The organism is Saccharopolyspora sp. NPDC049426 (assembly GCF_040676935.1).
Classification (GTDB): domain Bacteria; phylum Actinomycetota; class Actinomycetes; order Mycobacteriales; family Pseudonocardiaceae; genus Saccharopolyspora.
The window spans coordinates 170,262-283,608 of the sequence record NZ_JBFAPZ010000007.1 but is presented as its reverse complement, the minus strand read 5'-3'; the positions used below and the strand labels follow the sequence as shown (position 1 = coordinate 283,608).

At 65.4% G+C, this 113,347-nt stretch carries 102 protein-coding genes and 11 pseudogenes (1 of these 113 running past the window's edge); 68 read left to right on the top strand and 45 right to left on the bottom strand.

All coding sequences use genetic code 11. The features are described from left to right. Window positions 1–581: 581 nt before the first annotated feature. The 4 genes and pseudogenes from AB0J78_RS17750 to AB0J78_RS17735 all read left to right on the top strand — a co-directional run. Window positions 582–1,232 (top strand): TetR/AcrR family transcriptional regulator, encoded by a 651-nt coding sequence (locus AB0J78_RS17750; protein ID WP_363790181.1) that lies wholly within the window; start codon window positions 582–584, stop codon window positions 1,230–1,232. 237 nt (window positions 1,233–1,469) lie between these two features. Next, window positions 1,470–1,997 carry a DUF6230 family protein gene (locus AB0J78_RS17745; protein WP_363790465.1) on the top strand — a complete coding sequence of 176 codons (528 nt, stop codon included), beginning with the start codon at window positions 1,470–1,472 and terminating at the stop codon, window positions 1,995–1,997. A gap of 5 nt (window positions 1,998–2,002) precedes the next feature. Further along, entirely contained in the window at window positions 2,003–2,413 is a 411-nt protein-coding gene (locus AB0J78_RS17740; RefSeq protein WP_363790179.1) for a DUF6114 domain-containing protein, read from the top strand. 343 nt (window positions 2,414–2,756) lie between these two features. Continuing rightward, a pseudogene (locus AB0J78_RS17735) lies at window positions 2,757–3,937 on the top strand (IS30 family transposase); the annotation flags it as partial. A gap of 552 nt (window positions 3,938–4,489) precedes the next feature. Here AB0J78_RS17735 and AB0J78_RS17730 read toward each other — a convergent pair. The 7 genes from AB0J78_RS17730 to AB0J78_RS17700 all read right to left on the bottom strand — a co-directional run bounded on the left by AB0J78_RS17730 (window position 4,490) and on the right by AB0J78_RS17700 (window position 13,228). Beyond that, complete coding sequence (locus AB0J78_RS17730; RefSeq protein WP_363790177.1) at window positions 4,490–6,226, bottom strand: hypothetical protein; 1,737 nt, start codon at window positions 6,224–6,226, stop codon at window positions 4,490–4,492. Then, complete coding sequence (locus tag AB0J78_RS17725) at window positions 6,226–8,262, bottom strand: beta-ketoacyl synthase N-terminal-like domain-containing protein (protein ID WP_363790175.1); 2,037 nt, start codon at window positions 8,260–8,262, stop codon at window positions 6,226–6,228. The genes AB0J78_RS17730 and AB0J78_RS17725 overlap by 1 nt, the downstream gene beginning before the upstream one ends. Before the next feature lie 20 nt (window positions 8,263–8,282). Next, window positions 8,283–9,047 (bottom strand): SDR family NAD(P)-dependent oxidoreductase, encoded by a 765-nt coding sequence (locus tag AB0J78_RS17720; protein ID WP_363790173.1) that lies wholly within the window; start codon window positions 9,045–9,047, stop codon window positions 8,283–8,285. A 94-nt stretch (window positions 9,048–9,141) separates the two neighbouring features. Beyond that, the gene (locus AB0J78_RS17715; RefSeq protein WP_363790171.1) at window positions 9,142–10,359 is read right to left on the bottom strand and encodes a beta-ketoacyl-[acyl-carrier-protein] synthase family protein; all 1,218 of its coding nucleotides are present in this window, start codon (window positions 10,357–10,359) and stop codon (window positions 9,142–9,144) included. Continuing rightward, window positions 10,356–10,595: an acyl carrier protein gene (locus tag AB0J78_RS17710; protein ID WP_363790169.1), complete on the bottom strand. Its 240-nt coding sequence runs from the start codon at window positions 10,593–10,595 to the stop codon at window positions 10,356–10,358. Before AB0J78_RS17710 ends, AB0J78_RS17715 begins: the two co-directional genes overlap by 4 nt. 1,706 nt (window positions 10,596–12,301) lie before the next feature. Continuing rightward, window positions 12,302–12,526: a hypothetical protein gene (locus tag AB0J78_RS17705; RefSeq protein ID WP_363790167.1), complete on the bottom strand. Its 225-nt coding sequence runs from the start codon at window positions 12,524–12,526 to the stop codon at window positions 12,302–12,304. A 99-nt stretch (window positions 12,527–12,625) separates the two neighbouring features. After that, window positions 12,626–13,228, bottom strand: a complete 603-nt coding sequence (locus tag AB0J78_RS17700) for a TetR family transcriptional regulator (RefSeq protein ID WP_363790165.1) — start codon at window positions 13,226–13,228, stop codon at window positions 12,626–12,628. A gap of 684 nt (window positions 13,229–13,912) precedes the next feature. On the opposite strand from AB0J78_RS17700, the gene AB0J78_RS17695 reads away from it, so the two are divergent. The 6 genes and pseudogenes from AB0J78_RS17695 (at window position 13,913) to AB0J78_RS17670 (ending at window position 20,163) form a co-directional block, all read left to right on the top strand. Further along, a complete protein-coding gene (locus AB0J78_RS17695; protein WP_363790163.1) occupies window positions 13,913–14,545 on the top strand; it encodes a sigma-70 family RNA polymerase sigma factor in 633 nt (210 codons plus the stop codon). An 11-nt stretch (window positions 14,546–14,556) separates the two neighbouring features. After that, complete coding sequence (locus AB0J78_RS17690) at window positions 14,557–16,302, top strand: GMC family oxidoreductase (RefSeq protein WP_363790161.1); 1,746 nt, start codon at window positions 14,557–14,559, stop codon at window positions 16,300–16,302. Window positions 16,303–16,492: 190 nt separating this feature from the next. Next, a pseudogene (locus AB0J78_RS17685) lies at window positions 16,493–17,874 on the top strand (fatty acid desaturase). 5 nt (window positions 17,875–17,879) lie between these two features. Further along, on the top strand, window positions 17,880–18,071 hold the full coding sequence (locus AB0J78_RS17680; RefSeq protein ID WP_363790463.1) for a ferredoxin: 192 nt from the start codon (window positions 17,880–17,882) through the stop codon (window positions 18,069–18,071). 4 nt (window positions 18,072–18,075) lie between these two features. Then, the gene (locus AB0J78_RS17675) at window positions 18,076–19,296 is read left to right on the top strand and encodes an FAD-dependent oxidoreductase (RefSeq protein ID WP_363790159.1); all 1,221 of its coding nucleotides are present in this window, start codon (window positions 18,076–18,078) and stop codon (window positions 19,294–19,296) included. Between the two features lie 78 nt (window positions 19,297–19,374). Then, complete coding sequence (locus tag AB0J78_RS17670; RefSeq protein ID WP_363790157.1) at window positions 19,375–20,163, top strand: IS3 family transposase; 789 nt, start codon at window positions 19,375–19,377, stop codon at window positions 20,161–20,163. Between the two features lie 213 nt (window positions 20,164–20,376). On the opposite strand, the pseudogene AB0J78_RS17665 reads toward AB0J78_RS17670, so the two are convergent. Beyond that, window positions 20,377–20,670: pseudogene (locus tag AB0J78_RS17665) on the bottom strand (transposase); the annotation flags it as partial. A gap of 745 nt (window positions 20,671–21,415) precedes the next feature. On the opposite strand from AB0J78_RS17665, the pseudogene AB0J78_RS17660 reads away from it, so the two are divergent. The 3 genes and pseudogenes from AB0J78_RS17660 to AB0J78_RS17650 all read left to right on the top strand — a co-directional run. Continuing rightward, window positions 21,416–21,487: pseudogene (locus AB0J78_RS17660) on the top strand (hypothetical protein); the annotation flags it as partial. A 242-nt stretch (window positions 21,488–21,729) separates the two neighbouring features. Further along, window positions 21,730–22,143 (top strand): annotated as a pseudogene (locus AB0J78_RS17655) (DUF2252 family protein); the annotation flags it as partial. A 24-nt stretch (window positions 22,144–22,167) separates the two neighbouring features. Then, window positions 22,168–22,908, top strand: a complete 741-nt coding sequence (locus AB0J78_RS17650) for a DUF2252 family protein (RefSeq protein WP_363790155.1) — start codon at window positions 22,168–22,170, stop codon at window positions 22,906–22,908. 1,985 nt (window positions 22,909–24,893) lie between these two features. Here the strand turns inward: AB0J78_RS17650 and istB are convergent. From istB to AB0J78_RS17620, 6 genes and pseudogenes are all read right to left on the bottom strand, one after another. Further along, window positions 24,894–25,724 (bottom strand): IS21-like element helper ATPase IstB, encoded by an 831-nt coding sequence (istB, locus tag AB0J78_RS17645; RefSeq protein ID WP_363790153.1) that lies wholly within the window; start codon window positions 25,722–25,724, stop codon window positions 24,894–24,896. Then, a complete protein-coding gene (istA, locus tag AB0J78_RS17640; RefSeq protein WP_363790151.1) occupies window positions 25,721–27,019 on the bottom strand; it encodes an IS21 family transposase in 1,299 nt (432 codons plus the stop codon). The genes istB and istA overlap by 4 nt, the downstream gene beginning before the upstream one ends. 245 nt (window positions 27,020–27,264) lie before the next feature. Further along, window positions 27,265–28,107 carry an aminoglycoside phosphotransferase gene (locus AB0J78_RS17635; protein ID WP_363790149.1) on the bottom strand — a complete coding sequence of 281 codons (843 nt, stop codon included), beginning with the start codon at window positions 28,105–28,107 and terminating at the stop codon, window positions 27,265–27,267. Further along, a complete protein-coding gene (locus AB0J78_RS17630; RefSeq protein WP_363790147.1) occupies window positions 28,107–28,622 on the bottom strand; it encodes a hypothetical protein in 516 nt (171 codons plus the stop codon). Before AB0J78_RS17630 ends, AB0J78_RS17635 begins: the two co-directional genes overlap by 1 nt. Window positions 28,623–29,419: 797 nt before the next feature. Next, window positions 29,420–29,536: pseudogene (locus tag AB0J78_RS17625) on the bottom strand (IS5/IS1182 family transposase); the annotation flags it as partial. Window positions 29,537–30,222: 686 nt separating this feature from the next. Further along, window positions 30,223–30,657 (bottom strand): hypothetical protein, encoded by a 435-nt coding sequence (locus AB0J78_RS17620; RefSeq protein WP_363790145.1) that lies wholly within the window; start codon window positions 30,655–30,657, stop codon window positions 30,223–30,225. 125 nt (window positions 30,658–30,782) lie between these two features. Between AB0J78_RS17620 and AB0J78_RS17615 the strand changes: the two genes are divergently transcribed. From AB0J78_RS17615 to AB0J78_RS17555, 13 genes are all read left to right on the top strand, one after another. Then, complete coding sequence (locus AB0J78_RS17615; protein WP_363790143.1) at window positions 30,783–31,988, top strand: histidine kinase; 1,206 nt, start codon at window positions 30,783–30,785, stop codon at window positions 31,986–31,988. 119 nt (window positions 31,989–32,107) lie between these two features. Further along, the gene (locus tag AB0J78_RS17610; RefSeq protein ID WP_363790141.1) at window positions 32,108–32,971 is read left to right on the top strand and encodes an ABC transporter permease; all 864 of its coding nucleotides are present in this window, start codon (window positions 32,108–32,110) and stop codon (window positions 32,969–32,971) included. A gap of 85 nt (window positions 32,972–33,056) precedes the next feature. After that, window positions 33,057–33,860: an ABC transporter permease gene (locus tag AB0J78_RS17605; protein WP_363790139.1), complete on the top strand. Its 804-nt coding sequence runs from the start codon at window positions 33,057–33,059 to the stop codon at window positions 33,858–33,860. Between the two features lie 35 nt (window positions 33,861–33,895). Further along, entirely contained in the window at window positions 33,896–34,720 is an 825-nt protein-coding gene (locus AB0J78_RS17600; RefSeq protein WP_363790137.1) for an ABC transporter ATP-binding protein, read from the top strand. A gap of 1 nt (window position 34,721) precedes the next feature. Beyond that, on the top strand, window positions 34,722–35,957 hold the full coding sequence (locus AB0J78_RS17595) for an MlaD family protein (RefSeq protein ID WP_363790135.1): 1,236 nt from the start codon (window positions 34,722–34,724) through the stop codon (window positions 35,955–35,957). Beyond that, a complete protein-coding gene (locus tag AB0J78_RS17590; protein ID WP_363790133.1) occupies window positions 35,954–37,312 on the top strand; it encodes an MlaD family protein in 1,359 nt (452 codons plus the stop codon). The genes AB0J78_RS17595 and AB0J78_RS17590 overlap by 4 nt, the downstream gene beginning before the upstream one ends. 32 nt (window positions 37,313–37,344) lie before the next feature. Next, a complete protein-coding gene (locus tag AB0J78_RS17585; protein ID WP_363790131.1) occupies window positions 37,345–38,586 on the top strand; it encodes an MlaD family protein in 1,242 nt (413 codons plus the stop codon). Further along, window positions 38,583–39,893: an MlaD family protein gene (locus AB0J78_RS17580; protein ID WP_363790129.1), complete on the top strand. Its 1,311-nt coding sequence runs from the start codon at window positions 38,583–38,585 to the stop codon at window positions 39,891–39,893. The genes AB0J78_RS17585 and AB0J78_RS17580 overlap by 4 nt, the downstream gene beginning before the upstream one ends. Before the next feature lie 38 nt (window positions 39,894–39,931). Continuing rightward, window positions 39,932–41,134, top strand: coding sequence for an MlaD family protein (locus tag AB0J78_RS17575; RefSeq protein ID WP_363790127.1), 1,203 nt, complete (start codon window positions 39,932–39,934; stop codon window positions 41,132–41,134). A gap of 9 nt (window positions 41,135–41,143) precedes the next feature. Then, window positions 41,144–42,442: an MlaD family protein gene (locus AB0J78_RS17570; RefSeq protein WP_363790125.1), complete on the top strand. Its 1,299-nt coding sequence runs from the start codon at window positions 41,144–41,146 to the stop codon at window positions 42,440–42,442. 140 nt (window positions 42,443–42,582) lie between these two features. Further along, window positions 42,583–44,814, top strand: a complete 2,232-nt coding sequence (locus AB0J78_RS17565; protein ID WP_363790123.1) for an RND transporter — start codon at window positions 42,583–42,585, stop codon at window positions 44,812–44,814. 91 nt (window positions 44,815–44,905) lie between these two features. After that, window positions 44,906–45,928, top strand: coding sequence for a peptidyl-prolyl cis-trans isomerase (locus tag AB0J78_RS17560; protein WP_363790121.1), 1,023 nt, complete (start codon window positions 44,906–44,908; stop codon window positions 45,926–45,928). A gap of 305 nt (window positions 45,929–46,233) precedes the next feature. Next, window positions 46,234–46,920: a response regulator transcription factor gene (locus AB0J78_RS17555; RefSeq protein ID WP_363790119.1), complete on the top strand. Its 687-nt coding sequence runs from the start codon at window positions 46,234–46,236 to the stop codon at window positions 46,918–46,920. Window positions 46,921–47,148: 228 nt separating this feature from the next. Here AB0J78_RS17555 and AB0J78_RS17550 read toward each other — a convergent pair whose 3' ends face one another. Next, on the bottom strand, window positions 47,149–47,370 hold the full coding sequence (locus AB0J78_RS17550) for a hypothetical protein (protein WP_363790117.1): 222 nt from the start codon (window positions 47,368–47,370) through the stop codon (window positions 47,149–47,151). Window positions 47,371–47,846: 476 nt separating this feature from the next. Here AB0J78_RS17550 and AB0J78_RS17545 point away from each other — a divergent pair. Next, window positions 47,847–48,652 (top strand): annotated as a pseudogene (locus AB0J78_RS17545) (IS5 family transposase). Between the two features lie 71 nt (window positions 48,653–48,723). Here AB0J78_RS17545 and AB0J78_RS17540 read toward each other — a convergent pair. The 5 genes from AB0J78_RS17540 to AB0J78_RS17520 all read right to left on the bottom strand — a co-directional run bounded on the left by AB0J78_RS17540 (window position 48,724) and on the right by AB0J78_RS17520 (window position 53,957). After that, a protein-coding gene (locus AB0J78_RS17540; protein ID WP_363790461.1) for an IS5 family transposase occupies window positions 48,724–49,471 on the bottom strand; the annotation gives its coding sequence in 2 pieces (ribosomal slippage) (window positions 48,724–48,877 and window positions 48,876–49,471; 750 coding nt in all). A 237-nt stretch (window positions 49,472–49,708) separates the two neighbouring features. Further along, the gene (locus tag AB0J78_RS17535) at window positions 49,709–51,340 is read right to left on the bottom strand and encodes a fatty acid--CoA ligase (RefSeq protein WP_363790115.1); all 1,632 of its coding nucleotides are present in this window, start codon (window positions 51,338–51,340) and stop codon (window positions 49,709–49,711) included. A gap of 47 nt (window positions 51,341–51,387) precedes the next feature. Next, window positions 51,388–51,798 (bottom strand): sterol carrier protein, encoded by a 411-nt coding sequence (locus AB0J78_RS17530; RefSeq protein ID WP_363790112.1) that lies wholly within the window; start codon window positions 51,796–51,798, stop codon window positions 51,388–51,390. Window positions 51,799–51,830: 32 nt separating this feature from the next. Next, window positions 51,831–53,321: an aldehyde dehydrogenase family protein gene (locus AB0J78_RS17525; protein WP_363790110.1), complete on the bottom strand. Its 1,491-nt coding sequence runs from the start codon at window positions 53,319–53,321 to the stop codon at window positions 51,831–51,833. A gap of 288 nt (window positions 53,322–53,609) precedes the next feature. Beyond that, window positions 53,610–53,957, bottom strand: coding sequence for a transposase family protein (locus AB0J78_RS17520; protein ID WP_363790458.1), 348 nt, complete (start codon window positions 53,955–53,957; stop codon window positions 53,610–53,612). Window positions 53,958–54,176: 219 nt separating this feature from the next. On the opposite strand from AB0J78_RS17520, the gene AB0J78_RS17515 reads away from it, so the two are divergent. Then, window positions 54,177–54,389, top strand: a complete 213-nt coding sequence (locus tag AB0J78_RS17515) for an Imm1 family immunity protein (RefSeq protein ID WP_363790456.1) — start codon at window positions 54,177–54,179, stop codon at window positions 54,387–54,389. 604 nt (window positions 54,390–54,993) lie between these two features. Here the strand turns inward: AB0J78_RS17515 and AB0J78_RS17510 are convergent. The 6 genes and pseudogenes from AB0J78_RS17510 to AB0J78_RS17485 form a co-directional block, all read right to left on the bottom strand. Next, window positions 54,994–55,281, bottom strand: coding sequence for a hypothetical protein (locus tag AB0J78_RS17510; RefSeq protein WP_363790108.1), 288 nt, complete (start codon window positions 55,279–55,281; stop codon window positions 54,994–54,996). Window positions 55,282–55,761: 480 nt separating this feature from the next. Beyond that, window positions 55,762–56,343, bottom strand: a complete 582-nt coding sequence (locus AB0J78_RS17505; RefSeq protein WP_363790106.1) for a YncE family protein — start codon at window positions 56,341–56,343, stop codon at window positions 55,762–55,764. A gap of 122 nt (window positions 56,344–56,465) precedes the next feature. Continuing rightward, window positions 56,466–56,723 (bottom strand): annotated as a pseudogene (locus tag AB0J78_RS17500) (hypothetical protein); the annotation flags it as partial. A 1,707-nt stretch (window positions 56,724–58,430) separates the two neighbouring features. Further along, window positions 58,431–58,910, bottom strand: a pseudogene (locus tag AB0J78_RS17495) (ATP-binding protein). Continuing rightward, the gene (locus AB0J78_RS17490) at window positions 58,880–59,119 is read right to left on the bottom strand and encodes an ATP-binding protein (protein WP_363790453.1); all 240 of its coding nucleotides are present in this window, start codon (window positions 59,117–59,119) and stop codon (window positions 58,880–58,882) included. The pseudogene AB0J78_RS17495 and the gene AB0J78_RS17490 overlap by 31 nt, the downstream one beginning before the upstream one ends. Before the next feature lie 80 nt (window positions 59,120–59,199). After that, on the bottom strand, window positions 59,200–59,865 hold the full coding sequence (locus AB0J78_RS17485; protein ID WP_363790104.1) for a hypothetical protein: 666 nt from the start codon (window positions 59,863–59,865) through the stop codon (window positions 59,200–59,202). Between the two features lie 115 nt (window positions 59,866–59,980). Between AB0J78_RS17485 and AB0J78_RS17480 the strand changes: the two are divergent. Continuing rightward, a pseudogene (locus AB0J78_RS17480) lies at window positions 59,981–60,209 on the top strand (IS5/IS1182 family transposase); the annotation flags it as partial. 298 nt (window positions 60,210–60,507) lie between these two features. Here the strand turns inward: AB0J78_RS17480 and AB0J78_RS17475 are convergent. Beyond that, a complete protein-coding gene (locus AB0J78_RS17475; protein WP_363790102.1) occupies window positions 60,508–61,200 on the bottom strand; it encodes a response regulator transcription factor in 693 nt (230 codons plus the stop codon). A 99-nt stretch (window positions 61,201–61,299) separates the two neighbouring features. Here AB0J78_RS17475 and AB0J78_RS17470 point away from each other — a divergent pair, with 99 nt between their 5' ends. From AB0J78_RS17470 to AB0J78_RS17460, 3 genes are all read left to right on the top strand, one after another. Then, a complete protein-coding gene (locus tag AB0J78_RS17470; RefSeq protein WP_363790451.1) occupies window positions 61,300–62,622 on the top strand; it encodes a HAMP domain-containing sensor histidine kinase in 1,323 nt (440 codons plus the stop codon). 242 nt (window positions 62,623–62,864) lie between these two features. Next, window positions 62,865–63,644, top strand: a complete 780-nt coding sequence (locus tag AB0J78_RS17465) for a hypothetical protein (protein WP_363790100.1) — start codon at window positions 62,865–62,867, stop codon at window positions 63,642–63,644. 126 nt (window positions 63,645–63,770) lie between these two features. Further along, a complete protein-coding gene (locus AB0J78_RS17460) occupies window positions 63,771–64,532 on the top strand; it encodes a hypothetical protein (protein WP_363790098.1) in 762 nt (253 codons plus the stop codon). A gap of 376 nt (window positions 64,533–64,908) precedes the next feature. Here the strand turns inward: AB0J78_RS17460 and AB0J78_RS17455 are convergent, their stop codons facing one another. Together AB0J78_RS17455 and AB0J78_RS17450 are read right to left on the bottom strand one after the other, a co-directional pair. Beyond that, window positions 64,909–65,382 (bottom strand): transposase, encoded by a 474-nt coding sequence (locus AB0J78_RS17455; RefSeq protein ID WP_363790449.1) that lies wholly within the window; start codon window positions 65,380–65,382, stop codon window positions 64,909–64,911. Between the two features lie 72 nt (window positions 65,383–65,454). Further along, on the bottom strand, window positions 65,455–65,787 hold the full coding sequence (locus tag AB0J78_RS17450; protein WP_363790096.1) for a transposase: 333 nt from the start codon (window positions 65,785–65,787) through the stop codon (window positions 65,455–65,457). Window positions 65,788–66,402: 615 nt separating this feature from the next. Here AB0J78_RS17450 and AB0J78_RS17445 point away from each other — a divergent pair. From AB0J78_RS17445 to mftD, 10 genes are all read left to right on the top strand, one after another. Then, a complete protein-coding gene (locus AB0J78_RS17445) occupies window positions 66,403–67,509 on the top strand; it encodes an NDMA-dependent alcohol dehydrogenase (protein WP_363790094.1) in 1,107 nt (368 codons plus the stop codon). Window positions 67,510–67,631: 122 nt separating this feature from the next. Next, a complete protein-coding gene (locus AB0J78_RS17440; protein ID WP_363790092.1) occupies window positions 67,632–68,615 on the top strand; it encodes a R2-like ligand-binding oxidase in 984 nt (327 codons plus the stop codon). 195 nt (window positions 68,616–68,810) lie between these two features. Further along, window positions 68,811–69,845, top strand: a complete 1,035-nt coding sequence (locus tag AB0J78_RS17435; RefSeq protein ID WP_363790090.1) for an NAD(P)/FAD-dependent oxidoreductase — start codon at window positions 68,811–68,813, stop codon at window positions 69,843–69,845. A gap of 13 nt (window positions 69,846–69,858) precedes the next feature. Further along, complete coding sequence (fdxA, locus tag AB0J78_RS17430; protein WP_363790088.1) at window positions 69,859–70,173, top strand: ferredoxin; 315 nt, start codon at window positions 69,859–69,861, stop codon at window positions 70,171–70,173. A 165-nt stretch (window positions 70,174–70,338) separates the two neighbouring features. Then, window positions 70,339–71,460 (top strand): lytic transglycosylase domain-containing protein, encoded by a 1,122-nt coding sequence (locus tag AB0J78_RS17425; protein WP_363790447.1) that lies wholly within the window; start codon window positions 70,339–70,341, stop codon window positions 71,458–71,460. Between the two features lie 379 nt (window positions 71,461–71,839). Further along, window positions 71,840–72,727 (top strand): alpha/beta hydrolase, encoded by an 888-nt coding sequence (locus tag AB0J78_RS17420; RefSeq protein WP_363790445.1) that lies wholly within the window; start codon window positions 71,840–71,842, stop codon window positions 72,725–72,727. 46 nt (window positions 72,728–72,773) lie between these two features. Further along, entirely contained in the window at window positions 72,774–72,869 is a 96-nt protein-coding gene (mftA, locus tag AB0J78_RS17415) for a mycofactocin precursor MftA (RefSeq protein ID WP_363790443.1), read from the top strand. A gap of 23 nt (window positions 72,870–72,892) precedes the next feature. Then, the gene (gene mftB / locus AB0J78_RS17410) at window positions 72,893–73,168 is read left to right on the top strand and encodes a mycofactocin biosynthesis chaperone MftB (protein WP_363790086.1); all 276 of its coding nucleotides are present in this window, start codon (window positions 72,893–72,895) and stop codon (window positions 73,166–73,168) included. Window positions 73,169–73,197: 29 nt separating this feature from the next. Continuing rightward, a complete protein-coding gene (gene mftC, locus AB0J78_RS17405) occupies window positions 73,198–74,439 on the top strand; it encodes a mycofactocin radical SAM maturase (RefSeq protein ID WP_363790084.1) in 1,242 nt (413 codons plus the stop codon). 31 nt (window positions 74,440–74,470) lie between these two features. Continuing rightward, window positions 74,471–75,727, top strand: a complete 1,257-nt coding sequence (gene mftD, locus AB0J78_RS17400) for a pre-mycofactocin synthase MftD (RefSeq protein WP_363790082.1) — start codon at window positions 74,471–74,473, stop codon at window positions 75,725–75,727. 42 nt (window positions 75,728–75,769) lie between these two features. On the opposite strand, the gene AB0J78_RS17395 is transcribed toward mftD, so the two are convergent. After that, window positions 75,770–76,578, bottom strand: a protein-coding gene (locus AB0J78_RS17395; protein WP_363790441.1) for an IS5 family transposase whose coding sequence is annotated in 2 segments (ribosomal slippage) — window positions 75,770–76,245 and window positions 76,245–76,578 — 810 coding nt in all. Because the reading frame shifts where the segments join, the coding sequence is not laid out codon by codon here. A gap of 272 nt (window positions 76,579–76,850) precedes the next feature. Here AB0J78_RS17395 and AB0J78_RS17390 point away from each other — a divergent pair. Both AB0J78_RS17390 and AB0J78_RS17385 read left to right on the top strand, forming a co-directional pair. Continuing rightward, on the top strand, window positions 76,851–77,342 hold the full coding sequence (locus tag AB0J78_RS17390; protein ID WP_363790080.1) for a cupin domain-containing protein: 492 nt from the start codon (window positions 76,851–76,853) through the stop codon (window positions 77,340–77,342). Between the two features lie 28 nt (window positions 77,343–77,370). Next, window positions 77,371–77,706 (top strand): DUF3870 domain-containing protein, encoded by a 336-nt coding sequence (locus AB0J78_RS17385; protein WP_363790078.1) that lies wholly within the window; start codon window positions 77,371–77,373, stop codon window positions 77,704–77,706. Between the two features lie 203 nt (window positions 77,707–77,909). On the opposite strand, the gene AB0J78_RS17380 is transcribed toward AB0J78_RS17385, so the two are convergent. Further along, window positions 77,910–79,193 (bottom strand): MFS transporter, encoded by a 1,284-nt coding sequence (locus AB0J78_RS17380; protein ID WP_363790076.1) that lies wholly within the window; start codon window positions 79,191–79,193, stop codon window positions 77,910–77,912. Then, window positions 79,190–80,551: an MBL fold metallo-hydrolase gene (locus AB0J78_RS17375; RefSeq protein ID WP_363790074.1), complete on the bottom strand. Its 1,362-nt coding sequence runs from the start codon at window positions 80,549–80,551 to the stop codon at window positions 79,190–79,192. Before AB0J78_RS17375 ends, AB0J78_RS17380 begins: the two co-directional genes overlap by 4 nt. A gap of 75 nt (window positions 80,552–80,626) precedes the next feature. Between AB0J78_RS17375 and AB0J78_RS17370 the strand changes: the two genes are divergently transcribed. The 3 genes from AB0J78_RS17370 to AB0J78_RS17360 all read left to right on the top strand — a co-directional run bounded on the left by AB0J78_RS17370 (window position 80,627) and on the right by AB0J78_RS17360 (window position 82,333). Further along, a complete protein-coding gene (locus AB0J78_RS17370; protein ID WP_363790072.1) occupies window positions 80,627–81,286 on the top strand; it encodes a metalloregulator ArsR/SmtB family transcription factor in 660 nt (219 codons plus the stop codon). Between the two features lie 240 nt (window positions 81,287–81,526). Next, window positions 81,527–81,982, top strand: coding sequence for a class I SAM-dependent methyltransferase (locus tag AB0J78_RS17365; protein WP_363790070.1), 456 nt, complete (start codon window positions 81,527–81,529; stop codon window positions 81,980–81,982). A gap of 186 nt (window positions 81,983–82,168) precedes the next feature. Further along, window positions 82,169–82,333: a hypothetical protein gene (locus tag AB0J78_RS17360; protein WP_363790068.1), complete on the top strand. Its 165-nt coding sequence runs from the start codon at window positions 82,169–82,171 to the stop codon at window positions 82,331–82,333. 183 nt (window positions 82,334–82,516) lie between these two features. On the opposite strand, the gene AB0J78_RS17355 is transcribed toward AB0J78_RS17360, so the two are convergent. Beyond that, window positions 82,517–83,170 carry a hypothetical protein gene (locus tag AB0J78_RS17355; RefSeq protein ID WP_363790066.1) on the bottom strand — a complete coding sequence of 218 codons (654 nt, stop codon included), beginning with the start codon at window positions 83,168–83,170 and terminating at the stop codon, window positions 82,517–82,519. Between the two features lie 176 nt (window positions 83,171–83,346). Here AB0J78_RS17355 and AB0J78_RS17350 point away from each other — a divergent pair, with 176 nt between their 5' ends. The 5 genes and pseudogenes from AB0J78_RS17350 to AB0J78_RS17330 all read left to right on the top strand — a co-directional run. Next, entirely contained in the window at window positions 83,347–84,033 is a 687-nt protein-coding gene (locus AB0J78_RS17350) for a response regulator transcription factor (protein ID WP_363790064.1), read from the top strand. 766 nt (window positions 84,034–84,799) lie between these two features. Further along, the gene (locus tag AB0J78_RS17345) at window positions 84,800–85,795 is read left to right on the top strand and encodes a TerC/Alx family metal homeostasis membrane protein (protein ID WP_363790062.1); all 996 of its coding nucleotides are present in this window, start codon (window positions 84,800–84,802) and stop codon (window positions 85,793–85,795) included. Between the two features lie 2 nt (window positions 85,796–85,797). Then, on the top strand, window positions 85,798–85,926 hold the full coding sequence (locus tag AB0J78_RS17340) for a hypothetical protein (RefSeq protein ID WP_363790060.1): 129 nt from the start codon (window positions 85,798–85,800) through the stop codon (window positions 85,924–85,926). A gap of 129 nt (window positions 85,927–86,055) precedes the next feature. Next, window positions 86,056–86,361 (top strand): hypothetical protein, encoded by a 306-nt coding sequence (locus AB0J78_RS17335; protein ID WP_363790058.1) that lies wholly within the window; start codon window positions 86,056–86,058, stop codon window positions 86,359–86,361. A gap of 133 nt (window positions 86,362–86,494) precedes the next feature. Further along, window positions 86,495–87,013: pseudogene (locus AB0J78_RS17330) on the top strand (Sua5/YciO/YrdC/YwlC family protein); the annotation flags it as partial. On the opposite strand, the gene AB0J78_RS17325 reads toward AB0J78_RS17330, so the two are convergent. Then, window positions 86,992–87,162, bottom strand: a complete 171-nt coding sequence (locus tag AB0J78_RS17325; protein WP_363790439.1) for a carbonic anhydrase — start codon at window positions 87,160–87,162, stop codon at window positions 86,992–86,994. The pseudogene AB0J78_RS17330 and the gene AB0J78_RS17325 sit on opposite strands and share 22 nt — an antisense overlap. 374 nt (window positions 87,163–87,536) lie before the next feature. Here AB0J78_RS17325 and AB0J78_RS17320 point away from each other — a divergent pair, with 374 nt between their 5' ends. The 4 genes from AB0J78_RS17320 (at window position 87,537) to AB0J78_RS17305 (ending at window position 90,734) form a co-directional block, all read left to right on the top strand. After that, a complete protein-coding gene (locus tag AB0J78_RS17320; protein ID WP_363790056.1) occupies window positions 87,537–87,995 on the top strand; it encodes a hypothetical protein in 459 nt (152 codons plus the stop codon). Window positions 87,996–89,038: 1,043 nt separating this feature from the next. Next, on the top strand, window positions 89,039–89,242 hold the full coding sequence (locus tag AB0J78_RS17315) for a cold-shock protein (protein ID WP_363790054.1): 204 nt from the start codon (window positions 89,039–89,041) through the stop codon (window positions 89,240–89,242). Between the two features lie 605 nt (window positions 89,243–89,847). Next, window positions 89,848–89,997 carry a hypothetical protein gene (locus tag AB0J78_RS17310; protein ID WP_363790052.1) on the top strand — a complete coding sequence of 50 codons (150 nt, stop codon included), beginning with the start codon at window positions 89,848–89,850 and terminating at the stop codon, window positions 89,995–89,997. Window positions 89,998–90,044: 47 nt separating this feature from the next. Continuing rightward, entirely contained in the window at window positions 90,045–90,734 is a 690-nt protein-coding gene (locus tag AB0J78_RS17305) for a hemolysin III family protein (protein WP_363790050.1), read from the top strand. 256 nt (window positions 90,735–90,990) lie between these two features. Here AB0J78_RS17305 and AB0J78_RS17300 read toward each other — a convergent pair whose 3' ends face one another. Further along, complete coding sequence (locus AB0J78_RS17300) at window positions 90,991–91,329, bottom strand: helix-turn-helix domain-containing protein (protein WP_363790048.1); 339 nt, start codon at window positions 91,327–91,329, stop codon at window positions 90,991–90,993. 482 nt (window positions 91,330–91,811) lie between these two features. Between AB0J78_RS17300 and AB0J78_RS17295 the strand changes: the two genes are divergently transcribed. Continuing rightward, window positions 91,812–91,982 (top strand): hypothetical protein, encoded by a 171-nt coding sequence (locus AB0J78_RS17295; protein ID WP_363790046.1) that lies wholly within the window; start codon window positions 91,812–91,814, stop codon window positions 91,980–91,982. Between the two features lie 264 nt (window positions 91,983–92,246). On the opposite strand, the gene AB0J78_RS17290 is transcribed toward AB0J78_RS17295, so the two are convergent. After that, complete coding sequence (locus AB0J78_RS17290) at window positions 92,247–92,714, bottom strand: MarR family transcriptional regulator (protein ID WP_363790044.1); 468 nt, start codon at window positions 92,712–92,714, stop codon at window positions 92,247–92,249. A 119-nt stretch (window positions 92,715–92,833) separates the two neighbouring features. Here AB0J78_RS17290 and AB0J78_RS17285 point away from each other — a divergent pair, with 119 nt between their 5' ends. Together AB0J78_RS17285 and AB0J78_RS17280 are read left to right on the top strand one after the other, a co-directional pair. Next, on the top strand, window positions 92,834–94,036 hold the full coding sequence (locus tag AB0J78_RS17285) for a PP2C family protein-serine/threonine phosphatase (protein WP_363790042.1): 1,203 nt from the start codon (window positions 92,834–92,836) through the stop codon (window positions 94,034–94,036). A gap of 188 nt (window positions 94,037–94,224) precedes the next feature. Then, on the top strand, window positions 94,225–94,671 hold the full coding sequence (locus tag AB0J78_RS17280) for an STAS domain-containing protein (RefSeq protein WP_363790040.1): 447 nt from the start codon (window positions 94,225–94,227) through the stop codon (window positions 94,669–94,671). A gap of 7 nt (window positions 94,672–94,678) precedes the next feature. On the opposite strand, the gene AB0J78_RS17275 is transcribed toward AB0J78_RS17280, so the two are convergent. Beyond that, window positions 94,679–96,706 (bottom strand): hypothetical protein, encoded by a 2,028-nt coding sequence (locus AB0J78_RS17275; protein ID WP_363790038.1) that lies wholly within the window; start codon window positions 96,704–96,706, stop codon window positions 94,679–94,681. A gap of 39 nt (window positions 96,707–96,745) precedes the next feature. Then, window positions 96,746–97,987: a carboxylate--amine ligase gene (locus AB0J78_RS17270; RefSeq protein ID WP_363790036.1), complete on the bottom strand. Its 1,242-nt coding sequence runs from the start codon at window positions 97,985–97,987 to the stop codon at window positions 96,746–96,748. A gap of 498 nt (window positions 97,988–98,485) precedes the next feature. Between AB0J78_RS17270 and AB0J78_RS17265 the strand changes: the two genes are divergently transcribed. Beyond that, window positions 98,486–99,091, top strand: a complete 606-nt coding sequence (locus AB0J78_RS17265) for a methyltransferase domain-containing protein (protein ID WP_363790034.1) — start codon at window positions 98,486–98,488, stop codon at window positions 99,089–99,091. 8 nt (window positions 99,092–99,099) lie between these two features. On the opposite strand, the gene AB0J78_RS17260 is transcribed toward AB0J78_RS17265, so the two are convergent. The 7 genes from AB0J78_RS17260 to AB0J78_RS17230 form a co-directional block, all read right to left on the bottom strand. Then, a complete protein-coding gene (locus AB0J78_RS17260; protein ID WP_363790031.1) occupies window positions 99,100–99,996 on the bottom strand; it encodes an oxidoreductase in 897 nt (298 codons plus the stop codon). 134 nt (window positions 99,997–100,130) lie between these two features. Continuing rightward, a complete protein-coding gene (locus tag AB0J78_RS17255) occupies window positions 100,131–100,889 on the bottom strand; it encodes an anti-sigma factor (protein WP_363790029.1) in 759 nt (252 codons plus the stop codon). Next, entirely contained in the window at window positions 100,886–101,479 is a 594-nt protein-coding gene (sigK, locus tag AB0J78_RS17250) for an ECF RNA polymerase sigma factor SigK (protein WP_363790027.1), read from the bottom strand. Before sigK ends, AB0J78_RS17255 begins: the two co-directional genes overlap by 4 nt. A gap of 39 nt (window positions 101,480–101,518) precedes the next feature. Further along, window positions 101,519–102,772, bottom strand: a complete 1,254-nt coding sequence (locus tag AB0J78_RS17245) for a cyclopropane-fatty-acyl-phospholipid synthase family protein (protein WP_363790025.1) — start codon at window positions 102,770–102,772, stop codon at window positions 101,519–101,521. Continuing rightward, window positions 102,769–103,497, bottom strand: coding sequence for a DUF1365 domain-containing protein (locus tag AB0J78_RS17240; RefSeq protein WP_363790437.1), 729 nt, complete (start codon window positions 103,495–103,497; stop codon window positions 102,769–102,771). Before AB0J78_RS17240 ends, AB0J78_RS17245 begins: the two co-directional genes overlap by 4 nt. Continuing rightward, on the bottom strand, window positions 103,491–104,753 hold the full coding sequence (locus tag AB0J78_RS17235) for an FAD-dependent oxidoreductase (RefSeq protein WP_363790023.1): 1,263 nt from the start codon (window positions 104,751–104,753) through the stop codon (window positions 103,491–103,493). The genes AB0J78_RS17240 and AB0J78_RS17235 overlap by 7 nt, the downstream gene beginning before the upstream one ends. Further along, window positions 104,750–105,373 (bottom strand): alpha/beta fold hydrolase, encoded by a 624-nt coding sequence (locus tag AB0J78_RS17230; RefSeq protein WP_363790021.1) that lies wholly within the window; start codon window positions 105,371–105,373, stop codon window positions 104,750–104,752. Before AB0J78_RS17230 ends, AB0J78_RS17235 begins: the two co-directional genes overlap by 4 nt. A 163-nt stretch (window positions 105,374–105,536) precedes the next feature. Here AB0J78_RS17230 and AB0J78_RS17225 point away from each other — a divergent pair, with 163 nt between their 5' ends. The 8 genes from AB0J78_RS17225 to AB0J78_RS17190 all read left to right on the top strand — a co-directional run. Beyond that, window positions 105,537–106,787: a cyclopropane-fatty-acyl-phospholipid synthase family protein gene (locus AB0J78_RS17225; RefSeq protein ID WP_363790435.1), complete on the top strand. Its 1,251-nt coding sequence runs from the start codon at window positions 105,537–105,539 to the stop codon at window positions 106,785–106,787. After that, the gene (locus AB0J78_RS17220; protein ID WP_363790019.1) at window positions 106,784–107,542 is read left to right on the top strand and encodes a DUF1295 domain-containing protein; all 759 of its coding nucleotides are present in this window, start codon (window positions 106,784–106,786) and stop codon (window positions 107,540–107,542) included. The genes AB0J78_RS17225 and AB0J78_RS17220 overlap by 4 nt, the downstream gene beginning before the upstream one ends. A 32-nt stretch (window positions 107,543–107,574) precedes the next feature. Beyond that, window positions 107,575–109,077, top strand: coding sequence for a molybdopterin-dependent oxidoreductase (locus tag AB0J78_RS17215; RefSeq protein ID WP_363790017.1), 1,503 nt, complete (start codon window positions 107,575–107,577; stop codon window positions 109,075–109,077). An 89-nt stretch (window positions 109,078–109,166) separates the two neighbouring features. Next, entirely contained in the window at window positions 109,167–109,829 is a 663-nt protein-coding gene (locus tag AB0J78_RS17210; RefSeq protein WP_363790015.1) for a fasciclin domain-containing protein, read from the top strand. A 173-nt stretch (window positions 109,830–110,002) separates the two neighbouring features. Beyond that, window positions 110,003–111,358, top strand: a complete 1,356-nt coding sequence (gene gdhA / locus AB0J78_RS17205; RefSeq protein WP_363790013.1) for an NADP-specific glutamate dehydrogenase — start codon at window positions 110,003–110,005, stop codon at window positions 111,356–111,358. A gap of 105 nt (window positions 111,359–111,463) precedes the next feature. Continuing rightward, on the top strand, window positions 111,464–112,438 hold the full coding sequence (locus AB0J78_RS17200; RefSeq protein ID WP_363790011.1) for a YihY/virulence factor BrkB family protein: 975 nt from the start codon (window positions 111,464–111,466) through the stop codon (window positions 112,436–112,438). A gap of 103 nt (window positions 112,439–112,541) precedes the next feature. Then, the gene (locus AB0J78_RS17195; protein WP_363790009.1) at window positions 112,542–113,108 is read left to right on the top strand and encodes a sigma-70 family RNA polymerase sigma factor; all 567 of its coding nucleotides are present in this window, start codon (window positions 112,542–112,544) and stop codon (window positions 113,106–113,108) included. Further along, a protein-coding gene (locus AB0J78_RS17190; RefSeq protein ID WP_363790007.1) for a hypothetical protein crosses the window boundary here: on the top strand, window positions 113,101–113,347 show its beginning. It continues 317 nt past the right edge of the window; 247 of the gene's 564 nt are visible here — the first part of the coding sequence; its start codon is at window positions 113,101–113,103; its stop codon lies beyond the right edge, outside the window. Before AB0J78_RS17195 ends, AB0J78_RS17190 begins: the two co-directional genes overlap by 8 nt.

Below are 113,347 nucleotides of genomic sequence, written 5' to 3'. Positions count from 1 at the left end.
GCCGCTGCAGGGGCGAGGGCGTGGCGGGCGGTGGCCGCACCTTGTTCTGTAGCGTTCGTTCAGTGTTCGAGGCGCGCCGACCCCGGGTCGAACAGCGAGCCCACCAGGTCTGCCACGTCGCCTGCCGCATACAAGCCGGGCAGGCCGGTCGCCAAAGAGACGTCGCAGATCACCCTGCGGTCGCCGCATGCAGTGGGACACCGCTCGCGCTGGCTCCACCTGATGGTGATTGCCGTAAATTGACTTGCCAGCTCGCCGCCGTTCGGCAGGAGATCCGCGCGAAGACTGACGCACCGCGATCATCGACATGGCTCGGAGGAGCAACCCCTGCACCGTGTCGGTCACGTGGTCAAGTGCTTCGTCGTCGTCGGCAAGCGGCGGGTGTCTGATCGTGACAGCGGTAACGGCCTCGGTCCTCTCCACATTGTGTCCGTGACGCGTAACCATGCATGCCACTGGCTTGACGGCGGCGACCAGTCCGGCGCGTGAGACTGTGAGTTTCGATCCTAGACTGTTAGTTCCGTTTGTGTGGTATTGACCGAAACGGTGTCAACGGTTGTCATTCGGGGAGTGAGGGATTCATGCCTTCCGATGCTGTGCCTGCCCTGCGGGAGCCCGAGGATGCCGAACAGGATCCCCGGCCCGCCCGCTCGCGGGCTGTGCTGATTGAGGCGGCGAGCCGGTTGCTGGCCGAGGGCGGGATTGAGGCGGTCACCATCGACGCGGTGACTCGCGTGGCCCGGGTTTCGCGCGCGACACTCTATCGGCATTTCGGGTCTGGTACCGAGTTGTTGGCTGCGGCGTTTGAGCGACTCCTCCCGCCGGTTCCGCTTGCTCCGGAGGGTGGCGAGCTGCGCGAACGGCTGGTCGCGCTGGTGGCTAAACAAGCTGAACTGATCGAGCAGGCTCCGTTGCAGCTGACGCTGCTGTCGTGGCTCGGCTTGAGCATGTCCGACACGGAAGCGGTCGACGAGGATGCGGCGGTTGGTGATCGACCGCGGTTGCAGACGTTGAAGCGTCGAATCATCGCCCAGTACCGCGAACCGTTCGACGCCATCCTTTCCGGTGCCGACACTCGTGCCGGGCTGCGGGAGGACCTCGATACCGATCTGGTATTGGCGCAGCTGGGCGGCCCGCTAATCTTCAACCGGCTCGTCACCGGACGGCCCAGCGACGCAGCGTTTTGCGTCCGGCTCGTCGACGACTTCCTCGCGGCCAATACCCGGCCCTGAACGCTGCCTAATCAACGATTGTAAACCGTTGGTCTCTGTGTGAGACTGGCAGTCTCTTGGGATCTTTGTGAGGCATGTGGCGTCGGAGCCGGCTTCGGGAACTGCGCCGTATGGGAGGTGGCTCAGGTCATGGCAGCCTTGTCCAGGCATGCAACTCAGGCGGGTGCAAGCGTTCGGGCAGGGCGGACCCGATGGCGTCGTTTCCTGGGGCTGTTGACCCCAGCCCTAATCGTGGTGATGCTGATGGTTGGCGGCGTGCTCACCGGTGGCCTACCCGTCTCGATCGCTGCAGATGGACAGCGGCGCATCAAGCTCGCGGTCAAGGACATGTCAGCGACAGGGTATGGCGCTTTCCCACAGTTCTTCCAAACTAAGGACGGCCGCAAGCACCCTGTCGTGACCGTCGGGCTCTCCGGTGTCCGCGCCACCGGGTTGTGCGGCTCAGGGAAGGCGCAAACTCCCCTCGGTGACTACGTGGTGCGAGTCGAAACCAAGGGCGGCCAGCAACTGAGGGCCGATGACCTGAAGATCGCCATCGAAAACGTCGACGGAGGCAACCTCGCCGGCGGCACCATTACGCTCAACCGCCATGACACCGCACCCGACGGCACCCCAATCGATTCCGGACACGAGGGGGCACTACCAATCACCGCCCGCTCGATGCTGCTGGACCTGCACGCCGACGTCCGCTGGGTCACCGTAAGTGGCCTGAAACTCTCCGCGGTTGACCTCAGCAACGGGACAGACGTCAAGGAATGCTTCTAGTGCGAGTGCGATCGGAACTCTCGTGGGCACGGTGGGGTCGCTGGCGACGCAGCCGCCCGTTCTGGGGCGGCCTTGTCTCCCTGGCTGGCGGGCTGACCATCCTGCTACTGCCGGCCAACTACTTCACCGTGCTGGCGCTGCCGGGCGTCGCCGGCCTAGCCGGGTTTCTGCTAGGTGGTCTGATTGCGGCCATGGGCCCACTTTCGTGGTTCCTTCCTGAGCAGCGTGTCGTGCTCGGCATCGCGATCGTGCTGCTCGCCCTCGCCTCATTCGTCTACTCCAACCTAGGCGGCTTTCTCATCGGCATGCTGCTCAGCATTATCGGCGGCAGCCTCGCATTCGCCTGGAAACCCAGCACGCAAGGATCAACACCGCCGCATTCACAACCCTCTCCTACTCCAGGAACGTACCCCTAAGCACTCTGATCCGTCCCAACGTGTTCTGAGGTGAACCTCTTGGGATTGTGGCTGCCCCGCCGGTACTCGCGGGACCTCGATCGGCGACCGCGCTTCGCCGCCAACCGATCGCCGTAACAATCGAGCTTGATGCCCTCGGCGGTGGCCTCGACGCATCGACGCGCGCAAATTGCCAGACGCGTTGTAGCCGATAAAGAAGGTCGCCGGGGCCGTAAACGTCAGCCCTTCCTCAACGGACTCGGCCACGCACGGTTCGGTAAGCGGCCCCGGTTGGAGGCCGGATTCAACCGGTCGTCGCAACACGCTGATCATGGAGGTGTTAGTGGGCAGGCCAGCGGGGTGGATGAAGGAGTTGACGGGCTGGTCCCTGATGGAGTCGCCGGGTACTCCGTCTCACGGGCGGGGGATCGAGCGCGAGTTTTGGTGTCAGATCGCCACGGGTATCACCAGTGAGGAAGCGGCGAGCAAGGTCGGCGTATCGCAAGCGGTGGGTGCGCGTTGGTTTCGGCAGCGTGGTGGCATGCCGCTCGATCTTGGGCCGTTCGCCGGCCGCTATTTGTCATTTCGAGAACGTGAAGAGATCGCTATCCTCACGGCGCAAGGGACCGGCGTACGAGAGATTGCCCGACTCCTGCAGCGTTTCCCATCGACGATTTCTCGGGAACTGCGCCTGAACGCGGCGACTCGAGGCGGCAGGCTCGACTACCGCGCGTCGGTGGCGCAGTGGAAGGCCGAACTGTGTGCCCAGCGTCCCAAGAACGCGAAACTCGTTGCCAACCAAAGGTTGCGCGAGTATGTGCAAGTCCGATTGTCGGGTGAGGTTCGCGACGCGGAGGGGCTGACCGTGCTGGGCCCTGCGGGGGCAGCACGGAAGGGCCGGAACAAGCCTCACCGCAGAGATCGTAGCTGGGTGCAAGGATGGAGTCCAGAGCAGATCTCGAATCGCCTTCGAGGTCGACTACCCGGATGATGAGTCCACGCGGAACAGCCACGAAGCGATCTACCAGGCGCTCGACATCGAAAGTCGTGGGGCACTCAAACGCGAGCTTGTCTCGTGCCTGTGCACAGGCCTGGCGTTGCGTGTCCCCCGTGCCCGCTCCAAGCGGAAGGCATGGGCGCAATGTCACCCCCTAGGTGTTGATCAGCCAGCAGCCCGCCGAAGCCGACGATCGAGCCGTTCCCGGGCACTGGGAAGGCGATCTTTTGATCGGGCTGAAACGATCGGCTATCGGAACGCTGGCCGAACGTACGACCAGGGTCACGATGCTGGTCCACTTGCCCCGCGAGGACGGTTTCGGCGTGATCCCTCGAACCAAGAACGCTCCCGCGTTGGTCGGCTATGGCGCGGTGACGTCGAAAGACCCACTCGCGTCCACGATCACGACCCTGCCCGAGCAGCTGCGTCGATCGGTGACGTGGGATCAAGGCAAGGAGATGCCGGCGCACGCGGCGTTCAAGGTCGAAACCGGTGTCCCCGTCTACTTTGCCGATCCTCAAAGTCCGTGGCAGCGAAGCACGAACGAGCTTAGATTCAACCGGTCAAGGCAACGGTTTGTGTGTGGTCGAGGCATTTGCGGGGCGTGTTGTTGGGCTTGGCGGCTGTCACGTCGAGGTCGGCCTGGGAGGAGTACGCGAGGTTGGTCCCCGTTGGGTAGGTATTGGCGCAGCAGCTTGTTGGTGTTCTCGTGGGCGCCGCGCTTTCAGGGACAGCATGGCGCGGCGAAAAACGAGTCGATGCCCGGAGGCAAGTTTTGTGGCCGGCCAGTTCCATTCCGCGGTCCCACATCAGTGTGCGGCACAACTGTAGCTCCGGGTTGGAGTGGATGTGGGCCAGGGCCAGGCCGACGACACTGCTGTGTCGGCTGGGCAGTGCTACCACGACCAGGCGGCGTGATCGCCGGTCGATCAGGGTAGCGATCTGGCAGGTGTTTGCCCCCGATCACGAGATCGGCTTCAAGGTGTCCGAACTCGTGTCCCAAGTCTTTGGGCTGCCCTGGGTCCTAGCAAGCGTGTTTGAGGACGTCAGGTGGTCGGTATCGATCGGCATCGAGAGAGTTTTTTGCGGATGGGTAACGGCTATTCCAGGAGTGTGGCGATGCGGTCGATGTAGTCGGGGCGACCGATGAGCGCGCCGACGCGGCCGGGCGGGGTGGCCAGCCCGTCGATGAGTTGGCCGAGGTTATGCGTGACGAGTTCGGCGGCGGTGGTGTGGGCGTGTCGGAGCACGTCGATGTCGCCGGGGCGCAGAGACCCGTTGTTGAGATGCCAGTCGGCGGTGTCGATGAGGGCGTCGAGCCCGTAGAGCTGGCGGGCGGCTTCGAGCGCGGTGCGCCACGGTCCGCTGGTGGTGATGATGGCCTCGTCGAACTCTTCGAGGGTGCGGCGCACGATGTGCACTCGCGCGAGTCGTTCGATGTCGTGCAGGTGCGGGTTGGGGTCGTGGGGGTCGACCCGGTGGGCGAGTTGGTCGGCGAGAAGCCGTTCGTGCAGGGACACGAGCCGGAGCGCGGAGTGGCGTCCGCCGATGCTGGTTCCGAGGGCTCCGCTGGTGGCGGGCCTGTCGGTGGTGGTGAGGAGTTGTTTTCCGGCTTCCAGCAGCAAGAGGCGGGTGTCGCCTCCGGCGCTGTGGAACGAGCGGGCCATGTCTTCGTAGACGGTGAGCCGGTTGGCGTGCAGCACTCCTTGAAATCCGCACAGGCGTCGACAGGTGGCGGCGACGGTCTCGAGGGTGGTGGTGGCAGCGGCTTTCGCGAGGGTGCGGTCCCGGCTGGCGGCGAGCCACGGGGCGTGTTGAGCGGTGTCGATGCCATCGGTGGAGCCGGTGGTGCCGCTGAGACGGTCTTCGATGAAGTCGTGGCGGATCTTGTCGGTGTAGAAGGTGGTGGCGTACACGTGCGCGACCGCGGAGGCGAGTTCCCGGGCGTGGGTGCTGAATCCGAGCGCGGGGGTTCGGTCGCCGATGATGCGTTGGGTGTTGTAGCGCGCGGCGACCGACACCGCGGCCCGGGCTGCTGAGGTGAGCGCGACGGCGGCGGAGGTGACGGCGGCGTTGACGCCCCCGAGGGAGCGAGCGAGCCGCTGTTGCGGTCCGAGGGGGTCGTGCACACCGTCTGGGGTGAGGGTGGCGGTGTCGGAAAGCCAGTACCCGTAGGGGATGGTGGCGTCGGCGAAGCGGATCACCGCGTAGTCCAACGGGATCGGTGCGCTGCCGGGAAGGGCGGTGACGTCGGCCTGCGGGTGGGGGAAGCGGAACGCGAACGCGTGGACTCCGTGGTCGGCGTCGTCGACGATCAGGCGGGCGTTGACGACAGCGGCGCGCGCGAGGCCGGTCCAGGCGACGTTGGGCATGATCTTGAGTGCCGCGTCGTCGGGCGTGCGCAGGGTGAAGGTGTGCTGGTCGCGGTTGTAGATCGCTTGGGTGCGGATGTTGACCTGGGATCCGCCGCGCCCGAGTTCGGTGGCTACGATCGCCCCGGGCACGTCCATCGTGTCGAGTTCGGCGGTGAGTGCGTTGAGATGGTCGTTGGGGTGACCGCATTCGACGAACGCTGTGGTGGCGACGCCGTAGTGCACCATCGCGGCGTGCATCAGCGCGGGGTCGACTACTCCGGCCCATTCCATTCCGGCAAGCAGTCGCCCGGGGGTGTGGTGGAGCTCTCGCGCCGGCCCGAGGAGGCGCCCGAAGGCTTGCAGTCGGGTGTAGGTGGCGGCGGTACCGGTGATGGTGGTGGCGAACTCGGGTTTGCCGAGCAGTTCGTCCAGTTCGGCCCACACCGGCATCCGGTCGCGGAACAACGGGGGAGCGGGGGACATCAGGTGACCTCCGTGTACCAGTAGCGGGCGAGGTTCCACGCGCGGTCCGGGTGTCGGGGTCGGGAGTCGAGTTGGACGGGTGCGGCGGCCACGATCGCGTGGGCGTTCGCACCGGACAGGCCGAAGCTGGACACGGCGGCACGCCGGTGGCCGGGGACGGGCCAGTGGGTGTGGCTGGTGGGGACCCGGAGCGCGGAGGTGGCCCAGTCTATGACCGGGGCGGGGTCGTTGTGGTGCAGCGATGCCGGGATCTGTCCGTTTTGGACGGACAGGATCGTTTTGAGGAGTCCGGCGATCCCGGCGGTGGGTTCGAGGTGCCCGACATTGGTCTTGATGCTGCCGACCAGGCACGGATTCGGGTTCGCGCCGTAGACCGCGTCGAGCGCGGACAGTTCGACGTCGTCGCCGACGCGGGTGCCGGGTCCGTGGGCTTCGACGTAGCCGATTTCGTGCGCGCGGACGCCGGCGTCGGCGAGCGCTTCGCGCATCATGCGGATTTGGCCGGGGACGCTGGTGGTGACGATGTTGCGGCCGCTTTGGCCATTGGCGTTGACCGAGCTGCCTTCGATGACCGCGTGGACCGGGTCGCCCGCGCGGACCGCGTCGGAAAGTCGTTTGAGCACGACGGTGGCCACTCCTTCGCCCCGTGCGTAGCCGTCGGCGTTGCTGGAGGCGAAGGCGCTGCGGCCGTGTTGTGACAGGGCTTTGGCGAGCCCGTGGGACGGGCCGCCGTGGGGGTTGAGGATCAGATGTGCCCCGGCCGCGAGGGCGGTGTCCACGTCGTTGCTGTGCAGCGCTTGGCAGGCGGAGTGGATGGCGGTCAGGCTTGCCGAGCACGACGTGTCGAGCGTGATGGATGGTCCTTGCAGGTCGAAGACGTGGCTGATGCGGCCGGACAGGAACGATTTCAGCCCGCCTCCCGACAGGCTGTACATGTTCGGGGTCACGGTGGGCGTGGAGATGTCCCAGTGGTCGGAGTGGCTTTCGCCCACCCACACCCCGGTTCGGGCACCGGCGATGTCGTCGGGTTCGAGTCCGGCGTCGTCGAGCGCTTCTTGGGCGGTCATGAGCAGCAGCCGCAAGCGGGGGTCGGCGCGGTGCGCTTCGCGGGAGGTCATGCCGAAGTGCCTGGCGTCGAACAGTGCCACGTCGTCGATGAAACCGCCCACGTGCATAATCGGGGGTTGGCCGTGGTCGCGTTCGGCGGGTACGGGGCGCACCGCTGTGCGGCCTTCGGTGAGCAGGTTCCACAGTTCAGCGGGGCGGGTGGCGCCGGGGAGGCGGAAGCCCATGCCGACGACGGCGATCGGGTCGGCGGGGCGGCCGACGGTGTCGCGTGCGGTGTGGGTGGTCACGGCATCGCGGCGTTCGGTGATCGCGAAGTGACCGGAGTCCACCAGGTACGTCGACACGGCTTGGTGGGTGGCGTTGCGCCACTCCAGCAGGTCTTCGAGCTCGAACAGTGGTTCTCGGGTGCCGGTGATGGCGGTGATGGGGCAGTTCAGCGTGACCGGGGAGGGTTGGTAGGTGCCGACGGTGGTGGCGTCGGCGCGGATGACGTCGACGTTGGCGGCGATGGCGTTGCGGGCTGATTCGGGTGCTCCGCCAAGCCGGATCACCTCGTTGACCATCTCGGTCTCCGGCAGGGTGTGCAGTGAGGAGAACGCGCGGGCGGGCAAGTGGGGCGGGGGTGCGGACACGACGAACAACCGCTGTGGCCCGGGCTGGTTGGTTTCGGCCAGTCGTGCGGCCACGGCGTGCGCGACCCACGCGCCCATCGAATGCCCGAGCAGGGCGAACGGCGCGGACAGCAGCGGGAGCGCGTCGCGGCAGATGCCGTCGACGAGGTCGTTCATCGAGGTGGTCAGCGGTTCGTCGAGGCGTGGTCCGCGTCCGGGCAGCACGACGGGGAGCACGTCCACGCCGGGTAGGCGCCACTGGTCGAACAGGGTGGTGGGCGCCCCGGAGTAGGGGAAGCAGAGCAGGTGCAGCGCGGCGTTCGGGTTGGGCGTGTGGGCGAGCCAAGGCGTCGACACGGGGAGCGTCCTCTCCGGCGCTAGAACTGGGTGAATCCTCCGTCGATGCTGATCGCGGTGCCCGAGGTCGCGCCCGCGTCGGGTGATGCGAGGACGCTGACGAGCGCGGCGACTTCGGTGGGGTTGACCATGCGCCCGAGGTCGCCGGTGTAGTACGTGGCGGCGGCGCCGAAGTCTGCTCCGCTGCCGACGATCGCGCCGTGCAGCTCGCGGGGGATCATGTCGGTGTCGGTGATGCCGGGGCACAACGCGTTGACCGTCACGCCCCGCGTGGTGACTTCTTTCGCGAGGGTTTTGGTGAACCCGATCAGGGCGTGCTTGGTGGTGGTGTAGCCGACCAGTCCTGCCGCTCCGGTCTTGCCGGCGATGCTGGACATGTTGATGATGCGCCCGTACCCGCGCGGGAGCATGTGCTTGAGCGCGGCGCGGCAGGCCCAGAACGCCGAGTTCACGTTCAGCGTGAACGCGCGGTCGAGAGCGTCGTCCGAGCAGTCGGCAACGGCGGTACCGTCGTCGGTGACGCCTCCGGCGTTGTTGATGAGCACGTCGATGCGGCGGTATTCGTCCACGGTCTCTTCGACCAGGCTCGTGACCTGGTGGGGGTCGGTGACGTCGGCCGGGATGTAGCGGGCGCGGTCGCCCGCGGCGAGTTCGGCGACGGCCTTGCGTCCGCGTTCGGCCGATCGGCCCGAGATGACGACGGTGCCTCCGTCGTCGATGAGACGGCGGGCGCAAGCCAGTCCGATGCCTGCGGTGCCGCCGGTGATGATAACGATGTGCCCCATGACGTGCCCCTTTCAAGTGGCGGGGTGAACTGGGCGGTGACGACGTCCGCGTGCACCCGGCTTGACCGGCTGCTGCGGACGGTGCGCGCGGTGGTCAGCGGGTCAGCGCGAGGACGGCGTTGTGCCCCCCGAAGCCGAACGAATTGGACAGGGCGGCGGTGAACGTGCCGGGGCGGGCGTGGCGGGACAGGTTCAGGTCCTGGGCCGCGTCGCAGGGCTTGTCCAGGTTCGCCACCGGTGGGGCGATCTGGTGCTGTAGCGCGAGTGCGGTGTAGGCGGCTTCGATCGCGCCAGCGGCTCCCATGGTGTGCCCGGTGACGCCCTTGGTGGAAGTCACCATCGCGTCGGGGATGAGTTCGGTCAGCACGCCGGCTTCGATCGCGTCTCCGGTCGGGGTGGAGGTGGCGTGCGCGTTGACGTGCCCGATGTCGGCGGGGGTGATGTCGGCGTCGCGGCACGCGCGGCGGATCGCGTCTTTCGCACCGGCGCCTTCGGGAGAGGGGGCGGTGACGTGGTGTGCGTCGGCGCTGGAGCCGTACCCGGCGATGCGGGCGTAGGGACGGATGTTGCGGGCTGCGGCGTCGTCTTCGCGTTCGAGGGTGAGGATCGCGGCGCCTTCGGCCATGACGAAGCCGTCATGCGCGGTGTCGAACGGTCGCGAAGCGTGTTCGGGGGTGTGGTGTTTCCCGGTCGACAGAGCGCGGAGCTTGTGGAACCCGGACACGTTCAGCGGGGTGACGCTGGCATCGGTTCCGCCGCAGATCGCCACGTCCACTTCATCGCGGCGCAGCATCCCGAGTGCGGTGCCGATCGCGGTGGCGCCGGACGCGCAGGCGGTGGAGACCACCATGTTGGGGCCGGTGGCGCCGAGTTCGATGCTGAGAATGCCCGAGACCATGTTGACCAGGCCCTTGGGGAGGAACCGGACGTTGACCGCCGAGGGCCCGTTGTTGAGCAGGCGGGCATGGTTGTCTTCGAAGGTGTGCGCTCCGCCGAACGCGGTGCCGATGACGATGCCCACGCGCGCCCGGGCCCGCACGGCATCGGTGAGTCCGGCGTCAGCGAGGGCGGCGTGGGCGGCGACGAGCGCGAACAGGGCGCTTCGGTCGTAGTAGCGGGTGACGCGGCGCCCCAGCAACCGGTCTGGGTCAAAGACGGGCCCGACGAGGCTGGCGAAGTCGACGGGTGCGGTGTCGAGCGTTTCGGTGGGACGTGCGGTCGGGGAGGGTGCGCACACCGAGGCCCAGTTGGCGGCGCGGCCGAGACCAGCGGGTGTGACCATCCCGATTCCGGTGATCGCGGCCGGCGTCATGCGTCACCACCCGTGATGGTGATGGCCTTGAGGCATTGTTCGACGGTGGTGTCACCGGTCAACTCGTCGTCGGGGATGAGGACCCCGAACTGCTCGTGGGCGATGTCGGCGAGTTCGACCCGGGCGACGGAATCGACCCCGAGTTCGTCGAGGGTTTTGTCCGGCGCGATGTCTTCGGCCGGAACGTCGAAACTCCCGGTGAGGATTTCAGCGAGAGCGTCGAGAGATGCGGACATGCGGATTCCTCCTGGGTGTGGCGGAGATTCGCTGACTCGATTCGGCGCGAGATGACTCAAGGTTCACACGGAAGCTGAACAGCCTGGTACCTCCAGGCAGGTATTGGCAGCCACCGCGTTTGGCTACCGAGCGAAGCCAGATTTCCCGTAGCCACAATGGACAGTCAGTGTGCCATTACCGCAACGAACTTCGAGGTCAGCTGCTTCTTTCGCGGGTCGTGCGCTACCGGAAGGCAACTCCAAACGGCCGCGTCGATCCCCTGTTAGTATCGCAAAGTGATATATCGATCACACCTGCTTGGCGAAAGACACCAATGGGCGCCTACAGCTTCGGCGGAGATCTCCTTTCCGCTTACACTCGTTAGGATCGCACCGCCGTCATCGCGCCATTGGGTTGTAATCACGGCTCTGGTCTAGGTACAGCATTTGGTGCATCGGCAGATACCGCGCTTAGCAACTTGTCAGTGGGAAGACTGGACCTGCGGTAGCTAGTGCGGCGCGCTTGGTGCTCGACGGCGGGGTTGAGCAGATGTCCGGGCGTTTCCGTGGCCGTAAAGAGACTCTGGCCGCCCAGGGGTGCTGCGAGGATCAAGACCAGCTACGCCTTCGGGCTGCGACGTCGCGAGGCCTGGGGTCTGGATGTGGTCGACTTTCGCCGCAACCCGAAAGTGCGGGGGTTCGGCCGGTTCGGCGGCGCGCTGGGGCAAATCCTCACGGGGCGACCTGCCGAAGCGGCGCACGGTGCCGCTGGCCGGAGATTGACTGGGTCGTGCCGGTGCTGGTGCAGTGGGTGGCCGAACTGCACCAGCCGGGTAAACACCCCGCAGTGTGGATCACCCCGCGGCGGGGCTGGTTGAAAGCAGGTCTACCGCCTGGTGTCCCAGCCGCCGCAGCGGCTGCCGTCATGAGAACCTGCTACCTCGACGCGCTCTCGAGTCTGAAAAACAGCCTGGCATCGCAAACGTTGTATGAGCGCAAACGAACCGAAGGTAAGGTTCACAAGCAAGCAATCATCGCGCTCGCCAGACGACGCACCAATACGATCTTGGTCATGTTCCGCGACCGCACTTCTACCAAGAACCCATACCGCCGACGCTCGCCATCGCGGCTTGACACAGTCACTGAGATTCCCACTAGCCGGGGCTCTCGCGCGTGTCGATGCCGGCGGAACGATGCTCGATCCGGATCATCGGGGCGATCAACGTGCAAGTACGAGCATTTCTCCCGCTGCGTTTTTCGGATACTGCGGCCTCGCCGAATCCGCCAGCCGAGTTCACGTTTGAGGTTCCCGCGCGCATGGACGTAGATCGTTTCTGTGCTGACCCGCGTTCGGGGTGTGTCCGGTCGGTCCTTGATCAGCCGGTGACTGATCTGTTCCGGGGGCCACTTCTCATGCAGGCGGGCCTGCACGTAGTCGCGTGACTCGCTACCTTCAATAGCTTCTGTTGCTTCGGCCGTTCCCGCCGGGCCACTGTGTGGCCCGGCGGGCGGTATGAGGCCTGTAGCTGCGCGGGTGACGGTGTTCTGGCGCAACTCGCGGATGATCGTGGACGGGTCCCGCACCAACACTGCCGGAACTTTTGGATCGACATCACGCTTTTGCGCAGCTCGCGCAACTACTCACGCTCGACCAGGCTCAAATAGCATGGACGATCGACCTGCTCAACTCGATCAAGATCGACACGACCGTGAACAGAAGTTGTGCGCTACGACGTCACACTGGCTAGTGCAGTCGGCGATGGCCCGGTCTTGTTCGGGTGGCTGCGGTGGTCGTCGCCGCCCAGGGCGAAGTAGCGCAAGGCCGCGAACTTGGCTTCGATGCAGTTCAGCCAGGAGGCGTTGGTCGGGGTGAAGACCAACTCGATGTCGTTGGCCTGGCGCCAGGAGCGGACGGCAGGGTGCTTGTGTGAGGGCCGAAGTGTCCGGCACAAGGCAGAGTCTCCCTCTGGGTCAGCTAGCGGAGGGCTCTGCAGAAGGCGAGGAACTTGCGCCAGCGCTTACGGTCCCTGATGCGGTAGCACCAGAGCGGTTCAATACAAAGTCCCCCCCGGAGTGACGCTGGCGACGAGGGTTCGGATTTGAGCGATGGCATACTCTACGGGGCCAACGGGTTGAGTGAGATGGCTGAGCGTGAGGCGTACGAACACTTCGATCAGCCACTCGCGCGTGTCCTGGGGAAGCTGCGGGTAGAGGACGGCGGCGTCGGCTTGGATGCGGGTCAGGGCGGGCCGCAGGACCGGTTCAGGGTGGGTCGTGAGCAGGGGCAGGAGATCGTTGCTGCCGCCGGGGGCGCCGAGGACGACAGCTTTGACGAGTGGATTGTCGGAAGCCGTGCGCAGCACGAACTCCGTGGCGGCGGGCAGGCCACGACCCGGCTCGCCCGGATGGGCCTGCAGTTGGGCGGAGACTCCGGCGAGAAAGCGCTCGGCCTCACGGGCGATGAGGGCCACTCCCAGCTCGTTCTTGGTGCCGATCTCGTTGTAGACGCTCTTGCGACTCACCCCGACCCGCTCGGCGATGCGCCCCATGGTCACGGCTTGCCAGCCATGGGAGCAGGTCAGCTCGAAGGTCGCATCGAGTAGTCGGTCGCGGAGGAGGGCCCGCACCTCCGCGTGAAACCCCTGGTCACTCACGCCCCGACTATACAGGGGCGATCACGCTGCCACTGTGCTTCACATTCTCGGAACTTTTGTGTAATGTGTGCACACCGATTCCGTTCATGTGACGAGTCCGCCGCCTCCTAGCGTCAAACCGTGGGAAGCGCGACCAGCGCTTCCCGGGACAGAGATGGGCTGCAGCAAGGGCCAATCTCCATGGCCGAGGCGAGCGGGTCGCGCGAAAGACGGGCACTGACCGCATGTGAAGCCGCGGTGCATCGGCGGATGCGAGCCCACCGCATCGGCCGCCGTACGTCACGTCCGGGCGCCAAGGCTGTCCGTGTGATTCAGCTGCTCATCCCACTGATCCAGCTGCCGACTTCGCAGCGCAAAACTCTTTCAACCACTCAGCCCATCCACCGTGCACGACATGGCAAGAACGGGGCGCACCATGACCAACGGCATGGCCCAACTACTCAGCATGCTACTCCCTCTTATGCTGTTCATGGTCAGTCCGGCCCTGATCCCCTTGATCGGCTGGATCATTGGGGCGCTGCGCGATCTGGTCACCAGCGACCGGAGGCACGGCCGCCGAAGCACTTCTCGTTCCCCACGCGACGACCGGCGCGATCCAGGGATTGCACGAGACCAGGAGGCCTAGCCGTCATGCCTCAGCGCCTTCCGCGACCTCACCTGCCGTAACGCACTCGCGACGACCATATGAGCACACCAACTCCTCCCACAGGCATCGCTTCCCCGAGGAGCAGCGCCTCCTGGCAGCTCGTGACTGCCGCACAGGCCGGCGATCGTGGTGCTTTCGCCACCCTCTACCGGACCTACGCACCAGGGCTGTACCGCTACCTGCGGGCCCGTCTCCGCAACCAGGCCGTGGCCGAGGACCTGGCCAGCGAGACCTTTCTGCGCGCGCTGCGAAGTCTGCACACCGTGACCTACCAGGGCCGCGACGTCGGCGCCTGGCTCACCACCATCGCCGCCAATCTGATCCGCGACCAGCTCAAATCCGCCCGCTACCGCAACGAACTCCTCGATCACGACACCGCCAGCACCCAAGTCGCGCACGCCAACCCGGAAAGCATCGTCGTGCACGCCGACGAAGCGCACCGGCTGCAGGAGGCTCTGGCGCACCTTACCGCGGAACAGCGGAAGTGCCTGCTGCTGCGGTTCTTCCACGACTTCTCACTCGCCGAGACCGCAACAGCCATGAATCGCGATATCAACGCGGTCAAAGCCCTCCAACACCGCGCCATCCGCCGCCTCGCCGCCCTCTTCGGTCGTGAACGAGCCGACCCTGCGGAACCGGATCGCGAGCGGTCGAAGCACGACGAGCGATGAAAGGACCACAGATGCACCACGACTACGATGTTCTGGTCATCGGCTCAGGCTTCGGTGGGTCGGTGACCGCCTTGCGCCTGACCGAGAAGGGTTACCGGGTCGGTGTTCTCGAGGCGGGCCGGCGCTACACCGAAGAGAGCTACCCCACGTCTTCCTGGGACCTGCGCGGGTTCTTGTGGGCGCCGAAACTCGGCTGCTACGGGATGCAACGCATCCACGTGGTCAAGGACGCGGTGATTCTCGCGGCCTCGGGAGTCGGCGGTGGTTCTCTCGTATACGCCAACACGCTCTACGAACCGCTCGACGCCTTCTACGCTGACGCGCAGTGGTCCCACATCACCGACTGGCGCGCCGAACTGGCCCCCTACTACCGGCAGGCCAAAGCCATGCTCGGGGTCGAAACCAATCCCGACCGCACCGACGCCGACCACGTTCTCAAGGAGGTCGCCGACGAGATGGGCGTGGGGAAGACCTTCCACTCCACGCCGGTCGGCGTCTTCTTCGGCGGTCCGCACACCTCACCCGGAACCGACGTTGCAGACCCGTTCTTCGGCGGAACCGGCCCGTCGCGACGCACCTGCATTCGCTGCGGCTCCTGCATGACCGGTTGTCGCTACAACGCCAAGAACACGCTCGACAAGAACTACCTGTACCTGGCCGAGAAGGGCGGTGCCCACATTCGCTCGCTGACCACGGTCACCGCAGTGCGGCCCCTGAGCATGGGCGGATATGCGGTCGACACCGTGCGAACCGGGCGCAACGCACGCCGGGAGAGCAACCGCACCACCTTCACCGCCGAACAGGTCGTATTCGCCGCCGGCACCTACAACACTCAGAAGTTGCTGCACCACCTCCGCGACGAGGGCACCCTGCCGCACCTGTCTTCTCGGTTGGGCACGCTGACGCGCACCAACTCCGAGGCCATCCTCGGAGTCAAGAGCCGCAGCTCAGCGGCTGACTACACCAGCGGTGTGGCGATCACCTCCTCGTTCCACCCGGACGACGACACGCACATCGAGCCCGTGCGCTACGGCAAGGGCAGCAATGCCATGGGCCTCCTGCAAACCGCGCTCACCGATGGCGGCAAGCGCATCCCGCGTTGGCTGACCTGGCTGCTGACCATGGTGCTGCACCCGCGCAGCTTCACGTTCTTCTCCCCGCGCCGCTGGTCGGAGAAGACGATCATCCTTCTGGTCATGCAGAAGCTCGACAACTCCCTCGACATCGTCAGCAAGAAGGGCAGGTTCGGCCGTTCCACACTCACCTCGCGCCCGGGCCACGGAGCCCCCAATCCGACCTGGATCCCGGCAGGCCATGAGACCGCCCGCCGCGTGGCGACGAAGATCAACGGGATTCCCGGTGGCACGTGGGGCGATGTGCTCAACATGCCGATGACAGCGCACTTCATCGGTGGCTGCGTCATCGGCTCCAGCCCCGAAAGCGGGGTGATCGACGCGTACCAGCGCCTTTACGGGCATTCCGGGCTGCACGTGATCGACGGCTCAGCCGTCACCGCCAACCTTGGCGTGAACCCTTCGCTGACCATCACCGCCCAGGCCGAACGCGCGATGGCCTTCTGGCCCAACCGCGGCGAACCGGACCCGCGCCCGCCGCTGGGTCGGCCCTACCAGCGGCTTGCGCCGATCGCTCCCCACCAGCCTCTGGTGCCGCCCTCCGCACCGGCGGCTCTCGATCTGCCCTGGCCCCACCGTCCCGACCTGGACGGTGAGACGTCTGTCGCTCGTCGAAGCCCGTAGGCGGTGCCCTGCAAGGGCTCACCAGATGTCGTCGGCGATCCGAACCAGCAGCGCAGCGCGAAGCTGCGGCACCACTTCCCGCTGCGCGCACGTCGCCGCACGAGCAGCTTTACAAATTTTCCCTATTGCCAAGTGTCACTTTACACATTTACGGTTCTGTCAACCGATTCTCAGCAGTGAGGAGGTTGCAGTGGCTACTGCCGCAGCAAACGTCAGTGGGACAGTGCCCGCCGGCTCGACCGAGCGGTGGAAGGACAAGAAGCGCTATCTGTGGCTCATGGGGCTGGTCATGCCCTCGCTCGCCTTCGCGGCGATGGGAGCCCACGCGCTGACCGGGCAGGGGGCGTGGTTCTGGATCGGGCCCGTCGTGCTCCTGGTGATCGTGCCGGCGGTGGACCTGCTGGCCGGACTCGATCGCTCCAACCCGCCGGACGACGTGATCGAGGCGCTTGAGAACGACAAGTACTACCGCTGGATCACCTTCCTGTACTTGCCGATCCAGTACGCGGGGTTCGTCGCGGCGTTGTGGCTGATCGCCCGCGGTGACCTCTCGGTGGTGGACAAGATCGGGCTGGCGGTCACGGTCGGCTGCATCGGCGGCATCGGCATCAACACGGCTCACGAACTGGGGCACAAGAAGGAGAGCCACGAGCGGTGGCTGTCCAAGATCGCCTTGGCGCAGAGCTTCTACGGTCACTTCTACATCGAGCACAACCGCGGTCACCACGTGCGCGTGGCGACACCGGAGGATCCGGCTAGCGCCCGCGTGGGCGAGAACTTCTACCGGTTCTGGCCGCGCACCGTGTGGGGGTCGCTGACCAGCGCGTGGCACCTGGAGAAGAAGCGCTACGCGCGACGTGGCCAGCACCCGTTCCGCATCGGCAACGATGTGCTCAACGCCTGGGTGATGTCGGCGGTGCTGTGGGGCGTGCTGCTGGTCTGGCTGGGCATCGGAATCCTGCCGTACCTGCTCGTTCAGGCGGTGGTCGGCTTCTCGCTGCTCGAGGTGGTCAACTACATGGAGCACTACGGGATGCTGCGCCAGCGGACCGGTCCCGACGGCACCGGCCGATATGAGCGGGTCTTGCCAAGCCACAGCTGGAATTCCAACAACATCGCCACCAACGTGCTGCTCTACCACCTGCAGCGGCACAGCGACCACCACGCCAACCCCACGCGCCGATACCAGACCCTGCGCGACTACGAGGAATCCCCGGTCCTGCCGACCGGATACGCCGGGATGATCTTGATCGCGATCGTGCCCGTGATCTGGCGACGGGTCATGGACCCGCGGGTGGCTGCGCACTTCGGGGGAGACATGAGCCGGGCGAACATCGCCCCGCGGAAACGAGCGAAGGTGCTCGCGCGGTACCCCGCCCCCGCAGCGTCCGAGGAGGCGGCATGAGTCGGTACCGCTGCCCGGGTTGTGACTACACCTACGACGAAGCAACCGGCGACCCACGCGAGGGATTCCCCGCCGGCACCGCATGGGCCGATGTCCCAGACGACTGGTGCTGCCCCGACTGCGGCGTGCGCGAGAAGGTCGATTTCGAAGCCGGAGAGGGTGAGTGAACCTGATGGAGATCGTCGTCGATCGATCCAAGTGCGAGGGTCTGGGCATGTGCGAGGCCATGGCGCACGAGTTCTTCGAGGTCCAGGACGACGGCAGCATGGTCGTCCTGGACGAGCACCCGGGCGACGAACACCGCCAGACGGTGTCCGCCGCCGTGGACGCCTGCCCCGTGCTGGCACTCACGCTGAAGGGGTAGAGCCTTGGAGCGTCTCGTCGTCGTCGGCGCCTCACTGGCAGGACTGCGCGCGGTGCAGTCCGCCCGCCGAAGCGGATTCACCGGCCGGATCACCCTGATCGGCGCCGAGGAACACGTGCCCTACGACAGGCCACCACTGTCCAAGTCGTTCCTCGACGCCGGCCACGACGGCTCTCCCCCGTCCTTCCACAGCGAGGACGAGCTGCGCGACGGGCTCGGGGTCGAGCTGCGGCTCGGAGCTCCGGCCACCGCCCTGGATACGGCGGCTCGGGAAGTCCGCACCGCCGATCGCGCGGTGCCCTACGACGGACTGATCATCGCCACCGGAGCGACACCACGCGCCCTGCCCGGAGCCGGCGCGATCGCGGGTGTGCATCAGCTGCGCACCGTCGAGGATGCCGTGGCGATCCGGTCCGCGCTCGAATCCGGCGCCCGCACCGTGGTCGTGGGCGCCGGGTTCATCGGTTCGGAGGTCGCCTCCGCCGCGCGGAAACGAGGTCTGCCCGTCACCCTCGTGGAGGCCTCCGACCTGCCGCTTTCGGCCGCGCTCGGCCGGGACGTGGGTGCCGTGTGCGCGGACCTGCACCGAGCGCACGGCACCGATCTCCGCCTCGGTCGCACGGTGACGGGGATCGAATCGAACCACGGCCCAGTCACCGGTGTGCGTCTTGACGATGGGACCGTCCTGTCAGCGGACCTGGTCGTGGCGGGCATCGGAGTCACCCCCGCCACCACGTGGCTGGGCGACAGCGGCCTTCGGCTGCACGAGCACGACGGCGGTGTGCTCTGCGACTCCACGCTCTGGGCCGGAGCCCCGGGCGTGTACGCAGCCGGGGACGTAGCGCACGCGGTGAACCCGCTCTTCGACGACGACCTCATGCGCCTCGAGCACTGGACCACCGCCGCCGAGCAGGCAGCGGTGGCCGCCCGCCACGCGCTCGACCCAGCAACGGCAACACCGCACGCTCCGGTCCCCTACTTCTGGTCCGACTGGTACGGACACCGCATCCAGTTCGCCGGAACAGCGCGAGCCGACGAGGTGCGCGTGATCAGTCCTGCCCAACAGGGACTGCTCGTTCTGTACCGGCGCGGCGACCGGCTCGCCGGGGCGCTGACGGTGGATCGCCCCGGGGACATCATGAAATTCCGCCGCCGGATCGCCGGCCGCGACGACTGGGCCGAAGCCCTGGCCTTCGCGAGGCGAAGAGGGGCTGCTGAGGATTAGGTTGACGCCTTGGCCTGCCCCAGGGGTTTCGTGCCCGTTTCGGCGTGAAAAGCGGGTCTTGCTGCGAGGCTGCTATCTATGCCCCGACCGTATCCACCGGAGTTCCGCTATCGGGCCGTCGCGCTCGTTCGTGCCGGGAAATCGATCACTACCGTCGCCACGGAGCTGGACATCAACGCCGGTGCCTGCACAACTGGCTCCGGGCGGGACCAGATCGACCCCGGCGAGCGCTCCGGGAACACCACGCACGATAGTGCCGAGCTGACGAAGGCGAACAGGAGCATCCGGAAACTCGAGGCTGAAGTCGAGATCCTCCGCAAAGCCGTCAAATTACTCGGAAACATTGTCCCGCCCCACAAGGGTTCATCCGGTGATCGATTCTCTCGTCGACGTGGACATCCGGTCAAGGTCTGCTGCCGCGTGCTCGGGGTCAGCAGCCCCGGCTATTACCAGTACAAGAACCGGCCGATGTCGCCGACGATGATGCGTCGTCAGTGTCTGACCGGCTTGATTCGGGAGGTCCACGACGCCTCATGCAAGACCCACGGGTCCCGTCGCGTGCACGCCGAACTGACACGCGGAATGGGCATCGTGGTCAGTGTGAACTTGGTCGGCGAACTGATGCGGCTCGCGGGTATCGTTGATCTTCCAGGCCCGGTCAAGATCAAGCGGTTGAAAGGTGTTGCTCCAGCGGATGCTCTCGTCCATCGGAAGGTCCACCGACTCTCGACCAATGAGTTGTGGGTCACCGACATCACCGAACATCCCACCCGCGTCGGCGGTGAGGTCCTGCATCATGACAGGAACCAGCCATTCGGGACGAGAGTGCGAAAGTACGCGCCGCGGTGGTGTATATGGCAGACATAGTTCCTGTCGATGGCCTGAATACGCTGTGGGTGGCTACGGCATGGTACGCACACCAGGTGACGCAGACGTAGCGGCCGCCCGGACACAACAGCCGCGCGAGCTCGGCGAACGTCTCTTCCAGGTCGACGTACATGGTTGTCTCGTTCCACGTGACCAGTCGATCAGCCCGGCTGCATTCAGCTCGGCCAGAAAGCGCCTCGTGCAACTGTTGCACATGCCGGCTTCGGTCCAGTCCCACATCCGTCGCCAGGAGGTCATGCCCGAGCTGTACCCGAGTTCCTACGGAAGGAACTCCCATGGCATGCCCGTGTACAGCACGAACAAGATCCCGCACAGTGCCTTGCGGTCGTCCAGCCGCTTGCGACTAGGGTTGCGAAACCGCCGCTCGACCACCGGCAACAGCGGCTCGATCCGGGCCCAGAGCCCGTCCTCGACCTCCTAAGGCCTGTGATTGCGCCAAGGCCAACCCCAACCAGACGATCCAACGACCTCAAGATCAAACCACATCCAAGATCATTCTGTTAGTGCCTCTTACACTGATCGACCCGACAGTCCCCTGCGGCGAGCCGATCGTTCTTCACACGGTGATGCGTGATGGAGATGTTGCGTCCGGAAACGCGTGTCACTCGCGCGGCGCCGGCGAACGCCGTTAGGCCGGACGCGATCAACTCCGGTTTCGGCGAACAGCCGTGCGCCGGTAGCTTCGCCCAGTCCAGGGAAACAGGGTGATGATGTCGTGGTCGGGATGCGGCTGAAATCCTCGTTCGCGGCATCAGCTAGTTCGTCGGCGTTGACCGCATTCGGTGTCTAATGTGGTCAACTGCGCGGCGTTGCGGCTTATGGCTTCCCCGCCAGTTCCGGCTGCCGCAGTTGTGGACGATGCAGGGCGTCTCTGATCCGAGCCGTAGTCTGGTCCAGTGCCGTTGGCGCCCTGCCCGCCGCAAAGCCGCGATGATACGGGGCTTGGTCAGTTTTGCGCCCTGCTGCGGCGTCTGGGCGATTGCGAGGACGACACGAGCCTCGGCCTTGGCGAGTTGGTGTGCACTGTGCTGACGAACGCCTCGAGGAAGCCGGCGTTGTACTCGCGCAGTAGCGACCAAAGTTCTTGGGCGGCCGTGGTTCGGCGCCAGATCGCGTCCTGCGTCGCGCGCGCCAGTACTGCGCGGTACGACAAGGCGCTGTCGGCCGGGAGTTTATGTCGCAAGAGAAATGATTGCCCAAGGGCTCTACTCGTGACCATTGGGTTGGCCTGGTGCAGCGGTCCTACCAACAGGCGGGCAAGTCCCTGCCGTCTTCGACCCGCTCGCAGGTATCGGCGGGCACGAGCGTTTCCGACGACGACCTCAAGCCAGGGGACGTGATCTTCTACTACAGCTCGGCCAGCCACAACGGATCTACATCGGCGGCGGCAACGTCGTGCGCGCACCGACCGAGGGCCAGGACGTCAAGGTCGAGAAATACCAGGACATCGGCGAGGTCCACTCCATCCGTCGGATGGCCGGCTGACCGCCGACAGCGCAATCCACGAAGTCGCACAGCTGCCCGGCGCCGGTCTACCGGGGCGGTGCGTGCCTGTTCTACGGGGATGTAGTGCGCTTGGCCGATCCTTGGGCGGACGAGCGGACCAGCAGGGTGTGGATCCAGGGGGACATGCATGCCCAGAACTTCGGAATGTACATGGATGGTTCTGGGGTCCTGGTGTTCGACGTCAACGACTTCGATGAGGCATACCTCGGGCATTTCACCTGGGACGTGCAGCGTTTCGCGGCCAGCATCGCGCTGCTGGGGTGGAGCAAGGCATTGCCCGATGACGACATCGCCGCCTCCGTGAAGCAAGCAGCATCACCGTATTTGGACCAAGTAAGGACCATTTCCAAGAAGGAAGGGGATTCGGAGTACTCACTGCGGATGGGAACTGCTGGGGAGCCGTCCACGAGCTGTTGCAGCAGACGCGTTTGTGCAGCCGGACGGCGCTGTTGAACAGGATGACCGAGATTCAGGGTTATGACAGGCGTTTCCGCGAAGGCGGCGGAGTGCGTCGGCTCGGTGCCAAGGAACGCGAGAAGGTCGAAGCGGCGTTCCAGCACTTTGGAAACCATCCCGCAGGAGAACCGAATGCGCGACGTCGCCTACAAGGTGAAGGATGTTGTCGGCAAGAGTGGGTTCGGCATCGGGAGTGCGGGGGTGCCCGCGTACAACGTCCTCATCGAGGGGCCGACCGAAGCCCTGGAGATCGACATCGTCCTGTCGATGAAGCAGGGCAACGTGGCTGCACCGTCGCGGGTCGTCACCGATGAGCACATCCGAGACTACTTCCTGCACCACGGCCATCGCACCGCGCTGTCGCAGCGGGCGCTGCAGGCCCATGCTGACCCGTTGCTGGGGTACACCGAGATCGACGGTGTGGGCTACGTAGTCGATGAACTTTCCCCGTATGAGTCTGACCTGGACTGGGTAGACCTGACTGAGCCAGAGGACATCTTCCCGCTCCTGGATTCCCTGGGGCGGGCAATGGCCAAGGTGCACTACGTTGCGGATGCCCAGTCGGACACCCAGCTGGTTCCGTTCCAGACGGAGGCCGCGATCATGCAGGTCGTGGGAGGGCGCGAAGCGGAGTTCGCCTCGTGGCTCTCTGACTTCGCTCTGCACTACGCCGAAGTGGTCCGCGATGGCTATCGCTTGTTCGTCGATGCATTCCGCATCGGTGAAATCGGCTACCTGGCCGCCACCGCACCCAGCAGCTGAGTGATGTCGGGCTGCGGCTCGGCCGTCCTGCCACTTGGTCTCAGGCGGGGTGAGTCGCGACATGCAGGATGCCACGACGTGCAGGGGCCGCCATGATGCCGATCGTCTTTCCTCGCGATGGTGTTCCACCCTGAGGGTGGGGGCGCAGCCCGGGCGAGCCCTGGGCTGCGCCCCCAGAGGTCAGTCACGACTGCGCGAGCCGATGGCCCTCCGTCGCTGACACTTGCGAAACTGGAATGCCTCCATCGAAAGTGGTAGAGCCGTTTCCGGTTGATTCTGCTTCCAATTGGCAAAGTGTTCTGGAAGCGAGCTCTCCGTATGGGAGGACCGGGGAAAATTGCTTCGCCGCCGGTCCACTTCGGCGGTGTTCCGGCCGGTTACGGTTGTCATGGTCTGGTATAGACATGCTGGTCCGCGCAGCAGTCATGCTTGGCGGTCAAGTCCGAGTGAACTCCGCCGGCTCCAGCATCAGCCGATGGGTCGCCTTGCGAAGACCGAAGCGCCGTCGAACTGCGTCGGTCACAGCCAGGTCGGCGACTGCGGCACAGCAGCTTATGAGGCTTCCCGAGATGCCTGGGCTGCGGCAACGCAATTCCGACGTGCTCCTGCTATGTGGGCGGTCCCGCTGGACCCCCAGGTCAGCTAAGTATTTGGAATATTCCAACGATTGCAACCAGGAAGAGAAGACATAAAAAAGCCCCCGCGTACCAAGCGGTGCGCAGGGGCTTTTGTTTGACGCTCAGCAGGGGATGAAACTGGGCGTCTCCACTGCCACAAGGAGGGATGATTCATGGCGGCGGTGACACTACTCCCCGTTGGTTCCGAAGGATCTTCACATGGGTTTTGTGAGACCTGCTGCGAAGCGGCGTCACTGGACCAGGGAGAGTGCTGATGCCGATCGAAAGGTGAAGGGCTAGCCAGGACCGGCCCGCTCCCGGGGGTCTGATTTACTTATGCGCGCGACCAGGGGGTGCGGGAAACCTGTTCAGGGGAAGGTTCGTGACCCTCGTGATGATGTGGGGTGGCTGCACCGAATGGATGACACGTCAGGGTCGTGGTACGGCGGTGAGGCGCCCAGGGAAAGCCCATCTAGGGCCGCGGTCCAATACCGCGGAGGCCTCGTCGGCGAGGCCTTTCGCGTAGTGCACTTCGCGGTACCCGTGGCCGGTGCTTACCGCACCTTGTGCGGCCTTGAGATCCCCTTCCACCACGTAGGGCACACCGCGAACGGCATGCCCTGTATGCAATGCAAGCGGCGCGGCTTACTCGTCGGGTAGGAAGAAGAATGAGAAGGCGCCCCACGCCGAAACAGCAGCGGGTGCAGCGCGGCTATCAGCTGTGGACTCAAGGCTATCTCGGCCATGTCGTTGACGACCTGCCCACGCGGGGAAACTGGTTCTTGCCCGGCTGGAATAGCGCTACGATACACCCGAGCAGCCGCTCGTTGTACCGCTGATCCTCGGCACCACCAATGCAGCGCTGCTCACCGCGGAACCGTACCCGCCCCCGTGTTGTGCCGCGCATCGTGCTAGGCGGCAACAGCCACCCAGCTGCCCCCGGGGTCAGCTTCGACAGGGGCGCACCGGAGACCACGGCAAGCGCTGCGGGGATGAGAAACTGCCCCCCGCATCTCACCGGTCGTCGACCGCGTTGCGGGGGCGATCTTCTATTCGGCGCCCGGCTCGATGGGAGGGCGGCCAAGCCGGGGTACCGCAAGCCACGGAGGGGGATCGTGGCGCCGATGACTCTAGCCGACCAGCGTGATCGCCGACTGAGCGGCCGAACGGCTTCCTCTCAGCCTTGACACGGCCTCTCCATCGCGGCGTTTCGTTCCATGCCGCGACTGACCAGTAAACCGGAGTATGTGAGTCGTAGGTCTTCTCTGACCTGGGAGAACAGCGACAGCGATGATTGGTGAGGTGTGGTGTCAACGACGGGCGAAAATTGAGCAGGATTCGACGTCTGAAAGTTGAGCACTTGTGTGGTCATTTGTCGCGGTCTTTGGCTAGGAGTTCTCGGCGGGCTCGGGTGCGGTAGGAGTCGCCGGAGAGGGTGAGGACTTCGGCGTGGTGGACGAGGCGGTCGATCATGGCTGCGGCGACGACGTCGTCGGAGAAGGTTTCGCCCCAGCGGCCGAATGGCAGGTTCGAGGTGACCATGATCGAGGCTTGTTCATAGCGTGAGGCGACGAGCTGGAAGAACAGGTTGGCCGCGTCCTGGTCGAATGGGATGTAGCCGACTTCGTCGATGATGATCAGTCGGTAGCGGCGGATCTTTTTCAACTCGCCTTCAAGCTGTCCGGCGTGGTGTGCGCGGGCGAGACGGTCGATCCATTTCGTGGCGGTGTCGAACAAGACGCTGTAACCGGCCTGGGCGGCCTTGATCCCGAGTCCGATGGCGAGGTGGGTTTTGCCGATCCCGGGTGGGCCGAGCAGGATCACGTTCTCGGTTTTGGGCACGAATGTCGCGGTCGCCAGATGCGCCAGCACGTCCTTGCGCAGCGAGGGCAGGTGGTCGAGGTTGAAGTCTTCGAGGGTTTTGACCTGCGGAAAGTGTGCAGTGCGGATCCGCATCGCGTTCCCGGCGGACTCCCGGTCGGCGACCTGGCGTTCCAGAACGGCGGTCAGGTATTCCTCGTGTGACCAGTTGGATTCTCGTGCGGTGGCCGCGAGGGCTTCCCAGACCCGCCCGATCGTGGGGGTTTTCAAGACCCTGGTCAGGTAGGCGAGTTTGCCCTCCAATCCCTCGGGAGCCTCTGGAACCGGTGCCGTGGCGGTGGTTTTGGCGCGTTTGCCGTTCGTGTTCGTGGTGCTCATCCCAGCGTTCCTTCCGTGGGCGCGGGCTCGGTTCCCGCGTGCTCGTCGGTGCTGTGTGAGGAGTTGAAATCGACGTTGAACAGGGCGTCGTAGTCGGGCAACGCGCGGAGGGCGACCACGTGCCCGTCCGGGTGAGTGCGGGTGGTGTTTCGCGGCTTGTCGCGCTGGTTGGCCAACTCGGCGCGCAGGATTTTCGCGGTGGCCTGGTGGGTGGGGTCGGTGACTGTGGCGCCGGTGGTCCAGACCCGCTGGTGGGTGGCCACGATCTGATCGCCGCAGGTCACCGCGATCAGCACCGGTGAGGCGACCCAGTCGACGAACCGGCCCATCACCCGGGGATCCACCGAGTAGTCGTTGCCATCGATGCGGATGTAATAGTCCCGTGCGAGGCGGACCCGCCCGGTCAGCCCGACCGCCGGAGCCAACGGTGGCAGGTCGACCATCGCGGCCCGGTCGGTCTCCCACCGCTGCGCCGGGCTGGCCCCGATCGCCCGCACGTGCCTGAGATTGGCGATCTCGCCGAGCCACCGGCTGATCTGGGTGTTGAAGTCCAGCGGGGAGGTGAAGACCCGGCCGGGCAGAAACGAGGTCTCGAGATAGCCGTTGCGCCGCTCGACCAGGCCTTTGGACTCCGGATCTCGGGGCGGGGCGAGTTTGATCCTGATCCCCAGTGTTCCGGCGAACGCCGCGGCCTCGCTGGAGGGCCGGCCGGTGCCGCCGATCGCGGCCTCACGATCCCAGACCAGGGTGCGGGGACAGCGTCCCCAGCCCTCCACGATCTCCCACATGCCGGCCAGGATGTCGCCGGCTTTACGAGATGGGATCATCACGGCGTCGGTGATCCGGGAGTATCCGCAGGTCATCGCCAGCACCGGCAAGATCCTCGCGAGCCCGCCACCGACCGGGATCGCAGTCGGCGGGAACCACAGATCACACTGAGCCAACTCGCCAGGCTGGTAGGTGATCCGGTCGGCCGGGTCCGGCGGCGTGAACAGCGGACGCAGCTGCCGGATGCGTTCTTTGAGCACGGTCATCGACCGATTCCAGCCGATACGTTCAGCGATCACCGTGGCCGGCATCCGCGGATACTCCGCCAACAACGCCCTGACCTGCGGTTCGACCGCATCAACGATCGAACCGGGGGGTTTGCGCTGGTATTTCGGCGGCCGGTCCGCGGCCAGAGCACTGGCCCCCGTGTTACGTGCGATCCCGAGCCGCCGGGCGATCGCGGCCTTCGACAGACCCTCTGAATGGTGCAGCCGACGGATCTCGGCCCAGTCCTCCATGCTAATCACACCCCAAGCAGAAGACGGGTGCTCAGTTTTCGCCCGTCGACTTCTGCTCAGTCTTCAACCGCCGTCGACAGTGTGGGGGCTTGCCAGGATTCGAAAAGGAGGGCGAGTGACGTTGGGGGCACCCGCCCACCCTCTTTTGAGAGACGTCGTTCACCGACGAAGCGCCCTCGTATAGCACCTGACCCGGTACGCGGAGAGTGTTTGCCCGGCGACCAGGCGCTGCCGGCCTCCCGAGCTGCGGGCCGCTACTCGGCGAGCAAGCGACCGTGAATCCGCAATGCTCGGACGGCCTCGTGGTGCTGGTCCCTCTCCGCCCGGTGCAGTAGTCGCGCGGCGGCGTAGAGCTGGGCGACGCGACCGGTCGAGGTGTCGAGCACGCTGCGGAACTGTGACAGGACCGCGACGTATGTGGCCGGAGCGAGCAAGCTGCAGCACAGTAGTGTCGCTGCGTCGGTGCCCGCCGGACCACGGCCCCACCCGTCCCAGCCCAAGAGCCCGAACTCAGCACACAGCACGTTGTTCCAGTGCAGATCACCGTGGACGGTCTCCCACCGCTCCACGTGCGTGGTTGCCTGGCTACCGAAGGCCTCCCGGATGCGCCGGGTGACCTGGTCCTGATCGGCATGGACACGACTGGTCGACGTCCCGGCGAGAGTCGCGAGAGTATCTTTCAAAGTCGACCACCAAGAAAAAGGCATGGGCTCATCGGTTGCCGGGATATCGGTGTTCGAGCACGGATGGCCGGGAAGCAGCGTGGACAGCTCGGCGCGCTGACACCTCCCGTCTTCCCACTCGAACGTGCCCAGCACGCGCGGGCGCGAGATCGTCTCGGGAAGATCGTTCGCGTCGGCGTTGCCGGTCCAGAACTGGCCGCGTGCCCACTGCGGGAACTCCGAGACCACCCGAAGCCACCGATCGCCACCCGAATCATCGCGTGCCCTCGCACCGATGGAACGCATCTGCCATCCGAACACGGGATCTCCGGTCACGGAAACAGCCAAGTGCTCGGCGGCCAGGCTGAGATTGCCGCGCATCCAATCGGCAAAACGACGATCGGCCTCGGCGATCTCAGCAGCAGTGTGGCCCATTAGACGACAATGTGACGCAGGAAACGGTCGGGGTTGGCAAGATAGCGACGCCAGCGGTCAAGGCGATCACGTTCATCCCATTTGACTCGCCAGAACCCATGCTCGCCGATCTCGACGATGTCGGCACCGGACGTGGCCGCGAAGATCGGCAAGTGCGACGGACACACCACCTCTGCGCCGCTGCCACCTAACTCATGCATGAGCCCGACCAGCCGCAGGCACGAAGTCAACGAGAGCGCCGCCTCAGGCTCACCCATGACGCAGAAACCGCGCTTGTCGACCATCTCCCACGACACCGCCAGAAGTCCTTTCCCGTGCGACATCGCCGACGTGCCATTGCTCCAACAACCCGGCACCCCGCCAAGGTACTCGGCCCTCTGAACTGCCATCTCCGCACGCAGGAAGCCCCCTGTTTCCGGGAGCGCGGGCGGCCGAGCAAATCTGCCGGACCCGTTGTCGCCGGCAAAGAAGATCACCGCCTGGAACGTCAGCCTTTCCTCAGCGAACTCGGCCACCCAGGGTACGGTGAACAGCCACCGGTCGCGCTCAGCGCAACCGGGGCGATTGGCCCCTCTGATAAGGCCGCGTCGGACGAACACCACTCTCCCAGGCGTAGGCGTCGTAGCTCGGTAGGCACCCGCCATTGGGTCCGCACAACCCGGCGCCAGTCGACCAGCATGACGGGTTACAGGCAGATCCGCAGCTCGCCACACAGACGATCGCACTCCGCCTTCGGTCAAGTAGCGAAGTGGAAACGCAGTGTCACGCCGCCTCGACCATACGCGTGCCAGACAGAACGTCAGCGAGCGCACGCCCGCGCACGTTCATCGTCCTCGACACCTGATCCGGCGGCAAACGGACCATGATTTCCGCACCGGTCCCTCGTCGAGTAGTCCAACGCCGCGATCGAGCAGCTCAGGCACTCGCTGCCAGCGTTGGCGGGTGGTAGCGGCGCGCTTGCCTCCGCCGGGTGGTGGGCCGGTTTCGCCTCAGCATGCGCTGGGGCGGCGATCTCCTTGAGAACTGCCTCGACGAGGTTGTGCCGGACGCGCCAGCGATCGGCGACCCGGCCGGGTCAGCCCGCCGCGCGGGTCCGCCCTGTCTGAGTGCCTCGCCGTGGGGCGACCAGTAGCCGGGGGCTGGGCTGTGAATGGAGGCGCCCGAGCTCGTATCTCCGAGGTGAGGACATCGACGCGGATGCCGGTGCCCATTACCTAATGAACTTCAACACCTTCCAGGTGTTCACCTACCACCGATGCGAAGTTGATCGGCGAACGCATATATGCCGTATCAGCGGCTCGAAGGCCACCGAGTCGTGGTGCTGCCCGGCGGTGACGACCCGGGCCAGTGGTCGGCATCGGAAGTCGGCCAGCAGGTGAATCTTGGTGCTCAGCCCGCTGCGGGAGCGACCCAGCGCCTCCCGATCGGCGGGTTTGGGCGTCGGAGTCTTGTCATTCGACCCAGCCCCGTGTGTCGGCCGCGGACTGTGCGGCCGCCGACGAGCCCGGTCCACCATCGGCGCCAGGCGCTCCGCGGGGATGTCGGTCGACGGCGCGTGGCAGCCCCCGCGGTATGCTGGTGCCCACGAGCCACGGTCGCATCGATCCCCACCGTCCACTCCGAACTAGAGTCCAGCCCGCGCTGAGCTTGATCGAGTGAACCCGACGACTCCTGCGAGACTCCGCGCAACGCACAAGATGACGCTGTTCAGGAGGCGTGACGTGGTTTCCCCGGAACGTTGTCGCTGTCGCTGGAGTCGACGACGCCGCCAGCGGCGGTTTCCCGAGTTCGTCACCGCATTCGCGTGGAAAGCCCACCACAAGGCATTCGCGGGACTGCCTTGGTGCCCACGAGTGCTCCCAATGAAGCATTCCCGCAGATTCGCCTGCAATTGCGGTACGCCGCAGGCGAAAACAGGCCCCGGCGAGAGCGCACAGGTTGCCGAGCGAGCGAGGTTCCTGTCCGGGGTCGGCACCGCGGCATGCCTGGGCTGGCGGTCCGAACTTTTGGACGGCCCGGCCCGTAGCCCGAGCGGCGATCGCACCGCGTGCGGTTAGCGTGCTGGTCCGAGACGTGCGAGCCTGAACCGAAGCAGGACCAAGTGCTCATCGACCGTTAGCTGTGCTGACGATGGTCGCGATACCAGCGGTGCACACGACCTGCCACGCTTCCTGCGAGAACTGCTGCAACAAGGGTCATCGTGATCTGTAGCGCGTCGCGCCCGGACGGGACTATGACCACAATCGGAAGAATCAGCAAGTAGCTTCCCACTGCTGCGATGGCGCCTTGCAGCAGGGATGAATTGGCACTGCCGGTTCGAGCGCCAGCGACCGCGAAAGCCGTCAGAGCGACAAGCGGTAGCCACAGTAGGGCGGCAATGGGAACCGCCATCTCGACTAGTGGCGCGATCGCGCCGCCGAGCAGCAGGACGCTGAAGCCGGTGGAAGCTCCCCTCACGGCGGCGACGACGTCGACCTTCGGAGCAGGGTGTTTGCTTCCTCGTCGTCCGCTGGCGGGGGCGCCTTGCTGGGTTTGGCCTGCGTCTGACATGAGATCTCGCCTTGGTCCGTTCTCTGGCTAGTGCTGAATCGGGTGTCATCAGGCTAAGGTGGGATGCCACGGTACGGGTGCGACGAGAGTTAGTCGACCATGCCTCGACATGTGCGGAGTCTGCGATGTCCGAGAGGATCGTCCCGGCGATCGCCGCTGCACGCGGGCGCTTGGTCGAGATCGGTCGCTTGCTATTGCAAAGTACCGAGACCGATGAGGTTCTGCAGAACATCGCGAGCGGGATTTGCGAAGCGACTGGTTACGACCGCGCGGTGATCGTCCACTACGACCGGACCACCGGGCGGCTTGTCGGGAAAGCTGGCTACGGCGTGCGGAGCCAGGACGTCGCGACCATTGATGAGCGCCCCGAGGCTATCCCGATCTTTGCCGATGCAATGCAAGCGACACGGCCCGTCGTGGTACTACCAAGCGAGGTCAGCCAGGCGATCCCGTCCAAGTATGCTGAGTTGTTCGATGTCAGTGGACCGTTAGTTGTCAACGCACTGCGAAGTGACCGTTTTGGAGTGCTCGGTGCGGCATTCATGGACCGAGGTGGCCGTGATTTCGACCCCACACGGCAGGAATTGAACATTCTGCGGGATTATTCAGATCTGGCTGCTTTGTCCTTCCAGAACGCCCTGCTCTTCGAACACTCCAGGGAACTAGCCGCATTGATCGAACGCGGCAGGATCGCAGCCGACCTCCATGATGGAGTCACACAGCAACTTTTCGCTGCAGGTTTGGACATCCGCGAGCTCACTCAGACCGACCTGCCGCCTGACGCTCGCGAGGTGGTCCAGCGGCTTTCGAACCGAATCGATTGCGGATCGCGTCAGCTGCGCGCCGCCCTGTTCGAAGTTGCGAGAGAGCAGCGCGCACGCGATTCCGACCGCTCGGTGATGGATGCCGTGAGGGACCACCTCGACGACTTCCTCGAGCGCTGTGACGTCGCGACGGATCTCGAGGAGCGTGGGGACGGCCCTGACCCGGTCGGGCTCAGTCGGCAGCTGGTGCTCCGGACGGTGCGGGAGGGGCTCGGTAACATTGCCAAGCACGCGGACGCCACCCAAGCGATGGTCATCCTCCGACGCGGGCGAGCGTGGTGGACCGTGGAGGTGCTCGACGACGGCGTCGGCGAGCCTAGCGATGTTCGGATCGATCTCGTGCATCACAAGTTGAGCTCGTTCGGCTTGCAAAGCCTTGCCAATGACGCCCAGCGGATTGGCGGACGGCTCTGGGTGTCCAGGGCACCTGGACTAGGTGGCCTGCGTGTGAGCGTGTCGGTTCCGGTTTCCCAGGCTTTGGCACCCCCATTTGGGGGTGCCAAATAGCCCCCAAATAAGGGCGAAAAACCCCGCCGCACGTGGATGTTGCGGGTCACAGCCAGGCTCTAGCTTGATCAGGCAACGCAGACGAAACGTCTGGTTAACCGGTCACAGAGGGAGCCGCGATGAGTGACGCCACCCACGCTGCGCCGCGTTCACGCCGACCACGGCAGCGCAAGCGCGCCTCTGCGCGGCGGCCTCAGGTGCGTGGGCTCGTTGAAAACGCGCTAGTACCAGCGGGCGAGATGACGTTGCTCCTGATTACCGTCTTGCGCAGCGCCATCCGTCACCCTGTCGGTTACTGGGCTGACGTGCGTGATCAGATGTACGACATCCTCAAGCTCTGCTGGTTCCCGATGATCGTGTCCACAACCGCGTTCGGACTCGGCGCGCCAGGGCTGCAGGGTGGGAACCTATACGCATTGTTCGGTATTCCCGAGCGGCTTGGATCGTTTTTTATCATGGCGAGTGTCCGCGAGTTCGGTCCGTGGATTAACGCGATGGTGGTTGCGGGGGTCGTCGGCACTGCGATGACGGCCGATCTCGGCGCTCGGCGCATTCGTGAAGAGATCGACGCGCTGGAAGTGCTCGGCGTTGACCCGATCAGGACGCTGGTGCTGCCGCGAATCCTTGCCGTGACCTTCATGACTGGCCTCCTCGACCTCGTGGCGCTTGCGTTCGGGGTCGTGGGCGGCTGGATCGCCGCCGTGCCCATTCTGGGTGCTACCAATGGCGCGTATTACGCGAGTTTCTTCGCGAACGCCACGGTCCACGACCTGTGGGGGAGCGTTCTCAAGACAACGCTATTCGGACTGATCATTGGCGTTGTGTGCTGTTACAAGGGGATCAAAGCTGAAGGCGGTCCGATTGGTGTGGGAAAGGCAGTGAACCAGGCAGTGGTCATCGCATTCGCTGCGATCTGGATCTTCAACTACGTCTTCACCACCACAATGCTCGGGCTTAACCCGAATATGCAGGTCTACAAGTGAGAAGGGGCGACCAATGACCGTCTCATCCCGCGGTGCAGACTCCGCCCCGTCAGAGAATGGGGTGAAGCCCCCTCGCCCCCAGGGCGTGGAGGTCAGTGTCCGGAGCATAGCTGCCAAGACGAAGCAGTCGTTCGAAACAGCCGGGAATCTAGCCCGGTTCTCCGGTGGCATTATTCGTGGCCTACCTTCCCTGCGTCTCTATATACCGGAAATTTTTCACCAGACCGGAATATTGATCCTTTCCAGTGGGCTGATCATCTGGCTGATGCAGTTCGTGATCGGGGGACAGTGCGGACTCGAAGCGAACTACACGCTTAAGACGATTGGTGCCCCGCTTTACTCGGGGATCTTCACCGCGTGGTGCGCCATCCGGGAGATGGCGCCGTACATGTGGGGTTACATCTTCGCGGCAAAGGTTGGATGCGGGTTGGTAGCCGAGATCGGGTCCATGCGCATCGCGGAGGAGATTGACGCGATGGAAGTCATGGGAATCCGATCCCGCAGCTATCTCGTGGGTACGAGGGTTGTCGCTGCCTGGTTGGCGATGCCGTTCCTTTATGTCGTTGGTCTTGGCATCATGTACCTTGCCGAGTACCTCGTCGTTGTAGTGCAACTCGGCGGTGTTTCCGAAGGCGGTTACTCGTTCATCTTCTGGCTTTACCAGAACCCGCTCGATCTTTTGTACTCCCTTTCCAAGATTATGACGATGGGGACGATCATCGTCTTCGTGGGCTGCTATTACGGCTACACAGCCAGCGGCGGCCCAGTGGGGGTAGGAAAGAACACCGCGAAATCGATGATGCTCAACATGGTGCTCATCCACATTATCGGCCTCCTGGGAACTCAGTTGTTCTGGGGTCTTTCTCCGAATGCTCCCGTCGCGAATTAGCCCGAGTATCCGCTTTGCACCCATGAGGAGGCACCATGTCAGGAAGAGGCGCTGATCTGGCCGTCCAGTCCCAGCGATTGGATGGGAAGGACCTTACGAACACAGCGACACATGCCATGGAGGTGCGCGATCTCTACAAATCGTTCGGGAGTTTCGAAGTTCTCAAGGGCTTGAATCTTGGGTTCGTCGACAACGCGATCACGACCGTGCTTGGGCCGTCAGGGACAGGTAAGAGTGTCCTGATTAAGCACCTTATCGGGTTGCTCGAGCCGGACGCCGGCGAGGTCTCCGTGTTCGGCAAGGACATCTGGAAGGTGAGCGAAAACGAGCGGTACGCGATTCGCAAGCGCTTCGGGGTGCTGTTCCAGGACGGTGCGTTGTTTGGATCGATGAACCTCTTCGACAATGTTGCGTTCCCGCTTCGCAAGCACACCGATTGGTCGGAGTCGGAGATCGCCGAGATTGTTATGATTCGCATGAAGGAAGTGGGACTGGAAAAGGCATTGGAGAAGTATCCGAGCGAGGTTTCGGGCGGGATGCGTAAACGCGCTGGGTATGCCCGGGCGCAGGTGTTCGATCCTGACATCGTCCTTTTCGATGAGCCCGACTCGGGGCTTGACCCGGTACGAACGAGTTTGCTCAACGATCTAATTCTTGACATGCACCGCGAACATGGTGGCACCTACCTGCTCGTCACCCACGACATCCGTACCGCCCGGAAGGTAAGCGACTTCGTTGGCCTGATCTGGAAGGGGAAGGTCGTGCATTATGGGCCGACCGAGGAAGCATTCGAATCCGAGGACCCCTTCGTCCGGCAGTTCCTGGCGGGGGAGTCCGCCGGTCCATTGGGGATGGACTGAGATGCGACGAACAGTGTCCGTGCTTGCCATTGGTGCGGTGCTCGCCAGCGTGCTGGGTGGTCTTTGGGTTTTGACCGGCGCTGACAAGTACCGCGTCAGCATTGTTATGCCTGCTGCGACGAACATCGTCGAAGGAGGCGACGTGCAGGTCCGCGGGTTTTCTGCGGGCAAGGTCGACAGTATTGATGTCCACGACGGGAAGGCCGTCGTGACAGTCGGCTTGGATGATGGTTTCGCGCCGTTGCATGACGGGACCAGGACCACGGTCGCCTGGAAGGCGACCCTGTCGGAACGAATCATCGAGCTGGAACCTGGTCCGGCCAGCAATGCGGAAATTCCTGATGGCGGCATGCTGCAGGCCGAGACGCAGACTCCGGTGGAACTTGATCAGGTTTTGGCCGCGCTGGATCCGGATACACGGACACGGCTGACCTCACTCGTGAAAGGTCTACAAGGGACGGTCGCCGGCGACGAATACAATCTCAATGAGACTCTTCGGACTGCGGGTCCGGCCGTATCATCGCTCGGGCAGGTGCTGGACGCCGTCGGTACCGACGGGCCTGCGATCCGGTCGCTGATCGCACAGCTCAGTCAGATGACAGGGGTTTTGGCACAGCGTCAAACCGACATGAGCCAGGTCATCGAGAATCTGTCGCAAACCGCTCACAGTACAGCGGAAGAGCGTGATCAGCTCCGCCGATCGCTACGTGAGCTCCCGCCGACCCTCCAGGCCGCACGATCTACATTGGACAATATTCCCGGAGCTGTCGATGAGACCGTGCCGCTGCTCCGCGATCTGGCTCCCGCAGCGGCGAAGCTGCCCTCGGTGTCGCGCAATCTCAGTCCGGTGCTTGCGGACATGCGTCCGGCCATGGCTGAGCTCAAGCCAACTCTGGAATCAGCTCAAGGACTGCTGGATCGGACCCCAGCGCTGATGGACAGCGCGCACGAAGTAGTGCCCGGTGCGAAGTCGGCACTTGACAAGGCATCGCCCGCGTTGTCTTTCCTCCGTCCCTATACGCCTGAGCTTGCTGGGTGGTTGTCCAACTGGGGATCGGCCGCAGCGAACTACGACAGCTTTGGCCATTACGCCCGTATCCATGTCCAGGGCGGTGCCGGGAACGTCAACGTCAATCCAGGGGTAGTGCCGCCGGGAGTGGAGAAGAAGCCGACACGTGTTCCTGGTGAGCTCGAAAACCAGCCGTGGACTGACGCAACCGGGAGTGGAATCCGATGAAAATGAAGACTCCCCGTGTGCGGATCGTGGGCCTGCTCGCGGCTGTCATCGTGGGAACCACCGCAGGTGCGACCGGTATCGCAAACAAGGGCAGTTCGGACGGCGCAACGATCTATGCGGAATTTTCAGACGCCAGTCCTTTGATCGTCGGCAACGACGTCCAAGTCGGAGGTGTCAAGGTCGGCCAAATCGAGAGTATTGAGGTGCAAGACGGGCGTGCGAGGGTTGGTTTGCACCTGGATCCCAAGGCGTTGCCGGTACACACCGATGCGCGCACGACGATCCGCCCAGTCAGCCTGCTCGGTGAGCGGTTTGTCGCTCTTGAACGCGGCACGCCCTCAGCGCCTGTGATCGCGGATGGTGGTGTGTTGCCGGTGCAACAGACCGGTCGTGCTACCGACCTCGACGAGGTGCTCAACACCGTCGACAAGCCGACTGGCCGCGCTCTCGCCGTTTTGGTGACCACGCTGGGCGAAGGCGTGCGGGGACAGGGCAAGGACGTGGACGCGGCGGTGCAGGCGTTGTCACCCGCGATGAAGGACACCGGCTCGCTGGTTCATGTTCTCAACGAGCAGAACGCGCTCTTGACTAGTCTCGTCGACCGCACGCAACCGGTCGCCTCGGCTTTGGCGAGTGACGACGGGCGGAAGCTCGACGGTCTGGTCGGTTCTACGGACCAGGTGCTTGGCGCGGTGGCGGCGAACCAGCGGGCGGTGGATTCCTCGTTGGCGCAGCTGCCAGGAACGTTGTCCGCGGCGCGCGCCGCTCTGTCGGATGTGTCCGGCGTTGCCGAACAGACGACGCCGACTCTTGAGTCCATGCGCCCGACAACGAACAACTTGAATGCGATCAGTGGTGAACTGCAGCGGTTTGCCGACTCGGCTGATCCGGCGCTGGCGAGTGCTCAGCCAGTGCTGCAGCGGGCGCAGGAACTGCTCGACCAGGCCGCGCCTGTAGTGCGGGAGCTTGAAGCCGCGGGCCCGGATCTGCGGGGCACAGCAGGGAGTTTGCGTCCTATCGGCACGGCCCTGACGAGCAACCTTGGCAATGTGCTGGATTTCATTAGGTTCTGGGCCTTGACCACCAATGGCCATGACGGGCTGTCGCATTACTTCCGTGCTCACCTGGTGGTAAGTCCAGAGACTGCCCTCGGCCCCGCTCCGGTCGCACCTCCGGCGGTGCCGCCAGGGCTCACGCCGCCTCCCGGGCTCCCCCAGCTACCCCTCCGCCAGCTACCCCTGCCGCAGCTGCCCGGTCTTGGCGGCTCGCAGCCGGCGGGGTCAGATGGTGGTGCAACCGGCCTCACTGCAGACCAGGAACGGTCGATGCTCGATCACCTTGTGGGAGGTCAGTGATGAATCGGCGCAGCGGGAAGACACTTCGGCCGATGCTGGTCGGTCTCCTGGTGCTGGCACTGTTTGCCGGGTCGCTGGTATTCGCGTTCAACGCGACCATGGGGGTTCCGTGGCATGACCACACCTACGCAAAAGTCGCCTTTAACGATGTGGGTTCCCTGCGAACCGGCGATGACGTGCGGATTAACAGCGTGCGGGTGGGCCAAGTCAGCAAGATCGAGCTCTCCGGCATGCAACCGGTCGTCACGTTGAAGCTCGATGGTGATCGTCCCGTGTACCGGGACGCGACCGCTGCCGCGGCGTCCGTTGGAGCACGCTCCGCGCTGGGCCAGAAATTCATCGATTTCTCGGCCGGTACACCGCCAGCCGGCAGGCTCGGGCCCGAGGAGGTCGTTCCAGCCAATCAGACGGTGCCATCGCAAGAGCTCAGCGACGTGCTGGATGTCCTGGATCCGCCTACACGTGAAGCCTTGGGCAAGACTTTGCGTGAGGCCGGTGGCGGCATGGCTGGCCATAGCGGTGACCTGCACGATGCAGTCGGAACCGCTCCGGGAATGCTGAAGGACTTGGGGACCGTCTCCCGCACGGCTGGTGCACAGACCGACCTCGCTGGAATGCTGCGCAGCGCCGACACCTTGGCAAGCAGGTTTTCTGGTCGCGAGCAGCAGCTCAGCTCGCTGATCAGCCAGTCGGACTCGACGCTGCGTGCTGTTGGAGTGGACGGTGGCGAACCATTGAATGCCACTCTGCGGCAGGGCCCCGACGCTCTGCGGGACGCGCGGGAAGCACTTGAGTTAGTCCAGGAGCCACTGCAGCACACCGAAAGCGCCATGACGCAGCTGCGGCCGGGAGCTGAGGCACTTGCGGCGGCTACACCGGACATTCGAGGGGTGCTTCGCGAGGGCGTGGCACCGCTGAACAAGGTCCCTGGTGTGATGCACCAAGCTGAACCGGCGGTTGCCGACCTCACCGGAGTGTTTGCTGATGCACGCCCGCTGGCGCCCAAGGTTGGCCGTGCCCTCGATCTGGCAAACGAGCCACTCCAGCAGCTTGCCCCGTATTCGCCAGAGATCGGCCTCTGGTTTACCTACGCACGAGATGCGCTTAAGGACGGCGACGCAGCCGGTCATTGGCTTCGGATTGACATCTTGGCCAACACCGAGTCGGTGTCGGGCACCGTGCCGGTCCCGGATCCGATCACGGCGCGGAATCCCTACCCGGCACCGGGTCAGGCGCAGCAGGAGAAGCGATCCGGGATCGGAGGCGGACGGTGATCAAGTCGAGCATGCGGTGGCTGGGCCAGGTTTCGCCCCTAAAGCTAGGGGTTGGCTTCCTCGTCCTCGCGTTGGTGTCGGGCGTTGGGCTGTTCCAGAAGAACCGGATTATCACGACGCTGTCGCCCGGTGAGTCCGTTGAAGTCAAGTTCGCTCGGGACTACAGACTCAAACCCTTTGAAACCAAGGTGAAGGTCGCTGGGGTGCCAGTGGGCACTGTCACGGCGGTTGACCAAGATGACGAAGGCAATGCCGATGTGTCGCTGAAGCTGGATCGCGGCATCCGTGAAAGGCTCGGCGAAGAACCGTCGGCGGTCATCCGGCCAACGACGCTGCTCGGGGGCAACTACTACGTGGAACTGCTCGCCGGAGGCGCACCTGGCCAAATCCGGGGTCCGATTCCTGTCGAGCGGGCGAAAACGCCGGTGGAGGTCGACCGGATCGCCGCAGCACTGCAGCCGGCCGCGCTCGACGGCCTGAGGTCATCTGTGCACCGGTTGGACGCAACGTTGAGTCAGGGTGGACAGGAGGCTCTCGAGAATCTGGTGCGCAACGCACCGGACACGCTGGGGCCGGCCGGGAACGTCCTTGACGCGGCCCAAGGAACGCGGCCCGATCGTGACCTCACGCAGCTTGTTGGGGGATTGCAATCCACCGCGAGCGTGCTCAGTGAGAAGCAGGGACAGCTCAACGGTATTGTCAGCAACCTCAGGACAACGACTGGGACGCTGAGCCGGCAAAGTGGCGCGCTGAGCGACACGCTGCACGATCTCCCAGAGACGCTGACAACTGCGCGGGCTGGGTTCCAGCGTATGGATGGCAGTGTGCGCGAACTCCGTGCCACAGCGGGACCTGCGCGATCCGCTGTTCGAGAACTGGACGAGCTGTTGGCAAGGACGGACCCCGTTCTGGTCAAAACGCGCCCGGTCGTTAGTGACCTACGCGGATTACTCGTGGACGCACGGCCGGCTGTGCAGGAACTGGTCCCTACGAGTGAGCGGGCCACAGCCGTCCTCAACGATGTTCGCGGACCGGTGCTGGACCGGGTCAACGGCCCGATCATGCAAACCGTCCTCTCACCGTACCGCGGCAACGGCCCATACCAGGGAAGTGGTTCGGACCGGCCCTTCTACCAGGAATTGGCGCACATGATTGCCAATCTGGACAGCACGTCCAAGCTGACTGACCGCAACGGGGCAGCAATCGCGTTCGAACCGGGTATCGCGCCCGGCAGTGTGGGCGGTCTGCCGATCAGCTTCGATCAGCTGGTCACCCAGCTGCTGAGGCTTCAGGAGGTCCAGCGATGAACTTACCCACAACGCGATTCCGGCGACTCTGGGAGCGGATGCGCACCGAGCCGGGGCTGGGGAGAAATGTAGCGGCACTGGCGGCCCTTATCGTGCTCGGTCTCGCTGTCGGTGGATACATCCTCAGCAATCAGCAAGCGAACTGGCCCTGGCAGGACCGATTCGCATTCGCAGCCGACTTCCAGGCATCGCCCGGGGTGACTCCCGGGCAGGGGCAGGAGGTCCGGATCGCGGGTGTTCGGGCTGGTGATATTCGCGGCGTACAAGTGACGGAGGACGGTCGTGGGGCTCGGGTGCAAATGGCCCTTGAACGCGGGCACACCGTGTACGACAACGCCCGGCTGGTCTTGCGCCCGAAGAGTCCCCTCAACGAGATGTACGTGGAACTCGATCCTGGCACGCCTCCCGGCAAGAAGCTGGAAGAAGGAGGTGTGCTCCCTGTCGGCAATACCCAGCGCCCTATCCAGCCGGACGAGGTGCTCGCGCATCTGGACGGAAACAGCCGCGCGGCGTTGACTTCCTTGCTCAGCGAGTCCGATGTCGCGCTTGTCCATGCTCCGACTGAGTTACCGCCTGGTTTGCGTGCTGGTGATCGAGTGGTGACCGAGCTCCGTCCCGTCGTGGAAGCACTGCAGACCCGGCGGGATGCCATCCGGCAACTGGTCACGGCGCTGTCACAGATCTCCGGTGCGGTCGGCAAGGACGACGAAAGGCTTACTCGGCTGGCCAACTCGATGGAACAGACGTTGGGGGCAGTCGCTGGCCGGGACGGCGAACTGAACGCGGCTCTCAACCAGCTGCCAGGCGTCACAGATGAGCTCCGCCGGGCCACCGGCGGCGTGCAACAGCTGAGCGGGCAGCTCGACCCGACCTTGCGGAACGTCCATGCGGCCGCCGACACGTTGCCTGAAGCGTTGTCCCGGCTCAACGGCACCGTCGGTCGGCTCGACCAGACCGTTGACGCGGCTCGTCCCGTGGTGCAGAAGGCGCGGCCTATGGTCGCCGACCTGCGCCCGCTGATCGGCGACGCCAAAGCATCGCTGGTGGACATCGAGGCCGTGACTCAGCGGTTGGACCCGGCGACGTCCATGCTGATGCCGTATCTCACGGATCTCCGGGCATTCGTCTACAACACGAACTCAGTGGTGAACCTCCAGGATGCCAATGGCGGGATCCTGCGCGGCCTGTTGGAAGTCTCGCCAACGTCCCTGCCCGTGAAGTCGCCCCTCCCTCCCCGCTAGGCGGTCGTGATGAAGATTCCGTACTCGGCGTTGCCGAAGGTCCGGCTCACCGTGCTGGTCGCCTTCTTCTCCCTCTGCACAGTGTTCTTCGGCTATCTCTGGGTGAATTCCGGCGGCAGAATTCCTGGTATCAGCTCAAATGGGTACCAGGCGGCGATCAACCTGTCCGATGTGGACAACTTGGTTCAGGAATCGGACGTCGTGATCGCCGGAGTCAAGGTGGGCAAGGTCCGTGAGGTTCAAAGCCGCGAGGGTGCGGCACGGATTGTTATGAACCTGAAGAACGAAGTCGCACCGTTGCACGAGGGAGCTACGGTACGGGTGCGCAACAAGACCCTTGTGGAGGAGACCTACCTGGAGATCGCGGACGGTACGGGTCAGGCTCTGCCTGACGGCGTGACCTTGCCGGATCAAGCTGCCAGACCGAGCGTGCAGCTCAACGACGTACTGGCCAGTCTTGACCCGCCGACACGCGAGGCACTGGGAAGCACTATCCGATCGCTGGGCACGGCAACCGAAGGACGCAGGGAGGACGTCTCCCGAACCCTGACAGGGCTAGGCAAGCTCGGACGGCAAGGCAACGATGCATTGGACGCCCTTGCCGCTCAGTCAGAGGACCTGAAGAAACTCGTGCCGCAGACGACAGTGCTTCTGCAAGCGCTCGACACGAGACGGGGCCAGATCGCCACCCTGGTGGAAGACGCGAACCGGCTCACGCAGGCCACGGCGAGTGGCAGCGGTGATATCGAAGCAGCTATGCGTCAGCTTCCAGAAGTGGTGGCAAGCGCTCAAGCCGCCAGCACGAACCTCACTGAGCTCTCGCACGCCTTGCAGCCGGTTGCGAAGGATCTCGATACAGCATCGCCCGACCTCAGCCGTGCGCTGCAAGAACTGCCGGCCACAGCACGGGATTTGCGGGGTCTGCTTCCGGCGCTGAACGGAACACTCGACGCGGCGCCGAACACGCTGCAGCGAGTCCCGGTCGTGTCTCGCGATGTAAAGAGCATCATTCCGCCCGCACGTGTGGTGCTTGCTGATCTCAATCCGTCCCTCGCTTACCTCAACCCGTACGGACGAGATATTGCGGCGTTCTTCAGCAATGTCTCTTCGCAGTTTGCGCAGCGTGACGTCAACGGGCATTACCTCAGAGTGTTTGCGATCTTCAACGAGCAAACTGTGCGGAACTCGCCGTTGAACACCAACAAGGGACTTCTGGACAAGTCGAACGCGTACCCGCAGCCCGGCCAGGCGGCTAACCCCGGCCCGTTTGCCGGGCCTTACACGAGGATTCCGCAGGAGCCGCGATGACCGGACGGAGGAATCGAACCAGGTCAGTGAGAGCCGTTTTGCGGGCACGGTTGCCGTCACGGGTCCCACGGTTGACCCTCCGGAGCAGCGGCGTCGTTCTGATCCTTCTCGTTGCGGCGACGCTACTGGTTGGTGGCCTGATGCAGCTGCGTGTGGAGACCGGGGTGACGTCATTGCTCCCGGCTTCCGATAAGAGTGTCCAGCAGTACGAGGAAGTCGCCAGTTCATTCGGGGGCGATCCAGTTGTGGTGCTGGTCGAGTCGAAGGAGCCCGGTCGGCTTCTCGGTGCTGAGCAGTTGCCACGACTGCTGAGGATGGAAGGGCAGCTCGCGGCGCTACCAGACGCTGCGGTGGCCTACGGTCCCGCTACCACCCTCAACCAGATCGCCGGACAGACCCAGAACATGCTCGCGGAAATCAGCGGACGGCGCGACGGATTGCGTGCCGCTGCCGAGTCCGAGGCAGCCAATCGGGGTGCGACGCCACAAGCGGCGTCCGCTGCCGGCGAACAGGCAGTGGCCGGTTTTGACCAGCGGTACGGAGCGTTGCTGGTTCGTGGTCTACCTGCTGGTCTCCCGACCCTGCACAATCCTTCATTCGTCCATGCGGTCGCGTTCAACCATGCAGGTCAGCCGAAACCGCAGTGGCGCTTTGTCATACCCTCTCGTAACTCGGTTGCGGTTCTGGTGCGCCCCCGCCAGGGTCTGGATGCTGCTGGGACGCAACGGCTTGTCGACGGGGTTCGGAAAACGGTCGGATCGGCCGGGCTGGGCGCCGAACGAGTGTCCGTATCCGGCGTACCTGTCGTTGCCGACGAGCTCGGCAAGAGCGTGGCCCGTGAGGCGCCGATCCTGGGTGTGGCCGGACTTCTGGCCGTAGGCGTCTGCCTCTTCGCGGTGCCATGGACGCGTAGGCGATGGCGAGTCGTCCCGCTCTTGGTGACGGTAGTGGCGAGCGTAGCCACGCTCGCGGTTTTCGGATTGCTCGCTCGGCCCATTTCGCTGGGCGTGATGGTATTCTTGCCCGTTCTTCTCGGCATTGGAAGTGATTTCCCGACATACCTTGCTCAACGTGCCAGCAAGCGCTCGGTTCTAGCCGTCGGAGCTGCCACAGCCGCGGGGTTTGGCACCGTGGTGGCCTCGCCTCTCCCATTCGTACGCGATCTCGGGCTTGCCTTGTGCATCGGCGTGCTGCTGTCCGTCCTGTTCGGCTTCTTGGCTTCACTTCGACGACCGAGTGCCCACCGGGAAAGTGACACCCAAGGAGATTCACCAGCCCAGGGACCCGCAGTCCACATGGACGAAGGCACGACCAAGCCGCGTCTGGCGAAGGTTGCCGTGGCTTTCATGTTGGCGATGCCTGCTGTCGCAGGCTGGATCGCATTGCCGTCACTGAAGGTCGAAGCTAGCCCTGAGCGGCTGATATCGGGACTACCCGCGGTAGCAGAGGCCGACCACGTCGAACGGGTGATGGGTTCGTCTGGCGAGATGGACGTTGTCCTGCGCGGTGACGATGTCCGGAGTCCTCAGGCGCTCGCGTGGATGCGAGCAGCGCAGGACAGCGTGGTCGCACACCACGGAGATCGGATACGGCCTGTGCTCTCCGCACCTGATTTGCTGCGCTTCCTCGGGGATGCCCCGACTTCTGAACAAGTCAATGCTGCGATGCGGTTACTCCCTCCTTACCTCACAGGCGCCGTCGTCCGCGACGACGCGCGGGTCGGTCTCGTGTCTTTTGGGGTGCGGATGGAAGACATGCAAGACTTGCGTGATCTCCGCGACCGCGTGCGAACTCTGCTGCCCCCGCCACCACCTGGATACCAGGCGGAGGTCACGGGCTTACCGGTCGTTGCGGTGCGCGGCTACGAATTGCTTTCTGAAGGGCGCTATGCCAGTAACGTGCTGGGGATCGCCGCCACCGGCGCGGTCCTGGCTCTAGCTTTGAGGAGGCGCGGTGACGCGGTCCGGGCCGTCGTCGCGGCGCTGCTTGCCACCGGCACAGGATTGCTAGTGCTCTGGCTGACTGCCGTACCGCTCACACCGCTGACAGTGGCACTCGGTTCCCTGACCGCGGCAGTCGGGTGCGAGTTCACCGTGTTCCTTGCCGAGGCTTCGCGAACTGCCGACATGACACTGCGGCGTTCGGTTGTGCTCGCCGCGGCCGCGTCAGCTGTGGGTTACGCGGTGCTGGTGTTTTCGTCGGTTTCAGTGATCCAGCAGTTCGGCTTGCTGCTGACGTGCTCTGTGGGATTGTCGCTGATCTCCGCACTCTGCGTTACGCAACATAGCTGGCTCGGTCGCGGAGAAGCGGAGAAGCAGGCGGCGCCACCTGCGGACGAACGGATACATGCGGAGGGAATGACTTATGACTGATGAATCCCGGAGGAACCGGTTGTCGGTAATTAAGCGCGGAGTTCGTCTTCCTCGCACGCGCGTCTCGAAACTTGTGGCGACCGTGTTGACAGTGCTGGTCTTCGCGGGGGCCGTGACTGGATTCGTCTGGTGGCGCTGGGAAGCACTGCCCGCGGATGCTGCTTTTCGCGTGGGTGACCGGGTGGTCACGAAGGAGGAGTTCGATCGCCGTGTGGACACTCTTCGGGCGCTCTACGGAGTGCAGCCTCCTATTGAAGAGAGGCAGTTCGACCGATTCCGGCGCGACTCCGCCAAGGCCATCGCAGTCAGCATCGTTCTCGATGAGCAGGCGAAACAGCAGGGTGTCGTCGTGGCAGACAAATCTGCCCGGGATGTCCTGTCCAGGCTGGTCGAAAGTCAGCTTCCCGGAGGTGGCCCGGAAGCACGGAAGCAGTTCATTGCGGCCTTGGGCAGCGCCGGCACGTCAGAGCTGGCAGTGGTGGACGAGATCAAGCGTCAGATGGCAGTCTCTCAGCTTTTCAACCGAGTTACGGCAGGAACGTCCGTGTCTGAACAGGAGCTCAGAGACGCGTTCGACAAGCGCCACGACCAACTGGGGCAACCGGAACAACGGCGGCTGCGAAATATCGTTGTCGCCGATCGAGGGGAAGCTGAGGCGCTGATCGGACAGGTGCGAGGGGGTGCCGCCTTTCCCGCTCTCGCAGCGCAGCGAAGCTTGGACGGGGGTACACGTGCTCAAGGTGGAGAGCTCGGCACGGTTAGCGCACAACAACTCGAACCCGAGTACGCGAAAGCAGCTTTCGCGGTACCGGTTGGAACGGTGTTCGGGCCGGTGCAAAGCCAGTTTGGCTGGAACGTGGGCCAGGTTGATGAGGTCATCCCTGGTTCGCCAGTCTCGTTCAACGCGATCAAGGGTGAGCTCGGCAAGCAACTCGAGTCCGAGAAGGCTCTGCAACGGTGGCGGTCCTGGCTCCAGGATCAGATAGCGAATGCTGACCTCGACTATACGGAAGCGTACCGTCCACCGGATCCGCTGTCGCCGCCAGATGTGGGTGGCTCTGCGCCGGGATCAGTCAGTGGTATCGATCAAGGAGGAGGAAACACACCTCGATGAACGCGGTTGCTCTGGTCTTCCTCGCAGTGAGTCTGCACTCGCTCGGTATATGGGGGCGCCGGAACGCCCAGCGGCTCGTTCCAGCCGCTCTTCCGTCACGTCAAAGGCTTGGGCAGGAACGTGTGCTGCGCCGCGGCGCGTGGGCTTGCCACGTGGCGGCAGGAGTGCTCTTGCTGGGGGGTGGATTGTCATTGTTGTGATCAGGCGAACCTGTGAGTACTCTCGGCCGTCTTTCATCTGGATGGTTGCGTTCACGGCAGGCTGTGGAGTGCAATAGCCGCATCTCGCGTTTCCGAGGAGGCCACATGGGTGCAGCAGAGGGTACTCCCGCTGGGCCTGCCGATTCGGATTGGGCAGGGAGAGAATTGCGCCGGAGCCTGTCCGTGGTGCTCGTGGATGATCACGAGGTAGTGTTAGACGGCTTGAGCCGTGCGCTGCAGCGCGAAGACATGCAGGTCGTCGGGTCCTTCCTAGAAGCCGAACCCGCGATCGAATTCCTCGGGGCACACGACGTCGACTTGCTCGTGGTGGACCTGCGCTTGAAGACAGGTTCGGGGGCGGACCTGGTTGAACGTGCGCACCGGAAATGGCCGAATCTGCGCATCGCCGTGCTCACCAGTTTCGAGGACGGCGTCGCCGCGGCTGCTGTCATGCGCGCCGGGGCTAGCGGATTTCTGCTTAAGGACGCACTGTCTGAAGAACTGAGTCATCGACTGCGCGGCGTGGCCGAGGGCAGTGTGATCATCGATAGTCGGCTGGTTGATGCGGTGCTGCAACCGACTCAAATCTCGCTGTCGGCGACTGAGCTGACGATCCTTCGTCTGGTGGCAGAAGGCCGGACGAATCGTGAGATCGGGGCTGAGATGCACCTCAGCCCGTACACGATTAAGGACTACCTGACACGGACGATGCGCACGCTTGGAACTCGCACGCGTGCGGAAACAGTCGCGCGTGCGTCGCAAGAAGGCCTGCTTGATACCGATGAAGGTTAGACGAGTCGTTGATCGCACTGTCGGGGCCGGCAGCACGTTGACTGGGTTTGGAGCACGTGGCGCTGGATGTCCTGTAACTCGGTCACCTGGTCATCAAAGGTGCCGGTTGGTAACTTTGGTTCGAGCTCGCTGGGTGCGGTGCTTCGAGTGCATTCGCCACTTCGAACATGCCCGGAACAATGACATTTGACCGCACGCTTTGGGATACCGGGGGCGGCCTGATGTGGATCACAAGGTCATGACCCTGGCCAACCGCTGAGTCTGCGGCGGGAAGTGGCCGCACTGGCGAATTGACTGTTCACGTGCATGTCCGAGATTGCTGGTGCGGCGCGGCGCATCTGAACCACGATTGAGCCATGCAAATCTGGACATAGCGTGTCCAACCATGATGTTCGCGAATCCTGCTGTGCCAACTTCGAGTTCGTGCTGCGTCAACTCATCGACACCCACGACGAAAACCTTCGCATCCCCTGGAGAGGCCGGGCCGTCGCAGAGCCGAATAAGGCGCTCCGCTCGCGGACGTGCTCAGTGCGCCTGCGGGCGTCTCGCTTGCGGCAACACGTGAGCGCAATGGCGGTGTCGAGGCAGCCTTCTTTCGAAATCGAACGTGATCGTGTCTACAGACCGTGCCGCGTAGCCGAGCTGGCGGTGCTACTCCAGTGATCAACGTCAGGGGACCAGTATTGTTGGCCGCCGGGTGCGGGTTCACATCGTCGGCGCCGGAGCCCGCACGCCATTGGTGCTGTGCAACGGAATCGGCATCAGCATCGCAGCTCGTCGATGCGTTCCAGCGCGGTTTGGAGCTTGTTCGTTTCGACGTGCCCGGAGTCGGGGCGTCACCACTGCCACCGTGGCCTTACAACTCGTTTCAGAATGATCGGTGTGTCTGATGTCGATGCTTGATCATCTTTTGGCATGCTGCTGGGATGATCGAGGAGTTGGTGCCGGAGAGCTTGTGGGAGCGGGTGGAACCGCTGCTGCCGCCGTGTCCGCCACGCCGGAATCGGTATACGGGGCGGTTGCCGACCGACGATCGGGCAGCGCTGGCCGGGATTGTGTTCGTGCTCAAGACCGGGATCACGTGGCGAGAACTTCCACGCGAGGTCGCCGGATGCTCAGGGTGACCTGTTGGCGCCGGTTGTGGGGACTGGACTGAGGCCGGGGTTTTCCAAGCGGTGCACGAGTTGCTTCTGGATTAGTTGCGGGCCCTGGACCGGCTCGACCTGGATACCGCTGTGGTGGACGCTTCGCAGTTACGGGCGCTCAAGGGGGGCAGCGACGGGCCCCTCGCCCGTCGATCGGGCTCGCCTCGGTACGAAACACCATGTAATCACCGAAGGCGCCGGCATCCCGCTGTCGGTCACGGTCACCGGGCAATCGTCATGACAGTACCCAACTGTTCCCGCTGGTCGACACCCTGCCCACGATCCGCGGCAAACGCGGCCGACCCTGGCAACGGCCCCACTGGCTCTACGGCGACCGCGGATACGACTACGACCACCACCGCAAAGCCCTGCGAGATCGAGGAATCGTCCCGCGCATCGCCCGCCGCAACACCGACCACGGCTCCGGACTCGGCACCGTCCGATGGGTCGTGGAACGCACTTTCGCCTGGTTGCACCAGTTCAAACGACTCCGCACCCGCTACGAACGACGAGCCGACATCCATCTCGGACTCCTCCAACTCGGATGCGTCCTGATCTGCTACCGCCAACTACCAACATCATTCTAAAATGAGCTGTTAGGAGTGCTTTCAGAATGCGTGTGCGGGGAGCTTGGCGGCAAGGATCATGCAGTGGCGAGTTAAAGGAAGCCTTGGTGGATGTCGTCACGAGCCTCCCAACGGATCCGTAGCCAGCGTGGTCCGTGCAGCCAGGCGATCGCGGCTTCGACCACCCACCGCAGCCGGTCCAGGCCGGAACCATGATCGTCGCCGCGTCGAGCGATGCACGGCGCTGTTTCTGGCGCGGAGCTTATTTCGGTAGATGTCGTGGTCGTAGGCCCGATCTGCGTAGATCCGGCGAGGCTTGCGCCGCGGCGGACCTGGTCGTCCGCGTGCCGGTGGAATCGCCTCGACCAACAGCACCAACTGGGTCACGTCGTTGCGGTTGCTGCCGGTCAGCGCCACTCGCAGCGGGGTTCCGCAGGCGTCGGTGAGAACGTGGTGTTTCGAGCCCGGCCGACCACGGTCAACCGGACTCGGACCGACTTTTGGGCTACCACGTCCCCGCTTGGCCTGGATCTGCGTCGAATCGACCACCGCTCGAGAAAAGTCCAGCTGATCAGCCGCCAGCAGCGTGTCCAGCAGCGCCCGCTGCAGCCGCTCCCACACCCCGGCCCGCTGCCACTCGGCCAACCGCCGCCAGCACGTCGACCCGGACCCGTATCCCAGCTCCTGCGGCAGAAACTCCCACTGGATCCCGGTGTAGAGCACGAACAAGATGCCCTGCAGCGCTTTTCGGTCATCGAGCCGACGACGGCCCGGATGCCGGAGCCGGCGCGGATGCTCCGGCAGCAACGGCCCGATCAACGCCACTGGGCATCGGACCAGGTCACTGCGATACGCATGCCGAGAACTCACGAGTTGATCAAGGTATCACTACCACATGAAATGGACAGGTCACCACGAACCAAGATCAGACGAACTCTCAGTGCTTGCGGAGAAACTGCCTGGGTGACCACGGACGCGCACCTCCGGCAGAGCAGGAAAAGTAGGGCGTGTGCCGACCTCGAGCAGGAGAGATCGGCACACGCCCTTTATTCGGCAATGCAAGTGACGTGAAAGTTCTTACCCGTCGGTTCGAAAGACTTCGAGCTCGTCCTCCGCGTAGCGGCGGCGCAGGACCTTCTTGTCGTACTTGCCGACGCTCGTTCGCGGAACCTCCTCGATAACGCACCAGCGTTCTGGCAGCCACCAACGTGGTATCCGCTCCGCCATCCAGGAACGCAACTGTTCTGGGGTGACGGTCGAGCCTTTCCGTAACACCACTGCGGCCAGCGGTCGTTCTTGCCACTTGGGATCGGCTACCCCGATCACCGCAGCTTCCAGGATATCTGGATGGCTCGCGAGAAGATTCTCCAGCTCGACTGAGGAGATCCACTCACCACCGGATTTGATCACGTCTTTGGCGCGATCGGTCAAGGTGAGGTAGCCTTGCGGGTCGATGTGTCCGACATCGCCGGTACGAAGCCATCCGTCGCGGAACGAACTGCCGTCCGTTTCGCCGTAATAGCCACTGGCGATCCAGGGGCCTTGGACTTCGAGTTCGCCCACGCACTTGCCATCGTGCGGCAGGCGGTGCCCTTCAGCATCGACAAGGCGCATCTGCACCCCGCAGATCGCACGCCCCTGGGTAGACCTGATCGAGAGTGCGACGTCCTCGGCGACAGTCGCTGGAGGTCGAGCCACTGATGCCAGCGGCGACGTTTCGGTCATGCCCCACGCTTGCAGGATGGGGACGCCGTACTTGCTCTCGAACGCTTCTATGAGCGCCTTCGGCACGGCGGAACCACCGCATGCTACCAGCCGCAGCGAGGACAGATCGTGCTCCGAGTCGCCCTCGAGATGCTGAAGGATGTCGTTCCAAATGGTGGGTACGGCGCCCGACACTGTCGGGCGGTGTTGTTCGATCATCCTTACCAGTGGCTCGGCCTGCAGAAGCCGGTCGGGCATCAGCAGGCCAGCGCCCGCCATCAGCGCAGCGTAGGGCAGTCCCCAAGCGTTCGCGTGGAACATGGGAACGATGGGAAGGACGTTGTCATTCGCGCTGATTCCGAGTCCGTTACCCGTGCATGCCGCCATGGAGTGGAGGTACAGCGAGCGGTGGCTGTAGACCACGCCTTTCGGGTTTCCGGTCGTTCCGCTGGTATAGCACATGGCCGCAGCGGCTGTTTCGTCGATCGAGGGCCAGGCGAATTCCGGTGATTCTGACGCCAGGATATCGTCGTAGCGGAGTACGGCTTTGCCACAGCCCTCCAAAGCAGAGGTGTCCCCTCCGCCAGCCACGAGCACCGTGTGCACCGACTTCATCGAAGGTAGTGCCAGGGCGAGAAGGTGCGCTACCGAGCTGTCGACAATGACAACCTGATCCTCCGCATGGTTGGCGATGTAGCTGATCTGTTCGGGAGCCAGCCGGAGGTTGAGCGTGTGCAGGACCGCTCCCATGGCCGGAACCGCCGTGTACGCCTCAAGATGTTCCTGGTTGTTCCACTGGAACGTGGCGACCCGATCATCCCTGCCTATGCCCAGTCGGCGTAGCGCATTGGCGAGTTGGCTTACTCGACCGCCGAGTTCGCCGAAGCTCGTTCGGCGCAGGCCGTGTTCGCCGATGGTGGTCACTTGCTGACCACCATGTACTTCTATCCCGTGGCGCAAAACTGAGGCGATCGACAGGGGGACATGTTGCATCGTGCTACGCACGTGCCCTCCCTTGTTCATCGTTGGCCCGGATTGGCCGCGCTAAGACCTCAGACATTGAGAAGATCGTTGCGGTTTTCGGCTTCGAGCATTTCCTTGTAGGCCGGGAAAAGCTCCTTGGCGCTCGGAATTAGCTTCAGAATCTTGGGGACCGGCCCCTTGGCCCGCACCTGCCCCTTGGCGAGTGCGACTGACAGGTTCACTTTGCCGAGCCAGAACTTGTTGCCCATGTCCGCGCTCATGAACAGCTGGACGTTGGGGGTGATTCCGTCAGCATCACCCGTGAATACCTTGCTGTTGGGCATGTCAACGGTGATCCTGGCGTCAGGGTCGGTGTAGTTAATCTCTAGCACCACACCTGATCCGATAAGTTTCGGTCCGACTTCAGGATCGGCCAGGCCCCTTTCGAAGATCCCGCCGATGTACTTGTAGATCTCCGTATCGCTGGTGAAAACGGGCATGACAACTCCTTGTACTCGTGGAACTTTCGTGGTCAGTCCAGGCCGATCCAGACAGACTTGTTCTGTGTGTAGCCCAAGAGAGACTCCAAGCCGAGATCTCGGCCGTAGCCCGATGCTTTGTACCCGCCAAACGGAGCGGAGGGGTCGATCATGTTGTAAAGATTTACCCAGACCGTCCCGGCCTGCATGGCGTGTGCAGTGCGGTGTGCGCGTTTGACGTCGGTCGTCCAAATCCCCGCTGCGAGTCCGTAGTCACTCGTGTTTGCGCGTCGAATGACCTCATCATCGTTGTCGAAGGGGAGAACCGCTAGAGCTGGTCCGAAAACTTCCTCGACCGCGATGGGCATGTCGTCGGTGACGTCCGTGAAAACCGCAGGTGTGAGGAAGTGTCCTTGTTCGAGGGCGCCGCCAGGCCGCTCACCTCCGCAAACAAGTGTTGCTCCGGACTTTTGCGCACCGTGCACATAATCTTCTACGCGCTGCAAGTGTGCGGCTGAGATCAGTGGGCCCATCTCGGTGTCGTCGGCAAGCCCGTGTCCAAGCTTCAGCGACTTCGCCGCTGTTTCCAGTTCGGACACAAGCTGATCGTGCACGTCCCGGTGGACAAAGAGTCGGGAGCCGGCACAGCAAACTTCACCCTGATTGAGGAATATTCCAGTCAGCGCGCCTTCTGCAGCGGCAGTGAGATCAGCATCGGGAAACACAATGTTGGCGGACTTTCCGCCAAGTTCGAGAGATAGCTTCTTGAGGTTGCCGGCGCTGGCCATCACGATTTTCCTGCCGGTGGCCGTTGATCCGGTGAAGGAGATCTTCGCGACCTCGGGGTGGTCGATCAATGCCTGGCCTGCTTCGACACCGTAGCCGGTCACAACATTGAGCACACCGGGCGGTAGACCGGCCTCAACAGCAAGTTGGGCGAGCCTGACTGCGGTCAGTGACGTGAGCTCGGAGGGTTTGAGTACCACGGTATTTCCCGCGGCGAGTGCTGGAGCGGCTTTCCATGACGCGATGAGCAATGGAAAGTTCCATGGCACGATCGCGCCGACCACGCCTAGCGGTTCGCGCCGGGTGTAAACGAACGCTTGTCCGACGGGAGGCGAAACCGGAGGTGTCTCGCCAGCGAGCTTGGTGCACCATCCTGCGAAGTACCGCCACACCTGGGCCGCGAGACTCACATCGAGGTAGAGCGATTCGGTCAGCGGCTTGCCGTTATCCAGCGTTTCGAGCGTCGCGAGTTCCTCGGCGTGCTCGTCGAGGGAGTCCGCGACGTCATTCAGCAGGCGGCCACGGGCGGCCGCGCTGAGTTCTTGCCAGTGGAGGAAGGCTCTGGTCGCAGAGGACACCGCGCGTTCCACGTCGGCTGCCCCACCTGCCGAAAGCGTCGCCAGGACTGTTCCATTAGCGGGGTCGCTTGTCTCTATCGTGCCACCATCGGCGGCGGTGGTCGATTCACCATCGATGATGATGCTCGCCTCGGATTCGCCGAGGAATGTCTCTGGTGTGCCGACCGATGTCGCGGACATCCTCGATCGCCCTTCGTCGTGGGTTTTTTGCTCTAGCCACCTGTCAACGGCTTGCTCGGACTCTGGCAGCCGCGTGATGCGGTCACGACGGTCCTGTGGGCCAAATCGTGGCCTGCGTGGGCCCTGTGAGATTCCTCGCGGTTCTCGGGAGAGCACGGGTGGTGAAGTCCCGCTGCGCAGGCCGGTGTCCCGCTATGCAAAAGCCGTTCGGGGGGCGGAGGTCGGGGTGTAGCCCATACGCCAGCGCCATAAGTGCGAGATCAATCAGTGAACGTTTTCCACTTTGGCTCAGCCTGCATGAATAACGCTGCGGATGGCGTCGACGAGCCTGGTCGTCTGTCGTGGGCTGGAACGGATCTTGCGCAGGATCTTCCAGGACTTGAGCTGGGCGTTCGCGCGTTCTCCCGGGCCACGTAGCCGGGCATGTGCTGTGTTGACGGCTTTTTCGTTGGCCGACAGGCGCCGACGACGCTCACCGGTTTCCGGATCGCGTGGCGGACGACGGTGTGGCACTTCGACGTTCGCGCCGGCGCCGCAGTAGGCGCTGTCGGCGATCACCCGTGCTCCAGCGTGTTCGAGCGCGGCGATGAGCCCGTGTTCCCTGGCTGCGCCCATGTCGTGCCGCGCGCCCGGCAGCGCGGGTGAGGTTCAGATCAGACCTCGACGAGCACTTCGCTCGCGAAAAGGCCCCGGTGCTGGTGCCGTAACCCCGTTCGGTACCAGCACCGGCTTCCACCTGGCCCTGGCAACACCCGACAACGGCCAGGGCCCTTCCCATTGTAGGTGAATCCAATGATGTGAGGTGATATCGCATCGCCGGAGTTGAAGAAATCCGCGCCGGAATCTATCTGGCGAATGAGCAGAGGGCCGAGAAGCTATCGCCGCGATGCAGCAGTCGGTCACGAAGTTGGAAGGAATGCTGATCGGGTGGAGTACTACACGTACGACACGCACGTGATGGTGATGGCTGCGGGTGCTGAAGTACCGCTTGCGACTGCTCGCGATGCGTTGCGCGAGTATCTGCGCACCGGGCAGCGGCCCACCTGCGTCGAACGGGTAGCCGCGTAAGCACCCTCTGAAAGGAGTCGCCGGTGTTGGTGCCGGAGTCACTGAGCACCAACACCGGGCTCCGCCCGACCGGGCGACACACCCCAGAGAACGCCCCGGGTCGAGCTCCATCCATTCTTGCCCGTGTACGCGTTCCTCGCAGGCGCGAGCTGAGTCGGGTCAACCGGTTTCGAGTGGCCCGTCCTTGCGAGCGGGGGGCATCGTGCCGAAGGCGTACGCATCGGCGGGAAACCAGCCGATGAGCGGTACGCCTCCGCCTCCACAGCCACGGCGGACGCTGTATCGAACTTGGGCGACCTATGCGCCGGTGGGTGTCTTCAACAACGCGATTTGCTCTCCTGGCACTTCGGCTTGCAGGTCCCAGCCCTCGGGGAATGGGCGGACTTCGGCCGGTCGTGGGTAGAGGCGGGCCAAGTTCACCCACACCGGACGCGGCGACTTGAAGTGGCGATCATCGCCCCTTGGGGGTTGGTGGCGCCGAGGTCGGTCCCGGACCGTCCATTTTACGCCTCCCTCGAGACCGTGTATGCAGCTCGGCGGCGGTTCTTTACGCAGGGTGAGCACAACGCCGCCGGCGCCGCCGAAATGATGCTGAGCCAGCTTCTCACCGAGCTGTGCTCCCGTAATCGACCCCGAGTCGTTTTAACCGCCACGGCGGCGATAAGCGCTGCACAACCACCGCGCCGGGGTGCTGGCCATAGTCGGTAACGAACAGGTCATGGATGCGACGCACCTGCTCTGGGGTAGAGGAGTGCCGAACGGATTCTCTCGCCTCCCCGCCCGGCTCGAAGACCGTCGTTTGGAACACCTCTGCGCCAGCCGAGTCCAGGCCCACCCGAACCGTGGAGATCACCCACGTCCAGACGCCGATGTTCACCTCGGTGCGCCACATGACCGGGATCGTAGTGCGAGTTGGTCTGCCTGCACGGTGAGCGCGGCGCGCTGGCGTGGTTCATCTCCACCGGCGATTACACTTCGCAGAGGACTGAACGCCGACGTGCCGCTCGTGACTGCGCGCGATGCGTTGCGTAGGCCCTGCGCACTGGTCAGCAGCCAATCTGTATCGGATGGGCAACCGCGAAAGCAACGCCTGAACGAGGTCGCCGGTGTTGGTGCCGGGGTCGCCCGCCGTCACCAACACCGGGCTCGGCCCGAACAGGCGAAACACCCCCGAGAACGCCAAGGGCCAGCATCCATCCAGTGTTCCCCGAGTGCATGTTCCATGCAGGTTCATGCGGACGATTCTTATCCAGTTGTGTGCCGCGTGCGTACGTTGGTCGCCGTGGTCGTCACGATCATGCGTGAAGCTTCAGGCACCACGGGAAATGCGCCCTTCGTGCCATCTGGGAAGCGATTCAGCCGGCGCTGTTGGTTATCGGATGTTGCTGGTGTGGCCGAGCGAGTAGCGGCCGGGTCGGGGGAGGTAGGTCAGCCCGTGCGGGCCGTTGCCGACCGGGATGCGGGTGAGCAGCTTACCGTCGGTGGTGGCGAAGACGTAGACCTCGGCGTGGTAGCGCCCAGACAGCCACAGTTGCCGTCGGTCGGGTGACAGTGCGCCCATGTCTGGGCTGCCGCCGCCGGGGATGTGCAATTTGGTGATGGGCTGCTGGGTGTTGGCGTCGAGCACGCTGACGCTGCCCTCCCCGCGATTGGTCACGAACATTTGTGTCGTGTCGCGGGAGAAGTAGATTCCGTGCGTGCCGCTGCCTGTGGGGACGAACCCGAGTTGTTCCATGGCGTCGCCGCTGAACGTGTAGAAACCCCCGGCCTTCATGTCGGCCATGTAGAAGGTATTGCCGTCTGGGGATAGACGGGTGTCTTGCGGCATGCCGTGGTGGCTTTGGGGCAGGTGGAAGTCTTTGACGATCTGTCGGTTCTCGATGTCGAGCACGATGGCCTTGTTGGCGAACTCGCAGGCCACCAGGGCGCGTTTGCCGTCGGCGGTGAAGTCCATGTGGTTGACTCCGTCGCAGCCGGGGTGTCCAGGCTGCGTTGCCGCTGCCAGGTGCGCGGGTCGTAGAAGTCGAGGCGCTTGTAGGCTTCGGCGACAACGATGGCGGATTTGCCATCCGGAGTGAAGTAGAGGTTGTAGGGGTCCTGCACCGGGATGGGCTGGCCGGGTTTGCCAGTCCGTAGGTCGATCGGGGTGAGCGAGCCGCCGGGCACCTTGTCCACGACCGCGTACAGCGAGCGCATGTCGTAGGAGGGCACTACGTGCTGCGGCTCGTTCCCGGCCGGGAACGTATCGATGAGGGCGAAGGTCTTGGGATCGATTACCGAGACGGTGTCGTCTTCGCTGTTGGGTACGTAGACGAGCTCGCGGGCGGTGCGCATCGGCTCGCTGAGCTGTTCGGGCCATGTCGTTGCCGAATAGATATTGGCGGGGTCCTCGTCGGCCGGCATGCCAGCGAGGCGGGAGTCGGCTCTGTACCGGCCGCATCTGGGGCGACATCGTCACGTGCACTGAACTGTGCATGCCCGGTTCCGTACACCGGTCGATTCGCGCAGCTGGCAAATGACGCGGCTACGGTCACAAACCCCACGCACATGCACAGATCTTGCTTCGTATGCATCAAAAACTAGATCGAAGCTCGAAAGCGCGCAGGAGAGCAGTGCTCCAGGCGAGTAGGAATGCCTGATCGAGTGCCACCCCCGTGAGGAGCATGCGCTCACGCCTCACGTGCGACGCTCGTTCTGAACCGATTCGGCCGGGTCCGGTTCTGGTACGGCAGCCCCGATTTGCTACGCGATCCTCGCTCACGCCGTTTGCGCGCCAGACTTTCCCGGTCGCGCCGAGTTGCCGGTGTTGGAGCCAGAGCCCCGACCACCAACACCGGCTCCACCCGACCAGGCAAAACACCCCGAGAATGCTCCGGTCGCGCACACCGATTGTTCCCCGGGTGCTCGCTCCCCGCAGGTTCATGCGGAGGTGGCTCATCCGATTGTGTATCTGACCACGGGTGTACGCTGTCGTCGTGATCGCCACGATCACGCGTGAGGCTCCCAGCGCTTGACCCCCTCCCAAGCCCCTGGGAGTGCCACAAGAAGAGCGCTCCCGCGTCCCGTAATCCAGGGACGCGGGGGTGCACACATAGATCCGGTCGCAACCGCAACGACCGGACAGCGGAAGACTACATTACGGATGGCGCGAGAGCCGGGTGTCGAAAGATCTGCAAGCCGATTGGATACGTCGTCGGGCGTGGGTAGGCGGCCATGGAGCGCCCCGGCATACTGTGCGGGGCGCGTTGCTTCCACGTGATTCGGTGACCAGCCTCGATCATGCAGCCGAGCAGCAAGCTTCAACATCCCGATCGTGGGTAGCGCAAATTTCTCCGCGCGAGGTTTTCCAGAGACATTCCGTCCTCGCGGTACGTTCCGGGAGTTCGTCCAGGACGTTGGCGGGGCCCGACGGAGGGAGGGTTCTGGTTGTTCTGCCGGTGTCCGTTCAAGGGTCGGGGACGGTGGAACACCGGAGGGAGGCGCTCCGCTCTCCGTTTGGTGCGGGGCGTCTCGTCGCAAACACGATGTGGGGGGCGCGTGACCCCGACTGCCATCCGTACCCCGAAACCCAGCAAGGCCCACGCCATCGCCGAGCAAGTCGGTGAGCCAGGTGGAGGGCCGGCGGTGGCGAGCGCGGTGATGACCGCGGACCAAGCGGCGGGACGATTGTGTGCAGCCAAGGTGGTGAGCTGATCCGACACAGGATGCCTCACTGCCACTTGGCGTCCATCTCCGCTCACGCTCCTGCATTCTCAACTCGGTCTTCCCCAAGTCGTCGGGTACTCAGATGGTCCGACTACGCCTTGTGCGGTCTTGATCGCGTACATTCGGACAGCGTTATTCAGGTCCTTTTCATAATCGTTGAGGAATGCTCGTGTATGGATTACGTGCGTGAGGATCGACACGAGGTTCATCGGACGCTCGATATTCCCATTGAGTGATTTTGAACGTGTGGAGTGGCGTCGCTTGTCGGTCGATTCTGGCATCAGCGGGGTCGGGGTGGCGTGATCAATGTCGGTGAATCGTGACGTCAGCTGTGGATCAGGCGTTGGCGTCGTCGTGTTCGACGCGGGCTCGGGTTTGGGCAAGTCGGTAGGACTCGGTGCCGGTTTCGATGATGGTTCCGCGGAAGGTGAGGCGGTCGACGATCGCGGCGCAGAGGCGTGGGTCGGTGAAGGTTTCGGTTCAGCCTCCGAAGCTTTCGTTGGAGGCGATTGCGACGGAGTTTTTCTCTTCACGTTCGGTGGGGACTTGGAACAGGAGTTCGACGCCGCGGCGGTCGAGTTCCATGTAGCCGAGTTCGTCGATGCAGAGCAGGTCGACGCGCCCGTAACGGGCGATGGTCTTGTTGAGTTGCTTGTCGTCGGAGGCTTCGATGAGTTCGTTGACGAGTTTGGTGGCCAGGGTGCAGCGAACCCGGAAGCCGGTCATCGCGGCTTCGGTTCCCAGGGCGATGAGCAGGTGGGACTTGCCGGTGCCGGAGTCCCCGATCAGGCAGAGAGGCTCACCCTTTTGACCCATTCACAGGTGGCTAGTGTGTGGATCACGGCCGGGTCAAGGTGGGGGTTGGCGTCGAAGTCGAAGGCGCGCAGGGACTTCTCGCGGGGGAACGCGGCGGCTTTGATGCGGCGTTCGGAGCGGCGGCGGGCGCGATCGTCGCATTCGGCCGTCAATAGTTCGGCCAGGAATCTTCGATAGGTCATCTGCTCGCGCGAAGCGACGTCGGCGATGTCGTTGAACTGGGAGCGGATGGTGGGAAGACGCAGCGTCCGGCATGCTTGGTCGACTGCGGTGTCGGCGGCTTGTTCGGTCAGTCCTCAACAATGAGATGTGAGGCATGAAGGAGAACCCGGACAGGCCGGCTGATCAGCTTCGCCGGCACCGAGTAGCGATTCGTGCGGACGCTGACCTGAGCAGAGCGGTCCACTCGCAGGCTGAACCACGGCTCGGTCTCAAAAGACTCCTCCGGCAAGGATTTCAACAGCGGCTTTTCGACGGCGAAGTACTCGCCGATCGTGCGTGCTCTCGTGCCGATTCGACGGTCGTCGTTGTCGCGGTCCCACTGATCGATCATCGCGTTGAGCTCGTCCAGTGAGTCGATTTCCGGGACCGGGACCAGGTGGTTGCGGCGAAACCATCCGATATCGCCTTCCACTCCGCCTTTCTCGTGGGCGCCGCGGATACCGGGCTGGCAGTAGAAGGCCTCCAGCCCGTAGTGGGACCGAAACGCCGTCCACCGCTCGTTTTCCACTCTCTGCCGGGAAAACCCCAGAACTTGCGCGACGGCGGCCTTGAGGTTGTCGTAGCGGACCTTGCCGGTCGGGACCCCGCCCAAAACGGTGAACGCGTGGACGTGCCCTTCCAGGAAGGCTTCCTGGCCGCCTGAAAGGAACACGCGATGCACCGCTTTGCCGGAAAACGACAGCCGGAACGAGAACAACGAGCACGTCACCTGCTGGCCACGCAGCCGCAGCACGCGGGGTGTGACGCGGTGATGGGCGTGTCGGTGATCAACAATGAGGTAGGTCTCCGGTAGTTGGTTTAACGACTAAGAAAATCCGGAGACCCCCGGAGGCCTCGTGAACACCTGGTCGGATCAGGCAGGGCTGATCGACTGGCAGGTGTCGGTGGATTCCACGATCAACCAGGCCCACCAGCACGCCGCCGGAGCTCGCCGTCGGCCCGATGAGCAGGTCGAACCTCCCAGTGACGAACCAGCCGATCACGCTCTGGGGCGGTCCAGGGGGTGGCTTCACCACGAAGATCCATCTGGCCTGCGAACAAGGCCGCAAGCCGTTATCGCTACTCATCACCGCCGGTCAACGCGCTATGAAGCCACCGTGCAGATCGCCACCATCGACATCTGGCTACGCGACCTCATCAAGATCAATTCCTAAACAGCTCCTAATCGCGTTCGGCTCCGCCGAGGGGTGCACAGGATGCGGATTGGGTACCCGCCGACGAGCACACGACCTTCGCCGAGTCGGTGGGTGCGCAGGTCGAAGCTCAGTCAGAATTGCGGTGGCAGAAGGGTCCCGCAAATGTGCCGCCATAGTTGGCCAGGCTTCATCCGGGGCGAGCGGATCGAATCGCGGAAAGTGCGGATCAGCCGTTACGGTCAGCGAATTCCGTTCTCCGAGTCTCCGTCGGCATCGGGCGTGGCATTGTCAAGCAGTCCGTACTTGCCCGCTAGACCTGCGGCCTCGATCCGATTGGCTGCACCGATTTTGTTCAGGAGTGCAGCGAGCATGCGCTTGGCGGTCCGTTCGGACACAAGCATCCGTCGTGCGATGTCGCCGGTTTCCATCCCGCGCGCGACGAACGTCCACAGTCGCAGGTCTTGCGAGCTGAGTCCCTCGAACAGCCACTCCGGGGGCTTCCTGGAAGCGGCGAGCAACGTCTCGAAGAGGTTCTGGTCCAGCACCCGGAATCCGGCGGCAACAGTCATTAGTGGTGCGACGAGCACATCCGGATCCGCAGACTTTTGCAGGTATCCGTCAGCGCCGGCCCGCAGAGCATTCTCCGCGAGTTCCAGGTCGTCGGAACCGGAGAGGGCCAGCACCTTGGTGTTGGGGAAGCGGAGTTTGATCTGGCGGATGGCCGCGCTGCCTCCCAGCGGGGGCATCGCCAGGTCGACGATGGCGAGATCAGCTTGACACGAATCGACAAGGGCCGAAGCTTCTTCGACGTGCGTGGTGAGACCACCGACCGAGAATCGGTCTCCTGCCCTCGTGGAGAGCAGCAGCGCGAGGCCCTGGGCAAACAGGTCGTGATCATCGACAATGACTACCACTGGTCGCTGATTGTCCACGGCACCAGTGTCGCATGAACGTTGCGCGCAAATGGCGTCGACGTTCCAAGCATCGAGGCATTCCTGCTACTTTATGTCAATGGTAGGTGACGTAGTGTGATGGTCGAGGGTCGCTCTCGCTTGTCGGATGCGGCGGATGGCGTTCAGAGCGAAATGGGAGAGGAGCCGACGACGCCAATTGAGCGCGTCGTAGTTGCGGTGCGCGTGGTCGTCGTTCTCTCGGTCGCTGCGCTTCTCGTCGTAGGTCCGGATCTCGTCCGGCACTACCTGTCGCTGGCCATAGCGGTTGTCTTCGTGGCAGCGATATACGCATGCGCGGTCTTCGTGAACCCCGGATGGGAGCTTCGGAGGACTCGCTCGGCATGGTTGATCACCGGACTCGACAGTGCGTTCACGTTGCTGTTTATTGCTTCCACAGGCGCGGGGAGTAGCCCGACGGTGACGATTCTCGTGCTGGTTGTCGTGGCTGCGGCTATCCGGCTACCGCTGCTATCGACCATCGGCCTGGCGTCTGTGGTGAGTGGCGTGTACGCGGGAATCGCACTGCTGGTTGACCCGCACACCGCTCCACTGGCGGACAGGGTTCTTGACAGCGTGTGGTGGAGCGTGTATCTGATGCTAACGGCGGTGCTTGGCTCTAGCCTGTCGCTGCTGGCCGAGCGGGAACACGAAGCGCGGATCGCGGCGAGGGTAGATGCCGTCGCGGAGCACAAAGCTGCCGAGGAAGAGCGGGATCTGCGTGCGCGTTTGCTCAAGTCCTACCAGGCCCAAAGGGACGGACTCCAGGTGATGCTGCATGAGTTCCGCACCCCAGTCGCCTCGCTCAGCGCCCTGACCAACGATCTGGCGGACGGCCATTCGCACATCAGCGACGCTGATGGGGAACGAAGAGCTCAGTTGGTGACTGACCACATTGCGCACCTCTCGGAGATGCTGAACGCCCTGGGAGATGTGGCCGCAAGCCGGAATCCCTCATTCAGCGCCGGACATGTCCGAAATGTTGATCTGCGCACCGTGCTCTCCGCGGCCGGGGATGCGGCTGGATTGCAGCCTACTCAGCTTCAGCTCAGCGTTCGGCCCGATACCGAAAAGATCCGGATTGATGGCCAGCGGCTGCGCCGGATCTTGACGAACTTGCTGGAAAACGCGGCACGCCATGGGCAGGGTCATCCTGTCGAGGTGCAGGCGTGGATCGACGACGGGCTCTTGCACGCCGAGGTCCTGGATCGAGGGCCCGGAGTCGCACCCGAGCAACTGGCTGCCCTGATGGGCAAGTACGTCGCAACGGGTGAGCGGCGTGGGCACTCTGGTCTTGGGCTGTGGATCGTTGAGCAGATCCTGCAGGCGATGGGAGGTCGGCTTGAGTTGGGTCGCCGCGCCGGTGGAGGATTCGTAGCGCGATTCGAGGTTCCCCTCGACTAATCCGTCCCGCGCGGGCCAATTTTGGCACGCTCACCGCTGGTTTGTGCTGGCTTCTGAGCGTCAGGCTACCTGAGCTAGCGGGGGCTCCAGGACCAAACGACAGGCGCGCTGAGTGAGAGGGGATCCGGATGTCCTAGGCGAACAGGATCGGGCTGTCGAAACCCGCTGTTCGATGAGATCTTCGCTCAGGATGTCACGCTCCATCACGCGACCGGCTTCGCCGAGGCGTTGACAGACCGTGGATGCGCTGCCTCTACCTCCGAGCCGCGAATTCGCCATCTGTTTGGGTTGTGGGTGGACGTGTTGGGTCGCGGTCGACGACGAACTCATGGTGCCGTGATCGACGGAGGAAGGGTCGGTGGTTTGCTGTGACTGGATACTGCCTGGCGGTGGTGGTCGTTCGCGAGGGCTTGTTACCTGCGGGTGCTGTTGATGCCGCGGCCGAGAGCGGCGGACGCGTGCTGCTGGTGGGCAGCGATGTGAACACTGCGGCCGGGAACTTCACAACCGCAAGCGACGTCTGGTGCGTTGAAGTAAGTGACTATGGTCCGGCGAAGGTTGCGGCGGGCCTAGCCCCGATCGTGTGCGCAGAAAGACTTCTCATCCTTCCCTCGAGCCCAGATGGGCGCGACTTGGCCCCGCGTATCGCGGCGACGTTGGGCCGATCACTGTTTACCAACGCGGTGCGAGCGACGGCCCAGAACGTGGTCTGCCTCCGACGTGGTGACCGAGCTACCGAGCGAACTGAGCTGACCGGTCCGGCTGTCATCACGATTGTCCCCGGAAGCCTCGACTGGCCAGTGGAACGTGCTAGGCAACGGCGCAGGCGAACATTGGAAGTGGCCTTTGCCGAGGTCGGCGACGCCCAAGTACTGGGTATTATTCCCCCAGACCCTGCTGCGGCCGTTTCCTCTGAAGCCAGTCGAACGGTGGGAGATGGCGAGGGAGTGAGCCGCGCTGAAGGGGGCGCCAAGGCTGCCAAACTCGCGCATCTCACCGGAGCCTCCGTTGGGGGGCACTGAAATGAATGTCTACTTGCGGTGGTTGCGAGATCGGAACTGCAATAAGTTGCGCGCTCTACACCTCCTTCAAAAACTCCGGTGCTTTGCGGTGGTGTGCAACTTCGCCTTCGTTTCCGGACGGTCGTCATGGTGGGGCATTCCGACATGACTGAGCGAAAGGTCTCGGCCCCGCGGCTCGAGCCTGATCCGCTGCAAGTCGCGGTTCTGCTGGCATGGTCTCGCCTAACGGTCGATCTCGACCCGGACGCACGTGGCGGTTCCACCGAGCCTCATCAGTTCGGGCTCTCTGAAGCAGATGAAGCAGCCCTGGAAATTGGGCTCGAGCTGCGCGAAGCATGGGGTGCGAGCGTTCGTGCGGTGTGCTTGGGCCCGCAGCCTGCCGAAGAAGTGTTGCGACGAGCTATGGAACTAGGGATAGATGATGTCATTCGTATAGACGGACCTGTTGATTCTGATCAGGCGCGACGTGCCTACGCCCTCGCGGCAGAGGTACAGGATTGTGGAGTTGTGCTGGCCGGAAGTGCGAGTCCGCGCTGTGGCTCAGGCTCTGTGCCGGCGTTCGTGGCGCATCATTTGCGAGCAACGTCAGGGCTTGGGGTTGGGTGGCTGTCAGCAGGCGCTCCAGGAGTCATTCTTGTCGAGCGTTGGCTGGACGGCGGGCGCCGCGAGCGACTAGAACTCGTTGCTCCCTGCGTTACCAGTGTGGAACCCAGCGCCGCTTCTTTGCGTTGTGCTCAGATGGACCGGATCGTGGACGCACGGCAACAAACGATTCCCACACGGGGTAATGATCACTTACTTGGGCCGTTGCACGCCGCTCAGCGACGCACTTCGATCGAAGCGGATTTTCAGGGCGGCAGAAAACGATCCCAAGTGGACTTCGACTGACCGGCGTCGGGTACGTGACAGACGTCGGTGCGAACGAACTTGGCGGCGAAACGTCACCTGCTCGCGCCAAACCGTCCAGGGCAGCCGCGGTTAGTATCAATTCCTTCCGGATTTGGATTCGCACGCCGTGAGACCACTCCTCGGAGGCCACTTGCTCGAGGAGCTACCCACCCTGCCTCTCCGTGCGGCTGGGGCTAGTGGAGCAGTGCTGCCCGCCTCTTCAGTTGGACGGAGACACGCATCGTATTTCTCAAGTTAGCTCACTGAGCGCCTTCCGGACGTTGTGGTCGTCGATCCACCCCGGAAATCAATTCGCCGCGAGGCGCACACCGGAAGTTTCGGGACTCTTTGAACTCCTTAGAATCTGTTTCTGAACTTAGGTGAGGCGTCGGCTGATGGTGTGGATTATGGCCCAGCGGACGATGGCTTCGTGGTGTTCGGGTAAGCGTTCGTAGTCGCGGACGCAACGGCGGTGCTGGTTGATCCAGGCCAGGCTGCGTTCCACGACCCATCTGCGGTGAAGCACGACGAATAGGACTTGACCTGCGAGTTTGGCGACGACCTCGATGCTGATCCCGAACAGGCTTCTCGCCCAGTCGATCAGCGTGCAGGTGTAGCCGGAGTCGGCCCAGAGGTGCCGCACGCTCGGGCAGACGTAGCGCAGCCGGGCCAGGAAGTGGCGGGCGGCGGTGCGGTCCTGGACCTCGGCACCGGTGACCAGCACGCAGATCAACATGCCGATGGTGTCCACGGCGATGTGACGTTTGGGGCCGTTGATCTTTGTACCAGCGTCGAACCCACGACTACCGGATCCGACGGTCTCGGCGGCTTTGACCGAGGCAGAATCGATGATCCCGGTACTCGGCGTGGCCCGGCGGCCTGCGGTCAGCCGGGCTCGGTCGCGTAACGCGTCGAGTAGGTGTTAGGTCGCACCTTGGTGTTCCCACGAGGCGAAGTGCTTGTACACAGTGGACCATGGTGGGAAATCAGCTGGTGAGGCACGCCATTTGAGGCCTATGTGGACCACGTACAGGATCGCGTCGACGATCTCGCGCCGGCAGTGCTTCGCACCGCGACCGCCCCTGCCGGCGAGCCAGTCCGGCGTCGGCAACAAAGGTTCGATCAACGCCCACTGAGCGTCGGTTATATCCGACGGATAGCACCGTGACCTGCACGAAGGGCGGTGCGTGGTGGCCAACAGACAGCACTGTCGACCCCGTGCGAATGGGGCCGACGAACTCGGGCACGATCGCATCCCGGGACTCCTCGGTAGGACGGTGGACTAGACACCACCCGATCTACCAGGAGTCCCTTCTCGTCGCCGCTGCGGCCCAGCCGACCAAGATCAGTTCAGGAACAGCTTCTAACAGATGATCTGGGACTCGGCTTGATCGCGAGGTCGTCGTGGGCTCGTCTGGGTGGGGTGTGCGCAGCGTCGGGCCGTGGAAGGTCGAGGCCTGGATCTGGTCCCGGATCGAGCCTGTGTTGCCGGTGGTCGCGCGGTTTCGCAACATCCGAAAACTGGACCCAGCCCGGTAGGCCCAGCCAAGACAAGGGCGAAACTCCATGTGATCCCCGATGACATCCATGAAGCCTTCTTCGGCCTCGGCTGCAGCATCAGCTGCTGGCTCAAACTCGAGAACAACTCATTCTGTTATGACCTCGAGGGGGTGTCTATGACTTCAGGCGATCTCGACGCCCGAGCAGGGCAGGCACCGATGATCAGCAGGCACTGAGAAGTTCGCACGGTCCGCTGCTGAGGATGTGAGGATGGCACGGAGAGGCCAGGGCTGGCGCGACTGGGCCGCGCACTAGCGCGACGTTTCCGCAATTCTGTGATGCGACACCTCAGCGTGGAGGGAGCTGCTAGATGAAGACGAAAGCTGCGGTCTTGTGGGGACTGAACGAAAAGTGGCAGGTCGAGGAAGTCGAGCTCGACCCACCACAGCATGGTGAGGTCCTCGTCAAGCTGACCGCGAGCGGACTCTGCCACTCGGACGAACATCTGGTAACCGGCGACATCCCGATCCCGTACCCAGTCGTGGGGGGCCACGAAGGAGCGGGCGTGATCGCCGGTGTTGGACCAGGAGTGTCCGACGTGGACGAAGGTGACCCGGTTGTCCTGAGTTTTCTGCCGGCTTGTGGGCGCTGTTCCTACTGTGCGCGTGGCATGACGAACCTGTGCGATCTCGGCGCTGCGGTTGTTCTCGGCCCGCAGCTCGACGGGACTTGCCGATTCCATGCCAGGGGTGAAGATGCCGGTCAGATGTGCCTTCTGGGTACTTTTTCCGAGTACACGGTGGTTCCGGCGGCTTCCGTGGTCAAGGTTGACCCCGGGACGGCGCTTGACAAAGCCGCGCTCGTCGGTTGCGGTGTGACGACGGGTTTCGGGAGCGCGGTACGCACGGCGGAGGTGTGCGCCGGCGACACAGTGGTAGTCGTGGGGATCGGTGGTATTGGGGCTAATGCGTTGCAGGGAGCGCGCATCGCAGGCGCCCGGTACATCGTCGCCGTGGACCCCGTGGCACACAAGCTCGAAAAGGCGCGGGAATTCGGTGCGACTCACGGTGCGTCGTCCATCGATGAGGCCTGGGATATCGTCAGTACACTGACCCGCGGCCAGCTCGCTGACGCGTGCGTGCTCACGACCGATGTCGCGGAAGGCGACCACATTGGGCCGGCGCTTGGCTTGGTGGGCAAGCGGGGCCGGGTGGTGGTGACCGCGATCGGTCATCCCGAGGAAAGCACGATGACGGGATCATTGTTTGAGATGACCCTTTACGAGAAGCAGATTCGTGGTTCGCTCTTCGGTTCTTCCAACGCCCGGCATGACATCCCGCGCTTGCTCGAGCTCTACAACGAAGGCCTGCTCAAGCTCGACGAGCTCGTGACGCGAGAATACCGGCTCGAGGATATCAACCAGGGTTATCAGGACATGCGTGACGGTCAGAACATCCGCGGCATCATCCGGTACTGACTGGGACTGCCTCGTCCTGAACACGAGATATCAGTTCGAAACAAGAGCATCAGTCAGTGAATTGCAGGCGAAAAGTCTCGCGATCCGAGATGCGAGTCACGCACTAACACGAGGTTTGAATCATGGCGATTGAGCGCAACATCGAGCATGGCAAGCGAGACGGATTTGGCAGTTTGTCGCAGGGTGGGCTGCGGCTCGACTCCTTCCCGATGAAGCTATTCCGAAAAGGCAATAAGAAGTTCTGGAATCCCGACGACATCGACATGTCGAAAGACGCCGAGGACTTCGCCGCGATGAACGAGGACGAGAAGCAGCTGACATGTGTCCTGGCCTCACAGTTCATGGCTGGTGAGGAATCAGTTGCCCAGGATCTCCAGCCGTTCATGGCAGCGATGGCCGCAGAGGGAAGGCTTACCGACGAGGCTTACCTGACGCAGTTCACGTTCGAAGAGGCGAAGCACATGCAGGCGTTTCGTCGGTGGTTCGACGCGGTAGGTATGACAGACGACCTGCACGAATACGTTGAGTATGGGGACGCGTATCGGACGATCTTCACAGAAGAGCTCCCGGCCTCGCTATACGCACTGAGCAACGATGCTTCGCCAGCAGCGCAGATCCGGGCGTCGGTAACGTACAACCACGTGGTCGAGGGCTGCCTAGCATTGACCGGATACTTCGCGTGGGCAAAGATCTGCCACAGTCGCGGAATTCTCCCAGGTATGCAGGAAGTGATCAAGCACATCGGCGACGACGAGCGTCGGCACATGGCGTGGGGAACCTTCACTTGTCGTCGTCACGTGGCCGCTGACGACCACAACTGGACTGTTGTGGATGAGCGGATGCAGGAGTTGCTTCAACCTGCGTTGAGCCTTATCACGGAGCTGTTCGACAGTTACGGTGACAATCCTCCATTCGGCATCAGCATTGACGAAATGACCGACTACGCGCTGGACAAGGTCAACCGTCGACTGGAGTCGATCGAAGGGGCGCGGGGTAAACCGGTTGAGGAGATCGACGAGGATTACTCGCCGATGTCTCTTGAGGAAAAGTTCGCTGAGGAAGACCAGAAGAAGACCGAAGATGCACTCGAGGCAGCCTCGGCCTGACGATTCGCGGTCGCACCGGTGCGCGAGCCGCCGAGCTTGAGTGGCCACTGATTCGCGCGGTTTTGCCGGCGTAGTGGGTACTTCCTGGAGTGTTGGGGCCGGCACACCAGTTCCGGGACAACACTCCCAAGCTCGGCGCTAGAGCGGTTCGCAGGGGCGCCAGAAACAAAGACGCACGAGTTTACGGAGAAGGTTGTGACAGGGACGCGCACGTATGTTGATCTTCTTCTGATTGGCGCAGGCCCCGTCGGACTATACGGCGCATACTACGCGGGTTTCCGTGGCCTCAGCGTCGCCGTTATGGACGCGCTGCCTCAGCTCGGGGGACAGGTGAGCACGCTGTACCCGCAGAAGAACATCTATGACATCGCGGGGTTTCCCAGCGTCAAGGGGCAGGACCTCGTGGACAACCTGGCCAGGCAAGCCGAGCCGTTCGGCCCGGACTACTTGCTCGGGCATGAGGCGCAGAGCTTGGATCGCGAGGGTGACGCGCTGATTGTCACTAGTAGTGAGGGCGCTGTTGTCGAAGCCAGGGCAGTGATCATCACCGCCGGCGTCGGGGCCGCGAGCCCCCGCCCGTTGCCGTGCGGAGAAGAGTACCTCGGTCGTGGTTTGCACTATTTCGTGCCGGATCTTGAGATCTTCACGGGGCGTGATGTTGTCATCGTCGGCGGCGGTGACTCGGCCGTTGATTGGGCATTGGCCGCAGTGGACCGTGCGCGAAGTGTGTCCCTGGTGCACCGCAGACAAGCGTTCCGTGCGCATGAGCACTCTGTGGCGCAGCTGCGCGCTTCACCGTGCGAGCTCATTCTCGACGCTCAGGTTTCCTCGCTCTCGGGAGTCCCGCACGTGGAGCAAGTGGAGGTGACAAGCAAGGGTGAACCTGACCCCAGAACTCTGGCAGCCCAGGTGGTTGTCGCGGCACTGGGTTTCAAGATCAACCTAGGGCCCATCGCATCGTGGGGTCTGGAACTCCAGGACCGCGCGATCGTTGTGGACCCAGCCATGCGGACCAACATCCCGGACGTGTACGCAGCAGGGGACATCGCGGTGCATGAAGGCAAGGTCAAGCTCATCGCGGTCGGGTTCGGTGAGGTCGCGACAGCCGTCAACAACGCGGCGGCCGTTCTGCAGCCTGGTGTCGGCCTGGCGCCGGGACATTCCTCGGACGCCCAGCCGCCGGCTGCCGATGCCTTCCCAAATTCTGTGCTGAAACAGGCGACATCGTGAAAGGAGATCCGCCATGGCTTTCGTGATTGGCGAACCGTGCATCGACGTCATGGACAGGTCGTGCATCGAGGAGTGCCCGGTCGACTGCATCTATGAGGGCGGGCGGATGCTCTACATCCACCCCGATGAGTGCATCGACTGCGCTGCCTGCGAACCGGTCTGCCCGGTCGAGGCCATCCGTCCGGCGCAGCGTGTGAACGAGGACTGGCGCCCGTTCCAAGAGACGAGCAGGGAGGCATTCGCGGAAATCGGTTCCCCTGGCGGATCGCCCAACGTGACGCAGCCTATCAAGGACCCCGCTTTCGTGGCGCAGTACGAGAAACCCTAACCGCATCGCTCGTACAAGGTCGCGTCTCCGCTTGTTCGACTGCGACCTTAAGGCGCCCATGCGCATCAGCAAGCTCAATCCGCTCCGTGGGCGCGGCGTGAGCGAGCAGGCCAGGTTTATCAAGCAGGAGGTTGTCACGTGACACGTAAAACCACGCGTGTGAAGATGCGAGGGCATGCCAAGCGTCGGGAAGCACGCGGGAGCCGGGGGCGCTGGGGCCGTAACCGAGCCGGTTACCCGGCCCTTGCTATCGCAAGCCTCCTGCTTGCCGGGGCTGATCATGCACAGTGGCTCGAAACCGCCGACACCACAGCGGCGGCATCGAAGCAGGCCAGTGTCTCTCGAAGCTCGGATAGCAGTCGCCGGGCTTCCCCATCGCCGCCAGCGTCGGCCTTCGGTGTCGGTTTTACGCCTGGGCAGGCTGATGCGCTCGTGGGTGACGGACTCCTGAGCAGGAGTACGCAGTACTTGGGAATTCCCGCAACCATGCTCGACTCGTACCGGCGAGCTGCTGAAATAGTGGGACGCAGCAACCCGGACTGCCATGTGAGCTGGCCGCTGCTGGCAGCGATAGGCAAGGTCGAATCCGGTCACGCCCGTGGCGGCAACGTCGACGCGTCCGGTACTGCACGGCGGCCAATCCTCGGCCCCACACTGGACGGCACGAATGGCACGGCCGCGATTCTCAACAAGGTTGGCAGTAAGTGGCGCCAAAGTGGACAGTGGGCCCGGGCGGCGGGACCGATGCAGTTCATCCCCTCCACCTGGACGCGCTGGGGTGCCGACGCGAACGACGATGGCCAAGCAGACCCGCACAATGCCTACGACGCGTCACTGGCGGCAGCGCGCTACGTCTGTGCAGGTGGCCGTGACCTGAGAACTTCAGATGGGTTGCAAGACGCGATTTTGAGCTACAACCACTCCATGCAGTATGTGCAACTCGTACTGCACTGGATGCGGGCTTTTGAGGCAGGCGGATTGCCGGTACCCGACTCCCTAGGGTCTCGCGGATTCGTGACCGGAACGGACTCCGAGTCGCAGCAAGCTGGGGTTGGTCGCTCAACTCCGGGGCGTCCGTCAAATTCAAGCCCCGACGGCCCCCCTCCGGAGCAGGGTGTTCATTCCAGCAACCCTCCTGCGGGCACCTCGGAACCAGCCATGCCTCCACCGAGCCCACCGCGCCGTGGAATTGTTCCGGGGCCGGTCGGCGATCTCTTGCCTGCGCCCGTCGGTGCTCAGGAACCGCCTGTACTCATCTTGGCGCCGAACCAACTGACGCCGCCATGACAAGCGTGAGCGGATTATCCGAGGGGACGTGCAAAATCGCGGTACTCATGATTGATCGCGAATCGAGGGGAGGGCGGACTAGCATCGTTTCGTGGTGGTCCTCGATTCAACTGCGCTCGTAGTCGCTCTGCTGGTCCGTTCGATTAGGTGCGAAGGACGCTGCTGTATGAACGAGGCACGAAGATGGATCGAGTCAGGTAGAAATACCGGCGCGGTACTACGGGTCATACGACAGCGGATTCTTTAGAATGTGTGGAGGTCCATTTGTGTCGGAAGCTTGGCCTCCCTGAGCCAGTGGCGGTCCACAGTGGGCGTCCCTTGCAAGGGGTTTAACTGTTGAGGTGAAGCCCTGCCGGAGAAGGAGCATCAATTGCTACAGGTGGACGGCTGGGTGGATGTAGAAGATCTGTCCTTTGCGTACAGGGAGTGGGGTAAGGGTCCCCTCGTGCTGTTGCTGCACGGATTTCCAGACTCGCCAGGTACGTTTCACGTTCTGGGGCAGTCGCTCGCGCTCGCGGGCTTCCGCGCGGTGGCGCCATGGTTGCGCGGTTACGGTCCCACTTTCAGCGGGGCTCCCACGAGTTTGGCTCAACTTGGGCGAGACGTGCTCGACCTGGCTGATGCTCTTCAGCTGGGAGAGCCGGTGCACGTCGTGGGGCATGACTGGGGAGTTGTGGCCGGGTGTATGGCCGCAACGTTGCGGCCTGAGAGGATTAGGCGGTTGGCGCTCCTAGGACTACCTCACCCCGCTCACTTCCTGACTCGGGTCTTCGCTGATCAACAGCAGCTCCGCCGCTCGTGGTACATGTGGTTCTTCCAGTTGCCTGAGCTTTCCGAATCAGTGCTCTGCGCCGAGGACTACGCCTTGATAGATCGACTGTGGTCGGATTGGTCACCGGATCTCACGACACCCATTCCACACCGCGCGGAGATCACGGAAACATTCGATCTCGGTGGCGCCGAAGGCCCAATCGGTTACTACAGAACGGTCTTTTCCGGCGGTGCTAAGCGCGACCCTGACGAGAGGGCGCTGTACGGGCCTGTCTGCGTTCCGACGCTATCCCTGATCGGAGCCAACGATGGCTGTGTCGGGGCGAGTCTAGCCGAAGGCCAGGAGCAATACTGGGAGTGGTCTCTCACCTCCAGGATTGTGGAAGGGTGTGGGCACTTTCTACATCTGGAACGCCCGCGGTATGTCGCGAATAGCATTATCGAGTTCATTTGCGATCCGCAACGCCCGTCGGCTCTTAGCCCCCCGGTGCCATAATGTCGGGGTCGTTCCAGCGGCAGTATGTGAGGAGTCAGTTATGGAGATGTCCGGCGCGCAGTCTGAGCCTGAAACCGCCGAAGTCGCTGAGGAATTGCTGGTCGAAGAGGTTTCGATCGACGGCATGTGCGGCGTGTACTGAGGCGGCGAAACGGGATGACAGCGATGCTCGACGAGCCCTGGACCCTGTCGCCGTCGGTGCGCCTGCGCCCGGAACCTTTCGGTGCGCTCGCGTATCACTTCGGCAATCGGAAGTTGATGTTTTTGAAGCGGCCCGAGTTGGTGGCGGTGGTCCGCGGGCTCGCCGAGCAGCCCGACATCCGTCGTGCGCTTGCCAGCGCTGGTGTTTCGGAACGCCAGTACTCCTCCTACGTCGCCGCGCTGCGCGGTCTTGCGGCGAACGACGTGATCCTCCGACGCGATGAAGAGGTGACTGCATGACCGCCACTACCGAGCATCCCGCTGCTGCGGTGCAGCGCCCGGCGGGAGGCAGCCTGGTCGATCAGTTCGAGTACGGCCTGGATGCGCCGATTTGTCTGACGTGGGAGTTGACCTACGCCTGCAATCTCGAGTGCGCGCACTGCCTTTCCTCCAGCGGCCGACGCGACCCGCGTGAGCTGACGACTGCGCAGTGCAAGGCGATCATCGATGAGTTGCAGCGCATGCAGGTCTTCTACGTCAACATCGGGGGTGGTGAGCCGACGATCCGCCCGGACTTCTGGGAGTTGCTGGAGTACGCGGTCTCGCATGACGTCGGGGTGAAGTTCTCCACCAACGGAATCCGCCTCACCCCTGAGCGCGCACGCTTCCTGGCCTCCACGGATTACGTCGACGTGCAGATCTCACTCGATGGTGCCACCGCGGAGGTCAATGACCGGGTCCGCGGCCCGGGGACCTACGACACCGCGATCCAGGCGTTGGAAAACCTGCAGCGTGCCGGTTTTGAGGACGCGAAGATCTCGGTGGTGTGCACGCGGGAGAACATCCCGCAGCTCGATGAGTTCAAGGCGCTCGCCGACCGATATGGTGCGACGCTGCGATTGACGCGGTTGCGTCCGTCCGGGCGCGGCGCCGATGTGTGGGATGAACTGCACCCTCTCCCGGAGCAGCAGCGGGTTCTCTACGACTGGTTGATGGCCAACGGCGAGAACGTGCTGACCGGCGACTCCTTCTTCCACCTCGCCGCTTTCGGTGAATCGCTTCCTGGGCTGAACCTGTGCGGTGCCGGGCGAGTGGTGTGCTTGATCGACCCGGTCGGGGACGTGTATGCGTGTCCCTTCGCCATTCACGACGACTTCCATGCGGGCAACGTGCTGTCCGAAGGCGGATTCCAGCAGGTCTGGCAGACGTCGGCGTTGTTCACCGAGCTGCGGTCGCCGCAGACCGGCGGTACCTGCAGCAGTTGCCAGTTCTTCGATTCCTGCCGTGGTGGGTGCATGGCCGCGAAGTTCTTCACCGGCCTACCGCTGGACGGCCCTGATCCGGAGTGCGTCCGCGGGTTCGGTGAGGCAGCGCTCGCGCAGGGGCGCACGGTCCCGGCAGCGAGCCAGAACCACTCGAGGACGACGCCGACCCGCAATCAGCCGGTCCTGTTGCAGCTCTCTCGCCGGCCGGAAGACCTGGAGACCGCGATCAGCCCGAAGGCCGCGCCGGTGTCGGCGTGTGCTGAAAGCCCCCTGGCCGGATTCGATCCGACCGCTCCGACCACCTGACCGTCCCGACGTGTGATCAGAGGAAACCAGCGTGTCCTACAAGCCTTCCTGGCTTTCCAGGGTCGAGAACCCGTGGAAGCAGAACCCATGGTTCGAATCGGTTGCCGTCGCGCAGCAGCGCGCGCGCAAGCGACTGCCCGCTCCGGTGTACGGGGCGCTGGTGGCCGGCAGTGAGCGCGGCCAGACCATCGCGGACAACCAGGCCGCCTTCGCCGAGATCGGCCTGGCCCCGCACGTCGCCGGTCAAACGCCGGAACGCGCAATCGGCACCCGCGTGTTCGGCCAGGACGTCTCCTTGCCGGTGCTGATCAGCCCCACCGGTGTGCAAGCCGTGCACCCGGAGGGGGAGGTGGCGGTGGCTCGGGCGGCTGCCGCACGCGGCACCGTCATGGGCCTGTCGAACTTCGCGTCCAAATCAGTGGAGGACGTGACGGCGACCGGAGCCACCACATTCTTCCAGATGTACTGGACCGGTGACCGGGACACCATGATCCAACGGATGACTCGCGCCCATCGGGCCGGAGCCCGGGGCCTGATGGCCACCCTCGACTGGTCATTCTCGATGGGACGCGATTGGGGTAGCCCCGAGATTCCCGAGAAGGTTGATCTCAAGACGATGGTCCGGATGGCGCCCAAGGTCGCCACGAAGCTTCGCTGGCTGTCGACGTTCGCGGCCTCGGGAGTCATCCCGGACCTCACCGCGCCGAACCTCGCGCCGCCCGGCGGCAGCGCGCCGACGTTCTTCGGCGCCTACTACGAGTGGATGACCACCCCGCCACCGAGCTGGGACGACGTCGCGTGGATGGCCGAGCAGTGGCGGCAGATCTCCGGCACCCCGTTCGTGCTCAAGGGGGTGTGCCGGGTCGACGACGCACTGCGCGCGGTCGATGCCGGTGTCGCGGGTCTCTCCGTGTCCAATCACGGCGGCAACAACCTCGACGGCACTCCTGCGGCCATCCGGATGGTTAAGCCGATCGCCGACCGCGTCGGCCACCAGGTCGATGTTGTCATGGATGGAGGCGTGCGCCGGGGCTCCGACGTCGTCAAGGCCGTGGCGCTGGGCGCCAAGGCAGTCCTCATCGGACGGTCCTACCTCTGGGGGCTGGCGGCCAACGGTCAGGCCGGGGTGGAAAACGTCCTGGACATCCTGCGCGGAGGCATCGACTCGGCACTGCGCGGTCTCGCAGTCTCCTCGGTGCAGGACCTGACTCCCGAACACCTGCTCGTACCTGAAAACTTTCACCGCGAGCTCGGCCGTCCGGCACCGCAAATCGCGGCCGACCTGTGACGTGCGCGACGGGCTAGGCGCTCCCGCACCCTTTTAGGGGGCCTAACAGATTGAGTTGTTCTTGAGTGTGTGCCAGCAGATGATGCTGCAGCCGAGGCTGAGGAAGGCTTCATGGATGTCATCGCGGATCTCCCAGCGGATGCGCAGGCGGCGTAACCAGTGCAGCAGCGCGATGGTCTGTTCGACGACGTATCGGTGCACGCTGAGTCCGGAGCCGTGTTCGGTGCCGCGTTCGGCGAACCGGGGCTGGATCCCCTTGGTTCGGACGAGTTTGCGGTACTTGTCGTAGTCGTAGACCCGGTCGGAGTAGAGCTCCTTGGGTCGCTTGCGTGGGCGTCGTTGTCGTCCGCGCACGGGTGGGACGGCTTCGATCAGAGGCATCAGCCGGGTGACGTCGTGGCGTTGTCCGCCGGTGAGCGTGGCCGCCAGCGGGGTTCCGCCGCCGTCGACGAGCACATGATGTTTTGAGCCGGTCTTGGCTCGGTCTACTGGGCTGGGGCCGGTTTTGGGCCCCCTTTTAACGCTCGGGCATGGGAGCCGTCCACCGCGGAGCGTGACCAGTCGATCAGCCCGGCTGCGTTCAGCTCGGCCAGCAGCACCTCGTGCACGCCGGCTTCGGTCCAGTCCCGCAGCCGTCGCCAGCAGGTCATGCCCGAGTCGTACCCGAGTTCCTGCGGAAGGAACTCCCACGGCATACCCGTGTAGAGCACGAACAAGATCCCGCACAGCGCATTGCGATCGTCCAGCCGCTTGCGACCAGGATTCCGGAACCGCCGCTCGACCACCCGCAACAGCGGCTCGATCCGTTCCCACAGCCCATCCTCGACCTCCCACGGCCTGCGCTGCGCCAACACCAAGCAGACGATCCCACGAAGACCTCAAGGTCAAACCACATCCAAGATCATTCTGTTAGGGCCTCTTAGTCGATCGAACACGATCCGGACGTCAACCTTCGCCAGTGCGCGCCGACTAATCCGAAGTTCAAATCGTTGGCCGTATGACGCAGCTTCCAGCAGGCGCGAACTCCTGTCCGGGCATACGGTTCAGGACGGGAAAGGGCATCGGGTCGGTACCGCGAAGGATGGATGCACAGTCCCCTTATCCATGAACAGAGGACTGAGTCATGTCGATCTTTGTGTCAGCCGAGAACGTGAGCGAGCAGGTCGCCGATATGGGCAGTACATCGTTCTCGACCAAGATGGTCTTCGGGAACAATTCGTGGTTGATGATCGCGACGCGGCCGAGCGGATACCACTCCCGGCCTCACACGCACGCATGCGAGCAGCTGAATTATGTGAACAGTGGTGAACTGTGGGTGTGCGTCGAGGACGAGGCGTACTTCATCCGCGAGGGCGACTTCCTCCGTATCCCGGAAGGCGCTCGGCATTGGTCGCTGAACGTGTCCAACGCGCCTTGCACCGTGACGGAGGTCCATTCGCTGGGCCTGCACTCCGACCCGATGGTCTCCGATTTTGCCGAGCCCCTGTTCCACGAGGACGAGGAAGCCACGTATCTGGGAGATCCCGTCAACCGGTTCCTGGATGACGACGACCCCTTCGAGGTGTCCGTCGCCGAGAGCAAGATCGTCCGCGTCGGACGGAACGTGAGCGCCTAGGCTGTCGGGTATGAGTTCCTCTCATTCGATGCCCGCCTATCCTCCCGAGGTTATCGTCGTCGGGTACAGCAAGGTTCCGATGTCGAGTGCAGCCTATGGGAACCACGGCGAGACATTCGCGATTTCGCTCGTTGTCGACCGAGCCAGTCACGTGGTCCTGGACGCCGACTGCACCGCGGACACCCACGTCGTCCGAGAGTGGCTCGTTCAACGCCTGATCGGGCATCGCGTCGATCTGGATCCGACCGACATTCTGAACGAGCTGAAGAGCTCCTACATCAGTCCTGCCCGCGGGTCGATGCAGCAAGCGGTCATCGACGCGTGGGCCCGTTACGGACGCCACCTCGGTCACGGCGACTCCTGACGATCGGACATCGTCGACCGTACTCCTGAACACAAGAACTCACCGATGGATCCATCCGGTCCAACCCCATTTCTTCAAGGGCGCAGAAGTGGTTCGGGTCTGTCCAGAGTTCGGTTGACATCTTGACCTGCCCCAGGGATCGACGGGTGTGGTGGCGTTGTAGTCCAGGGAGTCCGGGCCGTGGCTCAATCCCTGGGGGATGGTCATGACGTGTCCTCGGTGTGGTCGATGGGGCGGCGGTCGGTGCGGGGGTGGGTTTCGTACATGCGGACCGCGACGCTGATTCCGGAGAGGAGGCTGAGTGCGGCTGCGGCCCAGACAGCGGCGCGCAGGTCCCAGATGTCGGCGACGATGCCGCCGAGGACGGCGCCGGCGGCGTAGCCGCTGTCGCGCCAGAGCCGGTAGACGCCGACCGATCGGGCACGCCAGCCGGGGTGGGCGACGTCGCCGATGGCGGCCAGCAGGGTGGGGTAGACCATCGCGGTGCCCGCGCCCAGCAGTGCGGTCGCGATCGCCCATGCCGGGAAGGTGCCGACGAGGGCGATGAGAGTGAGCCCGGTTGCTTGGACGAGCATTCCGGTGGTGATGAGGTGCTTGCGTCCCCATCGGTCGGACAGGGCTCCGGTGGCGAGTTGCCCGATGCCCCAGACGGCGGGGTAGAGGGCGACGAGGATCCCGACCTGGTCCACCTCGAGTCCGGCGCCGGCGAACAGCAGTGGGAACAGGCCCCAGGACAGGCCGAAGTTGAGGTTGTTGATCAGCCCGGCTTGGCTGGCCGAGGACAGCGCGGGGTCGGTGAAGGTCGTGCGGACAAGGACTTGCCGGTTGGTCAGATCGGCGTGCTGGCCGGTGAAGCTGCCGGACTGCGGCTGGCTTGCTTCGAGTCGGGCGTGTTCGCGGGTCTCGCGGACGGCCAGGGTGGACAGGGCGAGGCCGAGCACGACGTAGGCCGCCCCGAGCAGGAATGGTGCGGGTCGCAGCCCGTACTGCTCGGCGAGGTAGCCGGCCAACGCCGAGGTGATCGCGACGGCGCCATACCCGGCGGCTTCGTTGAAGCCCATCGCGAGCCCGCGTTGCCGGGGGCCGACGAGATCGACCTTCATGATCACGGTCGTGGACCAGGTCAGGCCCTGGTTGATGCCCAGCAGGAGGTTGGCGGCCACGATCCAGCCCCAGTGATCAGCCCAGATGAGCATCACCGGTACGGGGATCGCGATGAGCCATCCCGCGATCAGGATCGGTTTGCGGCCGAAGCGGTCGGACCAGGTGCCGGCGAAGTAGTTCGTGGCGGCCTTGCTGAGCCCGAACACGAGCACGTAGGTCAGCAGGACGGTGTAGCCGGTGAGGTGGAATTCCCGTTCGGCCAGCAGCGGCAGGACGGTCTGCTCCTGGCCGACCATGCCGCCGACCAGGGCGTTGACCAGCACGAGCAGGCTGAACTGGGCGAGGTTGGCGCGCAGGCCCCACCGCACCGGGGCGGCACTCATACCCCGTGCTCCAAGGGGCGGCCGGTGACCTGGGCCCAGTCGTCGGGGCCACCTTCGAGGATGGAGAGGTCGCGGTGCCCGGCTCGTTCGAGAACGCTGGCCGCTCCCATCGCGCGTTCGCCGTGCCCGCACATCACGACGGTGGGTGCGCGGGGCAGTGATTCGGCGTGATCAGTGAGGGATCCGAGTTCGACGTGAGTGGAGCCGGGCACGTGCCCGGCGGCGAACTCGGGGACTTGGCGGACGTCGAGGACGTTCTGCTGGTTGATCTCCTCGGCGCGCACCAGCCGTGTAGCGGTGATGTCCTGCTCATCGGCGGTCCAGGCGTCCATGCCGCCTCGGAGTTCCCCAACGATGTTGTCGAAACCGATCTTTGTTGCCTGCCAGGCGATCTCTGCCGGATCCTGCTCATCTCCGCGCACGACGATCAGCGGTCGTTCCGGATCGGCGAGCCAGCCCAGCCACGAGGCGAAGACCGGACGCAGCGGGATCGACAGCGCCCCGGGAATGTGGCCTGCGGCGAACTCGGGTACCGGTCGCACGTCGACCACGTGCGCTCCTTCGGCCAGCAGCGCCCGCACCCGCGCCACATCCAGTCCGGCTGGTGCCGGGTCGGTGTCGAGCACGGCGGGGCCTCGGCGGTTGACCTCGGCCAGGCGCAGGAAGTAGTCGGGGAAGCTGCCCAGCGATCCGGTCAGCGCTGCCACGAACGCGTCCTCGTCCTCGGCCTGCAGCAGCGGGTTGGTGGCCTTCTGCGCACCGATCGTGCTGGTGCGCTGCGCACCGGGCGGGGCCGAGCAGAACGATCCGGCGCCGTGGGTGGGCCAGACGGTGACCTCGTCAGGCAAACCGGCGAGCCTGCGCAGTGAAGCGTACTGCTGGCGAGCCAGCGGTTCTGTCCGTTCGGGCGAGATCAGGTCGGTGCGCGCTGCCGAACCGACCAGCAACGAGCCACCGGTGAACACGCCGACCGGCTGGTCGCCGTCGAGCAGCAGGAAGGACAGGTGCTCGTGGGTGTGTCCGGGCGTGGCAAGGGCGCGCAATCGGAGGCCGCCGAGGTCGACCTCGTCTTCGTCGTGCAGTCCGGTGTGGCGGAATTCCCGGTGCCCGGCGGCCGAAGCCAGGACGCGGGTGCCTTCGGTCGCCGACAACTGGCGGGCGCCGGACACGAAGTCGGCGTGCAAGTGGGTGTCCGCGGCGAACGCCACGGTCAGCCCCCGTCGGCGCGCGGCCTGCTGGGTGGCCCGCAAGTCGAGGCTGACATCGACCACGAGCGCGCGCCCGTCTCCCAGATCAACCAGGTAGGCGGAGTTGCCCAGACCCTCGTCGATCAGCGGTACGAGGTCAACGGTGCTCATCGCGAACGCTCCTTCCGGGGTGTTCTCCGCGTACCCTCTTCGTTATACGCTATTCCATGAAAAATTGGAGGACTGATGGGTGATCGAGACGCGAAGACAGCCCTGTTCGATCAGTTCGCCCGTGTCGGCAAAGCTCTGGGCAGTGGAAAGCGGCTGGAACTGCTGGACCTGCTCGCCCAGGGCGAGCGCACGGTCGAGGCGTTGGCACGTGAGGCGGAACTGGGTCTGACCACTGCGTCGGCGCACCTGCAGACGCTCAAGCAGGCCAACCTGGTCAGCACCCGCCGGGAAGGCACCAAGGTCCACTACCGGCTGGCCGGCACCGACGTCGCCGCGCTCTACGCGCTCACGCGCGCCGTGGCCAGCGCGCACCTGCCCGACGTGGAAGCGGCCAGCAACGCCTACCTCGGTCCCGACGACGCCGAGCACGTCAGCCGCGACGAGCTGCTGCGCCGAGCCGAGAGTGGCGACGTCGTCGTGCTCGACGTGCGGCCCCGTGAGGAGTACGAGGCCGGCCACATCCCCGGCGCAGTGTCGATTCCGGTGGAGGAATTGGCCGACAGACTCGGCGATATACCGGCCGACCAGGAGGTCGTGGCCTACTGCCGCGGCGCGTACTGCGTGCTCGCGCACGATGCGGTGCGGATGCTCACTGCACACGGCCGGACCGCGAGCCGCCTCGCCGACGGAATGCTCGAATGGCGCCTCGCCGAGCTGCCGGTGGAAACCACCTGACCCCGACCACGCCGACGCGGAACACCGAAAGCGAGGCACGATGACCGCTGACCTGGGCCAGGCTCAACACACGCACTGGCAGCCGGTGTACCAGGCCAACCCGCACATGTACGGCGACCAGCCGTCCGAGCCTGCCCGGTATGCGGCTGAGGTGTTCGCCGCTGAGGGCACCACGGAAGTGCTGGAACTGGGAGCAGGGCACGGCCGGACAACCTCTCTTTCGCCCACCGAGGCTTCTCGGTGCGTGCCCTCGACTTCAGCCCCGAGGTCCTAGACCAACTTCGAGCCCGAGCCCGCCAGGACGGCGTCAGCGACCGCCTCACCACCACCGTCCACGACGTGCGCGCACCGATCCCCGTTCCCGACGACAGCGTGGACGGCGTCTTCGCGCACATGCTGCTGTGCATGGCCCTGTCCACGGCCGAGGTTCACGCACTGGTCGCCCACATTCGCCGCGTCCTGCGCCCGGGCGGCAGGCTGATCTACACCGTCCGCCACACCGGCGATGCCCACTTCGGCAACGGCATCGCCCACGGCGATGACATCTACGAGCACGGCGGCTTCGCCGTGCACTTCTTCGATTCCGCCTTGGTCGACGCCCTCGCGCAGCAGTGGAATCTGGCCGAAGTTCACGCCTTCGAGGAAGGCGAGCTTCCTCGTCGCCTCTGGCGCGTCACGCAAACCAAGCCCCGCTGACCTGCGCCTCCGCAGTATGTAGTGCCCCCGCAGATGCACCCAATGCCTTATCCCTTTGGTTCCGGCCCCTGAAAGGCGACCCGTGCCTACTGCCGTTCACCCTGCCCAGAAACGCATCCTCGGCGTGCTCGTGGCTGCCCAGATCCTCAGCGGAGCCGGTCTCGCCGCCGGCATCACCGTCAGGACATGCTGGACAACACCAGTCTGTCCGGACTGCCTAGCGCGTTGTTCACCGTCGGTTCCGCCGCCGCAGCGATCCTGGTCGGGCGCACCTCGCAGCGTCTGGGCCGCCGTTCCGGGCTCGCAGCCGGATACGCGGCCGAAGCTGTCGGAAGCCTCGGAGTCGTCTAGCCGCCGTCACGGGAAGCGTGCTTCTGCTATTCCTCGTGCTCTTCGTCTATGGCGCGGGAACGGCCACCAACCTCCAGGCCCGGTATGTCGGCGCCGACCTCGCATCGCCCGCGCACCGAGGCCGGGCGGTGAGTACGGTCCTGGTGGCCACCACCGTGGGCGCAGTTGCCGGCCCGAACTTGGTCACCGCGACCGGCCAGTTAGCAGCTTCGGAACCTGCGAGGCAACCATCGTCAGCAGCGTCGCCGCCATCAGCGGCACCATCGCCGTGCCCAGCGCGTTGGCGGTCTTCTGGCCGGCCCGGCGGCGGGCGGCCCAGGCTTGGGTGAGCCAGGCCAGGGTGAGCGGGATTACGATCAGCATCAGGAACGCCTCGATGAACGGCCCGGGTTCGACGATGTCCGCCAGTTCCAACCCTAGGAATAGGTAGAGGTATCCCGGCGGCAGCAGCATTTGGGCGAGCAGCATCAGCGGGGTCGCGGCCATGAGCCGCTGGCCGCTGCCGCCGGCCAGGGAGCTGAACACGATCACGTAGTCGACGCAGGGGGTCAGCAGTACCAACAGCACGCCCATCCGCATGGCCTGGTCGGCGGGCAGGAAGACGAACATCGCGGCGACGACCAGCGGCACGACCACGAAGTTGACCACTAGCGCGGCGGTCAAGAACCGGCCGGCCCGCAGGGAGCGGGCTAGCTCAGCGGCAGGTACCTGCAGGAACGTCACGTACAGCAAAGCCGCCAGCACAGGGTTGATTGCCTGTTCCAAGCCTGGCCCAAGCGCAGGGGCGGCCCAGTCGACCACGGCACCGATGCCCATCGCCGCCACGTAGACGGCCACCTGGTGTCGCTCCATGCCGGACACCAATCCCTGTGCTTTCTTACCTGGTGCGCGTGCGATCGGTGATGCCGTTTCCGCTTCATGAAACAAGAAATTCACGTACGTGCACTCAAAGTGGGCGAAATATAAGGCGGACTTATCGGGCCGAACAGTGATGTCACGTTGGGGTCCTTGGGTTGAAGCACGTACTGATCGTCGAAGACGAGAGGTCGATTGCGCTGCGGCTGCAGCAAAGTCTGCGTGCTGAGGGTTTCGGTGCGACGATCGTCAGTGACGGCGAGCGGGCCCGAGATTGCGCGCTTTCCGGCGCTTACGATCTGCTCGTGCTCGACATCGGTTTACCGACGATGGACGGGTTCACCGTGTTGAGTCAACTGCGCGAGGCCAGCAGCCGCATGCCGATCATTGTTCTGACCGCCCGCAGCGGTGTCGCGGACACCGTCGCCGGTCTCGAAGGTGGTGCTGACGACTACGTCGGCAAACCGTTCCGCATGCAGGAGCTCCTCGCCCGCATCAGACTCCGCTTCCGGGATGGCGAAAACGCTCACCTCCTTCGCTGTGGTGAGCTTGCGCTCGACCTGCGCACCCGCCAGCTTCACGTCGATGGTCGAATCGTGGACCTGACCACTCGCGAGTTCGCGCTTGCGGAAATCTTCATGCGCAACCCCGGCACGGTGCTGACCCGTGAGCAGCTCATCGCCGCCGCCTGGAGCGATGACGTCCAGCCGGCGTCCAACGTCATCGACGTCTACGTCCGCTACCTCCGCCGCAAGACAGGGGCCCAATGGATCAGCACAGTCCGAGGTAAGGGCTACCGCTTGGACGACAGCACAAGCCGGCTTCCGACCGATTCTCGCGGCTGACACGGGGCAGCTCAGGCGAAGCGGACGCTCGGTCGTGAAGATCAAATGGAAAACTGCAGAGCACGATCTCGGTAACCGTGGGCGGCGGGTCAACGTCATCGACTGGCCCGACGTCACAGGCTGGAGAACACGCGCTCGCAGCGCCAGCGGTCTGTGAACCGGCCAGCGTTGTGGCGCGGTGCGGAGCACCTCACCGCGCAAAGAAGTGGGTGCGGGCGCCCCCCGACGGCCACCCGCACCCTCTCCTGATCCCGGCAAGGCCCCCGACGCCGTGCCAGAGCCACGCAAGGCCTGGCCTCCCAGGTCTGCGTGGCTTCGGTAGCTTGAGCACTACTGTTCGGTAGCACCAGGGCCTTTAGGCCTGGCCGTGGTTAAGAGCTGTGGTTGTACATTAGGGCCCCAGTCGGTGGTGGAAAGCCTGGCGCGCTTGCCACCCGGAGGAACTTGGTGAGGTACCGGCAATGCTTGTGGGGTTTTCGGCTGCCCGCAGCATCGAATTCGTAGGGCCCTCACTGCCGGTCTCGTGGTGGTGATCGGTCTGTGCTGCCGCGGACGGGGAACGTCGCCGTACTCATGTGCGGGTGCCGGTGGCGCCGGTTGCCCAGTGCATCTGGACTCGTGTGCCGGTTTTGGTGGGGCGCACGATGGTTTCGTCGGCGAGCATGTGGATCAGCGTCAACACGGACAACCTGGGTGTCCCCGGCAGGCCGCTCGGACAGCAGGGCGAAGGAGACCCCGAACCGCCATTTGCTGTTCGGGAGTGGTCATGCCCAGTCATGTGATCGCGACTGCTGAGCCGTCGGAGGGCTCTGCCTGGATTTGGGCGATCAGCATCGCCGTCCTGCTGGGTCTGCTGGCCCTTGATTTCGCCATCACCCGCAAACCCCACGAGGTCCGAATCCGGGAGGCTCTCGGCTGGTCGGTGTTCTACGTCGTCTTACCGCTGCTGTTCGCTCTGATGCTGTGGGCCTGGTACGGCGGGACTCCGGCTCTGGAGTTCTTCACCGGGTACGTGGTCGAGAAATCCCTGTCGGTCGACAACCTGTTCGTGTTCATGATGCTGTTGGTCGGCTTCGCCGTTCCTCCCGCGCTGCAGCAGCGCGTGCTGTTGTACGGCATCGTTGGGGCGCTGGTGCTGCGTGGCATCTTCATCGCCTTGGGCGCCGCCCTGCTGCAGGCGGGCACCTGGGCTTTCCTGGTGTTCGGCGCGATCTTGTTCGTCACCGCCGCCAAGATCCTGCGCGAGGCCCTGGCCGGCACCGCCTTCGACCGCGACGTTTCCCAGCTGAGATCGGCGCGCTTCCTGCGCCGGCTGATGCCCGTCACCGACGACTACCACGGGCCGCGGCTCACGGTGCGCGAGGCCGGTCGGCGGGCGCTGACGCCGTTCGCCGTCGTGGTCGTGGCGGTGTTCGCCACCGACGTGGTCTTCGCCGTCGACTCGGTACCCGCCGTCTACGGGATCACCGAGGACCCGTACCTGGTGTTCGCCACCAACGCCTTCGCCCTGCTCGGGCTGCGCGCCCTGTACTTCGTCCTGCACACCGCGCTGGCCAAGCTCACCCACCTCAACCACGGCCTGGCGATCATCCTCGGGCTCATCGGTCTCAAGCTGGTGCTGCACTGGGCCCACGGGATCTGGCCCGCAGTCCCGGAGATCCCCACGCCGATCTTGCTGGTGGTCATCGTGCTCGTCCTCGCGACGGTCACCCTGACCAGCCTCTACGCCCGCCGCTCCAAACACGTCGAACCCAGGAGCTGATCATGCTCACCATCTCTGCGATCGAGGCGATCGCCACCGTGATGGTGCTGACCGCGCTCGTGATCACCTGCGCGGTCCTGTCCTCCGCCCGCCCACCCCGCGGACTCCACCACCACAGCCGGCTCCGCTGAACCGCACGGGCGCCCGTCCGATGCCGTGGCGGTCCTGGGTTGTCGCCCGGAGATGGACCTGGAGGTCGTCGGGACGAGACGCTGGGTCGCGGGCATAGGATTGATTGCGGCAGTGATAGGGGGCCGCTCATGGCCGAGTTCAATCACATCACCTGGGAAGACCTCAACCATCTCACCCGGGGCCAGCAACTGGACCGCCTTGAAGCTGAGCAGGCGTACTGGTCGCATCAGGAAAAAGGCGGCTTCACCGACGCCAACCGGGCCAGGCGTGAGGAGTTCAGCCGGATCCTTCGAGCCGTGTGCAATCCAGCTGACCCGGCCGACCCGGTGGATCACACCGCAGCGTGGTTGGCGGGTGAATGCTCCACCGACACCTCCTACTGGGATCAGATACCTAGGCACCGGGTCACTGCACGGCGCAGGCGTCGCCGGTGATCAACGCGCGGCTGCCCCTGGGAAGTGGTTAGTCTTCGGCGTTTTGGATCAGCCAGGGCATATTGCCCGGTTCTCTGCGTCCGGGTAAGTAGGCGTTGAGCAAGCGGCGTGCTGCTTCTGGTCGTGAGCGGCGGTGAGACCGACACCTGTCGCCCCCTTTCACTGCGGCAACGTAGCAGACTGGCACGAGGGATGCGGTCAAATCCACTGTCCGACAGGCGTTGAGCTCTGTGACAGCGCCAGCGGTGATGACGGCCCGGATGGCAGGACGGCCTCGCCTCGACCTGTCGACCGGCTTCGACGGGGTACTGGGGGTGGGCAGTACGGTTGTTCTCGGTGGAGGCGAGGTCCTCCGCAATTGGCCGGGTGCCTGTGTGCCGGGCGGGTCGGTTGGACTGGAGGACGATCTGGAGAGTGGGGGGTGAGAGGAGTGGCGGAAGTGGCGGCGACATCCCGTGATATCGAGGCGGCGGCCGGTGTGTTGCGTGCCGGAGGGTTGGTGGCCTTCCCGACCGAAACCGTCTACGGGCTGGGTGCCAACGCCGAGGACGGCGCTGCGGTCGCGCGTACGTTCCAGGTAAAAGGCCGTCCGGCTTCTTACCCGCTGATCGTCCACATCGGCGGAGCCGATCAGCTGGGGGACTGGGTCGAGCACGTGCCCGCGACGGCGCGGTTGCTGGCCGAACGCTTCTGGCCGGGGCCGTTGACGACGTGGCCCGCCGTGCGCACCACGAACAAGTCACCGAGGCCCTGATCGAAAATGATCTCAGTGGCCAGCCGGGAGTCGGAACATCCGAACATCACGGCGAACGGGCGCTGGGCCGATGCGAGTTCGGCTCGACGAGTGGAGTCTTGATTCGGATGCTCCGGCGCACCGGCCACGGAACGACGGTTACCGGCAAGCAGCTGATCGAAGGCTTCTTTGGGGCTCGGGAACGTGCTCTCGGTCATGGTCGCAGCCTAGGACAAGCCCGTCACCGTACGGCTGACTAGTCTGAGGCCTCCAGCGTTATCGTTGCAGCTATTGGCTGCCGGCATGGTCTAAGGGAGGGCCGCCAGTGAGCGCCGTCCACCTTGTGAGACAGCAAGCCGGACTTACCCGGCGGCGTACCCTAATCGAACGATTCGGCCTGAGCGCAGCATCGCGAGGCTGCAGCTAGCCGGCGGAGGGGCATATGACTGAAGCTGAAAATGCAGGTCTTGACGCACTGCTATTGGACGTCGCACAACGGTTCGAAGAGCAAGGTTTCGCCGACGAGGCTCGTCACCTGCGTCGCTCACTGGCATACCTTCGCGACGCTTGGTCCGGAGCCGATGCCTTCATTGACCCGAACCTCGCGCTGGTCATCATTCGCGACTCAGCGCAGAACCTGCTCGAAGTCATGGACCGCAGCGACCGCATCAACGCTGAACGAGTTTGCCTAACTGCGGTCATATTGTGGGGCCACACGCCTGAGAGCGTAACCAGCGACCTCCTAGGCGGTGTAGCGCGCGTGACCTTGCTGGTTAGGACGCAATCTGGAATATCCCACCACGTGCTCCTTCGCTGTGTGAGTCATCTCGCTCGTTGGGCCCTGTGGATCACAACCAAGGATTGGCCCGGTTCGGAGCGAAGGGAACGGTCAAACTCCTGACGGGTGATCGGGTCGCACTCGTCTGTCCCATCGCTCTATCGCTGGGACGGCGGTAGGACACGACTGAGTCGTGATCGGCCCGGTAGCAGAAGAGGGTTGCCGATCTTCTTCCGTTCGTCGTCGGGTCTGTGGGGTCGATCGGTGTAGCTGATCCTGACGCGTCGAGTGCGTTCAGTAGGAACTGGCGGTCGAGCTTCCCTGATGGGCTGTACGCGGATTGGCTCCTGGGGCGGTCTCTACTGTCGTGGGAGCGGAAATTTGGGAGGATTTTGGGAGGATGGATGTGCGTCGAACTGCACTCAACCGGATATGAGGGGCCGCAACAGCGTTGTCGCCACCTGGGAGTTCTCGATTTTCCCAGGTAAGCCGAATGTGGGTGTCTACTTTGACACGGTAGAGGTCACTGGTTCAATCCCAGTATCGCGCACCCACTCTTCATGCAGGCCAGAAGCCCTGTCGGCGTTGTCGTTGACAGGGCTTCTCGTTGTTCGGGCCGGGGTTCGACCGTGAGATGCGCGCTCTGATTCTGCGGCTTCGTTGTTCACTGACCGGCATTTTCAGCGGTCGGTATGGCGCTGAGCTGGGTTTCGTGGGCGGTTTCAGTTCTTCGGTCGCGGATAGTTTCGAGGTCGGTGCCGCCGGCGAGCATCCCAGGAGCCCCGCCAGTCTGAGTTCTGCGGATCGCTCTGAGGGCCTTGGTTCGGTTCGATCTGGTCGTGCACAGCGCCGTGCGGTACCACCGCGGGCAGTCCTATGTGGACTCAGCACGTCGGGTCTTCCGGCTGACTGACGCGGTCGTCGCGGCCTTGGCAGAGCTGGGAGCTCGGTCGGTGGGGGTGGTCAAGGTCCCTGGTGGCGTGTAGGGTCCTGGGCGGTCGTTGTTTCTGGGTTCGTGTTTCGCGCATGCTCGCAGGATGTTGATGCGGGCGAGCTGCTGTCTTTGGTGTAGCTGGAGTTGAGCCGCCGTCTGAGATCCCCCGGCCCGGGGCGCCGCGCGGTGTGGTGACCCGTGATACCTCCCAGCTCCCGAATTGGAGACGCACATGACTCAGGGAACCGTGAAGTGGTTCAACCCGGAGAAGGGCTTTGGCTTCATCGCTCCGGATGAGGGCGGGCCGGACGTGTTCGTGCACTACTCGGCCATCGATGGCCGGGGCTTCCGCAGCCTGGAGGAGAACCAGCAGGTGGCCTTCGACGTCACCCAGGGCCCCAAGGGCGCCCAGGCCGAGCTCGTCCGCGCGGTCTGAGACCTCGCTGAACTGCTCTCCGGCCCGTGCGGTGCGCGGGCCGGGAGTGGCGGTTTTCTTTGGCACAGCTCCCACTTCCGTTGTTGTTGTGGTTGAGGCGTGCACCAACTCCCGTCTCTCTGCGGCCTGAGTCGTCACGAACTCGGCCTGTTTGCGGCCGTCCGTCAAACCCGCACGGCTGCACCTTGAGCGTCTTCGAGTACCTCGCTGCCCCGGTTGAGCCGAGTCTGTTCTCGTAGCCTCGGGTTTCAGGATTCGCTCGCGCTCGCTCCGCCGCGTCAGGATGGCAGGTCCGCGTGTGTTGGGCTCAGCATCGCGGGCTGGATGTCCCGCTGAGCGCAACATCTTCCAGCGCTCCTCGCTGTGGGGCCGGGTGCTCGTCATCGCCAGCGTTGCAAGCCGCCTGGACGCTCGTAACCCGCCTGCCGAGGGCGGAATCATCACCTCGTCTGCTGACACATCCGTCCTGAAAGGACATCAGTATGAACGTCACTGCTCAGAAACACCCTGCGGTTCGTCCTCGTGTCACCGCTTTCAGCGCAGAAGGCCGCGACTCGCTGCGGCGGAAGCGCACGTTCCCGGAGACGTCTGGGAACCGCTCCGGCGTGTTGAGGTTGGTCGCACCCATCTCGTTCCTGGAACCCGACACGGCCTGCGGCACGCCCGAAGAACTCCCGCGACGAGCGAATCGCAGCGACGAGACCATGCACGCACTCCGCACCCCGTTCGCCGTCAGCACGACCGGGGACCAGTGATCAAACGCATTACCACTGCGCGGCAAGATCATTCGTATCATGTTGACATGAGCGAAGTTCTGACAACGCGTCGCGCTCATGCTTCGGTCAAGCCCCGAATGCGGGGATGGATTCACCTGGCTAGTGCCATCGGGTTCGCCGCCTCGGGCACGGTGCTCATCGCACTGGCCGCCACCGGCCTCCCGGCCGCAGTTGTGGCTGTGGCGACCTACGTGGCCGGAGTGCTCGGCCTGTTCGGTGTCAGCGCGGTTTATCACCTCGTCACGTGGCGCTCCGAGCGCGTCCGGACGTGGATGCGGCGATTGGATCACTCGATGATCTTCCTGTTGATCGCGGGCACCTACACCCCGATCGGCTTGCTGGCGTTGCCTCCGGAGACCGGACGCATCGTCCTGGGCGTGGTGTGGATCGGGGCTATTGCCGGCATGCTGCTCAAGCTGGCCTGGCCCCACGCGCCTCGGTGGTTCGGCGTGCCGCTCTACATCGCCCTCGGATGGGTCGCGGTTTTCGTCCTCGGCGACTTGATGCGCACCGCCGGCGTTGTGGGGTTGGTGCTGCTGCTGGCCGGTGGTGTCCTCTACACCGTCGGGGCCATCTGCTACGCGGCGCGCTGGCCCGATCCGTGGCCGAAGACCTTCGGCTACCACGAGGTCTTCCACACCGCCGTCGCTGCCGCGGCGATCTGCCACCACATCACCATCTGGCTGCTCCTGCCCGTCACACCCGCCTCGTCCTGAGCAGGCAGGCCGGTCGCGGGCGATTCACGACCGGATGAGGGAGCCGCGGCACGCGCTGCCGGTCCATGACGCGGCTCATCTGGCCGCCGTCGAACACCTCGGCGGCTCGTTGCCGTCCGCCGATTCGGTGCTGTTGGCCCCCCGACCGGCGCTGCGCCGTGCACAACCCGCGCGGCGAGGCGAAGCCCCAAGCGCCGGGCGGCACGGGAAGTACGTCCACGGCTGTCCTTCCGCTCCCGCGTTCGGAGGGCGGAGTTCAGCCCGTCGCGAGTTCGGAACCGTCCTGGCGACCACTGTGGTTGCGGGCTTCCTGGAGTTGGTCTTCCAAGGTGACGATGCGGCAGGCGGCGTCGAGGCCGGTGCCCTGGTCGACGAGTTCCCGGACACGGGCGGCCAGGCGCAGCTGAGAGCGGGAGTAGCGGCGGTGCCCGCCGGAGGAGCGCTGCGGCTCGATCAGTTCTGCTTCATCCAGGCTGCGCAGGAACGCCGGGGTGGTGCCGAGCATCTCGGCGGCGCGGCCCATGGTGTAGGCGGGGTAGTGCTCGTCATCGAACTTCTCATCCGCGGTCTGCGGGTCGTGGGTTTCTGGGGTCATCGGCGCCTCCGCATCAAGAGGGGCCCCGGTGCGTGTGGCACCGGGGCCCCAGGGTTGTGGGTTTCACTTCCATCAGCCGATCGTGAGATCAGCCCTTCTGTGTCCGCGTGCTCCGCACTGGAGGCGAAGACTGCGGGGATCGCGTTCGCGTAACCGAAGACCACCTTCCAATCCGATGGGGACTGCGGTACCCGCCCGGCGACTACTCAGCCGGAAGCAGGCGATCCGATGGCGTGTAACCCTTCCCTTCTCCTCTGTTTCCTGACTTGCCAATCCGCACGCGACCGTCGGCTCCGGACCGTCGTGCCTGGCTCCGGTTGTGGCTTGCCGACTGCCCTTGGTCATCTGCCGGGGCCCGTCTCCTGCTCGGCCCCCGCAGCCCTGACCGTCCTGCGCTTGCTCACGGGCAGTTCGTCATCTCCCGTGCCACTTGATGTTCTCTCTCTTGCCGCGAGCAGAAGACTACACACACTCACCGGGGAATGTCTACACCGACGATCACAGATTTCATCGATCAGGTGAAGAAGATCCGCTCACCTGCGGTTTTCGTCATGCTCGCTCCTGCAGGCACACGTCACTGGAGCGGTGAAGAACGGCTGCGCGCGACCATCATGCGTGCGCCTGGACGCCTCTCTGGTGCGGAACGGAACTGATCTGGCTGATCGCCTTGTCGGCGTCACCTGTCCCGCTGGGATGGGGCGTGACGTATGTGCTCAGCGGGTGCGGGACGTTGCCGCGTGGAGGCCGTCCGGTGCGGCGAAGCGGCGGCTGTCTACCTTTGACGCGGTAGCGGACACTTTTCGAACCCATTATCGCGCAACACTTTTCCGCAGGCCCCGTTGGCGATCGTTGCCGACGGGGATTGTCGCGCGCGAGCACGTGGGGAGGTCGCGTCCGCGGGTCGAGTCGCCCGGTGGTCAGGCGAGTTCTTCGTCCGGGAGGTCGAGTTCTGTCGCTGCTGCGTGGAAGGCGCTGAGACCGGTGAGCAGTGCGGTGCGGGTGCGCGGGGGCATGGCGCTGAGGACATCCTTGAGGTCGGCCTGGCGTTCCCGCTGGAACTGGCGGAGGAGGCGGCGGCCGTCCCGGGAGAGCTGGAGCATGACCTCGCGCCGGTCGTCGGAGCCGGCGACGCGGTCGAGGAGGCCGGCGGCCTGGAGCCGATCGCACACCCGGCTCGTCACCGACGGGATGGAACCCAGTTCGTCGGCGAGGCTCATGAGGTTGATGGAGCCGTGGCGATCCACGACGACGAGCGCCCGCAGCTGCGACGGGGAGACCTTGGGCTTGATCCGCTCGGCGCTGCGTCCCCAGACGACCATGAGAACCGTGATGCCGGCCTCGAGGTCGTCGAGTGATTCCGCGGACAGGGGATCTGGTTTGCGCACCGGAGAATCCTCCTCGCCGGGTGTATCAAGGCCGCGCACTGCGATACCGGACGTATTCTGGCACGCCAGGAGCCGAGTACGTCCGCGGTTGAGCGGACTTGGGTGAAGCCGGAGACATGGTGACCGTCGCGACACGTCTGGATTCCATCGATCGCGCGTTGCGGGCCGCGCCGGCTCACGAGCTGCCGGAAACGCTGCTGGACCTGCTGGGGAAGCACTTCGGCGTCGCAGGGCTGGAGATCTACCTGGCAGACCTGCGCCTCGCCGTCCTGGAACCGGTCATCGAACCGGAAGGCCCGGGAATTCCGCTGGTGGCGACGCTGGAAGGGCGCGTCTTCTGCGACCAGGTGTGCATCCAGCAGCCGCTCGACCACGAGGTCGCGCTGGTTCTGCCGATGACGGTGCGGGGCGACCGGTCGGGCGTCCTGTGGTTGCGGCTTCCAGGAGCGCCGGACGAGGAGGTGCGCGAAGAGCTGGCCATCGCAGCCGAACTCGTGGCCCACGCGATCGTGCTCGCCGAAGTGGCGACGGACCGCTATCAGCGCGCACGACGCCCGCAGCGCTTGACGCTCGCCGCCGAGATGCAGTGGCAGCTCCTGCCGGTGCGTTCCGTCGCCTGCGCTTCCTACCGGCTCGCCGGTCAGCTCGAACCCGCCTACGCGGTGCGGGGCGACAACTTCGACTGGGCCCAGGACTTGGACTCGCTCACCGTCGCGGTCACCAACGGCATGGGCGAGAGCACGACGGCGGCCGCGCTGACCACGCTGGCGATCACAGCGCTGCGCAACGCGCGGCGCGGCGGCGCCAACCTCGCCACCCAGGCCGCCCTCGCCGACCAGGCGGTGTGGGCCCACCACGCGGGGACGCAGCACATCTCGACCCTCCTGATGAGGATCGACCTCGCCACGGGCGAAGTCCGCGTCATCGATGCGGGCTCGCCGCGGTTGTGGCTCGTTCGCGAGAACAGCGTGGAGCGCGTCGAATTGGAGGCCCAGCTCCCGCTAGGCCTGGTCGACGGCACGGAGTACGAGGAGCAGCACCTCCAGCTGGAGCCGGGTGATCGGCTCTTCGTGCTGACCGACGGGATCTACGACGCCGTGCTCGCCGATCGCCACTACAGCACCGCCTCGCTGCGCCGAACGCTGCAGGCCAGCCGCCGACTGCCTCCCACCGAGGCCGTGCGATCGCTGCTCAGCGACCTCCGGGCCTTCCTCCAGGACAGCGACCTGGACGACGACGCCGTGGCGGTGTGCATCGACTGGATCGGGCCTCGCGGAGGCGAGCTCCCCGCAGCGGACGAGCGGAGCTGGATCCTGCTCTGATCCTCGAATCGATTGCCTCGCGGCATTGATCCGTTCCCGTGCGACGAGGTGCCGGAGGCCCGGCGTTCTCCGCGAATTTGCTTGCCACGCGGCAAGCAACCGCTAAGATCACGTGGCTCAACTTGATCGGGCTGAGGCCGCAAGGTCGGTCGGCGACGGACGCCGCCGACGCGAGGAAGGACGACAGGATGTCCCTCGGGCAGCGGGTTGCCGGAGCTCTCGGCGACGAGGCTCTGCACGACACCACCGGCAAGGCACCGGCGGCGAGCGTCCAGGTGACGTTCCCGCGGCCGGACGCGGTCGTCGCCACCGTCAGCGCACCCGTGGACCGCGACACGGTCGACCAGCTCGAGACCATGCTCTGGCCGCAGCCGACGTCTACGGCGCGGCTGGTCGTCGTGGACCTCACCGATGTGAGCGTGCTCGACGTCCCAGACCTGCAACTGCTCACCCACGCCCACATGCTCGCGCACGCTCGCGGTGGGGCGCTGCACGTCGTCGTCGCGAGCGAGGCGGTCCAGGACGCGCTGCACGCCGCCGGACTCCGCGCCCTGCTGGAGTGCCACGCCACCGTCGCCGACGCCCTCGCCGCGACGACGACGAACCCCGACGCCGTCGGCGCGCCGAGGGGCTGACCGGAGGTCAGGGATGCGGGTCCTTGGCGGCCTGCAGGCTGCCCGCGGGTAACCGCTCGGCTCCCCAGCTGCGCTCGATGTAACCGGTGATCCGCGCGATGTCCTCGGCGGGAACGCGCTCCGGCTCCATCCGTTCGAGCGGGTCGAGGTGGAAGATGTAGAGGCGGGAGGCGAACTGGTCGAACGGCAGCGACGCCTCGCCGAAGCGCTCACCGCTTCCCGCCGTGGAGACCACCACGCCGTCGCCCCAGTCCTGCCCGCTGTCGTTGTTCGGGTTGAAGAAGTAGACCCGCATGACGTCCTGCGGATCCCGCGCGACTCGCAGGATCGTGATCGCGTGCCAGCCGACGTAGCGGGCCGCGCTGTCGGTGACGGCGACGCCGGCCGGCTGCGGGTGGATCAGCGGCCGGTCGCCGTTGTAGGTGGGGTGGTAGCTGGCGTGGAACTCGCGCAGGAACGTTTCGAGGTCGATCAGGTTGCCGGTCGAGACGTCGACGTTGATGCGGAACCCGCGGGCCGCCCACCAGCCGTGGAACTCGGGGTTGACCCACCTGTGCGGGTCGCCCGGCCGGTCGGCGCAGTGCCGCCCCATCTCGGCGTAGATCCGGTCCAGGTGGGGGACGACGAGCAGCGAGACCGGGTCGAGGTCCGTCGGCAGCGAGGTGGCGACTCCGGAGGCGAGGTCCTTCGACGAGATCGGCCGGCCCTCGAAGTGCATGATGACCTCGTCGTCGCGGGCCGCCCAGACCACCATCTGCAGCAGGTAGTCCGGGTCGTTGCCGGCCCACATGGACAGCGCGCGGGCCGACTGGCAGGTCGGGTTGTCGCCCTGGCCGACGCCCAGCGGCTGGCCCAGCATCGACAGCACTCCCGCTGTCAGGCGCGCCACCGGATCCGGTTCGTCGCCGAACGCCAGGATCAGCCGCTCCCGCGCGGCCGGGGAGAGATCAAGTGCCAGCTGGCGCCAGAGCGCGGGTTCCACGGGCGGCTCGTAGAGGATGCCGCGGTCGAGCAGCAGCGCCAGCCCGTAGACGCACTGCGCGGTCTGCGGGTGCACCGCCTTCTCGACCAGCTCGTGCACCAGGTCGCTGAAGCGCAGCAGGCAGTTCCGGCCGGTGTCGGACAACCCGAGCGCTTCACCGACGAGGTAGTCGCTGTCGGACAGGACGAATCGCAGCAGCTCAGCGTGGTACGGCGACACCAGCCCGGTGTCGTGCATCGCCCGCGCGAACCCGGTGGCCTCGTACTGCAGGCCCCGGGTGTCCAGCGACTCCAGCCGGGAGCGGAAGACGTCGATGCCCGGGTCGTCCCGGCAAGCCTCGGTGGTCCCGAACAAGCTGGTGATGAGCCGGTCGATGCCCTGCCCGGACGACGCGCCCAGGTCGATGTCCGGATCGCCGCGGTAGATCGCGATCCGGGTGATCAGCGACTGCACCTGGTCGACCTGGATCGGGCGCTGGCGCAGGATTCGCCAGATCTCGTCGACCAGGTTGTCCAGCACGCTGTCGTAGCCGATCTCGTCGGCGAGGTGCCGGAACAGGTCCCGGATGAGGTGCGCGATCCGGCCCTGCCGGATCCGCTCCGCTTCGCTGGGCGAGGTGAACAGCAGCTCCAGGTTCATGGCCAGCACCTGAGTGAGGAACTGGCGGGCGTCCTCGGCGGAGATCGTCGGATGTGCGAACTCCTCGCGGGCGACGGCGAGCATCCGCAGCTCGCTGGTCACCTCCATCACGACCGTGTCCACGTCGTCGCTGCGCAGCCCGGGGCCGACCAGCGACGGGATCAGGATCTCCGGGGACGCCCAGTCGGTCCCCCGGAACAGCCCGGCTTCCTCCAGCGCCTGCGCCCTGGCCTGGACCGCTGCGGCGCCGCCCTGCTGTAGCAGCACTCGCCGCAGCGCCTCCAGAACTCGCCGCAGCTTCGCGTGCTTGCTGAAGTCGGGAGCCTCGGCCATGGCCTGGATCGCGCCGTCGAGCGAGGTCACGCGCTTGTCCAGCGTCGTGACCTGGCCCGAGGCATCGGCGGTCGGTTTCAACGGTGTCCCTCGGGTAGTTCTCCTGCGTCGACGGAGCCGTCAGACGTAGAAGTCGAGCACTTCCTGCTCTTTCAGCAGTTCACGCATCCGGTAGGGGTCCTCGCCGAAGAAGTACAGCAGGCCCCAGTGGGTGCCGAACGCCGTCCTCTTGGTGACCGTTTCCTCCAGCGGTGCCGACAGGTCATGCGAATCATAGTAGTCGTCGTCCTCGGTCTGCTCCGGAATCTGCAGCTCGTTGACGACCCGGCGACGGGGGTAGACGCCGAAGCACCCCGCGACCCCGGTCGCGTCGACCACCTCGCGCGGGAAGAACGCGTCGATCTCCTCCTCGGTCGTCTTCGGGTCGAAGGCCAGGACCAGGCCCTGGTAGGCGTTGAACCCGTAGGCCCGCTCGAGCAGCTCGAAGACCTTGAACCCCGGCGGCCGGTAGGCGACCTCGCCGAAGTACATCTCGCCGTCGCTGGTGACGAAGTACTCAGGGTGCACGAAGCCGAACTCGATGTCGAAGGTCTTGATGAGCTTCTCGATCTGCTCCGTGATCTGGGCCCTGTACCGCTCCAGCTCCGGGGTTGCGGGCACGAACACCGAGTAGCCGAGCGTGACGTACTCGGAGATGTTGAGGAACTTGATCTTCCCGTTGTGGATCCACGCTTCGACGGCGAACTCCCAGCCGTCGAGGTGCGACTCCATGAGGACCGGGAACTCGTCGTCGGGGATCTGGTCGATCTCGTCCGGGGTGCGGATGACGCGGTGCCCGAGCGATCCGGCCTTGTCGAAGGCCTTGACGTGGATCGGGTCGTTCGGGTCACCGTCGAGCTTGAGCAGCGTCTGGTTGACGCGCTTGAGGAAGCGGATCACGTCGTCCCGGTCGTGGGCCTCCTCGAAGATCCCGACCCGGATGCCGCCGAGCTGCGCGCGGCGCTTCATCAGCGCCTTGTCGCGCAGCAGCATTGCCTGGCCGAGCAGGCGCGGGTTGTCCAGCAGCACGGAGTTGATCGCTCCGGCCCACTCCACCGTCTCCTCGTACAGCGGGATCGCGACGTCGACACCCATCTCCTGGAGGGTTTCGGCGATCTCCATCGAGCGGTCGTTGAGCCGCTCGAAGTTCCACGGCACGTAGGGGATGTCGTGCTCGACGCAGTACTTCTCGGCCCAGTCCGGGGCGACGACGACGTAGTTCCGGTCGAACCTGTCAAGAGCTTCCACGGCGTTGAGGCTCCAGCCGAGGAGAGCTACATATCCCTTGTCCGAATTCTTGACGACCGGTTCGAGCTGTGGCATGGGCCGTTCCTCCGTTTCGGCGAATTACGTTCTCGACGACGCAGTGGGCGCAACCGCACCCGAACCGCTCTTCCGCTCGCGCGTTGACGTGCTCGGTTGCGCCCTGTCCTCGGCCTGGCGTTCTGACCAGCGGCGACGGCGGGCTCACGCGGCAGTGGATCGGTGAGGGCTCGCTGGCGGGGTGGACGTGGTGCAGTGGATGGGGATCGCATCAGATGCTCAGCTGGATCAGAGACCCAGACTGACATGCGAAAATGCTTCCGCGGCAGGCGTTGGGTCGTGATCTTTGGCAGGCTACCACCAATTCCGCTGGAATTTGCTTGTCACATGGCAATCATTTCGCCCGCGCCCTCTTGACGAAGCCGCTCTGATGCGCCTGCGACCAGCGGAATCTCCGGCGAGTTCGCCTTCCGTGGAAGTCCTGACTTGTGCGCGGGTCGCGGCCCGTCTCGCCCTGATGCGCCCGGATTCGGACCCGGGCGGTGGTATACATGCCGAGTGGCGGAAGGTTCTGCGAGCGAGGCGTACGGGCGGCGAGCGGAGGAGTACATCGGGCTCTTCGGCGACATCGATGCGGCCGCATCACCCGATCGCGAGCTGGTCGCCGGGTGGGCTCGCGAACAACCCGAGGGGCCGATCCTCGACGTGGGATGCGGGCCGGGGCACTGGACGAACTGGCTGCACGAGCAGGGCTTGGACGTCGAAGGCGTCGATCCGACACCGGAATTCGTCGCCTCCGCCCGGAAGCGCTTCCCGGACGTCTCGTTCCGGGAAGGCTTCGCCGAGCAGCTCGACGTCGCGGATTCCGGCCTGGCCGGGATCCTCGCGTGGTACTCCCTGATCCACCTGCGGCCCGACCGCGTCCCCGCTGTGCTCGCCGAGTTCGCCCGGGTCGTCGAACCCGGCGGCGGACTCCTCGTCGGCTTCTGCCGCGGGCCGGAGCTCGAACCCTTCGACCACGCGGTGACCACCGCGTACTTCTGGCCGGTCGACCAGCTCAGCCGCATGATCGAAGAAGCCGGTTTCGCCGTCTCGGCATGCGACACCCGCGATGATCCCGGTGCCCGGCCGCACGGCGCGATCACGGCCTCCCGGGTGGGCTGACACGAGGCTCACGCCAGGAGGTCTCCCGGACCGGGAATCCCGGTGAGCCGCGTCGACATCTCCCACAGGCGCTTCGCCGCTTCCGGGTCGCTGGCCTGCGCGCTGCGGCCGACGAGCGTCGGGTACCCGCGCAGCTCCCGGTGGCCGTCGGGACCGACGTAGCTAGCCCCGGGCAGGTCTTGCGTCGCCGCGTACAGGCTCGGCAGCGCGCCCATGGCGGGGCCCTGCGCCAGCAGGGAGCCCGCGATCCGCGTTGCCCCGACCAGCAGGCGGTTCCGGCCGTGGGTTCCGAGGTCGGAGGCGGTGTAGCCCGGGTGCGCGGCCAGCGCGCGGACAGGTGAACCGATCCGTTCCAGCCGCCGCTGGAGTTCGAGGACGAACAGCAGGTTCGCCAGCTTGGACTGGCCGTACGCCGCGACCGGCTGGTAGGGGCGGCGCTCGAAGTTCGGGTCTTCGAAGTCGATCCTGCCGAACCGGTGCGCCCCGGAGCCGAGCGCGACGACGCGACCGGTGATGTGCGGCATCAGCAGGTTGGTCAGCGCGAAGTGACCGAGGTGGTTGGTGCCGAACTGCATCTCGAACCCGTCGACCGTGCGCCCGGCCGGGACCATCGCCACACCGGCGTTGTTGACCAGCACGTCGACGTCCCCGCTCCAGGACTCGGCGAACTCGCGGACGGAGGCGAGGTCCGCCAGGTCGAGCCTGCGCACCTCGTTGCTGCCGCGCACGGCGCGGGCGGCCGCCTCGCCGCGATCCAGGCTGCGGACCGCGAGCACGACGTGCGCTCCGGCGCGGGCGAACCCGCGCGCCGTCGCCATGCCGACGCCGTTGCTCGCGCCGGTGACGATCACGGTCCGCCCGTCGAGCCGGGGCATCTGGTCGTGGGTCCATCGCAAGCGTGTCATCGGGCCGATTGTTTCTCCCGCCGCGCCGGCCGGGCGATCGGGCACCGGGGTCGGTGGCTGCGATCGGCTCGGCGCGGCACGCCGGGTGGTTGGCTGTCCACAGTGGTCTGCCTCGGTCGGTGCTGGTGAATCGCTCAGCTGGGCACCGCCATCACCATGATCGGGTCGGTGGTGGGTTGCGCTGAGCCGCCTCTCGGCTCGACCGTCACGGCGAGCTGGCGGGCGTCGGCGGGCATCGCCGTCATCAGCGGTTCTCCCGTGGGAGCCGGAGGCAGCACGCCGGCCGAGCTGGGACCCTCGTCGCCGATGAACCAGAGCTGGTAGGTCCGGTCCGCGGGTGCTGCGGGCATGTCCGAGGTCAGGAACGCGGCGCTGCCCAGCTGCCGGGACACGACGCTGACCGCTCGCGCCTCTCCCGCCGAGCCGTGGACCAGCCGCGCGTCCGGCGATTGCAGCAGCCGGGCGACCTCGGCGTTGTGCGAGCCGGCCTGCTGGGCGAGCCGGTTCGCCTCGGCCAGGTCCTGCTGGCTCTGCCAGGCGACGCCGCCGAACGCGGCGGCCAGGGCGATGCCGGCGGCGGCCGCCGCGACGGCGAGCCGGGTGGCCCAGCTCCCCATCTGGGGGAACCGGAAGATGCGGCCGGAAGAAGGTTCCGCCGCCAGCGGTGGCAGCTGGCGGGTGCGGGCGATCTCCTCCATGACCTCCTGCTTGAGCGCTTCGGGAGGCGGGACGGCGGTGTCCGCGCCGAGCCGAGCGGCGGTTTCCCGCAGCTCCCGCACCTCCTGGGCGCAGTCCTCGCAACGGGCCAGGTGGCGCTCGAACTCGGCCAGCTCGGTCCCGCTCAGCGCGTCCACGGCGTAAGCGCCGGTCAACACGGCCAGTTCCTTGCTCATCGAGTGGTCACCCCCAGGCAGTCGCGCAGCCGGATGAGGCCGTCGCGCAGGCGTGTTTTGACGGTTGCGAGCGGGGCGTCGAGCAATCCGGCCGCTTCGCGGTAGGTGTAGCCGCGGTAGTAGGTCAGCACCACGGATTCGCGTTGCAGGTCCGTGAGGGTGCCGATGCAGCGGCGCAGCTGGCGCTGCTCGAACCGGGAGAGCACGGCTTCGGCCACTTCGTCGTAGGGCCGTCCGGCTTCCTGGCGACCGGCTTTGGTCTCGCGCTCGGCGGCCGCCTGGGCGCTGCGGACCCGGTCCACCGCCCTGCGGTGCGCGATCGTCATGATCCAGGCCATCGCGGTGCCCCGGTCGCTGCGGTACCGGCTGGCCGAGCGCCACACCTCGACGAGGACCTCCTGGGTTACCTCCTCGGACTGGGCGGTGTCGCGGACGACCCGCTGCACGAGCCCGTGCACCGGTGCGGCCACGAGGTCGTACAACCGCGCGAACGCCTGCTCGTCGCCCTTGGCCACGGACACCAGCAGTTCGTGCGGTCCTGAGGAATCCCCTGCTTCCGGTTGCTCAGCCGGTCTGCGAGTGGTCTCCATGTGCACCTTCCTCGTGCCCGGCCTCTGCCGGGTCATTGTTCAGCCCTGAGCGGGTTTGCGATATCCGAGCTGCCAGACGTCGAGGTAGCCGGAGCGGAATCCCGCCTCGCTGTAGGCGAGGTAGAACTCCCACATGCGGCGGAACCGCTCGCTGAAGCCCAGTGCGCGCACCTCGTCCCAGCGCTCCAGGAAGCGCTGCCGCCAGTGCTGCAGCGTCGTCGCGTAGCTCGGGCCGAAGGAGTGCCGCTCGGTGCGCCGCAAGCTGGTGTGCTGGTCGAAGGCCGCTTCCAGCGCCTCGACCGAGGGCAGCTGGCCGCCGGGGAAGATGTACTTGTGGATCCAGGTGTAGGCGCCGTCGGTGGCCAGCATCCGGTCGTGCGGCATGGTGATCGCCTGCAGGCCGATCCGGCCGCCGGGTGCCACCAACCGGTCCAGGGCGCCGACGTAATCGGGCCAGAACTCCCGGCCGACGGCCTCGATCATCTCCACGCTCACCACGGCGTCGAACCGGCCGGTGATCTCCCGGTAGTCGGCCAGCCGCACCTCCACCCGGTCCGCGAGGCCGTCCTCGGCCAGCGACTTCTGGGCGAGCTGCTGCTGCTCGGCCGACAGGGTCAGGGTGGTCACCCTGGCGCCTCGCCGGGCGGCGCGTGCCGCCAGCGAGCCCCAGCCGGTGCCGATCTCCAGCAGTTCGGTGTCCTGTCCGACCGCGGCCAGGTCCAGGATCCGGTCGATCTTGCGGACCTGCGCGGTGCCGAGGTCGTCGCCGCCCGGCGGGAACAGAGCCGCCGAGTAGGTCATCGTCTCGTCCAGGAACGTCGCGAAGACGTCGTTGGACAGGTCGTAGTGGCGGTGGATGTTCTCCCGGGCGCCGGTGACCGTGCCCCGCTCGGTGCTGGGCTGGCGGGCTTCGACCCAGCGCCGCGCGCGTTGCAGCGGTGCGGGCACGAGCGTGGCGATCCGCGCGGCGAACGGGGTGAGCAGCTCCGCCGGATCCGAGCTGGTCCACTCACCGGCCATGTAGGACTCGCCGAAGCCGATCTTGGCGTCGACGCCGAGGCGGTGGAAGAACGCCTTCGGGTCTTCCACGCGCATGAGCGGCGCATCCGGGCCGCCCGCGCCCAGCACGTCGCCGCCCGCGAGCGCGACTCGGACCGGCAACGCGCGCACGGCGTGCCGGAACAGCCGCTCGGCGACCGCGGCGCGGACCGGCGAGTGCGGTGCGGCGTCGAGCAGGTCCCACGGTCGAGCGGTCCCCGCGCTTTCCTGCGCGGCGGTGGTCGTGGTGGTCATCGGACTCCTTCCTGGTGGATGTGGGGAGTGCGGCGGGTGCGGGGAACCCGCCGCAGCAGCAGCGCGACGCCGTGGCGGCGGATCAGCGCGGAGATCCGCCGCGGTGCCAGCGGGTGGCGCAGGGCCGTCCGCACGAGCTGCGCCGGGGTCGTCGGTCGACGCCGGCCCGTCATCGAGGCGCGGAACGCGGTCCGTCCGTCGTGGACGAGCTCGACGTGCACCCGAAGCCGATCGCCCGGCGGTTCCAGGCGCATCCGGTAGTGGCCCTCGGAGGGCAGGAACGGGGAGACGTAGAACCGCTTGTCGACCTCCCCGACGCCGTCGCCGTCCGGGCGCAGCAGGTAGCAGTGCCGTTCGCCGTAGGTGTTGTGGACCTCGGCGACCACGCACTCCTGCGATCCGTCCGGGCGGTGGCACCAGAAGACCGTGATCGGGTTGAACGCGTGGCCCAGCACGCGCGCGCCCGCGAGCATCAGGACCCGGCCGTTGCGGAGGTCGACGCCTCGCAGCGCCAGCCAGCGGTCCAGGTTCTCGCGGATGCTGCGGTGCGGGTCGCCCAGGTGGTCGCGGGCGTCGAAGCGGATCAGCGAGCGCAGCGGCCCGGGCAGCCGGGGCAGGTCGTCGAGGTCGACCAGCCAGGTGTGCGCCCGGTGCCGGAAGCGGCGCCGCGGCTCGACCTCGCGGGAGTGGCTGATGACGACGTCGTAGAGGCGCACGATCACCACCCCGTCCCCAGGCCCGCGGCCGCCCGCACGCCGGACAGGCATCCGTCCTCGTGGAACCCCCAGCCGTGGTAGGCGCCCGCGAACCGCACCCGGTCGTCGCCGATCGCCGGCAGTTCCGCTTGCGCCGCAACCGAATCCGGTGTGTAGATCGGGTGCCGGTAGTGCATCTCGGCGAGCACGCCGCCGGGGTCCACGTCGGCGGAGCCGTTGAGCGTGACCACGTAGTCCGCGGGCTCGGCGAGACCCATCAGGCGGTTCATGTCGTAGCTGATCCGGGCCCCGCCCGAATCGTCGGTGCAGCCGTTCTTGAGGTAGTTCCAGGACGCCCTCGCACCGCGGCTGGCCGGCAGCACCGACGCGTCGGTGTGCAGCAGCGTCGCGTTCTCCGAGTACTCGAAGGCCCCCAGCGCGCGTCGTTGCGCGGTGGTCGGCTCGGCCAGCAGCCGCAGCGCCTGGTCGGCGTGGGTGGCCACGACCACGCGGTCGAACTCGTGCACCTCATCGGCGGCGGAGCGAACCTCCACCCGGTCGGCGAGCCTGCGGACCGTGCGCACCGGCGTCGCGGTGCGCACGGCGTGCAGCCGCTCGGCGATCAGCCGCACGTACTCCCGGGAACCGCCGACCACGGTGCGCCAGGTCGGGGAGCCGCCGATCGACAGCATCCCGTGGTGCCGCAGGAACTCGAAGAGGTAGCGCGCCGGGTACCGCCCGCTGGTGGCCGGTCCCGCGGACCAGACCGCGGAGACCAGCGGGATCGCGAAGTGCTCGGTGAAGTGGCGGGTGTACCCGCCGTCGGCCAGGAACTCGGCGAGCGTGCGCTGATCACCACCGGGCCGGTCGAGCAGCTCACCGGCCTGCCGGTGGAACCGCCGCACTTGCGACAGCGTGCGCAGGTACCGGAGGTCGCGGAGGTTCTGCGCGCGCGGGAACAGCCCGCCGAGCCGCTTGGCGCCCGCGTACTCCAGCCCGCAACCCCGGCACCGCACGCTCATCGACATCTCGGTGTCCCTCGTGGACACCCCGAGCTCGGCGAACAACCGGAGCAGCTGCGGGTAGGTGCGCTCGTTGTGCACGATGAACCCGCTGTCGACGGCGACCACGCGCCCGTCGGCGGTGCGCACGTCGTGGGTGTGGGCGTGTCCTCCGAGCCGGTCCTCGCCTTCGAACAGCACCACGTCGTGCGCGCGGGACAGCAGGTGGGCGGCGGTCAGCCCGGACACCCCGGCGCCCACGACGGCGACGCGTTCCCGGCTCATCGCGGGCTCCGCGCGGTCGCGCAGTCGGCGGCGAAGGCGGAGACCTGAGCGTTCCACTGCCGGGACCGGCGCAGCATCGCGTGCCCGGAGCCGCTGATCACGTGGCGCGAGAGGGTCGCGCCCGCCCGCCGCGCGCGGCGGGAGTAGGTCAGGGACGTCTCCGGCGGGGTCGTCCGGTCCCGGTCGCCGTGCACGATCCGCACGATCCGGCCGGTGAGCTGCTCGACCGGGTCGTCCGGGGTCGTCCACGGCGCGAGCGCGCACACGCCCACCACGTCCGGTTCACCGGCCAGCCGCAGCGCGACCCGCCCGCCCATCGAATGCCCCAGCAGCGCGATCCGGGCGCCCCGGTGCGCGCGGCGAATCACGTCGAGCGCGCGGTGCGCGTCGCCGACCGCGTCGAGTGCGGGCTCGTTCCAGCCCCGCACCCGGTTGCGCAGCACCCACACCGCGACGTCCGGGCGTTGCCCGGCGCGGGCGAGCGGGAACATCCGCCGATAGGCGAAGTGGGTGCCGCGCACGGGTGCGCGGCTGACGGGCCGCCCGCCGTGCAGCGCCAGCAGGACGGTCCGCGGTGGCGTCTCGGGCGACGTCAGAACGCGGAGGTTCGGTTCGTGCATGCCCCTGATTCGTGGCCCGGTCGCGCGCGGATTGCTCCTGTGACCACGGACACGTTCACCAGTCCGCCACCGCACCCGCACCGAATGGGCGAGAAGGAGGCATCCGACCCGGGAGGCGAGCGTGGCGCTGGTGAGCACGACCCGCAGCGGAGCTGCGGAAATCATGGAGGAGATCGTCGGTGGCACCTTCGGCGTGCCGCTGCCGATCGGGGTGCGCGCCTGGGACGGCAGCCACGCCGGCCCGGCGTCGGGACCGCAGGTGGTGCTGCGCAGGCGGGCGGCGCTCCGGCACTTCCTGTGGAGCCCGGGAGAGCTGGGGCTGGCGCGCGCTTTCGTCTCGGGAGACCTCGACGTCGACGGTGACCTCACCGACGGGCTTCGCCGCTGCTGGGCGGCGGTGCGCGAGCACGAGCTCAGCGGATGGGGAATGGGCGTGCGCGAGTGGCGGGACGTCGCGCTGGCCGCGCTGCGCCTGGGCGCGGTCGGCCCGAGGCCGCGCATCCCGGCGGCGGAGGCGCGGCTGTCCGGCCGGTTGCACACCCGGTGGCGCGACCGCGCGGCGATCGCGCACCACTACGACGTGGGCAACGACTTCTACGCGCTGCTGCTGGACCCGGCGATGGCCTACTCCTGCGGCTACTTCCCGACCGGTGAGGAAGACCTGCCGACCGCGCAGGAGGCCAAGCTGGAGCTGATCTGCCGCAAGCTCGGCCTGCGGCCCGGGATGCGACTGCTGGACGTCGGTTGCGGCTGGGGATCCCTGGTGCTGCACGCCGCCCGGTACCACGGCGTCGAGGCCACCGGGATCACGTTGTCGCGCAGCCAGTTCGAGCACATCGAGCGCCGGGTGACCCAGCTCGGCCTGCAGGGCAGGGTGCGCGTGCGGCTGGAGGACTACCGGGAACTGGCGGGCGTGCCCTACGACGCGGTGGCCAGCGTGGAGATGGGCGAGCACGTCGGCGAGTCCCGGTACGCCGACTACGTCGCCACCCTGCACCGGATGCTGCGCCCGCGCGGGCGGTTGCTGCTGCAGCAGATGTCCCGCGGCGGCGCGGCGGAACCGGGCGGTGGCGCGTTTATCTCCTCCTACATCGCCCCGGACATGACGATGGTCCCGGTGGGGCGCACCGTCGAACGGCTCGAAGCGGGCGGTTTCGAGGTGCGCGACGTCGAGGCGATGCGGGAGCACTACGTGGCCACCGTGCGCGAGTGGGCGCGCACGCTCGACGAGCAGCACGAGTTGGCGGAGCGGATGCTCGGTCCCGAGCAGCACCGGGTGTGGCGGCTCTACCTGGCCGGCGGTCTGCTCGCCTTCGAGGAGAACCGGATGGGAGTGGACCAGATCGTCGCCGTGCGCTCGGACGAGCTCGGCACCAGCGGGATGCCGCCGGTGCTGCGGGAGGTCGTGCGATGAGCCCGGCCGTCGCCGTCCCGCTGGCGCTGGCCGTCGCGCTGTTCGCGGTGACCGCGACGTTCGCGCTCGCCCGGCTGCGCGGGCGCTACGACACCATCGACACCGCGTGGGGAGCGGGTTTCGCGCTCATCGCGGCCGTGTCGTTCGTGACCGGGCGGACCGGTGCGCTGCCCGCGGCGCTCGTGGTCGTGTGGGGGATCCGGCTGGCGGTGCACCTGCACCGGCGCAACGCCGGGCTGCCCGAGGACCCGAGGTACGTGGAGATGGCCGCACGCGCGCGGCGCTTCCCCGCGCTGCGCATGTTCGTGCGCGTCTACCTGGTCCAGGGCGTGGTGATGTGGTTCGTCGCGCTGCCCGTGCTGTTCGCCGGTCCCGGGATCGGGGTCTTCAGCGCGGTCGGCGCCGCGGTGTGGGCCGTGGGGATGTTCTTCGAAGCGGTCGGTGACGAGCAGCTGCGGCGGTTCCGCGCCGATCCCGCCAACGCCGGGCGCGTCCTCGACCGCGGGCTCTGGCGCTACACGCGCCACCCGAACTACTTCGGCGACGCCTGCGTGTGGTGGGGCGTGTACCTGATGGCCTGCCAGCACTGGCCGGGTCCGCTCGCCGTGCTCTCACCGCTGCTGATGACGTGGCTGCTCGCGCGCGGCACCGGCAAACCCATGCTCGAACGCCGGTTGCGCGAGCGACGACCCGAGTACGCCGCCTACGTCGATCGCACGAGCGGTTTCCTGCCCCTGCCGCCGAAGCGGCGGTGAGTTCGGCCAATCCACTCGGGACGCGGCGACGAATGAAGGGCATGAGATCACCCGCGATCCGCGCGCTGTCCGGGGTGCTGGCCGTCGCCGCCGCGCTCGCCGCCGGTCACCTGCTGGCCGGTCTGGTGGAGCAGAACGCCTCGCCGTTCCTGGCCGTCGGACACACCGCGATCGACCTGACGCCGGAACCGGTGAAGGCGCTGGCCATCCGGTGGTTCGGCGAATCGGACAAGCTCGTGCTGCTGGCGGGGATGGCGGTCGTCATCGGTCTGCTGGCCGTCGTCGCGGGCCTGGTGTCGCGCCGCGGCCCGGCGCCCGGCGCGGTGCTGATCGCCGCGTTCGGGCTGCTGGGCGTGGTGGCCTCGGCGACCCGACCGGACGTGGGTGCGCTCGGGCCGCTGCCGTCGCTCGCCGCGGTGGCCGTCGGGGTCGGCGCGTTCGTCGCGCTGCACCGCACCGGGACCGGGGCTGAGTCGTCGCCGGGACGGCGGAGATTCCTGCTCACCGCAGGCGGTCTCGCGGCCGGATCGGTGATCGGCGGGCTCGGCGGTTCCGCGCTGGCGCAGCGATCGACCGGCCGCGCGCGCGAAGCGCTCGCCCGCCGCATACCGAAGCCGGGACCGGTTCCGGGCGGCGCGGACTTCGCCGGTGTCGGCACCCCGGCGTTCCGCACCTCGAACGCCGACTTCTACCGCGTGGACACCGCGCTGGCGGTTCCCCGGGTGGATCCGGATTCGTGGCGGTTGCGGGTGCACGGCATGGTCGGCCGCGAGCTCGAACTGTCCTTGGACGACCTGCTCCGCCGTCCGCAGGAGACCCGGACGATCACGATGACCTGCGTGTCCAACGAGGTCGGTGGTCCGTACACGTCGACCGCGGAGTTCACCGGGGTGCCGTTCCGGGACGTCCTGCGCGAGGCAGGCGTCCGAGCGGGAGCCGAGCAGGTCTTCAGCACCAGCGCCGACGGGTACACCGCGGGAACCCCGGTCGAGGCGCTGATGGACCCGGAACGTCCGGCGCTGCTGGCCTACGGCATGAACGGCGAGCCGCTGCCCGCAGAGCACGGGTTCCCGGTCCGGATGGTGACCTCGGGCCTCTACGGGTACGTGTCGGCGACGAAGTGGCTGGTCGACGTGGAGCTCACCACATTCGACCGGGAGACGTACTGGGAGCAGCGCGGCTGGGCCGAGCGCGCGCCGATCAAGGTGCAGTCCCGCATCGACCGGCCGAAACCGTTCGAGAAGGTGCCCGCCGGGCGCTTCACCGCAGCGGGCACGGCGTGGGCCCAACCGCACGGCATCGCGCGGGTCGAGGTGCGGGTGGACGGCGGCCCGTGGCGGGACGCGCAACTGTCCACAGAGGTCTCCGGGCACACCTGGCGGATGTGGCGCGTGGAGCTCGACCTGCCGACCGGCGGGCGCACCGTGGAATGCCGCGCGACCGACCGGAACGGCGCCACCCAGACACCGCAGCGGATGCCGACCGTCCCGGATGGAGCGACGGGCTGGCACTCGATCTTCTGCACCGCGCGGTGAGGGCGGAATTCCCCGCGATCGCACCAATCTCGCACCGCACCTGCTCCGAATCCCAGATGACCGACGTTCGACAGAGGAGATGATCGTCAATGACCGCACTTCGCCGCTCTGCCTTCGGTGCCGGTGCCGCAGTGCTCACCTTCGCGCTGGCCGCCTGCGGCGGGCAGTCGGAGCAGCCCTCGGCCGACCAGGGCCAGGCGCCCCCGCCGCCCGCGCCCGCACCGGCCCCGCCGATGCAGCAGGGCATGACCACGGCCTCGGACGTGTTCGGACCCGGCTGCGCCCAGGTGCCCACCGACCCGGCGAACCCCGGCTCGGTGCAGGGCATGATCGACGACCCGGTCGGCACCGCGGCCTCCAACAACCCGCTGCTGACGAAGTTGACCGCCGCCGTCAAGTCCGCCGGCCTGGTCGACACCCTGAACAAGTCCGACGCCCAGTACACCGTTTTCGCCCCCGCGGACCCGGCGTTCGACGCGATCCCGCCGGAGCAGTTGCAGGCGATGCTGACCGACCCCGCCCAGAAGGAGGCGCTCACCAGCACCCTGACCTACCACGTGGTCCCGCAGCGGATGACCGCCGACGACCTGGCGAGGGCCGGTTCCGTCGACACCGTCCAAGGCGGGCAGGTCAAGATCGAGGGCTCCGGTGACCAGCTGAAGGTCAACGGTGCCAGCGTGCTGTGCGGCAACGTCCCCACCGCCAACGCGACGGTCTTCGTCGTGGACCAGGTGCTCATGCCTGCGAAGTGAACCGCGGAGGTGGGCGAGCCCGGGGAAAGAGCATCCGGGCTCGCCCACCGCGCGCGAGATCCGGCTGACCGGAGCAGCAGAACGTGAAGCGCACCCACCATGTTTCGTTCGGATCAATGTTCTGTTAAGAACAGTGCGATCATCCTGTTTTCTGCAGCTGAGGAGCCTCGCCCGTGAGCCGAGACCCGAACGGACTAGAACTGACCGCCGAGGTCTTCGGTGCCATCCAGTTCCGCGACGGGCACCAGCCCGAGTTCGGCCAGGCCGTCTACGAGGTCCTGGAGTCGCTGGAACCCGCGCTCGCGCGGCATCCCGAGTACCTGCGGTCCGGTGTGCTGGAGCGGTTGTGTGAACCCGAGCGGCAGATCATCTTCCGGGTTCCGTGGACCGATGACGCGGGCGAGGTCAGGGTCAACCGCGGGTTCCGCGTCGAGTTCAACTCCGCCCTAGGGCCGTACAAGGGCGGTCTCCGCTTCCACCCCTCGGTCAACATCGGCGTGATCAAGTTCCTCGGCTTCGAGCAGATCTTCAAGAACGCGCTCACCGGGCTGCCGCTCGGCGGTGGCAAGGGCGGGGCGGACTTCGACCCGAAGGGCAAGTCCGACGCCGAGATCATGCGGTTCTGCCAGTCGTTCATGACCGAGCTGCACCGCCACATCGGCGAGTACACCGACGTGCCCGCGGGCGACATCGGCGTCGGGCGCCGCGAGATCGGCTACCTGTTCGGCCAGTACAAGCGCATCACCAACCGCTACGAGTCGGGCGTGCTCACCGGCAAGGGGCTCAACTGGGGCGGATCGCAGGTGCGCACCGAAGCGACCGGCTACGGCACGGTCTACTTCGTCGAGGAGATGCTGCGCGCCCGCGGTGAGAGCTTCGACGGACGTCGGGTCGTGGTTTCCGGCGCGGGCAACGTCGCGATCTACGCCGCCCGGAAGGCCGAGGAGCTCGGCGGCACCGTCGTGGCGATGTCCGATTCCGGTGGTTACGTCGTCGACGAGAGCGGCATCGACGTCGAAGCGGTCCGGGAGCTCAAGGAGGTCCGCTCCGGTCGTCTCAAGGAGTACGCCGAGGACCACGAGGGCGCCCGGTTCATCGCGGACGGCTCGATCTGGGACGTGCCCTGCGCGATCGCGCTGCCCTGCGCCACCCAGAACGAGCTCGACGACGAGGCCGCGCTCGCGCTGGTGCGCAACGGCGTCGTCGCGGTGGGCGAGGGCGCGAACATGCCGACCACGCCCGGCGCGCTGAAGGTCTTCGTCGACGCCGGGATCGCCTTCGCGCCCGGCAAGGCCGCCAACGCCGGTGGCGTGGCCACCTCGGGCCTGGAGATGCAGCAGAACGCGTCCCGCGACTCGTGGCACTTCGACTACACCGACGCGCGGCTGTCGGAGATCATGGCCGACATCCACAACGACTGCCTGGCCACCGCCGAAGCCCACGGAGCTCCCGGCAACTACGTCCTGGGCGCCAACATCGCCGGATTCACCAAGGTCGCCGACACCATGCTCGACCTCGGCGTCATCTGAGAGCCCACCCCCTCCGGGCGTGTCCGTGCGGCGGTGGAGGACCGCATCGCAGAAAATCACGATCAGGACCGTGACGCCGGGGCCCTCCCGCGCATCTCACCGTTCGTGACCACCACGCGAGAAGCAGAGCGCCCGGAGGAGGGAGTCGTGCCGCGCAGCGTCTTCCAGCGGCTCCGACACCCGCGCGACCCGCGGCTGCGGGGCCTGTTCAGGCTGGCCTCCCGCACCGCGGAGGCCAGCGGTCGCTACCGGCTGACCGGCCTGGCCGGCGAGGCCGCGTTCTTCACGCTGACCTCGCTCCCGCCGGTCCTGCTGAGCGTCGTCGGCACCCTCGGCTACCTGGCCGGATGGCTCGGCCGCGAGGACACGGTCGCGGCGGTGGAGAACACCCTGGTGGAGGCGGCCGGAACGGTCCTGTCGCCGCAGGCCATCGATCAGCTGCTGCGGCCGATGCTGCTCGAAGTGCTCGGCTCGGGACGCGCCGGGATCATCTCGATCGGTTTCCTGCTCGCGCTGTGGTCCGGATCGACGGCGTTGAACGTCTACATCGACACGATCTCGGTGGTCTACGGACTCGGCGGCCAGCGCGGTGTGGTGCGGCAGCGGTTGATGTCGGTGCTGGTCTACGTGGTGGGTCTGCTGGTGGCGCTGATCCTGCTGCCGCTGCTGGCGGTCGGACCGTCGGTGATCGCCGGGTGGGTCCCGCAGGCGGCGGGGCTGGTGTACGGGCTGTACTGGCCGCTGATCGTGCTCGGCTCGATCGTGTCGCTGAGCACCCTGTACATGGTCTCGGTCCCGATCCACACGCCCTGGCGCGAGCACGTCCCGGGCGCCGCGGTGGCACTGGTGGTGTGGCTCGCGGGCAGCTTCGGGCTGCGGATCTACCTGGAGGTGAGCCTGCAGAACTCGCCCGTCTACGGTGCGCTGGCAGCCCCGATGGGCGTGCTGCTGTGGCTGTACGTCACGGCGTTCGCGGTGCTGCTGGGCGCTGTGGTCAACGCCGAGCTCGACACCGTCCAGCCGTCCCGGGTGATCGCCACGGCTCGCCGCGCCCTGCGCGATGACGGGTCCGAGTCGTGATCCCGCCACCGGGTGCGATCATCGAACTCACCGCTGGACGTCCGCGGTGAAGTGGACCTCCGGTGGAGTCGCCTCTGCCGATGAGCTGCGGGAGACTTCGGGCGTGACCGAGCGGGTCGACACCGACAGAGACCTGATGGCCGCCGCCCAGCGCGGCGATGGCGTCGCGTTCGACGAACTGGTCCGCCGGCACACCGCGACGATGTACCGGGTCGCGTTCCGCATCCTCGCCGACCGGGCGGAGGCGGAGGACGCGGTCCAGGAGGCGTGGGTGTCGGCCTGGCGGTCGCTGAACCGCTTCCGGGGCGACGCCGCGCCGACCACGTGGCTGTACCGGGTGGTGACCAACGCGGCGCTCGGCCAGGTCCGCAGGCGCCGGGCCGTTCCGATGGACGTCAGCGACGAATCGATGGACCACCTGATCGCCGACGACGGCACGGGAAATCCGGAAGGGCACGCCGTGCGTTCCGAGGAGGCCGATCTGGTGCACCGCGCGATCGCCACCCTCGAACCCTCGCAACGGGTACCCCTGGTGCTGCGCGAGTTCGAAGGGATGTCGTACGAGGAGATCGCCGAGGTGCTAGAGGTGAACACCGCCGCGTTGCGCTCCCGGTTGCACCGCGCCAGGTTGGCCCTGCTCGCGAAGTTGGAGGAGATGCGCCGTGGGTGAATTTCCCTTCGACCCCGAGCAACAGCTGGCCTGCGGGCACACCTACGGCGAGCTGGTCGAACACCTCGCGGGCGATTCGACGGCGGAGTTCGCCGAGCACGTCGCCGGCTGCCCGCACTGCCGCGCCGCGCTGGACCGGCTGGGCCCCAGCTGGGCGCCGGTGCGCCGCGCGGCCCAGGTCTCCGTGGAACCGCCGAACGGCCTGCTCGACCGGGTGCTGACGACCTCCCGCCGGGCCC

What these genes read in the sequence shown, in the direction of transcription:
- AB0J78_RS17750 (WP_363790181.1), top strand. Translation starts at nt 582, where the DNA reads ATGCCTTCCGATGCTGTGCCTGCCCTGCGGGAGCCCGAGGATGCCGAA.
- AB0J78_RS17745 (WP_363790465.1), top strand. Translation starts at nt 1,470, where the DNA reads ATGCTGATGGTTGGCGGCGTGCTCACCGGTGGCCTACCCGTCTCGATC.
- AB0J78_RS17730 (WP_363790177.1), bottom strand. Translation starts at nt 6,226, where the DNA reads ATGTCCCCCGCTCCCCCGTTGTTCCGCGACCGGATGCCGGTGTGGGCC.
- AB0J78_RS17720 (WP_363790173.1), bottom strand. Translation starts at nt 9,047, where the DNA reads ATGGGGCACATCGTTATCATCACCGGCGGCACCGCAGGCATCGGACTG.
- AB0J78_RS17715 (WP_363790171.1), bottom strand. Translation starts at nt 10,359, where the DNA reads ATGACGCCGGCCGCGATCACCGGAATCGGGATGGTCACACCCGCTGGT.
- AB0J78_RS17710 (WP_363790169.1), bottom strand. Translation starts at nt 10,595, where the DNA reads ATGTCCGCATCTCTCGACGCTCTCGCTGAAATCCTCACCGGGAGTTTC.
- AB0J78_RS17695 (WP_363790163.1), top strand. Translation starts at nt 13,913, where the DNA reads ATGAGCACACCAACTCCTCCCACAGGCATCGCTTCCCCGAGGAGCAGC.
- AB0J78_RS17690 (WP_363790161.1), top strand. Translation starts at nt 14,557, where the DNA reads ATGCACCACGACTACGATGTTCTGGTCATCGGCTCAGGCTTCGGTGGG.
- AB0J78_RS17680 (WP_363790463.1), top strand. Translation starts at nt 17,880, where the DNA reads ATGGAGATCGTCGTCGATCGATCCAAGTGCGAGGGTCTGGGCATGTGC.
- AB0J78_RS17670 (WP_363790157.1), top strand. Translation starts at nt 19,375, where the DNA reads ATGCCCCGACCGTATCCACCGGAGTTCCGCTATCGGGCCGTCGCGCTC.
- AB0J78_RS17650 (WP_363790155.1), top strand. Translation starts at nt 22,168, where the DNA reads ATGACAGGCGTTTCCGCGAAGGCGGCGGAGTGCGTCGGCTCGGTGCCA.
- istB (WP_363790153.1), bottom strand. Translation starts at nt 25,724, where the DNA reads ATGAGCACCACGAACACGAACGGCAAACGCGCCAAAACCACCGCCACG.
- AB0J78_RS17635 (WP_363790149.1), bottom strand. Translation starts at nt 28,107, where the DNA reads ATGGGCCACACTGCTGCTGAGATCGCCGAGGCCGATCGTCGTTTTGCC.
- AB0J78_RS17620 (WP_363790145.1), bottom strand. Translation starts at nt 30,657, where the DNA reads ATGTCAGACGCAGGCCAAACCCAGCAAGGCGCCCCCGCCAGCGGACGA.
- AB0J78_RS17615 (WP_363790143.1), top strand. Translation starts at nt 30,783, where the DNA reads ATGTCCGAGAGGATCGTCCCGGCGATCGCCGCTGCACGCGGGCGCTTG.
- AB0J78_RS17610 (WP_363790141.1), top strand. Translation starts at nt 32,108, where the DNA reads ATGAGTGACGCCACCCACGCTGCGCCGCGTTCACGCCGACCACGGCAG.
- AB0J78_RS17600 (WP_363790137.1), top strand. Translation starts at nt 33,896, where the DNA reads ATGTCAGGAAGAGGCGCTGATCTGGCCGTCCAGTCCCAGCGATTGGAT.
- AB0J78_RS17595 (WP_363790135.1), top strand. Translation starts at nt 34,722, where the DNA reads ATGCGACGAACAGTGTCCGTGCTTGCCATTGGTGCGGTGCTCGCCAGC.
- AB0J78_RS17590 (WP_363790133.1), top strand. Translation starts at nt 35,954, where the DNA reads ATGAAAATGAAGACTCCCCGTGTGCGGATCGTGGGCCTGCTCGCGGCT.
- AB0J78_RS17585 (WP_363790131.1), top strand. Translation starts at nt 37,345, where the DNA reads ATGCTGGTCGGTCTCCTGGTGCTGGCACTGTTTGCCGGGTCGCTGGTA.
- AB0J78_RS17575 (WP_363790127.1), top strand. Translation starts at nt 39,932, where the DNA reads ATGCGCACCGAGCCGGGGCTGGGGAGAAATGTAGCGGCACTGGCGGCC.
- AB0J78_RS17570 (WP_363790125.1), top strand. Translation starts at nt 41,144, where the DNA reads ATGAAGATTCCGTACTCGGCGTTGCCGAAGGTCCGGCTCACCGTGCTG.
- AB0J78_RS17565 (WP_363790123.1), top strand. Translation starts at nt 42,583, where the DNA reads ATGCAGCTGCGTGTGGAGACCGGGGTGACGTCATTGCTCCCGGCTTCC.
- AB0J78_RS17555 (WP_363790119.1), top strand. Translation starts at nt 46,234, where the DNA reads ATGGGTGCAGCAGAGGGTACTCCCGCTGGGCCTGCCGATTCGGATTGG.
- AB0J78_RS17530 (WP_363790112.1), bottom strand. Translation starts at nt 51,798, where the DNA reads ATGCCCGTTTTCACCAGCGATACGGAGATCTACAAGTACATCGGCGGG.
- AB0J78_RS17525 (WP_363790110.1), bottom strand. Translation starts at nt 53,321, where the DNA reads ATGTCCGCGACATCGGTCGGCACACCAGAGACATTCCTCGGCGAATCC.
- AB0J78_RS17515 (WP_363790456.1), top strand. Translation starts at nt 54,177, where the DNA reads ATGAGCAGAGGGCCGAGAAGCTATCGCCGCGATGCAGCAGTCGGTCAC.
- AB0J78_RS17510 (WP_363790108.1), bottom strand. Translation starts at nt 55,281, where the DNA reads ATGTGGCGCACCGAGGTGAACATCGGCGTCTGGACGTGGGTGATCTCC.
- AB0J78_RS17505 (WP_363790106.1), bottom strand. Translation starts at nt 56,343, where the DNA reads ATGGACTTCACCGCCGACGGCAAACGCGCCCTGGTGGCCTGCGAGTTC.
- AB0J78_RS17470 (WP_363790451.1), top strand. Translation starts at nt 61,300, where the DNA reads ATGGTCGAGGGTCGCTCTCGCTTGTCGGATGCGGCGGATGGCGTTCAG.
- AB0J78_RS17465 (WP_363790100.1), top strand. Translation starts at nt 62,865, where the DNA reads ATGCGCTGCCTCTACCTCCGAGCCGCGAATTCGCCATCTGTTTGGGTT.
- AB0J78_RS17460 (WP_363790098.1), top strand. Translation starts at nt 63,771, where the DNA reads ATGGTGGGGCATTCCGACATGACTGAGCGAAAGGTCTCGGCCCCGCGG.
- AB0J78_RS17450 (WP_363790096.1), bottom strand. Translation starts at nt 65,787, where the DNA reads ATGCGATCGTGCCCGAGTTCGTCGGCCCCATTCGCACGGGGTCGACAG.
- AB0J78_RS17445 (WP_363790094.1), top strand. Translation starts at nt 66,403, where the DNA reads ATGAAGACGAAAGCTGCGGTCTTGTGGGGACTGAACGAAAAGTGGCAG.
- AB0J78_RS17440 (WP_363790092.1), top strand. Translation starts at nt 67,632, where the DNA reads ATGGCGATTGAGCGCAACATCGAGCATGGCAAGCGAGACGGATTTGGC.
- fdxA (WP_363790088.1), top strand. Translation starts at nt 69,859, where the DNA reads ATGGCTTTCGTGATTGGCGAACCGTGCATCGACGTCATGGACAGGTCG.
- AB0J78_RS17425 (WP_363790447.1), top strand. Translation starts at nt 70,339, where the DNA reads ATGCGAGGGCATGCCAAGCGTCGGGAAGCACGCGGGAGCCGGGGGCGC.
- mftA (WP_363790443.1), top strand. Translation starts at nt 72,774, where the DNA reads ATGTCCGGCGCGCAGTCTGAGCCTGAAACCGCCGAAGTCGCTGAGGAA.
- mftB (WP_363790086.1), top strand. Translation starts at nt 72,893, where the DNA reads ATGCTCGACGAGCCCTGGACCCTGTCGCCGTCGGTGCGCCTGCGCCCG.
- AB0J78_RS17390 (WP_363790080.1), top strand. Translation starts at nt 76,851, where the DNA reads ATGTCGATCTTTGTGTCAGCCGAGAACGTGAGCGAGCAGGTCGCCGAT.
- AB0J78_RS17385 (WP_363790078.1), top strand. Translation starts at nt 77,371, where the DNA reads ATGCCCGCCTATCCTCCCGAGGTTATCGTCGTCGGGTACAGCAAGGTT.
- AB0J78_RS17380 (WP_363790076.1), bottom strand. Translation starts at nt 79,193, where the DNA reads ATGAGTGCCGCCCCGGTGCGGTGGGGCCTGCGCGCCAACCTCGCCCAG.
- AB0J78_RS17375 (WP_363790074.1), bottom strand. Translation starts at nt 80,551, where the DNA reads ATGAGCACCGTTGACCTCGTACCGCTGATCGACGAGGGTCTGGGCAAC.
- AB0J78_RS17370 (WP_363790072.1), top strand. Translation starts at nt 80,627, where the DNA reads ATGGGTGATCGAGACGCGAAGACAGCCCTGTTCGATCAGTTCGCCCGT.
- AB0J78_RS17360 (WP_363790068.1), top strand. Translation starts at nt 82,169, where the DNA reads ATGCTGGACAACACCAGTCTGTCCGGACTGCCTAGCGCGTTGTTCACC.
- AB0J78_RS17345 (WP_363790062.1), top strand. Translation starts at nt 84,800, where the DNA reads ATGCCCAGTCATGTGATCGCGACTGCTGAGCCGTCGGAGGGCTCTGCC.
- AB0J78_RS17340 (WP_363790060.1), top strand. Translation starts at nt 85,798, where the DNA reads ATGCTCACCATCTCTGCGATCGAGGCGATCGCCACCGTGATGGTGCTG.
- AB0J78_RS17335 (WP_363790058.1), top strand. Translation starts at nt 86,056, where the DNA reads ATGGCCGAGTTCAATCACATCACCTGGGAAGACCTCAACCATCTCACC.
- AB0J78_RS17325 (WP_363790439.1), bottom strand. Translation starts at nt 87,162, where the DNA reads ATGTTCGGATGTTCCGACTCCCGGCTGGCCACTGAGATCATTTTCGAT.
- AB0J78_RS17320 (WP_363790056.1), top strand. Translation starts at nt 87,537, where the DNA reads ATGACTGAAGCTGAAAATGCAGGTCTTGACGCACTGCTATTGGACGTC.
- AB0J78_RS17315 (WP_363790054.1), top strand. Translation starts at nt 89,039, where the DNA reads ATGACTCAGGGAACCGTGAAGTGGTTCAACCCGGAGAAGGGCTTTGGC.
- AB0J78_RS17305 (WP_363790050.1), top strand. Translation starts at nt 90,045, where the DNA reads ATGAGCGAAGTTCTGACAACGCGTCGCGCTCATGCTTCGGTCAAGCCC.
- AB0J78_RS17300 (WP_363790048.1), bottom strand. Translation starts at nt 91,329, where the DNA reads ATGACCCCAGAAACCCACGACCCGCAGACCGCGGATGAGAAGTTCGAT.
- AB0J78_RS17295 (WP_363790046.1), top strand. Translation starts at nt 91,812, where the DNA reads ATGTCTACACCGACGATCACAGATTTCATCGATCAGGTGAAGAAGATC.
- AB0J78_RS17280 (WP_363790040.1), top strand. Translation starts at nt 94,225, where the DNA reads ATGTCCCTCGGGCAGCGGGTTGCCGGAGCTCTCGGCGACGAGGCTCTG.
- AB0J78_RS17270 (WP_363790036.1), bottom strand. Translation starts at nt 97,987, where the DNA reads ATGCCACAGCTCGAACCGGTCGTCAAGAATTCGGACAAGGGATATGTA.
- AB0J78_RS17260 (WP_363790031.1), bottom strand. Translation starts at nt 99,996, where the DNA reads ATGACACGCTTGCGATGGACCCACGACCAGATGCCCCGGCTCGACGGG.
- AB0J78_RS17255 (WP_363790029.1), bottom strand. Translation starts at nt 100,889, where the DNA reads ATGAGCAAGGAACTGGCCGTGTTGACCGGCGCTTACGCCGTGGACGCG.
- sigK (WP_363790027.1), bottom strand. Translation starts at nt 101,479, where the DNA reads ATGGAGACCACTCGCAGACCGGCTGAGCAACCGGAAGCAGGGGATTCC.
- AB0J78_RS17245 (WP_363790025.1), bottom strand. Translation starts at nt 102,772, where the DNA reads ATGACCACCACGACCACCGCCGCGCAGGAAAGCGCGGGGACCGCTCGA.
- AB0J78_RS17235 (WP_363790023.1), bottom strand. Translation starts at nt 104,753, where the DNA reads ATGAGCCGGGAACGCGTCGCCGTCGTGGGCGCCGGGGTGTCCGGGCTG.
- AB0J78_RS17230 (WP_363790021.1), bottom strand. Translation starts at nt 105,373, where the DNA reads ATGCACGAACCGAACCTCCGCGTTCTGACGTCGCCCGAGACGCCACCG.
- AB0J78_RS17225 (WP_363790435.1), top strand. Translation starts at nt 105,537, where the DNA reads ATGGAGGAGATCGTCGGTGGCACCTTCGGCGTGCCGCTGCCGATCGGG.
- AB0J78_RS17220 (WP_363790019.1), top strand. Translation starts at nt 106,784, where the DNA reads ATGAGCCCGGCCGTCGCCGTCCCGCTGGCGCTGGCCGTCGCGCTGTTC.
- AB0J78_RS17215 (WP_363790017.1), top strand. Translation starts at nt 107,575, where the DNA reads ATGAAGGGCATGAGATCACCCGCGATCCGCGCGCTGTCCGGGGTGCTG.
- AB0J78_RS17210 (WP_363790015.1), top strand. Translation starts at nt 109,167, where the DNA reads ATGACCGCACTTCGCCGCTCTGCCTTCGGTGCCGGTGCCGCAGTGCTC.